At 61.6% G+C, this 115,343-nt stretch carries 99 protein-coding genes (1 of these 99 running past the window's edge); 40 read left to right on the forward strand and 59 right to left on the reverse strand.

Annotated elements, in window-relative coordinates:
- Nucleotides 1-616 precede the first annotated feature (616 nt).
- Nucleotides 617-1,690: an ABC transporter ATP-binding protein gene (locus AWB67_RS14015; protein WP_087656856.1), complete on the forward strand. Its 1,074-nt coding sequence runs from the start codon at nt 617-619 to the stop codon at nt 1,688-1,690.
- Nucleotide 1,691: 1 nt separating this feature from the next.
- Here the strand turns inward: AWB67_RS14015 and AWB67_RS14020 are convergent, their stop codons facing one another.
- From AWB67_RS14020 to AWB67_RS14045, 6 genes are all read right to left on the reverse strand, one after another.
- On the reverse strand, nt 1,692-3,230 hold the full coding sequence (locus AWB67_RS14020) for a methyl-accepting chemotaxis protein (protein ID WP_087656857.1): 1,539 nt from the start codon (nt 3,228-3,230) through the stop codon (nt 1,692-1,694).
- Nucleotides 3,231-3,327: 97 nt separating this feature from the next.
- Nucleotides 3,328-4,038 carry a TetR family transcriptional regulator gene (locus AWB67_RS14025; protein ID WP_087656858.1) on the reverse strand — a complete coding sequence of 237 codons (711 nt, stop codon included), beginning with the start codon at nt 4,036-4,038 and terminating at the stop codon, nt 3,328-3,330.
- 65 nt (nt 4,039-4,103) lie between these two features.
- The gene (locus AWB67_RS14030) at nt 4,104-5,021 is read right to left on the reverse strand and encodes an ABC transporter permease (protein ID WP_087656859.1); all 918 of its coding nucleotides are present in this window, start codon (nt 5,019-5,021) and stop codon (nt 4,104-4,106) included.
- Nucleotides 5,018-6,136, reverse strand: a complete 1,119-nt coding sequence (locus AWB67_RS14035; protein WP_087656860.1) for an ABC transporter permease — start codon at nt 6,134-6,136, stop codon at nt 5,018-5,020. Before AWB67_RS14035 ends, AWB67_RS14030 begins: the two co-directional genes overlap by 4 nt.
- Nucleotides 6,133-7,731 (reverse strand): ABC transporter ATP-binding protein, encoded by a 1,599-nt coding sequence (locus AWB67_RS14040; RefSeq protein ID WP_087656861.1) that lies wholly within the window; start codon nt 7,729-7,731, stop codon nt 6,133-6,135. The genes AWB67_RS14035 and AWB67_RS14040 overlap by 4 nt, the downstream gene beginning before the upstream one ends.
- Nucleotides 7,728-8,753 (reverse strand): BMP family protein, encoded by a 1,026-nt coding sequence (locus AWB67_RS14045; RefSeq protein ID WP_087656862.1) that lies wholly within the window; start codon nt 8,751-8,753, stop codon nt 7,728-7,730. Before AWB67_RS14045 ends, AWB67_RS14040 begins: the two co-directional genes overlap by 4 nt.
- Before the next feature lie 205 nt (nt 8,754-8,958).
- On the opposite strand from AWB67_RS14045, the gene AWB67_RS14050 reads away from it, so the two are divergent.
- From AWB67_RS14050 to AWB67_RS14085, 8 genes are all read left to right on the forward strand, one after another.
- Nucleotides 8,959-9,765: a cysteine hydrolase family protein gene (locus AWB67_RS14050; RefSeq protein ID WP_087656863.1), complete on the forward strand. Its 807-nt coding sequence runs from the start codon at nt 8,959-8,961 to the stop codon at nt 9,763-9,765.
- On the forward strand, nt 9,762-10,907 hold the full coding sequence (locus AWB67_RS14055) for an amidase (protein WP_087656864.1): 1,146 nt from the start codon (nt 9,762-9,764) through the stop codon (nt 10,905-10,907). Before AWB67_RS14050 ends, AWB67_RS14055 begins: the two co-directional genes overlap by 4 nt.
- A gap of 8 nt (nt 10,908-10,915) precedes the next feature.
- Nucleotides 10,916-11,122 (forward strand): AtzG-like protein, encoded by a 207-nt coding sequence (locus AWB67_RS14060; protein ID WP_087656865.1) that lies wholly within the window; start codon nt 10,916-10,918, stop codon nt 11,120-11,122.
- Nucleotides 11,119-12,534 carry an AtzE family amidohydrolase gene (locus tag AWB67_RS14065; RefSeq protein WP_087656866.1) on the forward strand — a complete coding sequence of 472 codons (1,416 nt, stop codon included), beginning with the start codon at nt 11,119-11,121 and terminating at the stop codon, nt 12,532-12,534. Before AWB67_RS14060 ends, AWB67_RS14065 begins: the two co-directional genes overlap by 4 nt.
- Complete coding sequence (gene hpxZ / locus AWB67_RS14070; RefSeq protein WP_087656867.1) at nt 12,531-12,920, forward strand: oxalurate catabolism protein HpxZ; 390 nt, start codon at nt 12,531-12,533, stop codon at nt 12,918-12,920. Before AWB67_RS14065 ends, hpxZ begins: the two co-directional genes overlap by 4 nt.
- 95 nt (nt 12,921-13,015) lie before the next feature.
- Nucleotides 13,016-13,468: a YybH family protein gene (locus AWB67_RS14075; protein ID WP_235025153.1), complete on the forward strand. Its 453-nt coding sequence runs from the start codon at nt 13,016-13,018 to the stop codon at nt 13,466-13,468.
- A gap of 186 nt (nt 13,469-13,654) precedes the next feature.
- Nucleotides 13,655-14,866: a putative DNA modification/repair radical SAM protein gene (locus AWB67_RS14080; protein WP_087656868.1), complete on the forward strand. Its 1,212-nt coding sequence runs from the start codon at nt 13,655-13,657 to the stop codon at nt 14,864-14,866.
- Nucleotides 14,866-16,278 (forward strand): UdgX family uracil-DNA binding protein, encoded by a 1,413-nt coding sequence (locus AWB67_RS14085; RefSeq protein WP_087656869.1) that lies wholly within the window; start codon nt 14,866-14,868, stop codon nt 16,276-16,278. The genes AWB67_RS14080 and AWB67_RS14085 overlap by 1 nt, the downstream gene beginning before the upstream one ends.
- 6 nt (nt 16,279-16,284) lie before the next feature.
- On the opposite strand, the gene AWB67_RS14090 is transcribed toward AWB67_RS14085, so the two are convergent.
- The 4 genes from AWB67_RS14090 to frc all read right to left on the reverse strand — a co-directional run bounded on the left by AWB67_RS14090 (nt 16,285) and on the right by frc (nt 20,345).
- Nucleotides 16,285-17,010, reverse strand: a complete 726-nt coding sequence (locus AWB67_RS14090; protein WP_087656870.1) for a GntR family transcriptional regulator — start codon at nt 17,008-17,010, stop codon at nt 16,285-16,287.
- 79 nt (nt 17,011-17,089) lie between these two features.
- Nucleotides 17,090-18,415 carry an oxalate/formate MFS antiporter gene (gene oxlT, locus AWB67_RS14095; protein WP_087656871.1) on the reverse strand — a complete coding sequence of 442 codons (1,326 nt, stop codon included), beginning with the start codon at nt 18,413-18,415 and terminating at the stop codon, nt 17,090-17,092.
- Between the two features lie 152 nt (nt 18,416-18,567).
- The gene (locus AWB67_RS14100; protein WP_087656872.1) at nt 18,568-19,014 is read right to left on the reverse strand and encodes a PAS domain S-box protein; all 447 of its coding nucleotides are present in this window, start codon (nt 19,012-19,014) and stop codon (nt 18,568-18,570) included.
- 80 nt (nt 19,015-19,094) lie between these two features.
- Nucleotides 19,095-20,345 (reverse strand): formyl-CoA transferase, encoded by a 1,251-nt coding sequence (gene frc, locus AWB67_RS14105; protein ID WP_087656873.1) that lies wholly within the window; start codon nt 20,343-20,345, stop codon nt 19,095-19,097.
- Between the two features lie 304 nt (nt 20,346-20,649).
- On the opposite strand from frc, the gene oxc reads away from it, so the two are divergent.
- A complete protein-coding gene (gene oxc, locus AWB67_RS14110; protein WP_087656874.1) occupies nt 20,650-22,389 on the forward strand; it encodes an oxalyl-CoA decarboxylase in 1,740 nt (579 codons plus the stop codon).
- Between the two features lie 115 nt (nt 22,390-22,504).
- Here oxc and AWB67_RS14115 read toward each other — a convergent pair whose 3' ends face one another.
- From AWB67_RS14115 to AWB67_RS14140, 6 genes are all read right to left on the reverse strand, one after another.
- Complete coding sequence (locus tag AWB67_RS14115; protein WP_125477597.1) at nt 22,505-22,894, reverse strand: hypothetical protein; 390 nt, start codon at nt 22,892-22,894, stop codon at nt 22,505-22,507.
- 192 nt (nt 22,895-23,086) lie between these two features.
- Nucleotides 23,087-24,739: a cellulase family glycosylhydrolase gene (locus tag AWB67_RS14120; protein WP_087656876.1), complete on the reverse strand. Its 1,653-nt coding sequence runs from the start codon at nt 24,737-24,739 to the stop codon at nt 23,087-23,089.
- Between the two features lie 55 nt (nt 24,740-24,794).
- Complete coding sequence (locus tag AWB67_RS14125) at nt 24,795-26,003, reverse strand: hypothetical protein (RefSeq protein ID WP_235025154.1); 1,209 nt, start codon at nt 26,001-26,003, stop codon at nt 24,795-24,797.
- A 171-nt stretch (nt 26,004-26,174) separates the two neighbouring features.
- The gene (locus AWB67_RS14130; RefSeq protein WP_087656877.1) at nt 26,175-28,475 is read right to left on the reverse strand and encodes a polysaccharide biosynthesis tyrosine autokinase; all 2,301 of its coding nucleotides are present in this window, start codon (nt 28,473-28,475) and stop codon (nt 26,175-26,177) included.
- A 592-nt stretch (nt 28,476-29,067) separates the two neighbouring features.
- Nucleotides 29,068-29,967 (reverse strand): glycosyl hydrolase, encoded by a 900-nt coding sequence (locus AWB67_RS14135; protein WP_235025155.1) that lies wholly within the window; start codon nt 29,965-29,967, stop codon nt 29,068-29,070.
- A gap of 747 nt (nt 29,968-30,714) precedes the next feature.
- A complete protein-coding gene (locus AWB67_RS14140; RefSeq protein WP_125477599.1) occupies nt 30,715-31,209 on the reverse strand; it encodes a hypothetical protein in 495 nt (164 codons plus the stop codon).
- An 852-nt stretch (nt 31,210-32,061) separates the two neighbouring features.
- Between AWB67_RS14140 and AWB67_RS14145 the strand changes: the two genes are divergently transcribed.
- Nucleotides 32,062-33,315, forward strand: a complete 1,254-nt coding sequence (locus AWB67_RS14145; RefSeq protein ID WP_087656880.1) for a flippase — start codon at nt 32,062-32,064, stop codon at nt 33,313-33,315.
- A gap of 35 nt (nt 33,316-33,350) precedes the next feature.
- On the opposite strand, the gene AWB67_RS14150 is transcribed toward AWB67_RS14145, so the two are convergent.
- From AWB67_RS14150 to AWB67_RS14165, 4 genes are all read right to left on the reverse strand, one after another.
- Nucleotides 33,351-34,532: a glycosyltransferase family 4 protein gene (locus AWB67_RS14150; RefSeq protein ID WP_235025156.1), complete on the reverse strand. Its 1,182-nt coding sequence runs from the start codon at nt 34,530-34,532 to the stop codon at nt 33,351-33,353.
- Between the two features lie 271 nt (nt 34,533-34,803).
- Nucleotides 34,804-35,919, reverse strand: a complete 1,116-nt coding sequence (locus AWB67_RS14155) for a glycosyltransferase family 4 protein (RefSeq protein ID WP_087656881.1) — start codon at nt 35,917-35,919, stop codon at nt 34,804-34,806.
- 68 nt (nt 35,920-35,987) lie between these two features.
- Nucleotides 35,988-36,179: a hypothetical protein gene (locus AWB67_RS14160; protein WP_087656882.1), complete on the reverse strand. Its 192-nt coding sequence runs from the start codon at nt 36,177-36,179 to the stop codon at nt 35,988-35,990.
- A gap of 301 nt (nt 36,180-36,480) precedes the next feature.
- Nucleotides 36,481-37,449 carry a helix-turn-helix domain-containing protein gene (locus tag AWB67_RS14165; RefSeq protein WP_235025157.1) on the reverse strand — a complete coding sequence of 323 codons (969 nt, stop codon included), beginning with the start codon at nt 37,447-37,449 and terminating at the stop codon, nt 36,481-36,483.
- A 715-nt stretch (nt 37,450-38,164) separates the two neighbouring features.
- Between AWB67_RS14165 and AWB67_RS14170 the strand changes: the two genes are divergently transcribed.
- Nucleotides 38,165-39,688: a mannose-1-phosphate guanylyltransferase/mannose-6-phosphate isomerase gene (locus tag AWB67_RS14170; RefSeq protein ID WP_087656883.1), complete on the forward strand. Its 1,524-nt coding sequence runs from the start codon at nt 38,165-38,167 to the stop codon at nt 39,686-39,688.
- 449 nt (nt 39,689-40,137) lie between these two features.
- Complete coding sequence (locus tag AWB67_RS14175; RefSeq protein WP_087656884.1) at nt 40,138-40,869, forward strand: Crp/Fnr family transcriptional regulator; 732 nt, start codon at nt 40,138-40,140, stop codon at nt 40,867-40,869.
- A 112-nt stretch (nt 40,870-40,981) separates the two neighbouring features.
- On the opposite strand, the gene AWB67_RS14180 is transcribed toward AWB67_RS14175, so the two are convergent.
- Nucleotides 40,982-41,851, reverse strand: a complete 870-nt coding sequence (locus tag AWB67_RS14180) for an ATP-grasp fold amidoligase family protein (RefSeq protein WP_087656885.1) — start codon at nt 41,849-41,851, stop codon at nt 40,982-40,984.
- A gap of 608 nt (nt 41,852-42,459) precedes the next feature.
- On the opposite strand from AWB67_RS14180, the gene AWB67_RS14185 reads away from it, so the two are divergent.
- Nucleotides 42,460-43,683, forward strand: coding sequence for a glycosyltransferase family 4 protein (locus AWB67_RS14185; protein ID WP_087656886.1), 1,224 nt, complete (start codon nt 42,460-42,462; stop codon nt 43,681-43,683).
- Between the two features lie 79 nt (nt 43,684-43,762).
- Here the strand turns inward: AWB67_RS14185 and AWB67_RS14190 are convergent, their stop codons facing one another.
- From AWB67_RS14190 to AWB67_RS14210, 5 genes are all read right to left on the reverse strand, one after another.
- Nucleotides 43,763-44,353, reverse strand: a complete 591-nt coding sequence (locus AWB67_RS14190; RefSeq protein ID WP_087656887.1) for a phosphatase PAP2 family protein — start codon at nt 44,351-44,353, stop codon at nt 43,763-43,765.
- Nucleotides 44,354-44,404: 51 nt separating this feature from the next.
- Nucleotides 44,405-45,778, reverse strand: a complete 1,374-nt coding sequence (locus AWB67_RS14195; RefSeq protein ID WP_087656888.1) for a UDP-glucose dehydrogenase family protein — start codon at nt 45,776-45,778, stop codon at nt 44,405-44,407.
- 390 nt (nt 45,779-46,168) lie between these two features.
- A complete protein-coding gene (locus AWB67_RS14200; protein WP_087656889.1) occupies nt 46,169-46,840 on the reverse strand; it encodes a glycoside hydrolase family 19 protein in 672 nt (223 codons plus the stop codon).
- Nucleotides 46,841-47,225: 385 nt separating this feature from the next.
- Nucleotides 47,226-47,483 carry a hypothetical protein gene (locus AWB67_RS14205; protein WP_087656890.1) on the reverse strand — a complete coding sequence of 86 codons (258 nt, stop codon included), beginning with the start codon at nt 47,481-47,483 and terminating at the stop codon, nt 47,226-47,228.
- A gap of 88 nt (nt 47,484-47,571) precedes the next feature.
- Nucleotides 47,572-48,264 carry an aspartate/glutamate racemase family protein gene (locus AWB67_RS14210; RefSeq protein ID WP_087656891.1) on the reverse strand — a complete coding sequence of 231 codons (693 nt, stop codon included), beginning with the start codon at nt 48,262-48,264 and terminating at the stop codon, nt 47,572-47,574.
- A 118-nt stretch (nt 48,265-48,382) separates the two neighbouring features.
- Between AWB67_RS14210 and AWB67_RS14215 the strand changes: the two genes are divergently transcribed.
- Entirely contained in the window at nt 48,383-49,021 is a 639-nt protein-coding gene (locus tag AWB67_RS14215) for a LysE family translocator (protein ID WP_087656892.1), read from the forward strand.
- Between the two features lie 7 nt (nt 49,022-49,028).
- Here AWB67_RS14215 and AWB67_RS14220 read toward each other — a convergent pair whose 3' ends face one another.
- From AWB67_RS14220 to AWB67_RS14245, 6 genes are all read right to left on the reverse strand, one after another.
- On the reverse strand, nt 49,029-49,274 hold the full coding sequence (locus tag AWB67_RS14220; RefSeq protein WP_087656893.1) for a helix-turn-helix transcriptional regulator: 246 nt from the start codon (nt 49,272-49,274) through the stop codon (nt 49,029-49,031).
- 171 nt (nt 49,275-49,445) lie between these two features.
- Nucleotides 49,446-50,132 (reverse strand): TetR/AcrR family transcriptional regulator, encoded by a 687-nt coding sequence (locus AWB67_RS14225; RefSeq protein WP_087656894.1) that lies wholly within the window; start codon nt 50,130-50,132, stop codon nt 49,446-49,448.
- Nucleotides 50,133-50,138: 6 nt separating this feature from the next.
- Nucleotides 50,139-51,578, reverse strand: coding sequence for an efflux transporter outer membrane subunit (locus AWB67_RS14230; RefSeq protein WP_087656895.1), 1,440 nt, complete (start codon nt 51,576-51,578; stop codon nt 50,139-50,141).
- 10 nt (nt 51,579-51,588) lie between these two features.
- Nucleotides 51,589-52,734 carry an ABC transporter permease gene (locus AWB67_RS14235; protein WP_087656896.1) on the reverse strand — a complete coding sequence of 382 codons (1,146 nt, stop codon included), beginning with the start codon at nt 52,732-52,734 and terminating at the stop codon, nt 51,589-51,591.
- Nucleotides 52,731-53,672 carry an ABC transporter ATP-binding protein gene (locus AWB67_RS14240; protein ID WP_087656897.1) on the reverse strand — a complete coding sequence of 314 codons (942 nt, stop codon included), beginning with the start codon at nt 53,670-53,672 and terminating at the stop codon, nt 52,731-52,733. The genes AWB67_RS14235 and AWB67_RS14240 overlap by 4 nt, the downstream gene beginning before the upstream one ends.
- Nucleotides 53,669-54,577, reverse strand: a complete 909-nt coding sequence (locus AWB67_RS14245) for an HlyD family secretion protein (RefSeq protein ID WP_235025158.1) — start codon at nt 54,575-54,577, stop codon at nt 53,669-53,671. The genes AWB67_RS14240 and AWB67_RS14245 overlap by 4 nt, the downstream gene beginning before the upstream one ends.
- Before the next feature lie 485 nt (nt 54,578-55,062).
- Here AWB67_RS14245 and AWB67_RS14250 point away from each other — a divergent pair, with 485 nt between their 5' ends.
- Nucleotides 55,063-57,711 carry a PAS domain-containing hybrid sensor histidine kinase/response regulator gene (locus AWB67_RS14250; protein ID WP_087656899.1) on the forward strand — a complete coding sequence of 883 codons (2,649 nt, stop codon included), beginning with the start codon at nt 55,063-55,065 and terminating at the stop codon, nt 57,709-57,711.
- A gap of 199 nt (nt 57,712-57,910) precedes the next feature.
- Entirely contained in the window at nt 57,911-59,302 is a 1,392-nt protein-coding gene (locus tag AWB67_RS14255) for a sigma-54 dependent transcriptional regulator (RefSeq protein WP_087656900.1), read from the forward strand.
- Nucleotides 59,303-59,315: 13 nt separating this feature from the next.
- On the opposite strand, the gene AWB67_RS14260 is transcribed toward AWB67_RS14255, so the two are convergent.
- Genes AWB67_RS14260 through AWB67_RS14280 form a run of 5 tightly spaced genes read right to left on the reverse strand, consistent with a single transcriptional unit; the run spans nt 59,316 to nt 65,365 of the window.
- Nucleotides 59,316-61,769, reverse strand: a complete 2,454-nt coding sequence (locus tag AWB67_RS14260) for a glycosyl hydrolase 2 galactose-binding domain-containing protein (protein WP_087656974.1) — start codon at nt 61,767-61,769, stop codon at nt 59,316-59,318.
- 5 nt (nt 61,770-61,774) lie between these two features.
- A complete protein-coding gene (locus tag AWB67_RS14265; protein ID WP_087656901.1) occupies nt 61,775-62,815 on the reverse strand; it encodes a DUF1839 family protein in 1,041 nt (346 codons plus the stop codon).
- Complete coding sequence (locus AWB67_RS14270; RefSeq protein ID WP_087656902.1) at nt 62,812-63,855, reverse strand: amino acid--[acyl-carrier-protein] ligase; 1,044 nt, start codon at nt 63,853-63,855, stop codon at nt 62,812-62,814. The genes AWB67_RS14265 and AWB67_RS14270 overlap by 4 nt, the downstream gene beginning before the upstream one ends.
- Nucleotides 63,856-63,857: 2 nt before the next feature.
- A complete protein-coding gene (locus AWB67_RS14275) occupies nt 63,858-65,117 on the reverse strand; it encodes an acyl-CoA dehydrogenase family protein (RefSeq protein ID WP_087656903.1) in 1,260 nt (419 codons plus the stop codon).
- Nucleotides 65,114-65,365: an acyl carrier protein gene (locus tag AWB67_RS14280; protein WP_087656904.1), complete on the reverse strand. Its 252-nt coding sequence runs from the start codon at nt 65,363-65,365 to the stop codon at nt 65,114-65,116. The genes AWB67_RS14275 and AWB67_RS14280 overlap by 4 nt, the downstream gene beginning before the upstream one ends.
- 415 nt (nt 65,366-65,780) lie before the next feature.
- Between AWB67_RS14280 and AWB67_RS14285 the strand changes: the two genes are divergently transcribed.
- Nucleotides 65,781-66,497, forward strand: a complete 717-nt coding sequence (locus AWB67_RS14285) for a YdcF family protein (RefSeq protein WP_087656905.1) — start codon at nt 65,781-65,783, stop codon at nt 66,495-66,497.
- 14 nt (nt 66,498-66,511) lie between these two features.
- Here AWB67_RS14285 and AWB67_RS14290 read toward each other — a convergent pair whose 3' ends face one another.
- The 4 genes from AWB67_RS14290 to AWB67_RS14305 form a co-directional block, all read right to left on the reverse strand.
- Nucleotides 66,512-66,796 (reverse strand): hypothetical protein, encoded by a 285-nt coding sequence (locus AWB67_RS14290; RefSeq protein WP_087656906.1) that lies wholly within the window; start codon nt 66,794-66,796, stop codon nt 66,512-66,514.
- A gap of 62 nt (nt 66,797-66,858) precedes the next feature.
- On the reverse strand, nt 66,859-67,773 hold the full coding sequence (locus tag AWB67_RS14295; RefSeq protein WP_087656907.1) for an ATP-grasp fold amidoligase family protein: 915 nt from the start codon (nt 67,771-67,773) through the stop codon (nt 66,859-66,861).
- Between the two features lie 49 nt (nt 67,774-67,822).
- Entirely contained in the window at nt 67,823-70,144 is a 2,322-nt protein-coding gene (locus AWB67_RS14300) for a polysaccharide biosynthesis tyrosine autokinase (protein WP_087656908.1), read from the reverse strand.
- Nucleotides 70,144-71,397, reverse strand: coding sequence for a glycosyltransferase family 4 protein (locus AWB67_RS14305; protein ID WP_087656909.1), 1,254 nt, complete (start codon nt 71,395-71,397; stop codon nt 70,144-70,146). The genes AWB67_RS14300 and AWB67_RS14305 overlap by 1 nt, the downstream gene beginning before the upstream one ends.
- Nucleotides 71,398-72,255: 858 nt before the next feature.
- Between AWB67_RS14305 and AWB67_RS14310 the strand changes: the two genes are divergently transcribed.
- The gene (locus AWB67_RS14310) at nt 72,256-72,987 is read left to right on the forward strand and encodes a Crp/Fnr family transcriptional regulator (RefSeq protein ID WP_087656910.1); all 732 of its coding nucleotides are present in this window, start codon (nt 72,256-72,258) and stop codon (nt 72,985-72,987) included.
- A 48-nt stretch (nt 72,988-73,035) separates the two neighbouring features.
- Here the strand turns inward: AWB67_RS14310 and AWB67_RS14315 are convergent, their stop codons facing one another.
- Nucleotides 73,036-73,893 (reverse strand): DUF3667 domain-containing protein, encoded by an 858-nt coding sequence (locus AWB67_RS14315; protein WP_087656911.1) that lies wholly within the window; start codon nt 73,891-73,893, stop codon nt 73,036-73,038.
- Nucleotides 73,894-74,265: 372 nt separating this feature from the next.
- Between AWB67_RS14315 and AWB67_RS14320 the strand changes: the two genes are divergently transcribed.
- Nucleotides 74,266-76,014, forward strand: coding sequence for a ShlB/FhaC/HecB family hemolysin secretion/activation protein (locus AWB67_RS14320; protein WP_087656912.1), 1,749 nt, complete (start codon nt 74,266-74,268; stop codon nt 76,012-76,014).
- Nucleotides 76,015-76,073: 59 nt separating this feature from the next.
- Here the strand turns inward: AWB67_RS14320 and AWB67_RS14325 are convergent, their stop codons facing one another.
- From AWB67_RS14325 to AWB67_RS14360, 8 genes are all read right to left on the reverse strand, one after another.
- On the reverse strand, nt 76,074-77,321 hold the full coding sequence (locus AWB67_RS14325) for a hypothetical protein (protein ID WP_200822232.1): 1,248 nt from the start codon (nt 77,319-77,321) through the stop codon (nt 76,074-76,076).
- 351 nt (nt 77,322-77,672) lie between these two features.
- Nucleotides 77,673-78,821: a DUF3616 domain-containing protein gene (locus AWB67_RS14330; protein ID WP_159964845.1), complete on the reverse strand. Its 1,149-nt coding sequence runs from the start codon at nt 78,819-78,821 to the stop codon at nt 77,673-77,675.
- On the reverse strand, nt 78,724-80,211 hold the full coding sequence (locus tag AWB67_RS14335) for an MFS transporter (RefSeq protein ID WP_087656914.1): 1,488 nt from the start codon (nt 80,209-80,211) through the stop codon (nt 78,724-78,726). The genes AWB67_RS14330 and AWB67_RS14335 overlap by 98 nt, the downstream gene beginning before the upstream one ends.
- 202 nt (nt 80,212-80,413) lie before the next feature.
- The gene (locus tag AWB67_RS14340) at nt 80,414-81,559 is read right to left on the reverse strand and encodes a glycosyl hydrolase (protein ID WP_235025160.1); all 1,146 of its coding nucleotides are present in this window, start codon (nt 81,557-81,559) and stop codon (nt 80,414-80,416) included.
- Nucleotides 81,560-81,890: 331 nt separating this feature from the next.
- On the reverse strand, nt 81,891-82,793 hold the full coding sequence (locus tag AWB67_RS14345) for a glycosyl hydrolase (RefSeq protein WP_087656916.1): 903 nt from the start codon (nt 82,791-82,793) through the stop codon (nt 81,891-81,893).
- A gap of 436 nt (nt 82,794-83,229) precedes the next feature.
- On the reverse strand, nt 83,230-85,650 hold the full coding sequence (locus AWB67_RS14350) for a penicillin acylase family protein (RefSeq protein WP_087656917.1): 2,421 nt from the start codon (nt 85,648-85,650) through the stop codon (nt 83,230-83,232).
- 130 nt (nt 85,651-85,780) lie between these two features.
- Entirely contained in the window at nt 85,781-85,993 is a 213-nt protein-coding gene (locus AWB67_RS14355) for a hypothetical protein (RefSeq protein WP_087656918.1), read from the reverse strand.
- 77 nt (nt 85,994-86,070) lie between these two features.
- A complete protein-coding gene (locus AWB67_RS14360; RefSeq protein WP_087656919.1) occupies nt 86,071-86,949 on the reverse strand; it encodes a LysR family transcriptional regulator in 879 nt (292 codons plus the stop codon).
- An 87-nt stretch (nt 86,950-87,036) separates the two neighbouring features.
- Between AWB67_RS14360 and AWB67_RS14365 the strand changes: the two genes are divergently transcribed.
- Complete coding sequence (locus tag AWB67_RS14365) at nt 87,037-87,804, forward strand: sulfite exporter TauE/SafE family protein (RefSeq protein ID WP_087656976.1); 768 nt, start codon at nt 87,037-87,039, stop codon at nt 87,802-87,804.
- 211 nt (nt 87,805-88,015) lie between these two features.
- On the opposite strand, the gene AWB67_RS14370 is transcribed toward AWB67_RS14365, so the two are convergent.
- A complete protein-coding gene (locus AWB67_RS14370; RefSeq protein ID WP_087656920.1) occupies nt 88,016-88,873 on the reverse strand; it encodes an EAL domain-containing protein in 858 nt (285 codons plus the stop codon).
- Between the two features lie 288 nt (nt 88,874-89,161).
- Here AWB67_RS14370 and AWB67_RS14375 point away from each other — a divergent pair, with 288 nt between their 5' ends.
- On the forward strand, nt 89,162-90,055 hold the full coding sequence (locus AWB67_RS14375) for an IclR family transcriptional regulator (RefSeq protein WP_087656977.1): 894 nt from the start codon (nt 89,162-89,164) through the stop codon (nt 90,053-90,055).
- 21 nt (nt 90,056-90,076) lie between these two features.
- Here the strand turns inward: AWB67_RS14375 and AWB67_RS14380 are convergent, their stop codons facing one another.
- The gene (locus AWB67_RS14380) at nt 90,077-91,150 is read right to left on the reverse strand and encodes a porin (RefSeq protein WP_087656921.1); all 1,074 of its coding nucleotides are present in this window, start codon (nt 91,148-91,150) and stop codon (nt 90,077-90,079) included.
- A gap of 440 nt (nt 91,151-91,590) precedes the next feature.
- On the opposite strand from AWB67_RS14380, the gene AWB67_RS14385 reads away from it, so the two are divergent.
- From AWB67_RS14385 to AWB67_RS14460, 17 genes are all read left to right on the forward strand, one after another.
- On the forward strand, nt 91,591-91,908 hold the full coding sequence (locus AWB67_RS14385; protein WP_087656922.1) for a non-heme iron oxygenase ferredoxin subunit: 318 nt from the start codon (nt 91,591-91,593) through the stop codon (nt 91,906-91,908).
- Nucleotide 91,909: 1 nt separating this feature from the next.
- Nucleotides 91,910-92,221, forward strand: coding sequence for a recombinase-like helix-turn-helix domain-containing protein (locus AWB67_RS14390; protein WP_087656923.1), 312 nt, complete (start codon nt 91,910-91,912; stop codon nt 92,219-92,221).
- 36 nt (nt 92,222-92,257) lie between these two features.
- Nucleotides 92,258-93,313 carry an aromatic ring-hydroxylating dioxygenase subunit alpha gene (locus AWB67_RS14395; protein WP_087656924.1) on the forward strand — a complete coding sequence of 352 codons (1,056 nt, stop codon included), beginning with the start codon at nt 92,258-92,260 and terminating at the stop codon, nt 93,311-93,313.
- The gene (locus AWB67_RS14400) at nt 93,306-94,061 is read left to right on the forward strand and encodes an SDR family oxidoreductase (protein WP_087656925.1); all 756 of its coding nucleotides are present in this window, start codon (nt 93,306-93,308) and stop codon (nt 94,059-94,061) included. Before AWB67_RS14395 ends, AWB67_RS14400 begins: the two co-directional genes overlap by 8 nt.
- A 31-nt stretch (nt 94,062-94,092) precedes the next feature.
- Complete coding sequence (locus AWB67_RS14405; protein WP_087656926.1) at nt 94,093-94,620, forward strand: cupin domain-containing protein; 528 nt, start codon at nt 94,093-94,095, stop codon at nt 94,618-94,620.
- 4 nt (nt 94,621-94,624) lie between these two features.
- Nucleotides 94,625-95,491 carry an alpha/beta fold hydrolase gene (locus tag AWB67_RS14410; protein WP_087656927.1) on the forward strand — a complete coding sequence of 289 codons (867 nt, stop codon included), beginning with the start codon at nt 94,625-94,627 and terminating at the stop codon, nt 95,489-95,491.
- Entirely contained in the window at nt 95,492-96,352 is an 861-nt protein-coding gene (locus tag AWB67_RS14415) for an IclR family transcriptional regulator (protein WP_087656928.1), read from the forward strand.
- Entirely contained in the window at nt 96,349-97,146 is a 798-nt protein-coding gene (locus AWB67_RS14420) for an SDR family oxidoreductase (protein WP_087656929.1), read from the forward strand. The genes AWB67_RS14415 and AWB67_RS14420 overlap by 4 nt, the downstream gene beginning before the upstream one ends.
- Nucleotides 97,139-98,806, forward strand: a complete 1,668-nt coding sequence (locus tag AWB67_RS14425) for a thiamine pyrophosphate-binding protein (protein WP_087656930.1) — start codon at nt 97,139-97,141, stop codon at nt 98,804-98,806. The genes AWB67_RS14420 and AWB67_RS14425 overlap by 8 nt, the downstream gene beginning before the upstream one ends.
- Entirely contained in the window at nt 98,799-99,623 is an 825-nt protein-coding gene (locus AWB67_RS14430; RefSeq protein ID WP_087656931.1) for an aspartate dehydrogenase, read from the forward strand. Before AWB67_RS14425 ends, AWB67_RS14430 begins: the two co-directional genes overlap by 8 nt.
- A gap of 30 nt (nt 99,624-99,653) precedes the next feature.
- Complete coding sequence (locus tag AWB67_RS14435; protein ID WP_087656932.1) at nt 99,654-101,144, forward strand: aldehyde dehydrogenase; 1,491 nt, start codon at nt 99,654-99,656, stop codon at nt 101,142-101,144.
- Nucleotides 101,145-101,154: 10 nt separating this feature from the next.
- A complete protein-coding gene (locus tag AWB67_RS14440) occupies nt 101,155-102,120 on the forward strand; it encodes a VOC family protein (protein WP_087656933.1) in 966 nt (321 codons plus the stop codon).
- Nucleotides 102,113-103,342 carry an NAD(P)/FAD-dependent oxidoreductase gene (locus AWB67_RS14445; RefSeq protein WP_087656934.1) on the forward strand — a complete coding sequence of 410 codons (1,230 nt, stop codon included), beginning with the start codon at nt 102,113-102,115 and terminating at the stop codon, nt 103,340-103,342. The genes AWB67_RS14440 and AWB67_RS14445 overlap by 8 nt, the downstream gene beginning before the upstream one ends.
- 40 nt (nt 103,343-103,382) lie before the next feature.
- The gene (locus tag AWB67_RS14450) at nt 103,383-104,786 is read left to right on the forward strand and encodes an MFS transporter (protein ID WP_087656935.1); all 1,404 of its coding nucleotides are present in this window, start codon (nt 103,383-103,385) and stop codon (nt 104,784-104,786) included.
- Between the two features lie 350 nt (nt 104,787-105,136).
- Nucleotides 105,137-105,469, forward strand: coding sequence for a hypothetical protein (locus AWB67_RS39535; protein ID WP_125477600.1), 333 nt, complete (start codon nt 105,137-105,139; stop codon nt 105,467-105,469).
- On the forward strand, nt 105,466-106,296 hold the full coding sequence (locus tag AWB67_RS14455; protein ID WP_235025161.1) for a M12 family metallopeptidase: 831 nt from the start codon (nt 105,466-105,468) through the stop codon (nt 106,294-106,296). Before AWB67_RS39535 ends, AWB67_RS14455 begins: the two co-directional genes overlap by 4 nt.
- A 102-nt stretch (nt 106,297-106,398) precedes the next feature.
- Entirely contained in the window at nt 106,399-107,592 is a 1,194-nt protein-coding gene (locus AWB67_RS14460; protein ID WP_087656937.1) for an acyltransferase family protein, read from the forward strand.
- Nucleotides 107,593-107,669: 77 nt separating this feature from the next.
- Here AWB67_RS14460 and AWB67_RS14465 read toward each other — a convergent pair whose 3' ends face one another.
- From AWB67_RS14465 to AWB67_RS14480, 4 genes are read right to left on the reverse strand one after another with little or no spacing between them, the layout of a single operon-like run.
- Nucleotides 107,670-108,014, reverse strand: coding sequence for a cupin domain-containing protein (locus AWB67_RS14465; protein WP_087656938.1), 345 nt, complete (start codon nt 108,012-108,014; stop codon nt 107,670-107,672).
- Nucleotides 108,015-108,043: 29 nt separating this feature from the next.
- Complete coding sequence (locus tag AWB67_RS14470) at nt 108,044-109,021, reverse strand: M14 family metallopeptidase (RefSeq protein WP_087656939.1); 978 nt, start codon at nt 109,019-109,021, stop codon at nt 108,044-108,046.
- Entirely contained in the window at nt 109,018-110,490 is a 1,473-nt protein-coding gene (locus AWB67_RS14475; protein ID WP_087656940.1) for an NAD-dependent succinate-semialdehyde dehydrogenase, read from the reverse strand. Before AWB67_RS14475 ends, AWB67_RS14470 begins: the two co-directional genes overlap by 4 nt.
- A gap of 28 nt (nt 110,491-110,518) precedes the next feature.
- On the reverse strand, nt 110,519-111,598 hold the full coding sequence (locus tag AWB67_RS14480) for a tartrate dehydrogenase (RefSeq protein ID WP_087656941.1): 1,080 nt from the start codon (nt 111,596-111,598) through the stop codon (nt 110,519-110,521).
- Between the two features lie 106 nt (nt 111,599-111,704).
- Here AWB67_RS14480 and AWB67_RS14485 point away from each other — a divergent pair, with 106 nt between their 5' ends.
- Complete coding sequence (locus AWB67_RS14485) at nt 111,705-112,607, forward strand: LysR substrate-binding domain-containing protein (protein WP_087656978.1); 903 nt, start codon at nt 111,705-111,707, stop codon at nt 112,605-112,607.
- A 228-nt stretch (nt 112,608-112,835) separates the two neighbouring features.
- Here the strand turns inward: AWB67_RS14485 and AWB67_RS14490 are convergent, their stop codons facing one another.
- From AWB67_RS14490 to AWB67_RS14500, 3 genes are all read right to left on the reverse strand, one after another.
- Entirely contained in the window at nt 112,836-114,176 is a 1,341-nt protein-coding gene (locus AWB67_RS14490) for an MFS transporter (RefSeq protein ID WP_087656942.1), read from the reverse strand.
- Nucleotides 114,177-114,377: 201 nt separating this feature from the next.
- Nucleotides 114,378-114,875 carry an Lrp/AsnC family transcriptional regulator gene (locus AWB67_RS14495; RefSeq protein WP_087656943.1) on the reverse strand — a complete coding sequence of 166 codons (498 nt, stop codon included), beginning with the start codon at nt 114,873-114,875 and terminating at the stop codon, nt 114,378-114,380.
- A 59-nt stretch (nt 114,876-114,934) separates the two neighbouring features.
- Nucleotides 114,935-115,343 carry the end of an aspartate aminotransferase family protein gene (locus tag AWB67_RS14500; protein ID WP_087656944.1) on the reverse strand. The gene runs 998 nt beyond the window's last position, so 409 of the gene's 1,407 nt are visible here — the last part of the coding sequence; its start codon lies off the right edge, out of view — the gene reads right to left on this strand; its stop codon occupies nt 114,935-114,937.

Consider the following 115,343-nt stretch of genomic DNA (forward strand, 5'->3'; position numbering starts at 1 on the left):
GGAACCGGGCTTGGCTCGCGGACCCACTGTGGCAACGCGCAGTACACCGGACAGGTGCAGCAGTCATACATCCGTCCTCGCGCTACGCGCTCAGACGTGGGGTGCACGGCGCAGGGAATCAAGGCAGGCAGGGAGCTTGAGTTTGTGAACCCCACATCTGCGCGAAGCGAAGACGGCGCTATCCTCGCGCTACGCGCTCAGAGGTGGGGTGCATCGGGCAGGAGTCAAGGTAAGTGGAGAGCGCCAGTCAGCCGATGGGTTTTAGTGAACCTCACGTCGGAGCGAAGCGAGGACGGAGCCAAACGGAGCGCATACCACTCCGAGGAAGTGCGCGTTGCCACAGTGGGTCCGCGAGCCAAGCCCGGGTCTACCGTGAGGGCGACACTTACTCTCCAGCGCCAATCCGTTTTTACGCGAGTGAGGGTTTGTTAGCTTTGGCGGTTGGAAGCTGCTTTCTTTGCAGCAGCAAAGAAAGTGAGTCCCGCCCCGGACAGGGGCAGAGCAAATAGACCAAAAAGAAAGCAAGTTCCATCGGAGCACTAGCGTATCAAACGGTTCACACACCAAACCCAAACCCAACCCCAACCCTAAACCCATCCGAGCGCTAGCCAAACCTATGTCTCACTTGACGATAAACCGCATCACCAAGCACTTCGGCACGGCAAAGGCGCTGGACCGAATCAACCTCACGATCCCAGCGGGAAAACTCGTCTCGTTCCTAGGACCGTCGGGCTGCGGCAAGACCACGCTTCTGCGAATCATCGCGGGCCTCGACATGCCCGACAGCGGCACGCTGACCTTCGACGATATCGACATCACGCATATCCCGGCGAGCCGCCGCAACTTCGGCATGGTGTTCCAGTCGCTCGCGCTCTTCCCGCACATGACAGTCGCGGCGAACATCGCGTACCCGCTACGTCTGCGCAAGGTCGATCGCACGCGTCAGGCGAAACGCGTGAAAGAACTGCTGGAATTGATCCAGCTCCCCCACATGGCCGAGCGCCCGGTCGCGCAACTCTCTGGCGGGCAGCGCCAGCGCGTCGCCATCGCGCGGGCGATTGCCTCCGAGCCGCGCCTGCTGCTGCTCGACGAACCGCTCTCCGCCCTCGACGCCAAACTCCGCGAAGCGATGCAGGTTGAAATCCGCCAGCTTCAGCAGCGGCTCGGCATCTCGATGATCATGGTCACGCACGACCAGCGGGAAGCGATGACGATGGCCGACGAGATCGTCGTGATGGAGCGCGGACGCATCGCGCAGGTGGGACGTCCGCTCGATATCTATCGCGATCCGGCCAACGAATTCGTCGCGGATTTCATCGGGCTCGGCAACGTGCTGCCAGTCGAGCACGACGAGGACGGCGCGGTGATGCTGGCCGGCGGTCAGCGCATTGTGGTCGATGGCGTGCGCGAGCGGGGCAAGCCCGTGCGTCTCCTGATCCGTCCCGAGGACGTGTGCATTCGCGATTTCGCCAGCACGTCCGGACCGAACCGTATCGAAGGGAAAGTGGCCTTCATTCGCGACGTCGGCGCAAGCCTAGAGGCGACGATCGACTGCGCGGGTGTCACGCTCACCGCCACCACGACCTCACGCGAAACCCCGGGGCTCGCGATCGGTCAGACGGTGATCGCGGAGTTGCCGGTAGCGTCATGCAAGCTCGTGGCGGCGCGCGAAGAAGCGCACCACGCCTGAATCAGGCGGCGACGCGAAACACCTTCACCGTATCGCGCAGACGCTCGGCCTGCTCATCGAGCGACGCGGCCGCAGCCGCCGCTTCTTCGACGAGCGCCGCGTTCTGCTGGGTGACGTCGTCCATCTCGGAGACCGCGCGATTCACCTGCTCGATACCCGTGCTTTGCTCGATCGATGCCGCTGCGATCTCGCCCATGATGTCACTTACGCGCTTGATCGACTGCACGATCTCGCGCATCCGGTCGCCCGCTACGGCCACTTGCCCCGTGCCGTTGTCGACCTTCGTCACCGATGATCCGATCAGCTCCTTGATGTCCTTCGCCGCCGTCGCGCTGCGTTGCGCGAGCGTGCGTACTTCACCCGCGACGACCGCAAATCCACGGCCTTCGTCACCGGCGCGCGCGGCTTCGACCGCGGCGTTCAAAGCAAGAATATTGGTCTGGAACGCGATGCCTTCGATCACGCTGATGATCTCTTCGATGCGACGCGATTCGTCGGCGATCGTGCGCATCGTGCCGACCACCTGATCGACCGCTTCGCCGCCACGTTCGGTGGCCTGCGACGCGAGTTGCGCGAGCTGGCTCGCCTGCCGCGCGTTGTCGGCGTTCTGCTTGACGGTCGCGGTGAGCTGTTCCATGCTCGCGGCCGTTTCCTGCAACGCGGCCGCCTGCTCCTCGGTGCGCTGCGAGAGATCGGTGTTGCCCTGCGCGATCTGGCTCGATCCCGATGCAATCGATTCGCTCGACTGCTGAATGTCGCCGACGAGGGCGCGCAGCTTCGTCTTCATCTGGCTCAACGCGAAGAGCAGGCTCGAACGATCCGACGGGGCAAGCTTCACTTCGGCGGCGAGATTGCCTTCCGCGATCTGCGCGGCGAAGGCGGCGGCGTCCGCCGGTTCGCCGCCGAGCGCCTTGCGTACGCTACGCGCCATGAAGAACGCAAGCGCGCCGACCGCGCCGAGGATCGCGCATGAGATCGCGAGCAGCGTCGTCGCGAGCTTCCAGTAGGTCGCGTTGATGTCGTCGTAGAAGAAGCCCGTGCCGATCCACCAGCCCCACTCGGGAATCGCGACCACGCCCTGCAGTTTCGCTTCGAGCGGCGCGTCCTGCGCGCGCTTGATGAGCACGTCGACGAGCGCGACGTGGCCGGCGGCGAGGCCGCGCTGATACGCTTCGGTATCGGTCATGCCGGTCGACGTGCGGTTGCCGCTCGTCTTCGTGCCCACGAGCGCCGGATTCGGATGCACGAGGTTGATGCTGTCGGCGGTGGTCGCCCAGTAGTAGCTCTTCTTGTCGGCGTTGAGCTGGCTGAGCGCCTGCTTCGCCGCGCTTTGCGCTTCGTCGCGCGTCATCTTGCCGCTCGCTTCGAGGCCGCGGTAATACTGCACGAGGTACTCCGCCTTGGTCAGCAGATTGACGATCTGCCCGCGACGCCCTTCGATGAGCGATGTGTCGAGCGAATAGAGCGCCGTCGCGACGACGCACGCGACGCCGATCAGCGCGGTCGCGACGAGAATGATCAGTTTGGTGGAAATCTTCATGAGGCCCGCAAGTCCGATATGTGGTTTAACCGCTTGGTACAGATATCGGCACAGCGGGCGTCAACTTGAGGCGTTACACAGGTTGCAGCACGAACGTTCAGTTGCTGAACGCCAGTTCGCGGATGCTGCCCTTTTTCAGGAACGTGCTCACCAGTTCATGCGCCTGGTGCTTGTGCGCCGCTTGCCATGCAGGCGCGAGCATTTCGGTATCGAACATGCGCGAGAGCGTGTACGCGTTCGACTTGTGAAAATACGCGAGGCTCACGAGCGTCACGTACAGATGCAGCGGATCGATGCCTTTTCTGAGCGTGCCTGCCGTCTCGCCGCGCCGGATGAGCGTGCGCAGTTTGTCGAGCACGGGCGAGGACATCGCCGGAATCACGCGCGACAGTTTCAGGTAGCGCGCGCGGTTGAGGTTCTCCCACGAAAGCAGACACAGCAGCTCGGGATGCTTCGAGAAATGCCCTTCGGTGAAGTCGTAGAGTTGCAGGATGCCGGCGGCGGGATCGACTTTCTGTTCATCGAGCGTCACGGCGAGTTCCGCTTCGCGCAGCCGCGCAAGGACATGCTCGAGGACTTCGACGTAGAGCTTTTCCTTGCCGCCGAAGTAGTGATAGATCATCCGGATGTTGACTTTCGAGCGGCTCGCGATCGTTTCGACGCGCGCGCCGCTGTAGCCTTTGTCCGCGAACTCGCGGATCGCGATCTTCAGCATGCGCTCGCGGGTCTTCGCCGCGAGTTGCTGGCGGCGCGTGGACGGAACGGGCGTGGGTTCGGCTTTCGCGGTTGACGTCGTCTTGCGTGGCATGAAGGATCGAGTGGTTGGGCCAGCGCGCGAACGCGCCGTGCATCGTGCCTGCGATGGTACTGCAATCATCGTCGGAAGGGCTGCGTGAGCGCGGGCGGCGCCGTCTGCCGGCCGATGAGTCCCGCCACCGCGACGAGCGCGAGCAAATACGGCAGCATGATCAGGAGCGCGGTCGGCACCCGGATGCCGAGCATCGGCAACTGGAACTGCATCGCGGTTGCCGCGCCGAATAGCAGGCACGCAAGCGCGGTGCGCCCGATCTTCCAGTTGCCGAAGATGATCGCGGCGATCGCGAGATAGCCAGTGCCGTTCGTCATGCCTTCGGTGAACGTGTGGATATCGCCGATGGAGATGAAGCAGCCCGCCGCTGCCGACATCACGCCCGAGAACACCACAGCGCCATAACGCAGCCGCGCGACCGAGAGCCCCGACTGATCGACCGCGCGCGGCGCGACACCCGCCGCATGCAGCGCGATGCCGAGCGACGTGCGGCGCATCACGATCGATGTCGCGATCAGCACGGCGAGTCCCGCGTAGAGCAGCCACACCTGATGGAACACGGGCTCGCCGATCACGGGCAAGTCGCCGAGGCCGGGCGGTGACCAGCGCGAAAGGCCCGGAATCGCCGCGTTCGAGCGCGAGCCGAACACTTCGCGATACGCGAGCGTCGTGCCGCCGAGCGCGAGGATGTTGATGCCGATGCCAGTCACGATCTGGTTCGCGCGCAGCGTGATGCTGAGGAACGCCTGCAATAGCGCCAGCGGAATCACGCCGAGCATGCCGCATACGAGCCCGATCGAAGGATTGCCGGTCAACCACGAGAACGTTGCGCCGAGGAAGGCGCCGGTCAGCATCATCCCTTCGACGCTCATGTTGAGCACGCCCGCTCGCTCGCTGATCAGCTCGCCGGTGGAGGCGAGCAGCATCGGCGCGGCGAGGCGGATGGACGCCCCCGCGAAAACCGCCAGAAGCTCGACGTTCATTGGCGCACCCCTTTGCGTTCGAGCCACATTGCGCCGCCCGCGAGCGCGACCGTGACGATTCCCTGCACGATCAGCACCAGCGCCGACGGCACCGAAGCCACCATCTCCATGTTGATGCCGCCCGAGCGCAGGAAGCCGAACAGCAGCGCGGCGGCGAACACGCCGGTGATCGAATCGCGCGCGAGCAGGCCGACGACGAGACCGTCGAAACCGTAGCCCGACGAGAAGCCGGCCTTCAGCGAATACTGGTCGCCTTGCAGCATCAGCGCGCCCGCGAGTCCGCTGAACGCGCCGGCGAGTGCCAGCGCGCCGACGAGCGCCGACGTGATCGGCAAGCCCGCACGGCGCGCCGCGACCGGATTGAGGCCGGCGGCGCGCAGGCACAGGCCGAAGCGCGTGCGCCTGAGCATCACCGCCGATGCAACCGCGAGCACGAGCGTGAGCGGCAGCCCGATGTTGAGGTTCATGCCGCTCGCGGCGAGGCTCGCTGGGAGCTTCGTCGCGTCGGGGATTTCGAGCGATTCGGGCAGCGTCGCGCCGCTCGTCATCGGCTGGCGCAAAAGCGCTTCGCTTTGCACGCACCAGTAGAGCAGCCACACCGCGATGAACGACAGCAGCAGCGTGCTGATCACTTCGTTGGTGCCGGCCTTCGCCTTCAGGATGCCCGGCACGCCGCCCCAGATTGCGCCCGCGGCCGCTGCGGCCAGCATCGGCACGATGAACGCCAGGCCGAAGGGCAGATGCGCGCAGCCTCCGTAGAGGCTCATCGCGGTCGCTGCAATGCCACCGATCGCGATCTGCCCTTCGCCGCCGACATTGGTGAGCCGCGCGCGGTTCGCGATCACGAAGCCGGTGCCGACGAGCGCGAACGCGAGACTACGGTTGATCGACGCGCCGATCGCGTAGGGCGATCCCCATGCGCCATCGGCGAAGGCAGCGATTGCATCGCGGATCGGCACGCCGACTGTCGCGATCAGCGCGAGCGCCGCGAGCATTGCCAGCGCGACCGATGCACCGATCACGAGCGCGACGCGCAGTTGCGGCGAACCGCCTGCCGTGCCGTTTCTGTGGCGCAAGCGGGAAAGCGTGTCGCCAAAGTTGAGATCGAGGTTCATGCGTCGTCCTCCGCGCCCGCCATCCACGCACCAATGCGTCCGCGATTCGCCGCATCGGGCGTGCAACTGCCCATGATGCGGCCGCGATACAGCACCACGATGCGATCGGCAACGCTCAGCAGTTCGTCGAGTTCGGATGAAATAAGCAGCACGCCCACGCCGCGATCGCGCGCCGCGCGGATATGCGCATACACGGCCGCGACCGCGCCGACATCGAGCCCGCGCGTCGGCTGGGCGGCGAGCAGGAAGACGAGCGGATTGAGCGTGAGTTCGCGCGCGAGCACGGCCTTCTGCTGGTTGCCGCCGGAGAGGCCGCCGAAGAGCGCATCGGGGCCGCTCGCGCGCACGTCGAAGCGCGCCATCAGTTCGAGCGCGGCGGCGCGCATCGCGCGTCGCTTGAGGAAACCGGCTTGCGTGTAACGGTCGAGGTGATTGAGCAGCAGGTTGTCGGCGAGGCTCATGCCCGTCACGCAGCCGACCGCGTGCCGGTCCTCGGGCACGATGCCGACACCCGCTCGCGTAAGCTCGCGCGGGCCCGCCTGCGTCATCTCGCGGCCCGCCACGAAGAAGCGGCCAGCAGATGCCGGCATCATGCCCGCGAGCACCGCGCCGAGTTCGCTTTGCCCATTGCACTCGACGCCCGCAATGCCGACGATCTCCCCGCGATTCACGACGAGCGTGCAGTTGGACAAGCGCTGCGCGCCTTCGGCATCGCGTGCGCTCAGGCCGTCGATCTGCAGCACTTCGTCGCCGAGCGGCCGCGAATAGGGCGACGGTTCCGGCGTTTGCGCGAGCGAGAGGCGGCTGACGGCATCGTCGCCGGCATCGGGCGCGTCGTCGGCGCGCGCGCGATGGATCATCGCGTGCACGAGGTGATCGATCTCGCTCGACGGCGACGCCGATCGCGCGACGACGCGTCCCGATTGCAGCACGGTGGCGCGCGTCGCGATGCGGCAGATTTCGCGCAGCTTGTGCGTGACGAGCACGACGGCGCAGCCGCGCGCCGCGACGCGCGCGCACGTGTCGAGCAGGGCGTCGATTTCGGCGGGCAGGAGCACGGCGGTAGGTTCATCGAGCAGCAAAAGGCGCGGCTCGCGCATCAGGCATTTGACGATCTCGACGCGCTGCCGCTCGCCCACCGACAGATCGGAGATACGCACATCGAGCGCGAGATCGAGACCGACGCTCGTCAGCACGTCACGCACTTGTTTCGCTCGTGCGCCGCGGTCGAGCCAGCCGCGCGCCTGACCGAGCAGGAGGTTGTCGAGCACCGTCGCATCGTCGACGAGGCTGAAATGCTGATGCACCATCGCGATGCCGTGCGATAACGCCTCGCGCGGATTGCGTGGCCGATACGGCGCGCCGTCGACCTGCATCGTCCCCGCATCGGGTTGATGCACGCCGAAGATCACATTGCACAGCGTCGACTTGCCCGCGCCGTTCTCGCCGAGCAGGCAATGCACGTCGCAGGGCATCAGGTCGAGGGAGACGTCGTCGAGCGCCTGGAACGCGCCGAAGCGCTTGCCGATGCCGGCGAGCGAGAGAATGGGCGCCGTCTCCGGACGCGGCGCGAGCGAGAGAGCGGCGGCGTTCATCCTTCCGACACCTTGATCTTGCCACTCAGGATGTCCTGCTCGATCTCCTTGATCTTCGCTTCCATCGCGGGCGTCGGCTTGCAGACGGCCATGCCCGATGCCTTCGGTCCCATCGCGAGGCCGAACGCCTTGTAGCCCGGCTGCCAGGTGCCTTTTTCGAGTTGCTCGATTGCGTACTGCGCCTGATAACCGACGCCCGTGATGCTGTACGCGATGTAGAGCGGATCGCTGCCGCAGCGGTCCGTATAGCTGCCGATGACGTGCGTGTTCTTTTCCTTCGCCGCCTGTTCGAGTCCGCGAAGCCCGAGATTCAGGATGTGATAGTGGACGTCGGCACCTTGCGCGATTGCGGCGGCGGTTGCTTCGCGCGCCTTGGCGACGTTGTCGAAGTCGCCGGTATAGCTTTCGAAGTACTTGATCTTCGGATTCACGTAGCGCGCGCCGTTGCCGAATTCCTTGCCCGCGTTGACGATCGACGGAATCTCCATGCCGCCGACGTAGCTCACCGCGTTGCTCTTCGAAAGCATCGCGGCGGCCGCGCCCGCGACGAACGCGATCTCGGCCTGCTTCACGTCGTAGCCCGCGACGTTCGGCGGCATCGTCTCGCCCTTGCTGCCGCCGACGATCGCGAACTTCACGTTCGGGAAGCGCTTGGCGATCTTCAGCACGGCAGCCTGCGTCTGCCCACCGACGCCGATCACCAACTGGTTCTTCGTCGCGAGATTGGTGAGCGCCTGCTCCATGTCCGCGTAGTTGATGTTCTCGATGATCTGCGTCTTCAGCTTCGGACCGAATTCCTTTTGCGCAGCCGTGACGCCTTCATAGCCCGATTCCATCCAGCCCTTGTCGGTCTTCGAACCGGGGATCAGCACGCCGACACGCATCGCTTCATCCGCGGCGTGCGCGTCCGTCATGAAGAACGCCGGAGCGCTGAGCGCGCCGAGTGCGAGGACGGTAAGCGCGCGCTTGATGAGCCGGCGGTTGAGAGAGCGCGGCGAAAGTTGCTGCAATCCGATCATCACTGGCACTCCTTTTGCGTTTGGTTTGGGTAAGTAGGTTATTCATGAACGAATTCGACAATGCAACTTCGATGCCATGCTCAAGCGAATGCGTTTCCCTGGCGGTAGGCGAAGGTGCTTTGTGATGCGAATGACGACCGCTAAAGCTTAAGAAATCGGTGAGCGCGAGACGCTCGATTCCCCCTAACGGTATGACGTGGAGCACACCTTGGAAAAAGTCCAGAACCCAGACGCAGCGGCGCTTTCCGGCGCGCTAGGCGCGTTCCGGCAGACGCGCTGGAGCGCGACGACAACTCTCGTCGACATGGCGCCCGAGACGCCGGCGCCCCGCATCGCGACACTCGATTCAGCACCGCAGCAAGTGCGCTTCGACATCGAGAAAGCAGCGATCGTCGTGATCGATATGCAGAACGACTTCTGCACCAAAGGCGGATGGGTTGCCCATCTTGGGGGCGACTACGACGCCGACCGCGCGCCGATTGCACCATTGCAGCGCCTGCTGCCGATTGCGCGTCGGCATGGCGTGCCGGTGATCTGGGTGAACTGGGGCAATCGTCCGGACCTCGCGAACATGCCGCCTAATCAACTGCATCTGTACAAGCCGACGGGAACGGGCATCGGTCTCGGCGAGCCGTTGCCCGGGCATGGCGCGCATGTCCTGGAAAAGGATTCGTGGGCGGCGGCGGTTGTCGATGAACTCGCGCCCGAGCCGCAAGACATTTGCGTCGACAAGTACCGCATCAGCGGCTTCTGGGACACGCCGCTCGACAGCATCCTGCGCAATCTCGGCACGCGCACGGTGTTCTTCGCGGGCGTCAACACGGACCAATGCGTGCTGCATACGCTCACCGACGCGAATTTTCTGGGCTACGGTTGCGTGATGTTGTCGGATTGCTGCGCGACTTCGTCCCCTGCGTTCTGCACGGAAGCGACGATCTGGAACGTGAAGAAATGCTTCGGCTTCGTCGCCACGTCGATGCAACTCGCCGATGCGTTGAACGGAGCATCACTATGAGCGCATTCGTGCCGGGGCCACGGCTTCAAGTTGCCGCCACCGCGAGCGGTCCGCTCGATGGCTTGCGCTTCGCGGTGAAGGATCTGGTCGACGTCGAGGGCGTCGTGACGGGCGGCGGCAATCCCGACTGGTTCGCGACGCACGCGAAAGCCACGCGGCACGCGCCGAGCGTGGCCGCGTTGCTCGCTGCGGGCGCATCGGTCGATGGCAAGACGATCACCGATGAACTCGCCTATAGCCTCGAAGGCGTCAACGTCCACTACGGCACGCCGCTCAATCCGCGCTGGCCACATGCGTTGCCCGGAGGTTCGTCGAGCGGATCAGCGAGTGCGGTTGCAAGCGGCGACGTCGATTTTGCGCTCGGCACCGATACCGGCGGCTCGGTGCGCGTGCCCGCCGCGTTCTGCGGACTGTGGGGCATCCGGCCGACGCACGATGCCGTATCGCCCGAAGGCGTGCTGCCGTTCGCGCCGTGCTTCGACACTGTCGGCTGGTTTGCGCGCACGGGTGAGATGCTGGCGCGCGTCGCGGACGTGTTGCTCGTGGATACAGACGCAGTCGATGTTCCTGCGCGTCTCACGCGATGCGCGGAAGCGTTCGCTGCGCGCGCGGCGAGCGAGCCGGAAGATTCCGCGCGCCTATCAGCGGCCGCTATTGATGAGGCGAGCGTCTTCGCAGGCGAGCAGGCGCTCTGGCTGCATTGCTACCAGCAACTTCAGGACGACGCGATCCGCGCATCGTTAGGTGGGTGGATCTCATCGACGTCGCCGCGCTTCGGCCCGTCCATCGCGTCGCGGTTCGACAGGCTCCAGAAGCTGGACGACGCCGAAGTCGCGCGATGCCGCGAACTGCGCAAAACGCTCGCAGAACGCATCGACACGCTCGTGAACGCAACCGTGATCGTGCAGCCGACCACGCCGCTGGCGCTCATCGAAAAGGACGCATCCGATGAACGCATCGGTGCGTTCTATCGCGATGCGCTGACGATGAACTCGATCGCGGCGCTCGCCGGTCTGCCACAAGTGACCGTGCCGCTCGCCGACGAGCGCGACCGTCCGCTGGCGTTGTCGTTCATCGGGCCGCGCGGCAGCGACCGCGCGTTGATCGCGCTCGCGCGCAGCCTGTTTCCTTCCATTCAATAGAGACCGCCATGTCCGTCGATCCATCGCAACAGCCCGAGCGCGCGACGATTTCCGCTTACGTCGATGCCTCGCTCGCGCTTCACTTTCCCTCTTTGTCCGAAGCGGCGTCCGCGCGCGTGCACGAGCAGTTCACCCGCATCGCGATGCTTGCGGCGCCGGTGCTCGCGTTCCCGCTGAACGCCGACGACGAACCCGCAGCGGTGTACCGCCCATGACGAACGCACGCTTCCCCCTCGACGCGCTCGGCATCGCGCGCGGCTTTGCACGCGGTGATTTCACGGCGCGTGACATCGTTGAAGACACGTTCAGCCGCATCGAAGCGGGCGACCGGCACGTCAACGCGTTCACGGCGCTCACGGTTCAACGTGCCTGCGATGATGCCGACCGGCTGGATGCGATGCGCGCGAAAGGCGAGCCTTTGCCGCCGCTCGCCGGAGTTCCCTTCGCGGCGAAGAATCTCTTCGATATCGCTGGCGTCACGACGATCGCAGGCTCGCACATACTCTCGGACAACGCACCCGCCACCGCCGATGCAACGCTCGTGCAACGCATGCGCGATGCGGGCGCGATCGTCGTCGGCGCGCTCAACATGGACGAGTTCGCCTACGGGTTCACAACAGAGAACCACCACGCCGGTCCTTGCCGAAATCCGCATGATTTGTCGCGCACGGCGGGCGGATCGTCGGGCGGCAGCGCGGCGGCGGTCGCGGCGGGCTTCGTGCCGCTGACGCTCGGCACCGATACGAACGGCTCGGTGCGCGTGCCTTCATCGCTGTGCGGCGTGTTCGGCGTCAAGCCGACTTACGGGCGCCTCTCACGGCACGGCACGTTTCCGTTCGTCGCGAGCATCGATCACATGGGCGCGTTTGCACGCAACATCGACGATCTCGCCGCCGCTTACGATGCGCTGCAATGGATCGATGAGCGCGACCCCGCGTGTTCGGCGCGCGCGATCGAACCGGTCAGCGGGATCGAGCGAAAGCTCGCGCTGCGAGTCGCGCGCCTCGGCGGCTACTTCGACGATAACGCCAGCGAGGAGGCACGCGCTGTCTCGATCGAAGCGGCGCGTGCGCTGGCCGCTGACGATACCGTCGACTTCCCCGATGCCGCCGCCGCGCGCGGCGCCGCGTTCCTGATCAGCGCGGCGGAAGGCGGCCAGTTGCATCTTCCGACCTTGCGTTCGCGCTATGACGAGCATGAGCCGTTGTCGCGTGACCGGTTGATCGCGGGTGCGCTGGCGCCTGCTGCGTGGGTGCTGCATGCGCACCGCGTGCGGGCCATCGTGCGCAAGCGCGTGCTCGAATTGTTCGACCGCTACGACATCCTGATCGCGCCCGCGACGCCCATCGTCGCGCCGCATATCGGCGATGAGTTCATGGACGTTAACGGTCAGCGACTTGCGGTGCGTCCGAACCTCGGCGTGTTGACGCAGCCGGTGTCGTGCATCGGACTACCGGTCGTCGCCGTGCCGATGCGAACTGCCTCTGGCCTGCCAATCGCCGTGCAAGTGATCGCGCCGCCCTGGCGCGAGGATCTGGCATTCGATGCGGCGCGACGGATCGAAGAAGCGCAGCTTGCGTGGTGTCCGCCGCCGCCGTCGTTCGAGTCCGCGGAGAGTGTGCGATGAACGAGATCGACAAGCCGGACGTGCTGGCGGAAGTCAACGCTGCATTCGATGCCTACGAGCGCGCGCTGGTGACGAACGACGTCGCCCTGCTCGACGAACTGTTCTTCGATTCGCCTCATACGCTGCGCTACGGTGCGACCGAAAATCTCTACGGATACGAGGCGATCCGCGCGTTTCGCGCTGCGCGGCCGAGCGCGGGACTGGCGCGGACGGTAACGGCGCGCGTCGTGACGACGTATGGCGATTCGTTCGCGGTGGCGAACATCGAATTCCGTCGCGAGGGAAATCCGCGGGTCGGACGGCAGAGCCAGACGTGGATGAAAACAACAGACGGATGGCGCGTAGTGTGCGCGCATGTGAGCTGGATGGAGGCGTCGTCCCCGTAATTGATTACAGGCAAACCCATACCTATACTGCACGCGCAGACTGGCGGGCGTAGGGCGTTTGCAAGGTCGCCGGTCTGCGCTACCGGAGACATGCGATGAACAAGATAATTCGGCATCTCGGCGCCTGCGCACTGCTGGCTTTCACTGCGTCACAACCCGCGCTCGCACAGGGCGACGCAGCGAAGTCCGTCGAAGCAGCCAACGCCACCTGGGACAAGGCGTTCAATAGCGGCGATGCGCATGCACTCGCCGCGCTTTACGATGAGAAGGCAGTGGTGTCGCCAGGCAACGGCAAGGCTGTCAAGGGCCGCGCCGATATCGAAAAGCTCTTCAAGGGCGCCTTCGGTGCGGGCTTTCGCGATCACAAGACGGAAGTGGTCGACGCGCACCGCAACGGCAAGGTCATATACGAGACGGCGAACTGGAGCGCGGTATCGGAGAAAGACGGCAAGAAGACGGAGTACAAAGGCGTCTTGCTCAAGGTGATGACGTTAGGTTCCGATGGGAAGTGGCGAGCGTCGGCGCACACCTGGAACGCCGCGCCTTGATGTTCTCTTAGATGGTTGCATAGCGAACTGGTTCTCACGCGCCCGGCATTTGCCGGGCTGTCTAGGCTTTGCCCGTGCTTTTTGACTGGACAAAAAGCTGGCAGACGTATTGTTTGCAAAACCCTTTGCCTTCCCCCTGTAACGGCCCTAAGATACTGTACGCATATACAGTGAATGGCCGTAAGTATGGAGCTGTCTGAAAAACTCGAAATCCTCGCCGATGCAGCCAAGTACGACGCATCGTGCGCGAGCAGCGGTGCGCCGAAGCGTGAGTCGCGCGGCATTGACGGGCTCGGTGCCAGCACGGGCTCTGGCATTTGCCATAGCTTCACGCCCGATGGACGATGCGTCTCGCTGCTCAAGATTCTGCTGACCAACTTCTGTCTCTACGACTGCCAGTATTGCGTGAACCGCCGTTCGAGCAACGTGCCGCGTGCGCGCTTCACGCCCGAGGAAGTGGTCGATCTCACACTCGACTTTTATCGCCGCAATTACATCGACGGCCTGTTCCTCAGCTCGGGCGTGATCCAGTCGTCTAACTACACGATGGAGCAACTGGTGCGCGTCGCGAAGTTGTTGCGCGAGGAGCACCGGTTTCGCGGCTACATTCATCTGAAGACGATTCCCGACGCCGATCCGGAAATCATCGCGCAGGCAGGACGCTATGCCGATCGTCTCAGCGTGAACATCGAATTGCCCACGGAAATCAGCCTCGAAAAGCTCGCACCCGAAAAAAGCGGCCGCACGATCAAGCTCGCGATGGGATCGATCCGCGTCGCGCAGGAAGAGGCGGAAGCCGAACCGCGCGCGCCGCGTTTCGCGCCCGCCGGGCAGAGCACGCAGATGATCGTCGGCGCCGATGAAACCGACGACCGCACGATTCTCGCGACCGCCGAAACGCTGTACGGCTCATATCGGTTGAAGCGCGTGTATTACTCGGCGTTCAGTCCGATTCCCGACAGTCCGTCCGCCGTGCCGTCGAAGGCGCCGCCGCTCCTGCGCGAGCATCGGCTGTATCAGGCGGATTTTTTGATGCGCGGCTATGGCTTCGCGGCATCCGAGTTGCTCGATCTGCCCGGCAACCTGCCGCTCGACGTCGATCCGAAACTCGCGTGGGCGCTCGCGCATCGCGATCGCTTTCCTGTCGATCTGAACATGGCGCCCGTGCGCGTGATCGCGCGGGTGCCGGGCATCGGTATGCGCAACGCGAAGCGGCTCGTCGAGTTGCGTCGTTCGCGGCGCATTCGCTATGCGGATCTCGCGCGGCTGCGCTGCGGCATGGACAAGGTGAAGCCGTTCGTCGTGACGCAGGATTATCGGCCACCGTTGCGCGAAGTGTCGTCGGATCATTTGAGGCGCGCGCTGTCGGCGGCGCCGGTGCAGCTTTCGCTGCTGTGATGACGACGCTTGCCATCGACGACGATTTCGCGTCATGGCGCGCGGCGGCTTTGAACGCGTTGGCGCAAGGGCTCGAACCGGAAGCGATCGAATGGCGCACGTCGCAGACGCATACGTCGCTGTTCGACACTGCGCCCACGCCGATTGACAGAAATGCACCGGCGATCCGCGTCTCGAAGGAACTCGCGTCGCTGCTCAAGGAAGCCGCGCGCTTTCGCGACGATCAACGCTGGAGCTTTCTCTATCGTGTGCTGTGGCGCTGGACGCACGGCGATCGCGCGGTGGCATCGGCGGCGGACGAAGACGGCGCGCGCTTGCATCGCATGGCGAAAGCGGTGCGCCGCGCGCAGCACGACATGATCGCGTACGTGCGCTTTCGCAAGCGCGATCCCTCGCTTGGGTCGCCGGAATACGTCGCGTGGTACGAACCGGATCACGACGTGCTCGAATGGGGCGCGGAACACTTCGCGCAACGCATGGGTAGATCGACGTGGATGATCACGACGCCCACGGGCGCCGCGATGTTCAACGGCGAGACGTTGCGGCTCGAACGGCGCGCCGCGTTCGCTGCCGATCACGTGAGCGATACGCCCGACGCCGCCGAAGCGCTATGGCTGACGTATTACAAGAGCACGTTCAACCCGGCGCGGCTCAACGAAGACGCGCTCGAACTGCACATGCCCGTACGCTTCTGGAAAGGGCTGCCGGAAGGCGCGCTCATTCCGAAGATGATCAGCGATGCGAAGAGTGGCGCACGTCGCGTGGCGCAGGCAAGGCACGTCGGCGCGCTCGGCGGCAAGGCGATTCCCGTCGATGCGAGCGAAGCCCAGCCGGAACGCGATGCGCCCACCTCGCTCGATGACTGCCGCCGTTGCGATCTGTGGCGCAATGCAACGCAAGCGGTCGCAGGCAGCGGAAGCGAAGGCGCGCGCATCATGCTGCTCGGTGAGCAGCCGGGCGATCAGGAGGATTTGAAGGGCGAGCCGTTCGTCGGTCCGGCAGGCCAGTTGCTCGACGATGCATTGCGTCGTGCCGGACTGCCGCGAGGCGATGTCTATCTGACCAACGCGGTCAAGCATTTCAAGTGGGAGCCGCGTGGCAAGCGGCGTCTGCACAAGACGCCTGGCCAGCAGGAAGTCGATGCATGCCGCTATTGGCTCGAGAAGGAACTGAGCACGGTGGATGCGCGCGTGATCGTGACGTTAGGCGCCACCGCGCTCAATGCGCTAACGGGCAAGCGCGCGAGCCTGCAATCGCACATCGGCCGCGCGGTGCCTTTCGGCGACAAATGGATCGTCGCGACGTATCACCCGTCGTATGCGCTGCGGCAGAACGACGACGCCGCGCGCGAGCGCACGGTCGCGACGATCGTCGCTGCGCTTGAAGAAGCGCATCGGCTGGCGGCGCGCTGAAAAAGGTCAGTCGAGCGTCACGCAATTCACCTCGACAAAAGCAGCAAGATCCAGCGAATGCCGCCGCACGATCGCTTCGGCAAGCTCGCCGTCACGTGCTTCGAGCGCATCGATGATCTCTTCGTGATCGGTGATAGAACGTGACGCGCGGTCGCTTTGCGAAATCGTATGCCGGCGGATCGCGCGGACGTGGGCGAAGATCGTCGAGAGCGTTTGCAAAATCATCTCCGACTTCGACAACTCCACCACCGCCTGATGGAACGCGATGTTCGCATCGGAATAGTTGTCGATATCGTCGGCGGGGGAGTGGTGCTGGAAGTTGTCGAACATCGCGCGCAATGAGGCGATCTCATCGTCCGAAGCGCGTTCGGCCGCAAGCCGCGCGGCCATGCTCTCGAGCGCAGCCCACAGATGGATCATTTCGATGATCTCGCGGCGCGTCTTGCGCATGATGTACACGCCGCGCCGCGGCACCGTGCGCAGGAACCCCTCCTGCTCCAGCAGCGTGATCGCCTCGCGCACGGGCGTGCGGCTCACGCCGAGCGCCATTGTGAGCTTGCGCTCGTCGAGCCGGATTTCGTGCGACGAGCCGTAGATGTCGGCATCGGCGATTGCCTGGCGCAGCTGCGTGTAGGCCTGCTTGCGCAGCGGCGCGGTCGCGTCGATCGGTTCGAGCCTGCTCGCGATCTCGAGAAACGTGCGGTCTGTCTGTTCGTCGAAGGTCTCTGACATGTGGTCTTGTTCCTGCATGGATTCCGATCGGGAGACCCTGCACGCCGCGCACCAAGCTTGAAAGTGCGCGGCGCGTTTTTCAACGTCCCGATGACGATACCGGGCTCGCTTCCGTTGCTTCAAAGCGCGAGTTCTCGTAAAGCAGCGCGGTGTTCGTGATCCAGCGTTTTCTCATCGGCGCGAGGATAAACTTGGCCGAGACCGCCGCCGCGATCGAGATGCACGCCGCGCAGATGAACACGGCGTTCCAGCCGCCGACCGCCGAGAGCAGCGACGCCACCGGCACCAGCATCGACGCCGTGCCCTTCGCGGTGTACAGCGTGCCCGCGTTGGCGGCGGCGTATTTGCTGCCGAAGGTATCCGCGCAAGTCGCCGGGAAGATCGAGAAGATCTCGCCCCAGCACAGGAAAATCATCGCAGCGAAGAACATGAAGAGATACGGATTGTGGCCGAACCACATCAGGCCGAGCAACGCCGCGCCTTCGCCGAGGAAAATCACGAACATCGTGTTCTCACGGCCGAAGCGGTCGGACAGGAAACCGCACAGCGGACGCGTGAAGCCGTTGCAGAGGTTGTCGATCGAGAGCGTCATCGTGAGGAGCGGCAGCGTCACGCCGATGATGCTCACCGGCAGGTTCGCGAAGCCGAACTCCTTGGCGATCGGACCGAGTTGCGCCGTCGCGATGATGCCGCCCGCCGCGACAAACACGAACATCAGATAGATCACCCAGAAGAGCGGGGCGCGCACCATCTGGTTCGTCGTGTAGTCGATCTTCGAAGCCGCAAGCCGTTTGGGGATCACCACGTTCGCGGGCGGCGCGGGCCGTACGAGGAAGAGCGCGAGCGCGAAGATGCAGATGCCCTGGAAGATGCCGAAGAACATGAACGTGTGCTCGTAGCCCGAGCTCTGGATCATGTTCGCGATAGGAATCACCGTCACGGCCGCGCCTGCGCCGAAGCCTGCAGCGGTCAGGCCCGCTGCGAGACCGCGCTTGTCCGGGAACCACTTGAGTGCGTTGCCGACGCACGTGCCATACACGCACCCCGCGCCGATACCCGCGACCACCGCGCCGACATAGAGATGCACGAGCGTCGTCGCGTGCGCATCGATTACCCAGCCGAGCGCCGCGCAGAGCGACCCGCCGATCACGACGGGCCGCGGGCCGAACTTGTCGACGAGCCAGCCTTCGATCGGCACGAGCCACGTTTCAGTCACGATGAAGATGGTGAATGCGGTCTGGATCGCGGCCTGGCCCCAGTGGTTCTTCGCGTCCATCGGAACGACGAAGAGCGTCCATGCGTATTGAAGATTAGCGACGAGGCCCATGCAGATGATGCCGATCGCAAGCTGGGCCCAGCGGTTGTGGCTTTTGGCCGCGCGTAGGGGTGAATAGGTGTTTGCCATGTCTGTGCGTCTCCAAGGTCGACCAGAGCTGTACTCTGGTCCCATGCAATTTGCATTGTTGCGCTCGATCGGCGCCTTTTATGCGATGGATATTTGTGTGACGAGTCCTCGTGTTCCTGTGGTCGGAGATAACGCGGCAGTCGGGTAAGTCCTTAACCCGCCGTCTTCGCTTCGAGCTCTGTAATACGTTTGCGCAGTTCGCGCTCTTCCTGGAAACGCGTCGTTTCATCGCGAATCACCGCGACGATGCCGCTCACCTTGCCGTCCGCCGAATGCAGCAGCGCAACGGTGAACGCGATCGACATCGAGCGGCCTTCCTTGCCGATGGCGGGCACGCGCAGCACGTCGTGGCCGTAACGCGTCTCGCTGGTGGCCATCGTTTTTTCGTAGCCGCTCCAGTGCCGTCCGCGCAGGCGTTCGGGGATGATGATGTCGAGGGATTGACCGAGTGCTTCTTCTTGCGTGAACCCGAACATGCGTTCGGCGGCGGGGTTCCAGAGGATGATCGCGCCGCTTGCATCCGAGATGACGATGGCGTCGCCGATGGCGTCCACGAGCTGGGCGGTATCGATGGCGCTTTGTGAGGAGGTGCTGTTCATATTGGAGTCGCCTTTCTGGTGCTGCCGATGCTCTTACATCGCGCCCGGCCGGAACGTGCGTTCCGGCCGGAGTCCTTGCGTCAGACCGCTTGGGCCTCGCGCAGGCGGGCGATGTCCTCGTTGCTGTAGCCGAGGCTTGCGAGCACTTCGTCGGTATGTTCACCGAGCAGCGGCGATGCCGTCACTTCCGGCTTCAGGTCGGAGAACTTGATCGGGCTACCGACCGTCAGGTACGTGCCGCGCTCCTTGTGCGCCACTTCGGTGATCGTGCCGCTCGCGCGCAGCGACGGATCGTTGGCGATTTCCTTCATGCTCAGCACCGGGGAGCAGGGGATGTCGAACTTGCGCAGGATGTCGACCGCTTCGAACTTCGTCTTGTCGGCGAGCCATTGCTCAATCGTGTTGAAGATGTCGAAGATATGCGGCTGGCGCGCTTGCGGCGTCGCGTAGTGCGGGTCTTCGATCCATTCCGGCTTGCCGAGCGCGCGGCAGATCGGCGCCCAGGCGTGGCCCTGGATCGTGAAGTAGATGTACGCGTTCGGATCGGTTTCCCAGCCCTTGCACTTGAGCACCCAGCCCGGCTGCCCGCCGCCGCCGGCATTGCCGCCGCGCGGCACGACGTCGCTGAATTCGCCGTGCGGATACTGCGGATACTCTTCGAGGTAGCCGAGGCGGTCGAGGCGCTGCTGGTCGCGCAGCTTCACGCGGCACAGGTTCAGCACGCTGTCCTGCATCGATACGGCAACGCGCTGACCCTTGCCCGTCTTCTGGCGGCCCATCAGCGCCGTCAGGATGCCGATCGCGAGGTGCATGCCGGTGTTGCTGTCGCCGAGCGCCGCGGCGCTGACGGTCGGCGGGCCGTCCCAGAAGCCTGTCGTCGATGCAGCTCCGCCCGCGCATTGCGCGACGTTCTCGTAGACCTTCAGGTCGTCGTAGTGGTGACCGTCGCTGAAGCCCTTCACGGACGCCACGATCATCTTCGGATTCAACTCGCGGATCGTGTCCCACGAGAAGCCCATGCGGTCGAGTGCGCCTGGACCAAAGTTCTCGACGAGCACGTCCGATTCCTTGATCAGCTTCGTCAGCACTTCCTTGCCTTCCGGCTTCTTGGTGTCGAGCGTGAGGGACTTCTTGTTGCTGTTGAGCATGGTGAAGTAGAGCGCGTCCACATCCGGAATGTCGCGCAACTGGGTGCGCGTCACGTCCCCGGAGCCGGGCCGCTCGACCTTGACGACGTCCGCGCCGAACCAGGCGAGCAACTGCGTGCAGGCCGGACCCGCTTGAACGTGCGTGAAATCGATGATCTTGATGCCTTCCAGCGGCTTCGTCATGGCTTCTGTCTCCTGACAGCTTTGGTTGAATGGGACTTCCTCAAACGTTTCGACTTCTCCGACGCGTTACCTACATCACGCGACCTCCGGGTCGTCGCTGGGGCATCCGGTCGGAATCCGTTTGCCTTCGTGTGATATACAATATTCCATGTGTGATATTCAAATAATCAACGTTAACCCGACTAGGGTTTCCCGTACGACTCGAAACTCGACAAATCTCGCCGCTGTGATAACTTGCAAATACTGTGTGTGTAATACTGTATATCACCACGAAACTACAACACCCGGCCGACAAGGAGACGTCATGGCAGATGTGCTTGAGATCACGCCGCAGGCAGCGGAAGCAGTAGAAACGCAGCAAACCACGGACGGGTTCCACCTCGTCATCGATGCGCTGAAGTTGAACGACATCGACACCATCTTCGGTCTGGTCGGCATTCCGATCACCGACCTCGCCCGCCTTGCGCAAGCGGAAGGCATGCGCTTCATCGGCTTCCGGCACGAGCAGCACGCGGGCAACGCGGCCGCCATCGCCGGTTATATGACGAAGAAGCCGGGCATCTGCCTGACCGTCTCTGCGCCGGGCTTCCTGAACGGCTTGACCGCGCTCGCGAACGCGACGACCAACTGCTTCCCGATGATCCTGATCAGCGGATCGAGCGAACGCGAAATCGTCGACCTGCAGCAGGGCGACTACGAAGAGATGGACCAGTTGAATGCCGCGAAGCCGTACGCGAAGGCCGCGTATCGCGTGCTGCATGCGGAAGACATCGGCATCGGCGTGGCGCGGGCGATTCGCGCGGCCGTGTCGGGACGTCCCGGCGGCGTGTATCTGGACTTGCCGGCGAAGCTGCTCGCGCAGACCATCGATGCCGTGAAGGCGCAGCAGTCGCTTATACGCGTGATCGATGCCGCACCGGCGCAGTTCCCCGGACCGGAGTCCGTCAAGCGCGCGCTCGATGTGCTGAAGGGCGCCAAGCGTCCGCTGATCCTGCTCGGCAAGGGCGCGGCCTACGCTCAGGCCGACGCGGAAATCCGCGCGCTGGTTGAAAAGACCGGCATCCCGTATCTGCCGATGTCGATGGCGAAGGGGCTGCTGCCCGACACGCATGCGCAATCGGCATCGGCGGCGCGGTCGTTCGTGCTTGCTGAGGCTGACGTAGTGCTGCTGATCGGTGCGCGCCTGAACTGGCTGCTGTCGCACGGCAAGGGCAAGACGTGGGGCGGACCGAAGAAGTTCATCCAGGTCGACATCTCGCCGACCGAGATCGACAGCAACGTCGCGATCGCGGCGCCGGTGATCGGCGATATCGGTTCATGCGTGACGGCGCTGCTCGGCGGCATCGACGCGAACTTCCCGAAGCCGCCCGCCGAATGGACGAACGCGATCACGGAGCGCAAGAACAAAAACCTTGCGAAGATGGCTGCGACGCTCGACAAGAACCCGTCGCCGATGAATTTCCACAGCGCCCTGCGCGCGATCCGCGACGTGCTGAAGGAGCGTCCGGACATCAACGTCGTCAACGAAGGCGCGAATACGCTCGACTACGCGCGCAGCATCATCGACATGTACCAGCCGCGCAAACGCTTCGACTCGGGCACGTGGGGCATCATGGGCATCGGCATGGGCTTCGCGATCGGTGCGGCGGTGACGAGCGGCACGCAGGTCGTCGCGATCGAAGGTGACAGCGCGTTCGGCTTCAGCGGCATGGAACTCGAAACGATCTGCCGCTATGACCTGCCGGTTTGCACGATCGTCTTCAACAACAACGGCGTGTATCGCGGCACCGACGTGAACCCGACGGGCGGCAAGGACGTCGCGCCGACAGTGTTCGTGAAGAACGCACGTTACGACAAGATGATCGAAGCGTTCGGCGGCATCGGCTACCACGCGACGACGCCGGAGGAACTGACGAAGGCGCTGCAGGAAGCGATCGCATCGGGCAAACCGACGCTCATCAATGCGGTGATCGATGAAGCGGCCGGCACGGAGAGCGGTCGTTTGACGAACCTGAATCCGCAGAGCGCAGCGATGAAGAAGTAAGTTTTAGAGGCCGTCGATTCTTAAAATTGCCGGCCGCTGAATAAAACTAAAACGGCCTGCATTTCCGATTTCGCATCGGACATGCAGGCCGTTTCAATTTGCGGTGTAAAAGAATTCAGCGCGTGCGATTAATAAGGCCGCGCGTCTCCTGAAACGCGATGCCCGCATACAGCTCGGCCCATTTACCGAGCAGCGTTTGATCGTGAGTCAGGAAAAGCGGCGCATTCGTCCAGGCGGTAACCTCGCGGCCGGAGCGTGACATTTCGAAGACACGCAGGTCTTCATCGACGCTGACACCGACGCTCACTAAATCCTCGAACGAAGCGAGATCGTCGAAATCGACTTTATGCGGCGGCGTGTTGTAAAGAACGGCTAATGCGTTGCGGATTTTACGTGCGGCGTGATCGCGGCTCGGGGCCGACACGAACACGACACCATCCAAAGGACTATGCGCGATTGCCCGGTACAGGTTCCGTTTCCACGGTGTATCTGGCTTCATTTTCATTGAATTACCTCCGGCTCGATGGGCGGGAGACCCTCGGAATGGATCGCCGGCAACTGCGTCGACGCCGCTCCATCAAGCAATTTTCGGACACGCTTCGGTTTCTAATCGCTAAAAACCTCTCTTGCCTGCAAGTCCACGCCGTTTTCGCCGCTCGCCATGCACGCAAGCGGCGATCGCATTATCACGCGCTGCTCATTTACCTGCTGATATCAGATACTTCGGCAGCGATCCGAGTTCCCACTGGAAGCCATCTTTGACTACGACCGTCGATGTCGCACCTTGCCAGTCGCGCTGCGTGTAGGTGCCGGGCGGGATCGGAACCGCGGTCGGGCTCGCGTTCGCATCGGTATCCGTCTTCCAGCCGACGATGACCTTATCGTCAGAGCCGTACTGATACACCTTGATATCGCCTCTGTCGACCAGCGCGTGATCCCACTTTTTGGTACCAATGGTTTTCATCAGCACCGCAGCGGCAACATATGCAGGCTTTGGCGACAGATCGAGACGCACCAGCCCGAAGTTGTGTTCCTTTTCGCTCGGCTTCAGGCCGTCGTCCACGAAGTCGTACCAGATCACCGCCTCTACCGCGTCGAAGCGTCGCGAGAGCAGGAACGTGCGCGCGACGTAAGCCGCCTGCCGCTGCTCGCTCAAGCCCGCCGACGACGGGCTGGACGGCCAGCCGATCTCGGTGATCCACAGCTTCAGCTTGCCTTCGCCGGGCTTAGGATTCGCCTGGGTCATGCGCGCGAGATGCGGCCAGACGTTCGGGACGTTGACTCGCCCGAGCGGCGAACCCTTGGCGCTGTAGCCGACGTCCGGGTCGGACGGCGACATGTACGGATGGATGCTGAAGCCGTCCTGGTAATCGAGCGCGCCCCGCTTGATGAGCTCCGCGATGCAGTCGCCGCCCGGGCCGCCGCCCGCACCGCCGCCGCCGCACGAGATGACGTTGGCGTCGGGGCTTTGCGCCTTGATCGCGGTATAGACCGGCTTGAGCAGCGCGACGTAGTTGTCGTAGCCAATCTTCGCAAACGCGGGCTCGTTCCAGATTTCCCAGTTCTTGACCTGCTTGCCGTAGTACCCGACGATCTTCTGTGCATAGCGCACGAAGAGGTCACGTTCCTGCTGCGTTTGCGGAAAGCGTTGCGGTCCCTTGAACAGGTTCGGGTAGGCGCCCGTGTTGCCGTAGTCGAGCACGATCAGCGGCTTGAGGTTCATCTTCACCGCTTGCGCGACGTAGTCGCCATAGTTGCCGTTATCGGGCGGGAATGTGAATTTCCCCGCCGTCTTTTCGACCTCGCCCCAATACAGTTCGTCGCGAATCCACGCGAAGCCCGCGCGCTTGATGAGCGGCAGAACAGCCGCTGCCGAGCCCTTGCGCTGCCCGAAGTGCGTGACGACGCCGGCATCGGGAAAAGCGCTGTTGCCCGGCGTGAGCGCCGCGATGTTGATCTTCAGCGAATCGCTTTCGGCGCCGCTTGCCGAGACCAGTTTCGTGTCGAGCAGGAACAAGCCGTAGTTCGGCAGCGCGACGTTGAACGACACCTGTCCGTTGCCCTTCTCGCCGGTGGCGGGCGCCTGGAACGTCGTCACCGCGGTGCTCGAAGGATCTGCGTTGGCGTCGTAACGATAGAGCGTCGCGACGACCTTCGCGCCGGCCGTGGCACTTTGCGGCGGCACCTGGACCGTGATGCGCTTGGTTGTCGCGCCATCGACGATGAGCGCGCCCGGCGGATTGAGCACGCGCATCCCGGAGTCGGCGGCGAAGGCGAATTGCGTGGCGAACGTCAGCGCGGCGCAGGCGATCAAGCGCGGCACGCCGCGCGTGGTGAGGAGCGCAGGCATCAAGCCTCCTGGTTTTACGTCACGGGATGGAAGAGAAAGCGGAGAGCCGCGACGTTCACTTGCTTTCGATGAACGCCGCGCTCGCCGCTCGTGGGCGGAACCGCCGCACGGGCGTACCCCGCGCGCGGTCCTGCCACGCGGCCTGCCTGCGTTCGGCGACGTACGCCGTGAAGCGCGGCCAGTAGAGCAGCAGGTAGCCGAGCGGGACGAACGATGTCACGGTGGTGATGCTCACCGTCGACGAGATCAGGAGGAACAGCAGCATCACGAAGCCGTTGCCCGCCGTGAACGCGACGACGCCGAACAGCAGTACCGCGCTGAAGATGCCCATGTCCGCGATCGACGCGGGCAGGCCCGCGAACGGCACGCCCGCGACTTCCATGTCCGACTCGATCAATCGTATGTACGGTAAATACTTGTAGTGCTTGAGGATGTCAGGCGCGCTGATGCCGAACATCAGGTCTTCGAGACGCGCATCGACCATGAATGGATAGCCGCCGAAGCGGTGACCGAACGTCTCCGAGTTGAAGAAGACGTGACTCGCCATGAACATCGACAGCAGCGTGACAGCTACTGCGAACGATACGAACACGACGAGCGGATGCGTCGTGCGCAGCGTGTTGCGGAACGGGTAGAGCGCCGCGAACACGAAGAGCAGCATCGACGACTTCGAGAAGCTGATCACGAGCCCGACCGCGTAGAGCGCGACGACCTTCTTGTTGATGCGCGGTTCCGTCATCAGATACACGACGAGCGATGCCACCAGCAGCGACGAGAAGAACCCCGCCTCTCGCGAGAAGCCCGACACGCGCGCGAAATAGAACACCTCGAAGAAGTTCGTGTATGCGGCGGTTCCGTACGAGCCCCAGATCGCCTGGGCGACCTGCCTAGGGCCGAGCGCCATCGCGAGACTCGTATTGACGTAGTAGAGCACGAACTGCAGCATCGCAAAGACGACATTGATCCCCATCCACAGATGCAGATAGGCGATGCGCCGTTGCATCGAGTACATGAGATAGCCGATACAGATCGCGATCGATACGACCCGCACGGCCACCGACGGCGATCCCAAAAGACTCACGACGACGGCAACGGCGAGCGGACCGCTCCAGCGCCGCACCGTGCTGGCGAGAAAGCGCGTGAAGTCGGGGTCGAAAAACGGGATGAAGAGGTAGAAGTAGATCGTGTAGCCCGACACCTGCGGATTAAAAATCACGCAGGTGAAGAACATGTAGAACAACATCGAGATCATGCGTGGATACATTGCTCTCTCCGGACACACTCGGCGGCTGTCCATTGGCATGTTTCGTTCATGGTCGCGTGCGGCGCTGCTGCACATGCGCTTGTCATGCTGCCGCCAGCGAGGGGACGCTCGCTGGCGCTTCTGTCACGCTGGCCGCTTTTGCCCGTCGACGACGGGCAGGGAACGAGCTTTTCAAGCATCGAGCGGCGGCTGCGGGTTCGGCGCGTACGCGCTTGCATACGCATATGTGCGCTTCTCGCTGCGACGCTTCGGCACGGCGTTGAAGATCACGCCCGCGATACGCGCGCCCGTCAGATCGAGACGCTTGATCGCCTGTTCGAGTTCGCTCTCGCTCTGCGCGCTCGGACGCACGACCACGACGGTCGAGCCGGCATTCGCCGCGATCATGTTGGCATCGCTGACCGCGAGGACAGCCGGTGTATCGATGATGACGAGATCGTATTGCGGGCAGAGGTATTCGAGCAGCAGCGGCAGACGCGTGGTCGACAGCAGCTTTGACGGATTGGGCGGGAAGCGTCCCGATGTGATGATCGAGAGGCCAGGCACGCCGCCCGAGCGGATCGCCTGATCGACTTCCATATGGCCCGCGAGCACTTCAGCGAGACCGCCCTTGCCGGACTGTCCGAAGATCGACGCGACGCGGCCGCGGCGAAGGTCGCCGTCGATCAGCAGAACGCGCTTGCCGGACTGCGCATGCAGTACCGCCAGATTCGAGGCGACGAAGGTCTTGCCGGTTCCCGGCGTCGCGCCTGCGACGGCGAGCACGTTGTTACGAGCGCGCTCGATGTCGAGCAGGAGCGACGCACGCACCGCGCGCAGCGCTTCGACCGCCATGTCGCCCGGACCGTCCGCGGACAGCAGGAAGTGCGCCGTGTTCGCCAGCGCCTCGCTTTCCGAGTCGTCGCTCAGGACGCCGCGCGGAGCCGGGCGGCCCTTGCCGGCGAGCAACGCCGCCGGGGTGAGCGAGCGATCGAGACGCGCCTGCTCGCTGCTGAAGCTGACCGCGCCGAACACCGGCAGATGCAGATGACGCTCGACCGTATGCGGGCTTTCTACACTACGCGACAACTGGTTGCGGAAGAACACGAACAGCACGCTCAGGACCACGCCCGCTGCAGCACCGCCCGCGATGACGAGCGGACGCTTCGGCTTGGCCGGCTCGGTCGGGTAGATCGCGGAATCGATGAGATGCACGTTGCCGAGCGTGCCGGCGCGCGTGACGGCGAGTTCGCTCGCTTTCTCGCGCATCGCGACGTAGATGTCTTCGGCGACCTTCGCGTTACGTGTCAGGTCGACGAGTTTGCGCTCCGATACCGGCAACTGGCCGAAGCGCTTGTCGAAGGCCTTCTTCTGCGCGTTGAGCGTGGCAAGCTGCTCGTCGATCGTCTGCACTTCGCGCGTGCCAGGTGCAAAGCGGCTCGCGACCTGCGTGCGCTGCATCTGCAGCGTCGCGATCTGGTTCTCGATGCCGATGCTGCCTTGCAAATACGACGAAGCTTCCGATCCCGGCTGCATCGAATTCGACGACATGCGGTATTGGCTCAGTTCCGTCTCGGCGCGCTTGAGTTCGGTTTCGAGGCGCGGCAATTCACCAAGGATGAAGTTGCGCGTCAAGCTTGCTTCCTGACGATGCTGGTCGATGTGCGACGCGATGTACGTCTGCGCGATCGCATTGGTGATTTGCTGCGCGAGCTTCGGATCGTCGTTTTCGTAGAGGATCTGCACGACGCCCGAGTCCTTCGCCGACTCCATCACCTTCAGCTTCTTGAGGAAGCGCTCGACCGCCTTGTACTCGCTATAGCGAACGATAGAGAACTCGGTGCCCGGACGCGCGGCAAGGCGATCGATACGGATGGACGTGCCATCCGCACTCGCCATCAAGCCGACGGTGCCCTGCACCATCGTGTTGCCTGCGGGGTCCGATAGCTGATAGGCGCCGCCCGGCATCACACGCAGTGAAAGCTCCTTGTTTTGCAGACGCGCAGGGACCTCGAGCGAACCGATGCCCACCTCCTCGCCGCCCCATGCGAACGACTTCAGGCCGAGGATGGCCGGCAACGGCTCACCGGGCGTCGAAAACAGATTCGTGATGCGGCCGAAGAACGGCATCTGGTTCGGCGTGACGAGTACGTCCTGCTTGAACTGCTTGATCACCGGCAAGAGCACGGTACGGCTCTGGATGATCTGGATTTCGGCGTCGGTCGGCAGCGCCGACGGGATGATCTGCTGCTGCGCCTGGGTATTCACGCCGAGTGCGTTCGGGTTCGGATAATCTACTTTGACCAGAGCGTCCGCCTGAAAGCTTGGCGTGGCGAGAAACGCGTAAAGGGTCGCAGCGCCCGTCACCAGGACGACGATCATGATCACGAGCCACACGTTATCGACGATCAGCTTCCACAAATCGCTTGCGGAAAATCCGTCGTCTCTGCTGCGCACAGGGACTGGATCGAAACCAAGAACTGGTGTGTTCATCTGACGCTTTCCTCATTTCGTTCGGAGAATCGGTACACGGGTATCCGCATGCCGCGCCGGAACGCCGAAAGCCCGACGCCACGCTGGTTGCGATGGCGAGGGCCTCTTGGACGTTGACGGCGATGCAAACCTGACGGCGCTGTAAAGCGGCACAGCTTGCTTGTTGTCTGCTTGCGCAGTGACGATCCACGGAACGAGGACGCGGCACTGGCAGTGCATGCCTACATTCACGTTTCGTTAAGTCATCGTACGTACGGTAGCGCACACGAGGAAAGATCCGGCATAAGCGCTAGGACCGTATTCACACGCAAACATTAGGATTTGTAATTGGACTTGACTGATGTTTATCTACGGGCATCAGTAAACGCGAAATTAATGCGAGATGCGTGGACGCATCTGGGCGCGCTTGGCGTCGCCGCAAGGGAAATTTTTTTCGTGGGAGCGTGTAAAGCAGGAGGGGAGTCACGCCGCACGCTCGTGCTAAAGACGATTACAGGCGCGCCTTTAATACGAGCATAGCGACTATTACAGCGGTTTCAAGGAAAGTTGCTGTAAGGCCGGGAAAGTACTACCGACCCTGGTGACCGTTTGATTAAACCGGATTGGCGCGAACGAAGTTCTTGTAGGCCGAATAAGCGGGATTTTTCGTGCGGCCATCGGCCTCGATCAACCCATAACTTGCATCGATCACGCAATAAAGCATGATGCACTGGATGTTGTACTTGTCCTTGATGGACTTGTATTGCTTCATTGCGCTCGTGACGTAGTCCGCGGCAGACTGAGCCGAGTCTTTCGAGCCGGACCAGCCGAATTCCGTCAGCCAGATCGGCACGCCGAACGAGTCCTTGAGGATCTGCAGCACGTCGATCGACGCGGTGCGACCCGCGCGCTGGATGTTGTACGAACTCTTGTACCAGTGATACGTGGTGAAGTCCCAGCGAGTCTTCAGCGCGCCGCCGGAGCCGTTCGCTGAACCGTTCGGCGAGATGCCGTTCCACAGCATCTGCAAGGCGCGGTACGCCATCGGGATGCCGACGTTTACGCCGCACTTGATCGAAGAATCGACCGACTTGACGCCCGCGATCATGCCGCGGATAACGCCGCGAAACGCCGGCCAGTAGGCGGGATTCCAGTCGGCCGAGCTGCTGCCGTCGCCGCCGATCTTGAGGCCGACCGTATCGAGTTCGTTACCGCACTCGATATATTTCACGAGACCCTTGAGCGGCTGCGTGCACTTCACTGCCAACGCGTAGCCGAGCTTGTAGGCCGTGTCTTCCGAGCCCGCCTGGTTCCAGCCGGCCGAACGCGGGTTGATCACAGGCATGATCGTCACGCCGCTGTTCTTGAAGGCACCCTTCAGCGCACTGGCGACGGTCGTCGCCATGCCGGCATCGGCGACGTCTGCGCGATACACGGTCACGCCGAGGTCCTTGAGGATCGCCAGTTGCGATTGCGCTGACATCGAGTTGTAGATGCCGCTGCCCCATGCCATGTGACCGTTCATGCCGTAGAAGAGCTTTTGTGTCGTGGCAGCCTTGGCCGTCGACTCAAGATCTACTGCGTCTTTAGCGGTGGCATCGGCCAGATCGCTTTCAGTACCACCACCACCACACGCGGCAAGGGCAAGACTACCGGCACCAGCGCCCATGGCAGCGAGAAATTTTCTGCGTGGAAACATTTCTGCGCACTGCGATGCGGTTTCCGGCAAATCTTGCGTCTTGACGAGTAGGTTTGTGGTTGGCATAGGTAAGTTATTACTGGGTTAATCACGGCACGCAGTATATTCGGACCATCAAGCCATCTCCTGTAAGTGGATGTAACAGTCAGACGATTAGGGAAATTGTTCCTAACTAATATCGTATGAGCTAAATTTATTTCCGATCGTTGAACGTATGAGCATGCACGTCCTTGGTGTTTCCCCTTGATAAGCGACTAAAAAGTGCATGAATCTGCCTATCATTTCGAAAGTTAAAACGGGGTCATGGCTAGCTTCGGGAGGAATGACGTGCAGGCGCATGCTAAGACGGCAATAGCGCACTGTGTTTAGCGGACATCAGGGAGAGTGCGTGGAGCACGTCGTTCGGGAATTGCCGACGTGTCTTGGGAGGTGGGCTTTTCTACTGCTCGCCCAAGGGGCGGTGCTAAGGGAAGCGCGCAAGCCTTGGCTTCGGTGTCACAGAATCATCAACACACGTCGCCCGGGCCGCGAGCCACGACCGGCGATGCAACAACCGGTGTTTCATTCGTCAGTTCGACTCGACTCCCCAATCGTGATGACCTGGCCCTTCGGCGCATTTGAACCGTTGACGCGCACGAGTGAGACCACATAGTCGCGTGAACCGGTGGCGCCCATCTTAAGGAGCGCCTCGGTAGCAGGAAAATCGAGCGTCGCCGAACCATGATGTGCGGCCCCGGCGATTTCGAACGGCCCGAGCGTGCCGATGAAATTGCCCGAGCGTACCGAATCGAGGTCCGCGTTTTCCGGAAGGTTCACATAGACGTTATAGAAATAGCCGCCGCCGGCACCCAGCCCTGTCAGCGAGATATTGTCGAATACGATGTTCGCAGACTTGTATTGCCCCGCTGACGCACTCGCAAGCGCCCGGTCCGCGGCGGACAATCCGTTCGCTGCCGCCGAATAATTTTCCGTGGTCGCGGAGAGCAGGTCCTGCACCGGCTTAAACGAGCTTGCCTCCGCCGGCACACGCGCGCTGATTGACTCTTCTCTCAGCACGACGCCCTTGACCCCGCCGATCGCGCGCCGGCTCCCGCTGCATAGATTTACTAATAAATCGACGGCGATAGGCCCATGCCGCGCATGAGTGAGCCGACCGTGCAGGCGCTATCGGCCAATGCGCGCCGCGGAATCTTTACGCTCGATTTGAGTCATTAAGGTTTGCGCTTCAGCGTGGCGTGTGTATCTAGCACGGTGCGCAAAAAGAGATCGTGCGTCCGCGCTTGTTGTACGACGAAAGTACTTTGAGCGACGTACCTTTCGTCATGCCTTGTCGCACACGCGGGCGACGATATGTCAGGTGAATTGAATTTGCTGCGGAAGTAAATATGACATCGTGTCAGATGTATTACGGCGACTTACGTGCTTTCTCGCCAGATCGGCGGGCACTAAGGAATCGACCGACACGTAACGGCCAAGCTGGCTGTGAAGCCCCGCCAAACGCCGCACTAGGTGTGAGGACATCGTCGTTGCAATCGATTTCCTGAGCGAAATTAACTTCCTTGCCAACTAATTGCGAATCATGTGCAATTGTCCATAAGAGGCGCACCGCACTGAGTCTATTTCGCAACACATTTAATTTGCATGAAGATATGGCAATTCGCGTCTATAGTCCATCCGGCGAATGCGTGGCACGTGCGCGAACCGCTTGCGAGGATTGATTCGATGCGAGCGGCATTAAGCCTGTCAAGCCTTTCCGCGCGTGCACTACGCAAAAGTATTGTTTCCTCCACAATGAGACGTGCACGCATGGCTGCATGACTTCTTACCCCGTTTTGCGTACGTCGCGCTGGGCATCGCGCGACGTCTTGCAATGTCAATGCCCCAGCTCAAATCGAGGACAATTCGTATATGGCGTCATTCAAGAAGAACTTTGCGGTCTTGATGATGCTGCAGGTATCGACCTACGCGGTTCCCTTGATCACGCTCCCCCTGCTGACGCGAGTGTTGTCGCCCGAGGGCTACGGCCGCCTCGCGTTTTCGATGGCCTTCATCAATTACTTCATCGTTCTGACAAACTACGGCTTCGGCCTGACCGCCACGCCGCAGATTTCCATCAACCGCGGTAACCGTGCAGAACGTTCCCGGGTCTTCTGGGAGACGTTCATGGCGCAGACCGCCATTACAGTCGCCGGCTTCGTGCTGCTCATGGTCCTGACTTTCATCTTCCCGAGGCTTGGTGAGGATCGTGATCTTCTCATGCTCGGTTTTGGCATGGCAGTAGGGGCAATGCTGATTCCTACCTGGTATTTTCAGGGAGTCGAAGATCTGCGAGTCATCAGCTCGATCGTGTTCACCGGGCGCGTCCTGAGCGTGCCCGCGATGTATCTCCTCGTGCGCGACCGCAGCGACATTTATTGGGCGATGGGCGTGAATTCGCTCGTGCCGCTGCTCTCGGGCATCGCCATTGTCACGTACCTGTATTTAAGGCGTGAACTCGATTTCGTGCACACGTCCGTACGATCGATCGTAAAGGCGCTGAAGGACGGCTCGAGCGTCTTCATGGCGACCGCCATCACCGATTTCTATGCGTCAAGCAACATCGTTCTGCTCGCGCTGATTTCGGGCAACGTCGCGGCCGGCTATTTCGCAGCGGGCGACAAGCTTATCCGGGCCGCTTTAGGCATGATGAGCCCGCTCAAGACCGCGGCGTATCCGCGCATCAGTTATCTCATGCACCACTCGCGCGAAGACGCATTCGCGTTCCTGCGCAAAATGCTTGCGTTCCAGGGAACGGTCGTCGCAATCATCTCGCTCACGATCTTTTTGGGCGCACCGCTTGCCGTCAAGATCCTCTATGGACCGCAGTTCCTGCCGACGGTCGAAGTCCTGCGCTGGATGGCGTTCGTGCCGTTCATGTCGGGCATTGCGGATGTGTTCGGCGTTCAGACGATGCTGCCGCTCGGCATGAAGGCGCATTTCAGCCGCGTGCTGCTCGGTTCGGCGACGCTGAACTTCGTGCTGCTCGCCGTGCTGTCGAAGCTCTTCGCCGAGCAGGGCGCTGCGGCGACGGTGCTCGCGGTGCAGACGTGCGTCGCCATTGCGATGGCGACGACGCTCTACATGCAAGGGGTTCCGTTTCTCAAGCGGCGCGTCGCGGAGTAAGGCGGCGCTTGCCGCCTACCGCGCGACGGCCGTTCTTAGACGGCTTTTTTCAAGGCGCTGTGATAGACGTCGATGTATGCATCCACCATCGATGCGGGACTGAAACTCTTGGCGTGATTGAGCAAGCGGTCGTGCACCGTGGCGCTCTTGAGCAACTCGATGGCATCACGAATCTTTTCGATGATCGTGTGCGGCTTTTCGATATCGAAGATGAGGTGTGAATCCGGCTCGATGACTTCGGGAATGCCACCGGTATTCGCGCCGACGACCGGCACGCCATGCGAATACGCTTCGACCGTCACGCGCCCGAACGGCTCGTTCCAGATGGAAGGCACCACCAGTATGTCGATGCTGCTTAGGAAGTCGCCCGCTTTCACATGCCCGAGAAACTCCACTCGCGGATCACGATACTTGGTCTGCAGGCTCTCCATGTAACCCGCGTCGCCTTTGCCGCCGATCGCTAGTGTCCAGTCAAGCGTATCGTCGGCGAGCAACTGGTCAAGCAGAATCTCAAGTCCCTTTTCAGGCGATACGCGTCCAAGCAGACCGAGGCGCACGGCGCCTCCGCCATAGCGGCGACTGCGTTCCGTGGGCGCGGCTGAGTCCTTGAACGGCACGTAGCAGTTGCTGATTACCGCGGTGCGCGTGGCTTGCGGGAAATAGCCGCTATCGAGATGCTTTTGCAAGACGAAGCGACTCACGCCTATCGCCACATCGACACGCGCCGATGCCGCCTTCTTCGGCCCCGCATACAGCGCGCACATCCCGCATTGACGTGTGCATGTCTTGGCATGCGAGAACATCGTGGACGTGGGGCACATCAGGTAATAGTCGCGTGCCGTATGCACGATCGGCACGCCGGCCTTTCGTGCAATACGCCAGATGTCGATCGAAAGACACGACAGGTTGCTCGTATTGATGATGTCCGGCTTCTCGCGCGCAATGATGTTTCGCAGCTTGCGCGCCATCATGACGTTATGCACGTCGATGGCATGCCACATGAGCTTGGCGACGCGCGAGTGTTTCTTGGGCTGATGCGGCCAGTAGAGATTGACCGAGCGCAGATGGTAGATCTTCACGCCATTCAATTCGCTGAGGCGATCGACACCCGTGCCGGTTGCGCACACGACGCAGACTTCATTGCCGGCGGCGCTTAACCCCTCGGCCAGGATGCGCGTCGATACTTCGGCGCCTCCGACTGAATCGGGGTGGTACAAGGTGTTTGCAATTAGTATTTTCACGGCGTTCAAACTGGTTCGTGGTCTTCGATACAGGCGCCCTCGAAATGCATTTGCGATAAAGGCGTGCCGAGGGCGATGAGTGCACCGGTGCAGTCACAGCGAGAAGGCCAATCGAACGGGCCGCGATTGCGACGTTCGTGATCCTTGTTAAGCAGAGTGTAAGCTAATCCTCTGGCGTTCGGAAGACGCGAGGGGCAATGATACATGTCGTGCGCTAAGTTTCCTCTTAGGGTTGGCTATACCAGGCTCATTCAGCGGACGATCGTGCTTCGTAGTAGCGCGCAGTCTCGGGGCTACTGCCATAGAGGATCTGCGCGAGCCTGCTGGCCGCGCGCTCCCATTTGAACTGGCTCGCATGCTTCAGGCCCATCTGGCGATGCCGCTCGCGCACGTCGGGCTGCGTCACCATGCGTTCGATCTTGGCGGCGATGTCGTCGACGGAATTCGCATCGCAGTACATGGCCGCGTCGCCGCATACCTCGGGAAGCGACGCTTCCGTCGATGTGATGACCGGGCATCCGCAATACATTGCCTCGAGCGGAGGCAGGCCGAAGCCTTCGTAAAGCGAGGGGAAGACGAGGCATGCCGCGTTGCTATAGAGCGCTTTCAGCTCTCCATCGGAGACGAAGCCCGCCCATGTCACGCGTTCCGAGTCGGCTTTTTGCGCGGCGCTATCCGAAGCGAATATCCGGGGATTGGCGCCGCCCGCAACCACGAAATGAATGTTGGGAACATGACCCAGCTTGTTGATCGCCTGCAGCACGCGTTGCAGATTCTTGCGTGGATCGAGACTGCCCACGATCACGCAATAAGAATCCTTGACGAGCGTGAGCCGCGTAAGAATCGACGGGTCTGCCGTGATGCGGTCCAGATGATCAGCGCCTGGCCGGATCACTTCGACCTGTGATTCGTCGATACGAAGATGATGGCAGATGCGTTCTTTTGAGAAACTGGAGACGGTAAGAATGAGCCGCGTCTGCCGGCGCAATATCGAAAATTTCATTCGATACCACAGCAGGAATTTCTTTGAGAACGCGTGTGGCACATCGTAGACGGCCATGTCGTGAATCATCACGAGTTGGCGGCGCTTGAGCAGCGGGCCGGTGTTGCACAGGCTGATGAGCGTGTCGCGACCCGCCGCGATTGGCAAGGCAATCTGCTCCCAGAGATTGCCTTTGAGCGATCCACCGATACGCGCAGTCCGTGACGCGAGTCCGAGGTCGGCGGCACTACGCGGCACGATGACCTCCAGTTCGCTTGCCGACGACGCGCGCGCCTGCATGGCGCGGGTCAGTTCGTAAGCGACGCGCTGAACGCCGGTGATGCGTTGTGCTGCGAACTTGCCGTTGATTGCAAACCCCATGACTTCCCCGTGTGATGCCGCTTGCTGATTATGCAGCCGGACCGCAGCGCGGGCCGGCCGGATGCGCTTTATTCTTCGCGTGCCAGAGCTTCGCGCGGCATGCGCGAGTCGGCGTTCCATTCTTCGAGATCGAACCGGTCGACGATGTCCATCAACATATGCAGGTCCGCGACGAGCACCGCGGACGACTTCATGTTCAATGCATCAGCGGTGTTGATCGACTTTCGTATGCGCTCTAGTGCAAGCTGCTGTGCTTTCATGCGGTGTTCTCCAGAATCAACGAACCGGGCATGTCGCTCATGTCGACATGGCACGGTGGTGTGAGGGGAAGAGGCGTAGCGAAGAGCAGCGCGCCTCGGTATAAACGTCAGTTGCGCGGTTCTGCGTTACGACTTTCAATAGCGTCGGGCCCGGAGTTCTGGGCCTCGCTCTTACGTTATTTCGCGCGCGAAGTTTGTCTCTGTGCGGAAACTCACATATCGATAAGCCGCTCCAAAGTGCAAGGAGCGCAGCATGCGTGTAGCTACGGAGCATGCTTTTGCTATTTTCCCTGGCTCAGGCTTACGACTCCATCTGTTCCTGCACGCCCGCTCCGCCGTCCGCACGATATGCCGTCGGCGACATGCCATAGCGCCTGCGAAAGAGTCTTCCCAGACGATCTCCATTGCCCATGCCGCAACGTCGCGCGATCTTGTCCACCGGCAGGTCGCTCTCAATCAGCAGGCGGCAGATCAATTCGAACCGAACGTTCATCAAATATTGCTGGGGCGTAACGCCGAACTCCGCCTTGAACCGTCGCAGGTAGTTCCGATTGCTCATTGCAGCGACTTCGGCGGCATCCGAGATGGAGATCGATTTGCTGAAATTCTCCTTGATCCATCCAGCCGACGCGTGAATCTTGTCGGTAGTGGTCGTCACCGACATATCGCCTGCGGGCGCATTCGAATGCTCGAGCGGCTGCGGCTGCAATTCGCTGACGACGCGCCTCGCCACGTTGGGCCCGAAATCCGCCTCTATCTTTGCAAGGGCCAGATGAACGGGCGCTTCGCAGCCGGACCACGCGGCCATCGGGATGTCCTTGAACCAATAGATGGGCACGGTCGGCGCGCGGCCCTTTGTGCCTTCGGACGCACTGCGTTGCGTGTGGTCGTTGCCATCCGATATTGCGCGCTCGGACCCGAATAGCCACGCGAGCAAATGCGGATCATGGTCGGCCATCGCCTCGCTCTTGCTGCAGGCAACGAACAGCGCGTCGAAGTCGCCGACCGAATACTCGTGCAGGTGATGGGTCCATATCGATATCGATGACGACGTCGATATGTTGCCGCCGCTGCGCGAGATCAGCGAAAGATGATAGGCGGGTCCGGCGCTCGAGCCCGCCTGAAGTTCGTTCGCGAGCCGGAACGCCTCGCTGATGACGCCGGCGTTATAGATGCAGCATTGCTCGAACAGGAGCAGTCCGATATGTCGAGCGGCTCTCGTGCAAGATTCAAGTCGCTTGCTTTGCGATGGTGCAGAGACAGTCGACATGTTCATTGGTTTCCTTCCAATTCACGCGATCCAAAGGTTGTGCGATGCATCGTAGGAAGATTCCGGCCTAGGCGAAAATCGCCGGGCGGATTCCGACAGTATTTTGGCCGATTTGGCGGCTGTTCATTTTACCAAAGCGTTTCATAATATTATTAGAAATACACATACGGCCGTTATTAAATCGTAATACATTTATAAAAGCTTTTCTTCGCTTATTATCTATTCTTTTAACGTGCAAGATATTGGCGCATTTCGCGCCACGTTGAATAAATAAAATTGTTACTTCGGCGAAAGCCTTGTCAGGACAGGGTTTCCTTCATATTGAAGGAGAATCCATGTAACGAAGCACGGCAATAATGACATGCTGTTATTCATCGTGAACATATTGCCTGGCGCTGAAACAAAATGAAGGCTTTTGTTACACTCTCATTTCGCATCGCGCAATTCGGCCCCGACGCCTCACCTATTTCGGACAAGACCACGACGTTTTTGGCCGCCGGTGTTTTTTGGCGAATTGGTGCGTCTATGCTTCACCGCAGCAACACTTCTTGTTGGCATAACCGTACATATCGGCCAGTTCCCCGGTGCCATAGCGCCGAGCGAGCTGTTGCTGTCTCTCGCTGACCGAACCGCGGCCGGCGAGGAAGATCGTTTGTATTGCCCGCATCGCTGATCAAGCGACCGCTACGCAACGATATAGACCGGAGTGTGCAGAATGAGCTTTCAAGGCGAAGCCAGTGAGGGGGCAATACTCGAGGTTTCGAATCGCGATGCAGACCCGACGAGCGACCTTGCGGTCCTTCCGCTATGCCCGGTGATCCTGGCCGGTGGCTCGGGAACACGGCTCTGGCCGATCTCGCGCAAGCAATTTCCAAAGCAGCTCGCAGGCGTGATGGGTCCGGGCTCGCTTTTGCAGATGACGATCCAGCGTGTCGCGGGGTTGTCGCGCCACCGCGCGGCCGAAATCCCGCCCATCGTCGTGTGCGGGGACGAGCACCGCTTCATGACCGCACAGCAGCTCGAAGAGATCGGTGTCGGCGCGCGGCTCATCATTGAGCCGGTGAGCCGCAATACGGCACCGGCGCTATCGCTCGCTGCGATGCTCGCTCAAAGCGGCGAAGCGGATTGCGTACTCGTTGTCATGCCGGCCGATCACCTGATTCGCGACAGCGCAGCGTTCCAGCGTGCCGTGCTGCGCGCGGCACGCTTCGCTGCGCGTGGCGCACTCGTCTCGCTTGGTGTGCGGCCGACGCGCGCGGACACGGGCTTCGACTACGTCAAGCTGGGCGATGCCATCGAGGACGGCGCCTACGAGATCGAACGCTTCATCGAAAAGCCGGAGATCGACGCCGCGACCGAATACTTCGCCTCCGGCGCGTACTGGTGGAACAGCGGCATCTTCGTCGTGCGCGCGAGCGTATGGCTCGACACGTTGCAGCGCCTTCAGCCTGCGATGCATGAATCGTGCAAGGCGGCCTTCGATGGCGGACGCGCGGACGGTGCGTGCTTTCTGCCCGAGCGCCAGGCCTTTGCGACCGTACCCGACGATTCGATCGACTACGCCGTGATGGAGCATCTCTGGCAGGACGCGGGCGCGACGGGCGTCGTCGTGCCGCTCGAGACGTCGTGGTCCGATCTCGGCTCATGGAACGCGATCTGGGATGCCCACGACAAGGACGAAGACGGCAACGTCGCCAAAGGCCGCGTGGTCTTTGAAGGCGCGATGTCGTGCTATGCGCAATCGGAAGGGCGCCTTGTCGCATGCGTCGGCGTGACGAACATCGCGGTGATCGAGACGGCGGATGCCGTGTTGGTCGCGGACCGTTCGCGCGTGCAGGAGGTGAAGAGCGTGGTCGGCCGCATCACCGAGCAGCACAGCCCCGAAGCCGAATCGCATCGCAAGGTGTATCGGCCGTGGGGCAGCTATGACTCGATCGACAAGGGCAGCCGCTTCCAGGTCAAGCGGATCATCGTGCGCCCGGGTGCGCGACTGTCGCTGCAGTTGCATCATCACCGCGCGGAGCATTGGACCGTCGTCAGCGGTACCGCCATCGTGACGCGCGGCGAAGAGAGTTTCATGCTTGGCGAGAATGAATCGACATACATCCCCTTGGGCGTCAAGCACCGCCTGGAAAACCCGGGCAAGGTGCCGCTCGAGATCATCGAAGTGCAGTCGGGTTCGTATCTTGGCGAAGACGACATCGTGCGTTTCGACGACACATACGGCCGCGTGAGCTGAAGCCACGCGGATCAAGCACCGCGCGACAAGAGAGACGACGTCTCTTATCACGCGTTGGCCGAAGAAGATTGAAACAGACGGGGCAAAGTCGCCGCGTGCCTCCTTTGGCAAGCGTCAAGGACGACACGGCGGCTTTCACCGTTGCCGTCGCCGGGAGGATCGTTCGAAACGTGTCAAAGATGCCACACAGGCGCCGTTGTATTCGCGCGTATTCATCAGGGTGACCAATAGCTGCCGGATGATCGTTCGCAAGAAGCGCCAATCCCTGTCCCATCATGCGAGATGGCTTGAGGACAGGGGCTTTGGATCAAGAAGGTTGCGTCCGGAAAGGCGCATTTCATGTGCGCCATTTCTGTTTCGAAGACGGTAACCAATGTAAGAAAGTCAAACGATAAGCCCGCGTGGCCAGTAAAGCGCGGTTCAATGCGCATATTCACGAGAGCACACCTATGTTGAACCTACAGTCAGATCTACACGGAAATCACCTGCTACGCGCGCTGCCAGCGGACGAATGGCAAGCGCTTGCGCCCGATCTCGAACTCGTCCAGTTGCGCGGGGCCCAGTTGCTGTGCCACGCGAGCCATCGCTTCAGGCACGTCTACTTCCCGACCACCGCAATTATCTCCCTGTTGCACACGATGGAAGACGGACGATCCGTCGAGATTGCCGCAGTCGGCCGCGAAGGCATGACCGGCGTGCCGGTATTGACGGACGGCGAAACGATGCCGACGACCGTCGAAGTGCAATGCGGCGGCTCGGCGTATCGCATGGATGCGCAACTGTTGCGCGAGCACTTGCGCCGCTCGGATTTCCTGCGCCGCCTGATGATGCTCTACATGCAGGCGCTTTTTACGCAGGTTGCGCAGACCGCTGCATGCAATCGACATCACTCTTTGAGCAAGCAGCTTTGCCGTTGGCTGCTCATCGAGCTCGATCGCGCTTCATCGAACCAGTTGCAGGTCACGCAGCAGCATATCGCCGACCTGCTCGGCGTGCGTCGCGAGGGCATCACCGAAGCCGCGGGGCAGTTGCACGCGAACGGTGTCATCTATCAGACGCGCGGATGCATCAAGGTGCTCGACCGCGAAGCGCTCGAAGCACGCGCGTGCGAATGCTACGGTCTCGTCAAGGGAGAGTTCAGCCGCTTGCTGCCGACCATGCGCGCGACTGAAACGGCTTAAGGCGTTACAGGCAGCGCGAGCGCTTTTGCGTGAAGCATGCCTAAAGCACGAATGCCCGGCCACAACGTTCATCGTGGCCGGGCATTCGGGGAGGAGCGTAGGCAATTGAAGCCTACACGCCCATCAACTGGCCCCACTGGTAGTCGACGATGTCCGGTCGCATCGGAAACACGCCAGCGCCCGGCGTGAACGTCAACTCGCCGAAGTAGATCTTGTCTTCGGGTGCGTAGAGGTCGACGCGTACGTATTCGAAATCTGCCGCGAGCGCTGTCGCGACTGACAGAAGCTCCTCGTAGTTCGCCGGACGCGGTTCAGGCTTCTCGCTGCGTGGATAGTGGCCGATGGCGATGTCGAGCCGGTTCCACTCTCCGTCGTACATGTCGCCGCGCGGATGCTCGCCGAAGCGATCGGAGATCAGGGCGGTGTAGATGGTCGGCTTGACGGCGCCTCGCGAGAGGAAGCAGTGGATCTTGATGTCGGCGGGAACGATGCCGCTCGGTTCGATGAGCAGTTCCTCGAAGAAAATGCGCGGCTTGATCGTGCGGTAATGGCGTTCACGCGCGACACGATAGAAGTCGGTCACGAGCCATTGTTGCGCGAGCGCATCGAGTTCGTCGAAGGACGTTTCCGACTTGTCGCGCACGATCTTGACGAAGCCGCTGCCGTGGTTAGCCTTCATGACGAACGTTTTCGGCAGGGCGTCGAACACTTCTTGCGTGAACGCGTCGGGGTTGGCGATGAGCGGGATCAGATACTGCTCACCGACCTTGCGCCGCACGTAATCGCGCACCGTGAGCTTGTCGGTCAGATCGACGAAGCGCGGGTCCGGATACAGGCAGCGATGCAGAATTTTTTCGTTGAACGTTGTCGGAGTTTTGACGTTGGGAAAGCGGCCTACCTTGTGGCGATGGGCAATGCTCAGGTACACGCTGTCAGGCAGCAGGTCCTTGGCGCCGTCGAACAGCCTTTTGGAAAACGACATCGTTTCTCTCCTTGTTAAGGACGCATGCTAGCGTTTTGAAGGTTGTGCACGACCTTTCAGGACATCCCCGACGGTTACAAGTCTAACGAGGCTTGCGCGGCTGCAAAGGGACTCCACGTTCGGTGACGAGCTTTGCACGGCCTGGCCAGCTCGGCGACATGGGACTCGTTAGAGTCGCAACTTCCTCGGCTTGCTTTCAATCGTATAACCCATTATGGGCAAGTTGTATTCCTCTGGTGGTGCGCTAACCAACAGACACGGACATAAGCTTGTCAGGCGGCGGAAGAAAGTCCAAAACTGCGGTACGCACAGGTGTAGTTTGCAACGGCCTTGCCAAAAAGCACGAATGAACAGTGTCGGAGGAGAGACAGGAAAAGAGGGGACGAAAAAAGGCGGAGCGCCAATGCTGGCGCCTCGATGAAGGGCATTGGCGGTTGAAGCCGGACCTTTGAACGTAACGGGCGCTCAATAGCGGGTATGAACCCTTGCGATTCCATTGCGGATATCGATATGTACGCCACCCCACCAAACTTAGAGGTTTTCCCTAGGAGTATAAGTTCGTACCGTTGGATTTCTTCAACCCACCGTTTTAGAGCGAGAGAGATGCCGTGAAAGTTGCCATTGTCCACGACTGGCTTGTGGTGTCGGGGGGCGCCGAAAAGGTGCTGCAGCAGATCATCGAGTGTTTCCCGAACGCTGATATCTTTACCCTCGTCGATTTCCTCGAGGACCGTACGTGCATCAAGGGCCGTCCGGTGCAGTCGTCATTTATACAGAAACTTCCGTTCGCGAAGAAGCGCTATCGGGGCTATTTGCCGCTCATGCCGCTCGCGATCGAACAGATCGACCTCTCGGGCTACGATCTCGTCATTTCGAGCTCGTATGCGGTCGCCAAGGGCGTGCTGACCGGTCCCGATCAGTTGCATGTCAGTTACGTGCATTCGCCGATTCGCTACGCGTGGGACCTGCAACATCAGTACCTGAAGGAGTCTGGGCTTTCCAAGGGCTTCAAGTCGATTCTTGCGCGTATCCTGCTTCACTACATTCGCGGCTGGGACGCGCGTTCGGCTAATGGGGTCGATTACCTGATAGCGAATTCGCATTTCATCGCGAGGCGCATCAAGAAGGCCTATCAACGTGAATCGACGGTGATCTACCCGCCGGTCGACGTGCGCTCTTTATCGGTCCGCGCGCAGAAGGACGATTTTTACTTGACCGCTTCGCGCATGGTCCCGTACAAGCGCATCGACATGATCGTCAGGGCGTTCTCGATGACGCCCGAGCGGCGGCTAGTCGTGATCGGCGACGGTCCCGATATGGAAAAGGTCAAGGCGGTTGCCGGGCCAAATGTCCAGATCATGGGATACCAGTCGTTCGAGGTGTTGCGCGATCACATGCAACGCGCGCGTGCATTCGTATATGCAGCCGAGGAGGACTTCGGCATCTCGATTATCGAAGCGCAGGCGTGCGGCACGCCGGTCATCACATACGGCAAGGGCGGCGCGCTCGAAACGGTCATCGGCATGCCGCGCGAGCGGCCGACTGGCGTGTTCTTCCAGGAGCAGTCAGCGGAGGCGTTGGTCGACGCCGTCGAACGCTTCGAGCGCAATTCGCATCTCTTCGATCCGAATGTCTGCCGCGAAAACGCCGAACGCTTCTCGACGGAGAAGTTCAAGGCATCGCTCTCTGCCTTCATCGAAGTGCGGCTTGCGCGCTTCCGCTCGGAGACGGCAGTGGCACCACGTCCGGCACGCAGCGAGACGCCGGCGACGGTGACGCGCATCGGCGAGGCATCGAACGCAGAAGAAAGAGTGGCGGTCCGGCATCAGTGACCGGCTAGCGTAAAAAAGAGGGCGCGTTGAAGAAATTCAACGCGCCCTCTTTGTTGTGATGCTTGCGGTTTCGATGCGGTCAAAAACGCATCGTGACCTCATGTGAGACCAGCGCGCGCAGAGCTGGCGAATGCGTGTCGATCATTTCCTCGAACGGCATGCTGCGTCCGTAAGCGAGCATCGCTACGAGAGCGAATCCGACCATCGCCCCCGCCGGCCAGCGCGGTTCCGCAGCGCTTCGCGTATAAGCCCGCAGGAACAATGCGGCAACGGCTGCGCCCACGAACCATCCCGAGATCACTTCGATCGGCGAGTGCGATTGATCGTGCACGCGCACGACAGCGGTCGCCGCGCCGATCAGCAGCCCCATCGCGACGCCCGGCGCCTTGCCGAGCAAGACCCTGTCGGACAGCAGCGCCAGGACGACGGTCATCGTGGCCGTCGCCAGCATCGTGTGGCCGCTGACCATGCGAAAACCGATCGCGTCGATCTCCGTGTGCCATCCCGCGTGGATGATCTTCGTGGCGCCCACCAGCCCCATACCGAGGGCCAGTGTGACGATCCAGCGCACGGCAAGCCTCCAGCGCGATGTCGCGAGCCAGAGTGCGCAGGCGAAGGCGATCGGAAGGCTGAACCCCGCATCGCCGACGTTGGTAAGAATATGCCCCATCATTTCCTTTTTGGTCAGGCGAAAACGATCGGGCTTGCGACGTGGATGCCGTTACATCGGCTCCACACTGCGTCGCCCGATGGCTTCGTACACGAAGCCCAGTTCCGCCATGTTTTCCGGTTCGTAAAGGTTACGTCCGTCAAAAATCAACGGCGCGTTCATACGTGCATGAAGCGTGCCGATGTCCGGACTCTTGAACGCTTTCCACTCCGTCACGATCACGAGCGCATCGGCGCCCGACACCGCATCGTATTGCTGCGAACAGAAATGCAGGCGCTGGCTAAAGGCCGGCTGATCGGCGAGATCGAGCGCCAGCACACGTTCCGCTTCATCCTGCGAGACCGGGTCGTACGCGCGGATCGTCGCGCCCCGTGCGAGCAGCGCCGTGATCAGCGCGCGGCTCGGTGCTTCGCGCATGTCGTCGGTATTCGGCTTGAACGCGAGGCCCCACACGGCGATCGTCTTGCCCGTCAAATCGTCACCGAGACGCGCGCAGATCTTGTGGACGAGCACGCTCTTTTGCGCCTCATTCACCGATTCGACCGCATCGAGTATCTGGAGGTTCGCGCCGCGTTCCTGCGCTGTGCGGATTAGCGCACGCACGTCCTTCGGAAAGCACGAGCCGCCGTAGCCGCAGCCGGCGTACAGAAAGTGATAGCCGATGCGCGGGTCCGAGCCGATGCCGCGCCGCACCGCTTCGATGTCCGCGCCTACGATGTCCGCGAGATTCGCCATCTCGTTCATGAACGAGATGCGGGTCGCGAGCATTGCATTGGCCGCGTACTTCGTGAACTCGGCGGAACGCACGTCCATGTACATCGTACGTTCGTGATTGCGGTTGAACGGCGCGTAGAGGCGCATGAGCATCGCGCGGGCGCGTTCGCCGTCGGCGTCGTCCGCGATACCGAGCACGATGCGGTCCGGGCGCATGAAGTCTTCGACCGCGGCGCCTTCCTTCAGGAACTCCGGATTCGATACGACCGAGAAGCCGTGTTTGACGCCGCGCGCATCGAGCGCCGCGCGCATGGTGGCCTGCACGCGATCCGCCGTGCCGACGGGCACCGTCGATTTGTCGACGATCACCTTGAAGCCTTCCGCATACTTGCCGATCTGCTCGGCGGCGGCGAGCACGTATTGAAGATCGGCGGAGCCGTCCTCATCGGGCGGCGTGCCCACGCAGATGAACTGCACGTCGCCGTGTTCGACCGCTTTCGCGACGCTCGTCGAAAACTTGATGCGGCCTGCCTTGACATTGCGCTCGATCAGTTCCTTCAGGCCCGGCTCGTGGATCGGAATGCCGCCGTGATTGAGGATGTCGATTTTTTTTGCGTCGACATCGAGGCAAAAGACGCTGTTGCCGATTTCCGCAAGACAGGCGCCGGTAACGAGGCCAACGTAGCCCGTGCCAATGACAGTAACTTTCATATGTCCCGCTCGTCGTCGAAAGGTTAAAGGATTCTTTCCAGGAAATGCCGCGCGCACGAGCAAAACGCATGGCGTCTTTCGCCTGCTGCGCGGCATGTCGAATCGAAGAGGTAAAGCCTTCGGGAGTATTCGGTGAGGCGTGGCCGATAACAGCTAGGCTTTGGCGGCTGTCACCGATGTGCTTTCACGAACTCGATGCAAAGAGGGTTGCGCGGTGTGTTGCGGGTGACTCGTTCAGCGCTAAATATCCTCGCCCTTATCCTATCGTGGGAAACCCTCAGCTTTGTGGGCAAGGCAACTGAAGGGAACAATTAATTGATGGTCAAGGAAATTGGCTTTTTGTTTTTGGCGGCGGCATGTGGGCCGATCACAATGCCACCGCCGTCCACTTCAGGCAACCGCGCTGCCGTTCGCCGGTTGCACGCCGAGCGCGTTGCTTGCCAGTTCGAATGCGTCGTCGCGTCCTTCGGCGCCGGCCTTCGCCGGATTGATCACCTTCGTGATCTGCTGGAAGTTGCCAGCATCGGCGAGTTCGTTGCAGCCGTGCGATTTCCAGAACCATGCGGCGACGAGCGCGGCGACGTTCGCATCGTTGCGCACGAGATCGGCGTTGGTCACGAGGTCCGTGCCGATCGCCTTGCCTGCGCTGTCGAAGTTGGCCTTGAACGTGAGCTGGATGAGTCCTGAGCCGCGATACATCCAGCCATCGCCGCTTGTCGCAGGACCATTGCCGAAGCGGTTCTGATACAGCAAGTTTGCGAGCTGCTGCTGACGCGCCGGCGGCACAGACTTTTCGCCGGGCTGGCGGCCGAGCGAACTGCACTGCGCAGGCGTCAGCGATGAGAACACCGCATGCAAGCGGTCCGCTGCATAGTTGAAACTCTCGGCGACCGGCGGCAGCGGAAAGCGTCCGCTCTCGTAGGCGACCTGCGCAAGAAAGGCGGCTTGACGCGCGGGCGTGTTGATCTCGAAACGCTCCATCGCATTCGTGATCGGCGTGAGCCAAAAGTTCGCGCTCGCCGCAGAGGCGCCGGTCGCTGCCATGAAGGTTGACTGGTCCATGCTGTTCTCCAAGTCCGAGTGGTGTAAGAGACACCTTCGTTCGTCGTCAGGAGGGTTGCGTCGACGAGGTGTCGATCGGCCAGTGTTGGAGTGAGATGCTTTTTTGCGCGGCCTTGAGTGGTCGAATGCGACTCAGCCGGATGCGGCTCAGGGTATCGACCTGCGTATGGTTTTAGCACTCTTCGATTTGAAGATCATGTTTTGAATGATCGCGAATGAGCGCTTCGTCACACTTCGGTCTGTGTGGCGAACGGTGCATGGTGAACCGTCGATGCTATGGGATGCAGAACGCTTCGAGACTATGACGATCCTGCGCAAGATTCTCCTATCGCTTGCGCGGATCGTACTAACGGGAGAGACGCGCCGTGTGCTTGCGCGTCGCTGTCTATTCTTTTTCTGCAGGCTTCGGCAGCGCGCGGCCAGATTGCGTCCCAGCGAGCAGGAACGGCTGCCACGCGCGCATGACTTCGCCCCAAAGAAGAAACGGCGACGCGAACGGAAGGAGGAGCCATCGCGCGGCATCGAACGATGGCGTTGCGGTGATGTGGATCGTGATGCCTTCGGCATTCTGGTCCGGCAGCGTGCGACGGGTGATCTCCACGTCGATGGCGGGAAGGTGCGCGGTCAACTTCGTTTCGTCCATGTTCAGCCTCGCTGGTGGCGCGTGAATTCGCGCGGTCATGGTATCCGTTGACTCTCCAGGCGGCAAGAATCCGAAATTTATAGCTGCTTCAAGTCAACGCCCAATCCACTGCAGCCTGCGCATGCAGCGCGGTGGTATCGAACACCGGCAGCGTCACATCGTCCTGCGCGATCAGGATCGCGATCTCCGTGCAACCGAGGATCACGCCTTCGACCCCCTGTGCCTGCATGCCTTCGATGACGCGTCGATACTCGTCACGCGAAGCATCGCGCAAGACCCCGTGGCAAAGCTCGTCATAGATGATTCGATGCACGAGCGCGCGATCTTCCGCGCCGGGCACGACCACATCGATGCCATGCCGTTCTTCCATACGGCCACGATAGAACGCCTGCTCCATCGTGAACGCGGTGCCGAGAAGACCGACACGCCGCACGCCGGCATTGCGCAATGCCTGTGCGGTCGGATCGACGATATGCAGGAGCGGTATCTGCAACGCGGCTTCGAGCGCAGGCGCCACGCGGTGCATCGTGTTCGTACAGAGCAGCACGAAATCCGCGCCAGCCGCTTCGACTTGCTGCGCGGCCTCTGCCATGCGCTCTCCGAGTTCGTCCCAGCGCTCTTCATGCTGCAAGGCCTTGATCTCTTCGAAGCTCACGGTGACCATCACACTGCGCGCATTGCGATGACCGCCGAGCCGCGCCTTCATGTCCTGATTGATCAAGCGGTAATACTCGACCGATGATTCCCAACTCATCCCGCCGATCAGTCCGATTGTTTTCATGCTGATTTCTTTGAGCGCCTGGAGCGCGTTTGCGATTGACGAGGGCGCAAATATAGCAGGCGGTCAGGCACTAACGTTCGTGAGATCATGCTGATTCTCTCTGCATCGGAGAAACTCGATGACCCCATCCTCCGCCGTATTCGCCATTCTCGTTGCGCTGCTGCTTGGCGCCATGATCCCCGGTCCGAGTTTCGTACTCGTTGCGCGCAATTCGATCGGCCTGTCGCGCGGAGATGGCCTCGCCACGGCGCTTGGCATGGGAGTCGGAGGCATCTTTTTCGGCAGCATCGCGCTCGCCGGGCTCTATACGCTGCTGCTCGCTGTCGAGTGGCTGTACATCGGCCTGAAGATCGCGGGTGGCGTTTATCTCCTCTACATTGCGTGGAATATCTGGCGAGGCGCATCGCAGGCGATGACCGTCGATGACGAAGCCGCGAACCATCCGCGCAAAGCAAGCAAATCGTTTTGGGTGGGCCTCACGACGCAACTGAGCAACCCCAAGACTGCGATCTGGTACGGAAGCATCTTCGCCGCGTTGCTGCCGCAGCATCCGCCGCTCTGGTGCTATTTCGTGCTGCCGCCGCTAGTCTTCGCCGTAGAAGCGGGGTGGTACACGATCGTTGCGCTGTGCTTTTCGAGCCGTCGCCCGCGTGAGATTTATCTGCACGCGCGCAAATGGATCGACCGGATCGCCGCTGCTGCGATCGCCGCACTCGGGTTGAGGCTCATTCTGACCGCCGGCAAGACGGGTATCTGAGCGACCGCTATCTCCGTTTCGAGCGCGCGTTCGCAAGCCGGAACGCGCGCGGTGTCGAGCCGACGTATCGATGGAATACTTCGGTGAAATGCTGCTGCGTCTGAAAGCCCGCGCGCGCCGCGACGTCAATGAGCGGAAGCGTTCCTTCGCTCAGCATCGACTGGGCGAACTTCAGCCGTTCAGTGGTCAGACAGAAATGCGGCGGTTGCCCGGTTGCGTTCTTGAACGCACGCGAGAAATGCGACTGGCTCATGTGCACGAGTGCCGCCAGTTGCTCGACCTGAATGCTCTCGGGACGGCCTGCTTCACTGTGAAGGCATCGCGTGAATTCGGCGTTCTTCGCGAAGTGTGTGTGTTCGCAAGGATCGCCTAATGGACATCGTGCGACGCGTGCCGCTCACGCGTCGTACTTAAAAAAACCTGTTCACCCGCGCGGCGCAACAGGCGAGTGCTGTCCGAACTTTTTGCGCGCAGCGGGCGTGAACACGCCGATGAAGAACAGATCCAGCGCCTTCTCCAGCGCCTCGCGTGGCGTAAGGCCGGTTCGCGCGAGCATCGAAGGATCGTGCACGCCGCGCGCGACCTGTAGCCAGTATTCCGCGAGAAAGGTCACGTCGATGTCGCCGCGGATCATGCCCTGCTCGATGCCGAGACTCAGCACGCGAGAAAACACCGTGGGAATGTTGCGTTCCTTGATCGCCTGGATTTCGCCGTGGAGTCGCGGCGCGAAGCGGTCGAGGTCCTGCAGGAACGCTGGCGACATCGCGCCCACGTGATCGGCGACTACGCGCAGCAAGCGCTCCAGCTTCTCGGGAAAGCGCCCCGATCCATCGAGTATGTCCGTCACCTGACGTCGAATGGAGATGCCTGTCGCCGCGAAAATCGCGGAGACCATCGCGTCCTTCGACGGGAAATGCACATAGAGCGTCTTCTTGCTCATGCCGAGCGCAAGTGCGAGACGGTCCATCGTGAGGCCGCTGTAGTGCTCGCGCAGCAGGATCTCGCGCGCGGCGGCGAGGATCGCGCCAGACGGCCCTTCGTCGAAGTCGACAGGCGGCAGAGGTGACGGCGAGGTTGTGATTTTTCGATCCTTTGAGTTCTTTTGGGGCACGTCAGCTTAGCGTTGTGCTGTCTCCCAGCCGCCGCCCAGCGATTGAAAGAGCGCAGCGGTATCGGTGAAACGGTCGGCTTGCGCGCGCGTTCGGTCGAGCGACGTCTGCAACGCCTGGCGCTGCGAATCGAGCAAGCCAAACTGGCTCACGCCGCCCGCCGCATACTGTGCATGAGCGATATCGACGCTCGCTTGCGCTTCGCGTGCGGCGTCCTCGCGCGCCTGCAGTTCGCGGGCGTCGTTCTGCAGGGCGGTCAGCGTATCCGCGACTTGTTGCAGCGCTTGCAGCACGGTTTGCTGATAGCCGCCGAGCGCCGCATCGTAGGCCGCTTGCGCCGAGCGTTTCTTCGCGCGCAATTCGCCGCCATGAAAGATCGGCTGCGCAAGGTTCAGGCCGATGTTCCAGATGTTCAACCCGTTCACCACGTCCTGTATGTTCGTGCGCTCCGATCCGATCCCCGCCGACAGCGAGAACTGCGGATAAAGATTCGCCGTCGCGACGCCGACATTCGCGCTCGCCTGATGCAACAACGCCTCCGACGCGCGGATGTCGGGACGCTCGCGCGCGAGGGTCGAGGGCAGCGTGAGCGGCACGCTATCGGGCAAGTGAAGCGACTCGAGCGTGAGCGCGTCGAAGTCCCCTTCCGATGGGGGCACGCCAAGCAGTGTCGCGAGTTGATGATCGGCGGCGGCGCGTTGCGTTGCGAGCGGCGGCAGCGATGCGCGCGTTTGTGCGAGCAGCGTCCGCTGGGTGTGAACGTCGAGACGTGACACGCCGCCCGCATTAAAGCGCGCCTCGACGATGGCAAGTTGCTGCGCTTCCTCATCGGCAAGTCGGCGCGTCAATGCGATCTGCTCTTGCAGCGACGCGCGCTTGATCGCGGTCGCTACGACGTTGCCCGCAATCGATAGCCACGCTGCCTCCAGCTCGAAGCGTTCGTAATCGACTTGCGCCATCATCGCCTCGAGCGCGCGACGGTTGCCGCCGAATATGTCGAATGTGTACGAGACGCTCACCGACGCGTTGAAGAGCGAGAACGGGCCCGGATTCGCCACATGCGGAATGCCGAATGCCGCGAGATCGACTTGTTGCCGCGAGCCGGACACCTTGGCATCGACGCTTGGATAAAGAGTAGTGCCCGCTTGCGCGTTGTAGTTCTCGCGCGCTTCGATCAGCTTCGCGCGCGCTTGCGCGAGCGTCGGGCTTTGCTGCAGCGCTTGATCGACGAGACGGTCCAGCGCATCCGACTTGAATTGTTTCCACCACATCGGTATCGCCTGATCTGCTGCGGCGAACGTCTGCGCGGTCCCGCTAGCCGTTTCGGTCGAAGCGGGCAGCGTTTCACGCGTGTAGCTTTGCGTGCCGGGCGCGGCGGGACTCTGGAAATCGGGGCCGACCGCGCAACCGCTCAACGCAACGGCGGTGAAGAAAACGAGGCGTTTCATGACATGTTTCCTAGTCGAGCGTGCGCCGATAGAACCGCAGCGCGATGCCCATGACGATGGCGGTGAAGATCGCCATCGGCCACACCGAAGGCCAGAGATCCGCCCAGCCATTGCCCTTGAGCATGATGCCGCGAATCAGCCGGTTGAAGTACGTGAGCGGCAGCAGATTGCCGATGAACTGCGCCCAGCGCGGCATGCCAGCGAAAGGGAACATGAAGCCCGAGAGCAGGATGTTCGGCAGAAAATAGAAGACGGTGAGTTGCATCGCCTGCAACTGATTTTGCGCGAGCGAAGAAAGCGTGATTCCGACCGTGAGATTTGCCGCGATGAACATCAATGCCGCGAGGTAGATCGCAAAGGGGCTGCCGACGAACGGAACATGAAAGACGAAGTACGTCGCGAGCAGAATGATCGACGCTTGTATGAGTCCGATGACCACGTAAGGCACGATCTTGCCGGTCATCACTTCGATGGGAAGAACGGGTGTTGCGAGGAGGTTCTCCATCGTGCCGCGCTCGCGTTCGCGCGTGACGGCGAGGCCCGTCATCATGACGAGCGTCATCGTGAGGATCGTACCCATCAGGCCCGGCACGACGTTGTATTGAGTGATGCCCTCGGGGTTGTAGAGGTTGTGGACCTGCACGCCGAACGCGGCCGGGCCGCCGTTCAGATGCGCGAGCGCCCCGGTGATGTCCTTGTCGGCCACCGGCTGCACGAGGCTCTGCAGCGCGGCGATCGCGGTGTTGGTCGCGGTGGGGTCGGTGGCGTCGGCTTCGACGAGCAGCGACGGGCGTTCTCCGCGCAGCAGCCGTTTCGAGAAATCGACGGGGACGTTTAGAACGAATTGCACGCGCCCCTGTGCAAGTGCGCGGCGGCCGGCTTCCTCGTTCGGCAGCGTCTCGACGAAATCGAAGTACGCCGAGTTCTTCATCGCCGCGACGAAGCTGCGCGAGAACGCGCTGTTGTCGCCGACGATCACCGCGGTAGGGAGATGCTTCGGGTCCGTGTTGATCGCGAAGCCGAAGAGCGCGAGCTGCACGATCGGCAAGCCAACGATCATGCCGAACGTCACGCGATCGCGCCGCAGTTGCAGGAACTCCTTGAGCACGATGCTCCACCAGCGCGTGATTGAGAAGCTATTGCGCAAGCTCGTCATGACGGCGCTCCGAAGTTATCCTTCGAGTGGCTCATCAGATAGATGAAGACGTCTTCGAGTCCCGTGCCGATGCGCTCGATTCGTAGCGGTGTGTTCTCCGTCGCCTGTTTGATGGAACGCTCGAGCGCAGCGTGATCGCGGCCGCTGGCATGCAAAGCTGAGCCGAAGACGACCGTTTGATCGATTCCCGGCATCTTGCGTAATTGCTCGGAAAGCTGGGTGAGTTGTTCGCCGTGAATGGCCCACGTCTGAAGGTCCTGCGACTCGATCACTTCGTTCGCGGTGCCCTTCGCGAGCAGTTTCCCGTACGCGATGTACGCGAGCTTGTGGCAGCGCTCCGCTTCATCCATGTAATGCGTGCTGACGAGCACGGAAATGCCGCGCGCCGCTAGCCGATGCAGCTCTTCCCAGAAGTCGCGTCGCGCGGTGGGATCGACGCCTGCGGTCGGTTCATCGAGCAGCAGCAACTGCGGTTCATGAAGCATGCACGCGGCCAATGCGAGCCGTTGCTTCCAGCCGCCGGAAAGCGATCCCGTAAGCTGATTCGCGCGGCTTTGCAGCCCGAGGCCTTCGAGCGAGCGCTCCACTGCTTCGCGCCGATTGCGCATCTGGTAGATACGCGCGACGAAGTCGAGGTTCTCGCGGATCGTCAGGTCTTCCCAGTACGAAAAGCGCTGCGTCATGTAGCCGACATTGCGCTTGATCTGCGCGCTCTCGGTGCGAATGTCGTAGCCGAGACAGGTGCCCGTGCCCGAATCGGGCGTGAGGAGGCCGCACATGAGGCGGATCGAAGTCGTCTTGCCGCTGCCGTTCGGCCCGAGAAAGCCGAAGATCTCGCCGCGTGCGACCTGCAAGGACACGTCGTTGACGACATGCTTGTCGCCGAAGCGTTTGTTGAGGTTCTGCACGTCGATCACATTGTCGGGGGACTGGCTCATTGCAATGTCACCGTGACGGGTTGTCCCGGATGCAGTTGCACGGCATCCACAACTGACGGATGCGCCTCGATCATGAACACAAGCTTGGTGCGGCTCTCGTTGCTATAGATGACGGGTGGTGTGTATTCGGCTTTGCTCGATATGTAGGTGATTTTCGCGGGCACGTCGGCCGCGCAGCCGTCGCAATGCACCGTCAGCGAGCGACCTGGCGCAAGTGCTCCGACGACGGCTTCCGATACGAAGAGCCGCACCTTGATGTTCTGCGGTGGCAGCAACTGAACGACGGGGTTGCCCGCCTGCACCCATTCGCCGGCGCGGTACAGCGTGTCGTACACGAGCCCTTCCGATGGCGCCGTGACGCGCTTCTGATCGAGCTTCCATTGCGCCTGAACAACTGCTGCCTGTGCCGCTGCAACCTGCGCGGTCTGCGCCGTGATCTGCTGCGAACGGCCGGGCAGGCGCGCCACCTGCACCTGGCTCGTAAGCTCGCGAACTTGCGCGGCGGTCGCGTCGGCGTTGGCGCGTGAATCGTCGAGTTGCGACTTTGGGATGCCGCCCACGGCGAATTGCGCTTCGTCACGCGTGAGTTGCAGCGCCGCCTTGCGCGCATTCGCTTGTGCTTGCGCCAATTGAGCGCGATCGACATCGATCTCGGGCGGTCGCTTGCCTGTCTGGATATCGGCCAGTTGAGCCCGCGCTGCGGCGAGTTGCTGCTGCGCTTGCTGAAGTGCAGCGTATTCGTCTGTTGATTCGAGTGCGAAGAGCGGCGCGCCGGACCTGATCGTCTGACCGCGTGTCACCGGCAACTCCGCGAGATGTCCCGATTGCGACGATGCCAGGTAGACGAACTCGCCTTCAACGTAGCCCTGATAGGCGTTGTGATCCTGCCGCGAACATGCCGACATCAAAACGCCAAGCGACATTAAAGCGAGCGATACGTAAAACGCGCGATTAACGGCGCGCCTCTGACAAGCAGCGTAAAGCGGTGACATCGTCTCGGTCCGGGTTGAATGCAGTTATTCAAAGTGCGCTTAATAGACGTTTCTGAAAGAGCGTCGCCGCAGGCGCGTGCTTTGACGACGCATGCGTTTAGCGAACGTGCGTGCTCTGTTTCGAAGCGAATTGACAGGCGTGGCGGGTTAAATGAAAAAAGGCCGCTCGCCAGGAAGCGATGGAAACTATTATCGTCACAATAGTTTCCATGGTCAATCTCAAACTTGAGTGTCCGCGCGGGTGGAGTGGATATCAAAGTCAAGAGACATCGGGCGTAGAAGCGTAGTACCCCGCGCAATCGCTACTGTGCCGGGGCTGACGTTGAGCGTATCGTATGCACTAAAGGAAAAAAGGCCCGAGTGGTAGCCGCTTCAATTCAATCAGCGAGCTTTAAAAAATGGCTGAGGATACCCGGTCAGAAAGTGGACGTTCCGAGACTGGCGGAGACGACCCCGCCCCCGCCCGCTTTCTGCCGTCGTTCGTGTGGCGCGCGTCGCGTGATGGAGTCATCCGCTACGCTAATCCGTGGGCTTGCCAGTACTTGGGCGTGTCGTCGGAAAAGCTCGTCGGGCAGCACTGGAGTGTCTTCGTCAATCGCGAGGACATCGATTCCGTGCTCGAAGCAGTGCGTCAAATGAGCGGAAATGCGCTCTTGCGTAACGTCGACGTAAGGCTGCGCCGCGTCGATGGCGCCTTTCGCTGGCACACGCTTCACCTTCAGGCGACGCGCGACGAAGAGGGCAACATCGCGGACACCGTCGGCGTAGCGACCGACATCCACGAATGCAAGCACGCCTGGGAACTGTACGAAGCGAGCGAGCGGCGTCTCCAGGCCGCGTTTCAGGGCGCTTGCATGGGCGCCTGGGAATGGGACATGAAAACCCGCGTGGTGCGCATGACCGCGCAACTCGCGAAGATCTACGCGTTCGCCGAAGGCACCGAAGCGGTGACGCTATCCGACCTGACGGACCGCGTTGCGCCCGCGTATCGCGCGCTGTATCAGCGCAAGCTCGACGAATGTCTGCGATATCCCGAAACGTTCGAACTCGACTTTCTCCTCGACGAGCAGGTCGTGCCGCATCGCTGGCTGCGCATGCGCGGACATCCCGAATACGATCGCGACGGCCTCCTTGCGCGCGTGTACGGCGTGACGTTCGACATCAGCCAGCATCGACAGCATGAGGAACGCTTGAGCCTGAGCGAGCGGCGTTATCGCGCGCTCGTCGAATCGACAGGGGCGATGGTCTGGTCGGCGGGTCCGGATGGCCGCATTCTGCCGGCGGGTGGATCGTGGAGCGAGTTCGCTACCGATTCTTCGCGCATGGCCGGCTGGGGATGGCTCGAACTCGTGCATCCCGAGGATCGCGAGATCACGCGCCGTGCGTGGCACGATGCCATTCACCAAAAGACGGCGCAGTCGCTCACGTTTCGCATGCGCAGAAACGACGGCGTTTATCGCGTGATGCAGGCGCATGCGGCGCCGCTGTCGGATGAGCACGGCAATCTGCAGGAATGGTTCGGCACGACGACCGACGTCACCGTGCAGCACGAAGCCAAGGCCGCCATCGAAGCGCGCAGTCTCAGGCTGACCGTGGCGATGCAGGCGGCGAAGATCCGCATCGTGACGCTGGAGCTGTCGGACTGGACGCTCTCCATCGAAGACGGCGGATACCGGCAGTTCAGCGAGCACTTGCCCTACGACATGGCTCTCGCGCGCGTGCATCCCGACGATCGCGCGGCGCTCGATCGCACGCTCAGGCGTCTTGCGAACGAAGAAGACCGCAGCGCGAACTTCGAATTCCGCGTCGAGAATCCCGATCGCGAGCAATGGATCGAAGGCAGCGCGCTCTTGCAGCGCAGCGTGGCGGGCAAGGCGGTGCGCATCATCGGCTCCATCATCGATATCACCGAGCGCAAGCGGCTCGAACTCATGCTGCGCGAATCGAGCCGTCGCAAAGATGAGTTCCTCGCGATGCTTGCGCACGAGTTGCGCAATCCTCTCGCGCCGCTAAGAACTGCCATCGCGCTGATGCAAAAGGATGAGCCGCGCAAAGAGCGTGAGCAGGATCTCATCGGGTTGATGCAGCGGCAAGTCGAGCACATGACGCATATCGTCGACGACTTGCTCGAAGTCTCGCGCATCACGCAAGGGCGCATCGCGCTCAAGCGTGAGCCGATCCTCGTATGCACGGCGGTCTACCACGCGGTAGAAGCGGTAGCCGGCATGGCGCAGGCGCGCGCGCAGCGCATGAACGTGCAGGCCGATGCAACGAGCTGGATTTGCGGCGACGGTACGCGCGTCTCGCAGATTCTCGTGAACATCCTGAATAATGCGAGCAAGTACACGCCGGAAGGCGGCAGTATCAGCGTCACGGCACAGGCGGACGATGCGTGGGTATCGATCGTGATCGAAGACACCGGCTCGGGCATTTCTTCCGATTTGCTGCCCAAGATTTTCGATCTCTTCTCGCAAGGCGAGCGTACGCTGGATCGCTCCGAGGGCGGTCTCGGCATCGGGCTATCGCTCGTGAAGAAACTCGTGGAGATGCACGATGGACGGATCGCGGTGCAAAGTCCTGGTCCGGGGCTCGGTACGACCGTGACCGTCGATCTGCCGCGACTGCATCATCACGAGCCTCATTCGGGTGCGGCGCTGTCCGCACTCGATGCCCCGAGCGAAGGCGCGGTGCGGCGCATCCTGATCGTGGACGACAACCGCGACGCTGCCGATTCGCTCGCGATGCTTTGCGAGACGGAGAATCACATCACGCGCGTTGCCTACTCATCGATGGAAGCGCTCGATGCCGCAAAGGATTTTCGCCCCGATGTCGCTTTGCTCGATATCGGCCTTCCGGAAATGGACGGCTATGAACTCGCGCGGCGGCTGCGTCAAAAAGGCGGTACGGCGCCATTGCTGATTGCAATCACGGGCTATGGGCAGGCGGAAGATCGTATTCGCGCACAAGAGGCAGGATTCGACCTGCATTTTGTAAAACCGGTAAATGTCGAGAGTTTGCTTAAGGCACTTTCGGTGCGCGCGGCATGAAACAAACACTATTACCGATGACGGGTATTTATTTCCTGCATTTGTAACAGTCTTGTTGCAATTAATCCCTCAAAAACCTTTATCGGTAAGCGCGATTGATCTAAACATTTCACTTCTGTCAAACGTTTGCGCCGGATATCGCACATTGGTCCCTACGGGCATACTGTCTTCTCATAATAAAAGAGCATGAGAGATCGCTATGACCGGGGAAGCAAGGAATGTGTATTACGTAGGGTCCGCTATGGACGACGATTTGCACGAACGATTGACGGCGCGCAATTGGACCGTCGAATTAATCGATCCGGGTAAACGCGCGCCCGCTAGTCGACGCTTCGACCAAGCCTCCGCCGGCATTCTCGATTTCTCGCATTGCCAGTTTCCCCGCGATTTACCCGTGCTTCATGCTTTGCTTTCCGTTTCGACGATCGGCTGGATCGCTATTGGTCATTCGGAACAAATTACCCAGCCGGCCGCGCTGCGACTAATCCGCGATTATTGCTTCGATTACCTCACGCTGCCGATGGCGAGCGATCGCATCGTCGATTCAATTGGCCACGCGTATGGCATGGTCGCTCTGCACGACGCGGCATCGAACGATGCGCGAGTCGAGAGCCTGGGTGAGGGCGGCATGATCGGCTCGTGCGACGCGATGCTCGCGCTCTTCCGCTCGATCCGCAAGGTCGCGATGACCGATGCGCCCGTCTTCATCTCCGGCGAGTCGGGCACCGGCAAGGAATTGACCGCTGCCGCGATTCACGAGCGGTCGGTGCGACGCGCCGAACCGTTCGTCGCGATCAATTGCGGCGCTATCCCAGCGCATCTCTTGCAATCGGAATTGTTTGGCTATGAGCGCGGCGCGTTCACTGGCGCGAACCAGCGCAAGATCGGCCGCGTGGAAGCGGCTAACGGCGGAACGCTCTTCCTCGATGAAATCGGCGACTTGCCGATCGAAAGCCAGGCGAGCCTGCTGCGCTTCCTGCAGGAACGCAAGGTCGAACGGCTTGGCGGCCACGGCTCGACGCCGGTGGACGTGCGCATCATTTCCGCGACGCACGTCGATATGCCGACGGCGATGATCGAAGGGCGCTTCCGTGCTGACTTGTATCACCGTCTGTGTGTGCTGCAAATCGACGAGCCGCCGCTGCGCGCGCGCGGCAAGGACATCGAACTGCTTGCGAAGCACATGCTCGATCGCTTCAGGAAGGACGCGAGCCGTCGGTTGCGCGGTTTCTCGCCGTGCGCGATTGCCGCGATTCACAACTACGGATGGCCCGGCAACGTGCGCGAGCTGATCAACCGCGTGCGGCGCGCGATCGTGATGTCGGAAGGGCGGCAGATTACTTCGCGCGATCTTGAACTCGGCGAATACGTTGAAGTCGCGCCGGTGTCGCTTGCGCAGGCGCGCGAAACGGCGGAGCGGCAAGCGATCGAACTGGCGTTGCTGCGCCATCGCGGACGCCTGGGCGACGCAGCGCACGAACTCGGCATTTCGCGCGTGACGCTGTATCGCCTGCTCACTTCGCATGGGCTGCGTACGGCTTCGATCGACGTCACGGAGCCGCGCGCGCAAGCTGCGCGTCCGGCTGCGTGACGGGTCCTGCCCTTCAGTAACTGACCGCGCCTGAAGAATTCAAGGCGCGCACGTCACCTCCCGGCGGCGATGAAACCGACGCATTGCGCGCGATAAGCGGAATGCGTCGCGTGCTGCCCGGACGCAGATGAAACCAGTCCACGCCCGCGTGATAGTTCGGATCGACCACGTGCACCCAGCGCGCGAGACGCGTCGATCCGACGACCAGATCCCAGCCCGCATCGCTCTTTTCCATTGCAACGCTCAAGCCCACGTCGTGCCGCTGTTCCATCGACATGTCGGGGAAGTGGAACGCTTCGGAGATCACGTCGCAGCTCGCGCTGTCGGTTAGCGTGACGAGTGTTGCATCGTGCGCGCGCGGGCCAAAACGATACGCGTAAGTGAAGTCGAAGAACTGCCCGAGCAGCGCGCCTGCCGAAATCCGTTCGACGCTGCGCGCCTTCAGCACAAAATCACGCGATGCGCTTGCCACCTTCGTGACGCCATCGCGCAGGCATGCAAGCTCGATGCGTGCGTGCACATCGTGCGCAGTTTCGTTGATCAGATGCAGGTCGAGTCCGTCGAGGCCTTCATCGGTAACGAGTATCTGTACCGGCTGCAACACGCTTGCGAGACCATGCAGCGCGCTCTTTGGGACACCGAGCGCATCGATGATGCCCCAGCCCGCACCCGCTCGCACATCCTGCAATTGCCACACGATGCCGCCCGCGCAAAGCGACCCCGCGCGGCGCCATTCGGAAAAGACCGCGGCCATTACATCGGCGACGATCGCGCGCGACAACTCCAGATAACGGTCATGATCTTCGTAACGCAGCCGCGCGGTATCGACGCGATACAACGTGCGCATGTAGTGCTCGCGCACGTCGTCGAAGTCCCAGGACGCGCCGGGATCGCGCGGGACGGCTTGCTTCCAGCCCGGTTCGTGAATCAGCGCGGCGCGGGGCAGTGTGTGCAACGCGACGTCGTCAGGGACGTTTGCGAAGCCGAGACACTCCGAGGCGAAACGCACCTGCGCACGGCGTGCGTCGTCGAGCGGCCGTTGATACGCACCGACGCCGTAGTAATGCGTGACGCTGGAGCGAGTCGCGAAGGGCATCGACGTTTCATCGCCGGGAGCGGCGCATGGCGAGTTCTGGACGTAAGGGACATCCGGCCGCGACGCCGCGACGATCGACGGCAACAGTTCGGTAAAGAGCCGCTGTTGTCCTTGCGCGCGCGACAGGCCCAGCATCGCCGCTTGCTGGTCGGCTTCGCTGCCGCCGCACAACACCGCAAGCGATGCGAAGCGGCGCGTGCGCGACAGGAACTGCGTGGTTTCCTGCTCGACGCTTGCGCGAAACGCGGGATCGTCGGGATAGTCGAAGTTGGCGAACGCAAAGTCCTGCCACACGAGCATGCCGTATTCGTCGGCGAGTGCGTAGAACGCATCGGATTCGTAGAGCATCGTTCCGCCCACGCGGATGATGTTCATGCCCGCCGCGCGAAGCGATCTGAATGCAGGTTCGAGCTTGTCGCGCGATGCATTCAGCGAGACGAGATCCGCCGACGTCCAGCACGCGCCTCGCGCGAACACCGGCACACCGTTCACGATGAGCTGAAAGCCGTCGTTCGATGCGCCGCGATCGGCTTCGATCGTCCTGAAGCCGACGTCGCCCAGTGCGATCGTGCCCAACGATTGCGAGTGGAGCTTGACCGCGTGAAGCGCTGGCTCGCCATGCGTATGCGGCCACCAAAGCGGCGCATTAGAAACGCGCACGCTGCCGGTGAGGGTGTGTGCATCGATCCATTGAAGGCCAGCCGATGCCTTCGCGCAATCCAGCCGCACCGCATGCCTATTCTGCGTGTGAAAGAACCGCACAGTGACATCGACGATGCCATCCGCGCCTTCGACACGCGTGCGCATATCTACACGATCGATCGACGCTGGCGCATCGCCGATCAGTTCCACCGCGCGCCACGGGCCCGCTGCCTGAATCGACGGACACCAGCCGGGCATGTGACCGAGCAACGTCGATCGCACGTTGCGCAACGTCGCGGGCTGCGCGAGCCGTGGACGCCAGCGCGCCCGTCCGCGCCTTGCTGCGAGCGCGGGTGTCAAGGACCGGAAGCACAGACAAAGCGTAGCGTGACCGTCGACTTCGATATCGATGTCGTGCGCGACGAACATTGAATCGGAGTCGAGCAGCTTGCGGTCGTCGAGCCACGCTTCGCAGATCGTCGCAAGTCCTTGCAGACGCAGCTTGCGTGCACCGTTCGCTTCGAATCGCATGCGATACCAGTGATCACTGAACGCGAACGCCGGTGCGTTGCTCTCATCGAGCTTGCCTGCGGCGCGAAGCGCGGACGCCACCGTGCCAGGCACTGGCGCATCGATCCAGCCGCTGGCGGAATCGAGTTCTGCCGGCGTCGCGAACGCGCCGGATGGCGTGCTGACGCACTGCCATCCGGAAGACAACTGGCGTGCCATGATGTTCACGAGAAGAACGCGGCAAGCGGCGTCATCACGCGTTCATACGACACTTCGAGTCCGTCGAGGCAGTCGTCACAGAAGTCGGGACGACCTCGCACGCGGGCTCGCGCCAGTCGGAACTGCATCACCATCGATTCCCGCGCGATATGCTGCGCGTCCTTGGCAACACTCTCGGGCACGTCATAGCCGTGTTCGCGCAGCCACAACACATACTTCGAGAGCATTTCGAAGTTCGCGCCCAACTGACGCATCACGTTGAACGAATACTGATGAAAGTAATCGATGTCGCGATTGAGCACCGCGTGAACATGCTCGGCGAAAGCCGCGCGCCATTCGGTGATCGGATTATTCGTCGGACGCCGTGAAAGGTGCGTGGCAAGCGTGCTCGCCGATGCCTGTACGAGCTCGGTGCCCGACAACGCAGGCCGATTGCGCTTGGCGAACTCCACGTACGGAAAGAGCAGGTTCGCATTGCCCGCCAGTTCCGGCGCGAGCGAGAACACGCCGTCGTAATCGTCGCCGCCGAGCGTGTAATAGCCCGCGTTGTGGAAGTACTCAAGCTGCCGCGCGCTGGTATCGACACGCTTGATGCCGATGGTGGTCTTCGAATGCGACTGATGGTAATTCGTCGCACGCGTGTCGGGCAGATAGAACGCATCGACCTCGACAATCACCACGTGGCCGCGACGCGTCTGCTCGAGCACGTGCCGCTCCAGCGTGTCATAGATCGCGAGCTCCTGTGCCTGCAGGCCATAAAGCCGCGCGATATCGTCCAGCGAGAACTTCGGGAACGTGAACTGGTCGCCCTCGAACGCTTGCAGCACGGTAAAGCCGAGCGCCGCGCGCGGATCGAAACCGAAGTCGTGCAACAGCTCGATCCACAGATCGACGTAGCAATTGGTTTCGAGCCACACGCGCTCGCCCTGATGCAGCGGGTGACGATCCGCTTCGCGAAGCATCTGCCTGGCGAAAGCGGTTTGCTGCGGCGCCATCGCGACGGCGCCATCCGCATTTGCGGCCACAGCGGACGGGAGCGAGCTCATGCGTTCGTGCCCGTGCGTGCCAGTGCATCGGCGATCATCGGCGCGGCATCGCCCCACAGGAACGTGCGTACCGCTTCGGGCCACTTCGTCACGTCGAGGCCGTGATGGCGGAAGAGCGCCAGCGTGGTACGCTCCATGCCGAAGCCGACGCATGCCGTGTGCGCAAGGCTATCGTCGGTTTGCTGGATGTTCCAGATTTCGCCGAAGTGTTCCATGTGATAGTTGAACGAGAGGCATGCGGTCAGCTTGTTCGGCGTCGCGACCGGCACCAGCAGTTCGAACTTGAGTTGCTGCTCGCGCTGGCTGTCGGCAACGATCTTGCCGCCGCGTCCGAAGAACGGATCGTTGGCGAGGTCGATTTCGAACGGCAGTTGCAAGAGGCGCACGAGGGCCGAGCCGCGTTCGATCCACTTCTGGCGGAACGCCATCACCTGTGCCGGGCTGCCGACGCGAATGTATTCGCGCATGCGGAACATCTGCATGCGGCCCGGATCGATGGAGGGCTCGTGGCGGAAGCAGTAAGCGAACACGTCGACGATCGCACCTTCTTCCGCGAGCTTGCCGCGCCGCGCGATCAGCGGATACACCGGATAGCAGGCGGCCGGCGTGAGCACGAGACGTGTCGGCTTTTGCTGATCCATCCATTCGTCGGAGCGTTCCTGATCGCCCACGGCGAGCGTCTTGTCGAGCGCTTCGAGCAGGCGATGATGGCCGCGGTCGTTGCCCTGGAATGCGTGGATCGTGCCGGCGAGGTCGGGGAAGCTTTTCAGGTACTCGCTGTCCTCGAAGTCGTGACGGCGCATCGCGGGCGGAAAGCGCAGCACTTCCGCGCTCTGGTCCGCGCCGAGCAGCGTGATGACCTTGTTCAGGCGATCGACCACATCTTCGAACACTTCACTGCGGCCGTAGAGACCGTTCTCTCCGGTATCGATCAGAATGCCGGCTTCGATCAGGCGATCGCGCAGCGTCGGATCGGATGCGACAGACGACGTTTGTCCTTCGGCCTGCATCAGCACGGCCGGTTCGGTAGGCATGTTCATTTTTAGTTTGTCCCCGTTACTGCAGTGCGCTGCGCGAGCAGCAGATTGGCCGTGTTCAACTCGATGCGGTCGTTGCTGATCATCAGCGGCGCCGACATGAGGTCGCGAAGATGACGCCCCACGCTGTAGTCGCTGTCGTTCTTGTAGCCTGCCATGCCGCAAATCATCAGCGCTTCCTGCACGACCTGAAACGCCGATTGCGAGATCGCGAGCTTGAGCATGTTCATGTCGGCTGCCAGCCCGATCGACGCGCCAAGCGGCATGTCGACCTGGTCGCTGCCGATCGCCTGCCGCGCGACGCGTTCCGCGTTCGCTTCGGCAACGGCGCCAAGCGCGGCCTTGAGGCGAGCCTGCATCATGCGGTGCGTCGTGACGGCTTGCGCAAGGCGCGATGCCGAGGGCGGCAGCGCGCCGGGCTTGCCGCGCGCCTGATTGCGGAAGAACTGATGCGCGCGATTCACGGCGTCGCCGGCAATGCCGATCCATACCGATGCCCACAGCGTGTGCGAAACCGGCAGCATGCTTTCGTCTGCGATCTTCGCGAATGGCGCCGGCAGAATCTGCTCGGCGATACCCTGCGCGGTCAGGCGATGGCCTTCGCTGCACGTTCCGCGCATGCCGAGCGTGTCCCACGTGCCGCGCCGCTCGAGCGTGAACGTATCGCGTGGAGCTACGATCAGTACCTGATCCGACGGCGGCGCATCCGGATGACGGCGTGCCGTGACGAGGATGCAGTCCGCATGCGCGCCATACGAAATGGTCGGCGCGAGCTTCTCGATGCTGAACGCGCCGTCGACGAGATCGACTGCGCAAGCGCTCGTGCGCATGTTGCCGCCGATCGTCTCTTCCGAGGTTGCCGAGGCGAGCAGCAATTGCTCCCCGGCTATGCGTGCGAGCAGATCGTGCTGCCATGCCACGTCGGCCGCATGATCGACGATGCACGCGACCTGGCTCTGGTGCATCGCATAGATCATCGCAGTCGATGCACAGCCTTGCGCCAGCGCCTCGCAAAGACGCGCCACGGCGTCGAGCTCGAGGCCATCGCCGCCGAATGCACGCGGGATCATCGCGGACAGCAGGCGTTCGTTGCGCATCGCGTCGAACGCTTCGTGCGGGAAGCGCGCTTCGCGGTCCACCGCGCTCGCATGCGCAGCCGAAATCACGGCTACGCGACGGGCGGCGGCGAGGAGCGCGATTTCGTCACGCGCTGGCGGCTGCACGTTTGCGTCCGCGGGGTTGAAAACCTCCGTGCGGGCATTCATGCCGCGGCCTGCAGGCGGCGCAGTTCGACGATCGATGCTGCGAGCGTGTCGATGCTGGAAAACAGGCGGCGCGTGAGCATGCGGTCGGGAATCTCGATGGCGAACTCGTCTTCGATGGCGAGCATCACATGCACGGTGGCAAGCGATGAGAGTCCTGCTGCATACAGATCGTCGCTGTCGCCAAGCGAATCCACGGAGACGTCGAGACGGGCGGATTCAGAAAGGATACGGCGCAGTTGTGTTTTCATTGTTGTCATCCCCGGGGTGGCCACCGATTCATTCATTCGGCTATTTTCGATCAGAGCTTCGCATGGATTCGGCTTGCGTTCGGTGCTTGCCTGTTGCCATTCGAATCCCGCGCTGACGCTAGAGCGGCTCGTATCGAGTTGCTCATTACAAGCGTCTTACATTCGTCACCTTGCGCTCATTTAGGCGTTGAAGCGGTGTCGTTTGTGTGACCGTATTTAACGAATTCCAATGGTCATACGTCCGTGCGATGGCGCACGAAATTGGGGCGGTCGGTACGAGCCAAGTTTGCACCGCGTTTGAATCGCGTTTGAATCGCGTTTGAGCATCACGCGCGATATGAGCCTTTGAGCACAAAGCGTTTAGTGGCGCATGTTCAGAATGCAGGGTCCGCTTGTGTCCCAAAGGACTTGCGCATTGGTTCTTGTCGCCTTGCTTTTGTTTGTCGTTGCGCTGTTCGCCGTGTGCCGCGGACGTCGGGTGCAAGTGCTGCTGGCCGGTGGAGTGGTCTTCTGGCTGCTCGGAAGCTGGCTGGCAGGCCCGCTCGTGAGCATCGCGCAAAGCGGATACGACGCTCCTGTCGAACCACGCATGGCGCCGCGCATGGCGTTTATCCTGCTTGGCGGTGGCACGGAATTCGACGAAAGCGAACGACTCGTGCCACAGGCCGAATCGATGCCGCGCATCGAAGCGGCCTTGGCGCTTTACGAGGTTTGCCGGCGAACCGAAACCGTATGCAAAGTGTTCGTCAGTGGCGGCGATGCACAGCGCCATGGGCAAACGGAAGCGGACGTGTATGCGCCTTATCTGCTGAAGGGCGGCGTCGAGCGCTCCGATCTCGTGCTGGAGAACACGAGCCTCGACACCTACGATAACGCTCGCAACGTCGACGAGCTGCTGCGCCAGGATCGCTATGACGGGATGGTGCTCATTACGTCGTCGTTGCACATGCGGCGCGCCGTCCTTACGTTTGCTGCCTTTGGCCTGCATCCGCAACCGTTCGTGTCGAGCGTGCGCAATCCGCCTTCGTGGTGGTTACCGCATCCCGAAGGATGGTTCGACTCCGAGGACGCGCTTTACGAGTTGGTCGGAGTCGTGCGGTTTTATGTGTGGCGCTGGCTGGGCTTGTATTGATCTGGACGCCTGCGTCACTCGTTCGACAGCGAGCGTCTTACCCAACCGGTCCACGCCTCGTGCAGTGAGTCGCGCATCGCTATCGCGCGATCCTCGAGACGTGTGAGATGCGGCCTCAGGCTCAGGACTGGCTTCCCGGCCAGATACCACGACACCACGGCGAGCAGGATCGTCGCAGGAAGCGCCAACGCGATATTCAGGTACGAGTGCGCGGTCCACGGGCCCAAGGCGGCAACCGCTTGTTGCGGCTGATTGAACGGACGGTGATTCGCACCAGCATGGGAAGTTTCGATATGCATGCTCAAGCGGCGTAAAAAAGGGGCGCCTCGAATAAACGGGGCGCCCCTTTTTGCCAAAGCCTTTAACGCGGCACGTTGACAGGCGAAGCAGCCAATCCAGCGGACGACGAGTGCGCCTGAAGCATGCGTCCCCAGTCGTAGTCGATCTGATCCGGCGTCAATCGATAAACGCCCGCGCCCGGTGTAAAGGTCAACTCGCCGAAGAAGATCCTGTCGTCCGGCGCGTAAAGGTCTACGCGTACATAGTCGAAGTTCGCCGACAGTTGCTTCGCGTTGCGCAGAATCTCATCGAGGTTGTCCGGACGCGGCGAAGGCACCGCGCTGTTCGGATAGTGACCAATACGGATGTCGAGCTGATTCCAGTCTTCATCGTAAAAGTCTCCGCGCGGATGAGGCGTGAAGCGATCGGAGATATGCAGGATGAAAGCCTTCTGCTTCCCCGCTACCTGGTTGAAACAATGGATCTTGAAGTCGGCAGGAATGTTGCCGCTTTGATCGGTGAGCAGCGCCTCGAAGAAGATTCGCGGCTTGATGTGCTCGTAGTGCCGCTCGCGCGCTACACGGTAGAAATTCGCCGCCAGCCAGCGCTCGCTTAGCGCGCTCAACTCTTCGAAAGACGTCTCCGCTTTGTCGTGAATCACCTTGACATAGCCGCTTCCGTGATTAGCCTTCATCACGAACGAGGAGGGTAGCGCATCGAAGACGTCCTTCGTGAAGTGATCCGGGCTTGAAAGAAGAGGAATCAGATGTTCCTCGCCGATCGTGCGGATAACGAAGTCGCGCACGAGCAGCTTGTCGGTCAGGTTCGCGAAACGCGGGTCCGGGTGAAGGCAGCGATAGACGATCTTCTCGTTGAACGTGACCGGATTCACGAGATCGGGAAACCGGCCAACGCTCATGCGGTGCGACAGACTCAAAAAGACCGAGTCGGGAAGTAACTCTTTGACGGAGCCTGCGATTGTCTTCGAAAGCGACATGTCGTCCTCTGCTATTTGTTGTATTCGACCGCTTCCTTAGTTCACGCGGTCAGGGTTGGGAAGGGCCGTATGAGGGCGCGCCATAACTACTTGAATACGCGCGAATGCGCTTGTCGCTGCGACGCTTGGGCATTGCATTGAAAATTGCACCGGCTACCCTCGCCCCCGCGAGATCCAGTCGCTTGATCGCTTCACCGAGTTCGGCTTCGCTTTGCGCGCTCGGCCGCACGACGACGAGCGTCGAGCCCGCAGCCGCGCCGACCATGACCGCATCGCTGACCGCGAGCACGGCAGGCGTATCGATGATCACGAGGTCGTATTGCGGCATCAACTGTTCGAGCAGGGAACGCAGGCGCGTCGTCGAGAGCAGCTTCGACGGGTTGGCCGGCGGCACGCCGTTCGAGATCACGCTGAGACCTGGCACGCCGGACGCTTGCACCACCTCTTCGAGCTCGCGGCGATGCGTGAGCACTTCGGCGAGGCCGGCCGTGTGCGCGAGACCGAACTGCGAGGCGACCTGACCACGACGCAGGTCGCCGTCGATCAGGAGCACGCGATTGCCCGCTTGAGCATGCAGCACGGCAAGGTTCGAAGCGATAAAGGTCTTGCCGATACCCGGCGTCGCACCTGCGACGGCGAGCACGTTGTTGCGCGCACCGTTGACGTCGCGCATCAAGGAAGTGCGGATAGCGCGCAGTGCTTCGATAGCTTCTTCGCTCTGCGATGTCGTCGCGAGGAGCAGGGTAGCGGGGTCCGCATGCGGATCGCCGATGCCGGCTTCAGCCAACTCTTTCGCGGCATCGCTGGCGTGTTCGTAAGGCATGCCGGGCAAGCGGCCCCGCAGCGGCGATTCGTCGAGACGCAGTTGCTGGTCGCTGAACGCGACCGCGCCGAATACCGGAAGCTGCAGATGACGCTCGGCGGCATCCGGGCTGTGCACGATGCTCACCGACTTGCGCTGCCTCAGGAAGATATAGAGCCCGCTGATGATCAGGCCACCGACGATCCCGCCCGCGATTACGAGCAAGCGCTTCGGCTTGGACGGCTCGGTCGGGTAGAGCGCCGTGTCGACGAGATGCACGTTGCCGATCGTGCCAGCGCGCGTGACTTGCAATTCGCGCGACTTGTCGAGCATCGCGACGTAGATGTCTTCAGCGACCTTGGCATTGCGCGTGAGATCGGCCGTCTTGCGGTCCGACTCGGGCAACTGGTTGAAGCGCGAGTCGTACTGCTTTCTCTGCTGCTCAAGCGTCGCGAGTTGCTGATCGATCGTCTGCAGTTCACGCGTGCCAGGTGCAAAGCGGCTGGCCGTTTGCGTGCGCTGCATCCTGAGGGTTGCGATCTGGGTTTCGATGTCGAGCGTGCCCTTCAAATACGACGATGCCTCCGCGCTCGGCGCCATCGAATTCGCTTGCGTACGGTAGTCGCTAAGCTCGGTGTCTGCACGCTTGAGTTCGTCCTTGAGACGCGGCAGCTCGCTCTCGATGAAGTCGCGCGTGAGCCCCGCATCCTGACGCTTCTGATCGACATGCGATGCGATGTACGTTTGCGCGATCGAGTTAGTGATGGCTTGCGCAAGCTCGGGGCTCTTGTTTTCATAGGAAATCTGCACGACGCCCGATTCCTTCGTGGATTCGGCCACCTTAAGCTTGCCCGAGAAGCGCTGCACGGCTGCGAACTCGCTAAAGCGCGCAACCGTGAACTCCGTGCCCGGACGCGCAACGAGTTGGCGCACGAGCATCGTCACGCCATTGCCGGCAACCGGTGTACCCACCGCGCCTTCGAGCACCTTGTTGCCGTTTGGATCGATCAGCTCATAACGATTGTTCGCAAGCGCGCGCAACGTCATTTCCTTGTTGATGAAACGCGACGGCACGTCGAGCGTATCGACGTTCAGCTCTTCACCGCCCCACGCAAAAGAACGCATGCCGAGCAACGCCGGCATCGGCTGGCCAGGATCCGAAAGCAACTCGGAGATGCGGCCGAGGACGGGGAACTGGTCCGGCGTCGCAAGGATGTCCTGCTTGTACTTCTTGATGACCGGCAGCAGCACCGTGCGGCTCTGGATCATCTGGATCTCCGCATCGCTCGGCAAGGTCTTGGGGATGACTTCCTCGGATACGCTGCGTCCCGAGCGCGAGTTGAGGCCGAATGTGTTCGGATTCGGAAACTCGACGCGGACGACCGCATCGGCAGTGAACGTGGGTGTCGCCAGAAACGCGTAGCTCGTGGCCAGCGCCGTGACCGCGATCACGATGAGAATCACAGCCCACATGTTGTCGATTATCAGGCGCCATACGTTGACGGTGCGGGACGCCACCGTATTCCCGCTCGTGGCGTAAGGACCGTATTCGAGGATGGGTGTATTCATTACGCGCGTTCCTTATTGCTGGTCGATTGCAGTTGCGGCGGGCGGTGCGTCGACGCTGCGCTGCGCTTCAGCGCGTCGCGATAGACCTTCAGATACGAATCGACCATCCTGTCGGGGCTGAACGAATCAGCGTAGCGGCGCAGTCGATCGTGCACTTGCGGGTCTTGCAGGGATTCGATCGCCTCGTGAATCCTGCCGATCATCGATTGCGGATCGTTGATGTCGAACACGAGATGCGAGGTGGGCTCGATCACTTCCGGGATGCCGCCGGTATTCGCGCCGACGACCGGGACGCCTTGCGCATACGCTTCGACGATGACGCGGCCGAACGGCTCGTTCCATCGCGACGGCACGACCAGCACGTCGATGTCGTGCAGGAACGACGACGCATCGACGTGCCCGAGGAATTGCACACGCGGGTCGTTGTAGCGCGCCTTGAGGCTTTCGAGGTAGGCGTCGTCGCCCGTGCCGCCGATCGTGAGCGTCCAGTTGAGCGACGTATCGCGCATCAGTTCATCGACCAGCAATTCGACGCCCTTCTCCGGTGATACGCGACCGAGCATGCCGAGCCGCACCGCGTTCTTGACGAGACGGAAAGGGGTCTCCGGCGGTTCGCTGATCTCCGGTAAATGACAGTCGCTGATCACGCCCGTCGACGTTGCGCGCGTGAAGAAGCCGTTGTCGAGATGCTTGTCGAGCACGAAGCGGCTCACGCCGATCGCGACGTCCACCTGTTCCGATTCGCTGCGCTTGTAGCCCGAGTAGCACGCGCACAGAGTGCATTGACGATCGCAGGAGCGGTTGCCCGAGAGCATCGTCGAGGACGGGCACATCAGGTAGTAATCGCGCGCGGTATGAACGACCGGCAGGCCGGCTTTCTTGGCGATGCGCCAAAGATCGACGGATAGGCACGACAGGTTGCTCGTGCTCACGAGATCCGGCTTTTCCTTCGCGACGACAGCGCGCAGTTTGCGCGCCATGAGCACGTTATATGAATCGATGGCGTGCCACACGAGCTTGGCGACGCGGGAACGCTTGCCGGGACGGTGAGGCCAGTACAGATTGGCGAAACGCAGGCGCCAGATCTTGACGCCGTTGAGTTCGGTTACGTGATCGACACCCGTACCCGACGCGCAGACCACGGTCACTTCGGCGCCGGCTGCAACGAGTCCTTCCGCGAGTATCTGTGTGGAGACCTCCGCTCCGCCAAGAACGTCCGGATAGTACAGCGTGTTTGCAATCAATATCTTCATCTTATCCCCGGCCCACCTGACGCCAGCCGTCATGCATACGCCTGTTAGCAGCGTGTCACGTTATGCGCGTACGCAATGTCGACGAATTGCCGGGTGGGCTCGATCGCTTGATACGGTTTATTCATACGAAAAGACCCATGTGTGGTCTACATCATGGATCGCAACGCTCGCGGATGTTGCTTGGGGCATAGACATCTTGCCCAGGGGTCCACGGTATGTTGTCGGACCGTGTCGTCTCGGTGCGTACGGATACACATAGACGATGCGGTGAAAACCGCAAGGGCTAAAGATAGGCTGGAAAAGACAACCGCTCAAGCTCGGTAACAGATTGATTCAGATGGACACAGGTGTGGCCCACGATTGCCTTTCAGAATGATATTAGCTTATGAAGGTTTTCGCCAATATATTTAGTTTGGATGGCGAATCAATGGATTAATCGGGAACTCGTTTGTTACTTAGTGCGAGCTTTCAGAAAGAGGTTGCGCCGTGGATCGTAGTTGCACCGATGTCGTGTTTTTTTGTTATTGTGCGCTCCTGTTTTACACGTGGCTTTCGCCCATTTAGCCAATGAATTCGACAACAGTAGAACGCATATAAATATTTAAATTCGCGCATTCTGGTCCGCGCAAACGGTTGCGCGCGGCGTAAATCCGCTAATTCCCGTTATTGGGGCATTTTCTGCCCTTTCTGCGTCAAAGCCTTTGCTGGTACGGGCGAGGTAATTGCTACCTCGACTTAGGTGTTTACCCGTTGACGCCTCCCTCCTTTGCGAGCCCGCTTCTTTCGAGAGGCGCGCTCCCGATTTCGCTCTAACCGACCCGGCTGCGCCTCATGTGCGCGATTCCAGGAGATATGACTATGCTGACGCTGCAATCCGATCTACACGGCAACCATCTGCTGAGCGGCCTTCCCACGCAAGAGTGGAAGGCGATCGCCCCTGACCTCGAACTCGTCCGGCTCGAGTCGTCGCAAGTGCTTTGTGATGCGGGCGCGCGCGTGCGCCACATCTATTTTCCGATCACGGCGGTCGTTTCCCTGCTGCACACGATGGAAGACGGACGCTCCGTCGAAGTGGCTTCGATCGGACGCGAGGGAACCACCGGCGCCAACGTGCTGATGAACGGGGACGCGATGCCGTCGAACGTCGAGGTCCAGTGTTCGGGATCGGCGTATCGCGTAGACGCGGCTGCCCTGCGCCAGCATTTCGACCGATCGGAGGCAATGCGTCGCCTGATCATGCTGTATGCGCATGCGTTGTTTACGAAGATTGCGCAGACGGCTGCCTGCAATCGGCATCATTCGGTGAGCAACCAGTTCTCGCGCTGGCTTCTAGAGGCGATGGATGCGACTGGCACGGACAAGCTCGTGATCACGCAACAGCGGATCGCAGATCTCCTGGGCGTGCGTCGCGAGGCGGTGACTGAAGCGGCGGGGCGCTTGCAATCGGCTGGAATCGTGTATCAGACGCGCGGTTCCATCCGTATCGTCGACCGGTCCGGGCTTGAAGGGCGTGCCTGTGAGTGTTATGGGTTAGTCAAGCGAGAGTTTGCGCGGCTGTTGCCGGCCATGTTGGCTGAAGAAGCTGCTTAAGTATCGGAATATGTGACCGCATTACTTTTATTCGGTATTTTGTTCTGATCATGTCAGATATAGCGTGATCAAAAAGATAACGAAGCGGTAGCCGAGGACAATGAGCCCCGCGCCGATCGTCAACGCGGCAGCCCTGACGAAGCGCGCGAGGCCGTGCGAATTGAACACGGGTCCCAGCGCAAGATACGTGTACACCCCGCAGACACTGAGATTAATGAGCGAAAGCACCTTGTCGACCGCGGGCGATGCGAGGCCTGCGCCTCCTGCATGGACATCGATCGCCGCTATTACCAACGCCAGCGAAAAGAGCAGCAGCAAAAACGCATAGAGATGCAGTGAGAAGTACACGTACGAGACGAACGGTTTGCGTTTCTGCTTGCGCACAAAAGCAAACGTCAGTGAGAGCAGCAGCGCGAACGGCACGACCATTAGGATGATGAGCGACTTCGCATTGAGCACCGCAGCGCGATTGAACTCGGGCGTGTACTGCACAAGATCGGTGTGAAGCCGGGCGGCTCGTTCAGCGACGAGCGTCCTCGCAAGCGGACTCCAGTCCTGATGATTGAGATGCGACTCCATCGTCGACCCGAAGATCTGCGTATCGGTCAGCGATTGCATCGCGAAGAAGAACGCGTTGGCGATGAGAAAGAGCTGGAATGGAGCGACGTACGGCATGCGCTGCCCCTTGAGATGCGCGACCGTCGACTGACCCGGGTGACGAAGCAGACACCACATCGTGCGCAGCAGCCGCCCGTCGATGCTCGTTGCCGCGTGCAGCACCTTGGCTGCGATGCCGCGCAGCGTAAGATCGGGCGGACGCAGCGGACTTTCGCCGCATTGCGGGCAGAAGGGGGTCGTGACGTCGATTGCACATGTTGGGCATGTCCAGTGAGCGGGCGCAGACATGTTTGTCTCCTGCGCGGCAGCGCCGCATGAGGGCTGGTTCGATGCCATTGTGCGCCGGCGCCAGGCAATTCTTCTTCCCGTTCTCCATAGCCAACTCTGCAGGCCGCTTTGACCGAAAATGCGGGATCAAAGTATCAATTCAATAATCGTCTGCTAAAGTAAAGAGCGCTTTAGCAACATGAAAGGCAACCGGCGCGCATCCACAGCTCCAATCACTAACAGGCTCATCCGGAGGAACGGCGTGGTGACCACAGATAGCCGGTTCATAACATCGTCACTCGATCTCGATATCCCCGCGTCGGGCCACATGCCGCTAACGGCGCAGGCCCCACTTCCAATGTCCCGCCGGCAACTCGCGAATTGAGCCCCGCAATGGTGGCTTCATCGCGCTCGCTGCGCCTGCTTTGCGCGCTCGTCGCGCCTGTGTCGATGCTCGTCGCGACTGCCGCGCATGCGCAGTCCTATCGCGATGTGAACCCCGTGCCACCGCCTGCGCCCGCACGTCCCGTCGCACCGCCGGTGCCGCCGGAGCCCGTCAGCGATTCGCAGCAGGTGGCCATCGAAGCATTGCGCGGCCTGATATTCGAAGCGCCCGGCACGCAAGCTGAAGAGCGTCCGAAAGGCGGCATCGTTGCAAAAGACCTCCCGCTTCTCGACGATGCGTTTCTCGCAGGCTTCGTTGCGGATCTCGGCAAGCCGCTTACGCTTGGACGGCTCGCAGAAATTCGCAAGAGCGTCGTGCAACGCTATCGCGATGCGGGTTTGCCGCTCGTCGACGTCTACGCGCCCGAGCAGGACGTAACCGATGGCGTCGTGCGTATTGTCGTCGCGAACTATCGGCTCGGTGCCGTCGTGCCGCGTGGCAATCGCTATTTTTCGAGCGATCTGCTCATGCGCGAGATGCCGCTCACCAAGGGCGATCCGATCCGCGAAGCCGATGTCTCGTCGGGTCTCGCGCTGCTCAATGCGAATCCGTATCGAACGGTGGACGTGGTCTATGCGCCCGGCACCGAAGAGAATACGACGGACGTCGTGCTGCAAACGCAGGACCGCTTTCCGCTGCGCGTAACCGCCGGCTACGATAACGCCGGCGTGCCGCAACTCGGCCGCGACCGCTTTTTTGCGGGTATCGACTACGGCAACCTGTTCGGACTGGATCAGCAGATCGCGTATCAGGTAACGGTCAGCAACGATTTCTTCAGCGGCAATCCCGACATCGAAGGACGAGAGAATCGTCCGCGCTTCGTTGCGCATGCGATGAGTTATAGCGCGCCCTTGCCGTGGCTGGACCGCATCGAACTGTTCGGCGTCTATGCGCAGAGCACACCGCGCCTTCCCGATAGTTACGGTCAAACAGGCATCTCCGCGCAGCTCAGTTTTCGTTACGACTGGCGGCTCGCCCCGCTAGGGACGTGGCAGCAGCAAGTGCAGTTCGGCTACGACTTCAAGCGCTCGAACAACGACCTCGAGTTCGGCGGCTTCCAGGTCTTCAATTCGAATACGCACATTCATCAGTTCGTCGTCAACTACGAAATCAGCAGGACGGATGCGCGCGGACAGGGGCGCGCGAACGCCATGGTCGTGCTGAGTCCAGGACGTCTCGACGGTGACAATCAGGACGCTGCATTCGATGCGGCCCGCCACGGCGCGACGCCGCGCTATGCCTACCTGCAGTTGTCGGGGCAACGCGACGTGACGTTCGGAGCCGGTTTCTCGGTCTCTGCGCGCGGCACTCTCCAATGGACGCCCGATACATTGCTGCCTAGCGAAGAACTCGGCCTCGGTGGAGACAGTAGTGTGCGCGGCTATGAACCGTATGTCGTGCAGGGCGATCGCGGCTGGAATGTGCAGACGGAACTGCGCGTGCCTGCGTGGATCTTCGGTTCGAGTGGCATCGGCCTGCAGCCGTTCGTCTTCGTCGATGCGGGGCATGTCTGGAGCCGCATCGATCAGCCGGCCGAGCCGACCAACGGTTCGCTCGTGAGCGTTGGTGCGGGCTTCCGGTTTCAGGCGGGGCGTTACGTGAACGTGCGCGGCACGTACGGTTTTCCGCTGCGCGCACCGGTGCCTAACGGATCCAAGGCGCCGCTCGGGATGATCTTCGTCGTGCTCGGGAGTTGAGTGTCACTAAAGCGCTTCAGGCGACATTCGCCGCTTGAAGCGCCATCATCCAGCGGCCACTACTTCGGCTCGTCCCAGTTGTAGGTGGCGAGCGTGCTGATCGGCGTCGTGCCCACCTGCAGCGTTACCGAGCGATGCGACGTCAACTCGATGTCGGTCAACGGGCCCATCCAGCGACGCACGTCGCCGTTGTCGTTGATATAGGCGACCACTGGACCCATCACACCCGCGACGTTCGTGCTCGTCAGCGGCTCTCCCCAGAGGGCAAAGAACTTGCCAAGCGTGAAGGCCTTGAGGTTGGGCGTCTCGATGTGAATGACGCCGGTGCTATCGTGCGTGTGCGTCTCGTAGTTGCATCGCGGTGTAATGCCAATGTTTGCAGGCAGCGCAAGCCATTGGCCGTCCTTGAAGATCGCGAGATGCGCATGCACGTGATAGGACTCGACCATGCCGGCCGCGCAGATCACGTCGCCGATGGGCTGGCCCGTGCCGCCTGTCGCTGTGCTGCCGTTCGGCCAGAACGACGTGCCGATCGTAGTACCGAAAGTGAGCGCGTGACGGTTGTTGTCGAAGGGCGGCGGATCGGTCCACGTGTACGTGGGGATCTGTGTGAGCGGCGTGCCGATCATGATGGTCACTTCACCATGCGGCGGCAGGACGAGACTCGAGAGGTCACCCGTGTATTGCGTGAGTACGCCGCCACTAGTGACGTATGCGGTGACCTGCGTCCCCGCCACGCCGGCGACGTTCGTTGATGTAAGCGGTTGACCCCATACGGCAAAGAACTGGCCGAGCGTGTACTGCGTACTGGTGCTCGCATCCATGCGGATCTTGCCCGATGAATCGAGCGTGTGGACGGGATAGACGCAACCAGTTTGTACAGCCAGCGTCGGCGCGATGGCGCCCACGTTAGCCGGCAGCGCGAGCAGCTGGCCGTCCTGATAGATGGACAAATGCGAGTACGTATAGGCGCTGCCCGTCAGCGTGCAGTTGAGGCCGCCGACAGCCTGGCCCAATCCACCCGACGTCGTCGCGCCTGCACTCCAATGAGCCGTGCCGAGTGGCGTGCCGTCGATCACGGGCGTTGCCGCTGCGAGCGTGGGTGCGGGCGTGCTGACGGAGCCGCCGCTTGCACCCGCCGGGGCGCTCGCGCCACCGGGCGCAGACGCTGCTCCGTCGCTTGCACCTGTAGCGGGGGCGGCCGTGCCACCGGAGGTGTTGGAATTGCTACTGCCTCCACCACCGCAACCGGCGAGATAGAGAAAACCGCTTATCACGATTAACCGCAAACAGACGCGACGCCACATGTCTTATCCCTCGCCCAGATCATTGATCGAATTGTCAGCCAGGTACAAGGATGTCCTGTCTTTCGGCCAAGCGCAAACGTTTATGTTACGTCGAGGTAACGGCTAAGGGTCATTACCCATCGATTGCTTCGCTTAGCGAAGTTGCTAAGATGAATGACATCGATATGAATGCGCCGTATCGGAAAATAAGAAAGACGCACTGATGCGCTAAAGGGAAGAGTTGCCGCCGCTTGGAGTGCTTAAGTTAGTCATTCGATCAAACGACCGTGCTTAAGAAGATGTCGCTTCGCACGTCGTATTGCTTGCGCTTTGACGAATGCCGTCGATATGTGGTCTACCCCACAAATAGCTTTACGGATAGTCGAACGCCATGCCTCTGAAGGTTTTGGCATCGGAAGGGAACGGCTTCTTGCCGCAATCGACATGATCGGCACGTTCGCCGCCGTCATCGCTCAGAAGATAGAGTTGATGTCTTCCCTGCATCTCGAAGATCGCCTCGGCGTGGAAGTCAGATGGCTCGACGTCGGTCCAGAATTTTGGCGCGTCGGTAGGTGAGCCGCTCCACTTGTATAGCGCAAAACGCGACGCAATGGATTTGCCGTCGCCATCATTGTGAGGTCCCGCTACGATCACGTATTGATGTCCGATGCGCTCGAGGCTCCGAATGCCTCGGCCCGAAAGATCGAAGCGCACGAGGTCATCGAACACGGGGGCGGCGCCGCGTTCAACCACATCACCCGGGTTGCGCAGCTTGAGCACAAGCGCTTGCTTGTTCGGCAAGGGATTTCTGAATCCGATCAGCAAGGCGCCGTCTTCACTATCCGCGAGGCCTTCGATGTTCAAGCCGCCGGGCGCTTCAGGCGCCAGCTTCGACGCACGCGTCAACACGTCGAAGCGCGGATCCGCAGCGAGTGCGGTAAGAAGATTCGTATAAGGCTTGGCTGCGATGGGAACAACGCCAGGTACCCCTTCCGTACGATCGATGCGCGTAGCGAACAGGCGGTAGCGCGCCGGTTCGACATTGCCGTGCCGGTCGCGTCCATGCGATGCGATCCAGTAGATCCGGTTGCCGATTCTCGCCGCGCCTTCGAGGTCCGATTCCTTGTTCTTCTTCTTGCCGTCCGGTGCGGCAAGATACTTCGACAGATCGACCATGCCCACATGTGCCGGCGTGCCGTATTGGTAGATCAGCAACGCGTTGTGCTCGTCGTCGGCGACAATGAAGTGGCCTGTGCCGAGGTCGATGCCGGCCGAGGCATCGCAAATGCCGCGATATGTCGTGACGGGATGCGCTGCTGCGTGGTGCGTGGCTGCAAATGCGCAAGCCGCGATGATTATTCTGATCGTTGCACGCATGATGTTTCGTCCGGTGACCATTAGTGCATGCATCGTACTGCATCGCCTAACCCGCAGGCTTCTTCCCTTGCAAGAGCAACTGCGCGCAGACCGCACTTGCCAGAGCCAATACTGCAGAGATAAACAGCACCAGTCGATATCCATCGACAAAGGCATCTCGCACCGCGCCAAGCACGCGCGGATCATCGCTGCTGATCGCGGCGAGCAAAGGGCGTTGCTCCTCCACGGCATGGCGCGCGAGCGCAGGCAGCGCAAGCGCATCGAGCCTGTGCTCGAGGACCGTATCGAAACGCAACGCAAGCACCAGGCCGAACACCGCAATCGCAAGCAGCCCCGCAATGCGCGAGACAGCGTTGTTGACACCGGAGGCCACGCCGGAATCGTCGATCGATACCGCGTTCATGACGGCTGTCGTGAGCGGCGCGACGCAGATCGCCATGCCGAGGCCCAGCACGATCATCGGTGGAAAGATCGTGGACCAGTATGAGCCGCTCTTCGTGGACCACGCGAGCCACGCGAATCCCGCCGCGACTATGACTGGTCCGATCACGAGCGGAAGCCGCGCGCCATGAATCGCGATGAGTCCGCCCGACCAGCGAGAGAGCGCGAAGATGAGCAGAATGAGCGGCAAAAGCGCGCCGCCTGCTTCGGTAGCCGTGTAATGCTGTGCCTGAATCAGATTGAGCGGCAGAAAATACATCGTGCCGCCTAACGCCGCATAGAGAAACAGCGTGATCAGGTTTGCACCGCTAAAGGTTCGCGAGCGAAAGAGCGATAGCGGCACCATCGGCGCAGCGGAACGCGTCTCGACGACGACGAACGCAACGAGCGCGAGCACGCCGCACGCAGCGGTGGTCGCGATCACGGCGCCGCCTCGCGATGCCTCGATCAGCGCGAACGTGACGCAACCGAGCCCCAGGCACGCGAGCACCGAGCCCGGCCAATCGAGCTTGCGCGGCATCGACTCGTTGCGGCTTTCAGGAACGCTCGACAGCGTAATCCATGCGGCGACCGCCGCAATCGGCACGTTGATGAAGAAGACCGCGCGCCAAGAGACGTGCTCAACCATCCAGCCTCCGAGCACGGGACCGAACGCAGTGGTGATGGCCGTGAATGCGGACCATGTGCCGATGGCTTGTCCGCGCTTGTCTTCAGGGAACGAGGCGCTGATCAGCGAGAGACTGCCCGGCACGAGCAGCGCTGCTCCGATGCCTTGCACGGCGCGTGCCGCAACGAGCATCTGTATCGTTCCCGCCAGGCCGCACCAGGCAGACGCCATCGCGAAGATCAGCACGCCGGCCAGGAAAAGCCTGCGTCGTCCATAGAGATCGCCGAGCGATCCGCCAAGGAGCAGCAGCGAGGCAAGCGTAAGCGCATACGTTTCCACGACCCATTGCAGATTGCTCGCCGTCGCATGCAGGCTGGCCTGAAGTGAGGGCAGTGCGACGTTGACGATCGTGCCGTCGATGAATGCCATGCTCGAGCCGAGTATGGCCGCTATCAGCACCCCTCGTGAGGCGGCCGGACGAGGCATGGATCGAATTCTCGATTAGACGCGCGATGGTTGGCGCCGCGACGCTTCGGTCATTTACGCGTGTCATGACCGTCGTCGATGGAGCGGAGTTTCGAGGATAGCAGGAGTAACAACGCAGGGTTGAGCGCGCGAACGATCCGAGATTGCATCGGGATGTGCGGCTACAACTCGCGGGGAATCGACTGAACCCCAACGCATGCGGTCAAACTGGGTTGGCTGCGACGAAGTTCTTGAACGTGGTGTACGAAAGGTTTTTAGTGGCGCCGTCGGGCTGGATCAGGCCGTAGTTCGCGTCGATCACGCAGTACATCATGACCGACTGGATGTTGTACTTGTCCTTGATCGACTTGTACGAGGTGAGCGCATACGTCATGTAGTCCGAGGCGGACTGCGCGGTGTCGTTGCTGCCGGACCAGCCGAATTCCGTGAGCCAGATCGGTACATTGAACGAGTCCTTGAGCACTTGGAGAATGTTGACGCACATGTTGTTGCGTCCAGCGCATTCGATCTTGCCCGAGCTCTTGTACCAGTGATACGTCGTGAAGTCCCAGCGCACGAGCGCCGCGCCGCCAACGCCCTGAGCGGTGCCATCCGGCGTTACGCCTGTCCAGAGCATCTGCAGCGCGCGATACGCCATCGGAATGCCGACGTTGACGCCGCAGTTGATTGTCGGATCGACCGCCTTGACGCCGTCGATCATGCCGCGGATCACGCCACGGAACGACGGCCACTGCGCCGGATTCCAGTCGGTAGTCTGACTGCCGTCGCCGCCGATCTTTAGGCCGATGGTGTCGAGTTCGTTGCCGCATTCGATGTACTTGACGAGACCCACGAGCGGCTTGGTGATGCGCACCGCGAGGTCGTAGCCGAGCGTGTAGGCGGCTGCTTCCGTGCTGTTCGGGTCCCAGCGAGCCGAGCGCGGGTTGATCACCGGAAGGATTGCGACACCGCTACCGGCGAACGGACCCTTCAGCGCGGTAGCGAGGTAGGTCGACATGCCAGCGTCGGCCACGTCGCAGCGGTAGTTGGTGACGCCGAGGTCCTTGAGGATCGCGAGCTGTTGAGCGGGCGTCATCGTCTTGTAGATGCCCGTGCCCCATGCCATGTGGCCGTTCATGCCGTAGAAGAGGCTCTGGGTCGCGGTTGCCGCTTTTTGGGTTGCGGCGAGGTCGGTGGTCTTGGCCGCAGCCTCGACTGCAGAAGTTTCGCTTCCGCCGCCGCAAGCGGCAAGCGCTGCGCTGCCTGCGCCTGCCATCATCAGCGAGAGAAAGTTCCGGCGCGAGATGGCTGCGTCAGGAAGGACGGATGCGATCGGTAACGTTTGCTCGATCTTTGATTTCTTGGACATGATGATCAGGTAATTTGGTTTCAAGGAACTTACGTGACCGACTATAAGTTCCTATTTTTTACCTGTCACCGTAACAATTGCTAACAAATAGAAATAGGTGAATTGATGTCAGTTAATATCGTATGAATAGAAAATTACTCGTGTGGAGAGAAGATCAGGGAAACGTTTGCGCACAAGAGAAATTTATCAGGTATCTATTACTTGATTGTTTTGAGAGGACTTTGCTAAAGTTTTTAAAAAAGGTAAAAAATACACAATTTCAATTAAATGAGAATTTGCTTAACAATTTTTAAGAAGCGGTATTCTTTACTTTAAATAACAGGGCTTCAAATCAAACCGGTTTCGCCGCGATGAAGTCTTTGTACGCGCCATACGCGGGATTCTTCGTGATGCCGTCGGACTGAATTAGGCCGTAGCTCGCATCGTTCGCGGAGTACAGCATCACTGATTCGATGTTGTACTTCTCCCTGATCGACCAATACTGTGCGAGCGCCGCCGATACGTAGTCAGCGGCCGATTGCGGCGTGTCCATGCTGCCGGACCAACCGAATTCCGTCAGCCAGATCGGGACGTTGAACGAGTCCTTGAGGATTTGCAGGATGTCGACGCAAGCGTGGCTGCGTCCGCCGCATTGAATGTTGCCCGAGCTCTTGTACCAGTGATACGTGGTGAAGTCCCAGCGCACCTGTCCCGCGCCAGACCGGCCCTCCGCGGTGCCATCGGGCGATACGCCCGTCCATGGCATTTGCAGCGCGCGATAAGCCATCGGAATGCCGACGTTGACGCCGCACCTGATCGTCGGAGCGACTGCCTTCACGCCTGCGATCATGCCGTGAATTACGCCGCGAAACGATTGCCACCGAGCGGGGTTCCAGTCGGACGTCAGGCTGCCGTCGCCTGCGATCTTGAGTCCGATCGTGGCGAGTTCGTTGCCGCATTCGATGTGTGTCACCACGCCTTGAAGCGGCTTCGTGATGCGCGAGGCCAGGCGATAGCCGAGCAAATAGCCGTCGGCTTCTGAACCGTAGGGGTCCCAGTGAGCGGAGCGTGGATTGATGACAGGAAGGATCGAGATGCCACTGTCAGTGAATGGTCCCGTCAACGCTGCGGCAAGATATGCGGCCATGCCGTGATCGGCGACGTCGCAGCGGTAGTTGGTGACGCCGAGGTCCTCAAGCAACGCGAGTTGCCAGGCGGGCGGCAACATCCAGTAGATGCCTTCGCCCCACGCCATGTGACCGTTGACGCCATAGAAGAGCTTCGGGGGCGAAACGATTTCCCTTGTCGCGTTTTACCGGGAGAACCGGTGCCTGCGATAGCGTCTTGATCGAGGCTCTCGCCGCCGCATGCGACAAGCGCTGCGCTTCCTGGCCCGTTCAACAGCAACGCAAGGAACTTTCTTCGTGATGCTGGGATTCGAGCCATTGCATGCACGGCGGATCGTGCACGCGCGGTCATGCTCGTGGACATTTGCTTCAGGAAAATCTTTGAGCGAGCCAACGCCCCGAGTATAGGTTCGGTCGTGCAATGACCGCTGTCATTGACTGTCTTTGGGCAATCATGCGACATCGATGAAATGCGGATTTGCTTTGATGATGCCGGCGAAACCAGGTATCGAATCGACGTGAGTCGTTGCTCACCTTACGGATTCAATTCCTGGTTCGCAACGATCATTTCGTTTGTGTACCGGGCACGAGATGAATACGCGATTCAGTGGCTGCCTCAACTGCTGCGCGCGAATAGAGCAACGGGAAGTACTCGCCCTTCAACCACATCGACGCGAGGTCGCGGTAGTGCGGACTGTCCGGGTCTCCCGATTCGCCCGGCAGGTTCACCGCGCGAGAGTTGTCCCAGTTGCCGACATCGACCACGACGCGAAACGATGGCCCGTTCGTCTGCCGGAAGTCGCTTGCACGATACGTCGATTGATTCGGCGTGTAGGCGCTGCCGCCCTTGCCAGTGGGTCCGACGTTGAGCTTCGCGTGCATGTCGGCGTCGACGAGGTCCGCGAATGGATGCGCGTTGAGGTTTGTTTGCAACTTACCCCATTGCCACGCGCTCGCGTCCGCGCCCTGCAGGCGCACCATCTCGCGATACGCGTCGCGCAGGCTCGCGAGCAGGACCGCATCGCGCTTTGCATCCGGGTTATCGCCGAAACGCTCTTGCGGCTGTTCGAGCGAGTCGAGCATGACGGCGGTATCGGGTGCGCCGAAGGAAGCCGCCGCGGGCTTCGGCAAGACCGCATCCTTGAAGCTGCGGCCGAGATGGCGCGCAAGCCACACTTCTTCGAGCGCGGCCTGCGCGGAGTCGGCGCGCATTTGCGCATCCCAGCCCTTGAGCATCGCGAGGGCGGCACGCGTGTCGGGATCGTCGCTCGCGAGCGGCGCGAGGAGCGCGGTAAGACGCCTTGCCGGAATCGATTCGATGTCGTTTTGCAGCCGCTCTGAATCTTCGATCGATACCTTCGGCAAGGCCTTGAGCACTTCGTCGATGCGTTGATGGCGCGAGCCGTTGGTCCATTCGAAGCCGAGCTTGCGTTCGGCATACGGATAGCCCGGCGGCAGGTTCATCTCGTTGGACGTTGTGAAGTAGCCGTCGCGCGGATCGTAGGCGGAGGGCATGTCGTCGCGCGGCCAGAAGCCGGCCCATTCATAACGTCCGTCGCCGGGCACGGGCAAGAGGCCGTCCCAGTTCGGGCGCCTGGGCGCGAGGCCGCTCGGCACCCAGCCGATGTCGCCATGCGTGTCCGCGTAGACCTGGTTAACCGTCGGCGCGCCCCATGTCGATAGCGCGCTCTTGAACTGCGCGAAATTCTTGGCACGCATGTAGCGCACGGAATCGAAGTACGGTGACATGCCCGGCGCTAGCCAGGCGGTGCGAACGGCGAACGCTCGATGCTTGCCATCCTCGTTATAGATCACTGGACCATGTCGCGTGAATGCGAGATCGGCGATGACGGGCGCACCCCCGCGGACGGCGATCGTTTCGCGCACGATACGCATTGGTTCCCAACGGCCGTTGTATCGATACTGTTGCGGATTCGCGGGATTCAGGTCGTACACATACAGATCTTCCTGATCGATATTGAAGATCGTGAGACCGAACGCGATCTGCCCGTTATGCCCGATCGATACGCCCGGCGCCGACGGTTCGCCGCCGCCGATCAGGTCGAGCGTCGGCGTGCTGATCTGCTGGATATAGCGCAGGCTGGGCGCTGCATACGCGCGATGCGGATCGTTCGCCATGATCGCGCGGCCTGTCGCTGATTTGTCCGGCGCGATCACCCAGTTGTTGCTGCCTTCGGTCACTTCTTCGGGGTTGTCGGCGGCGGCGATCATGCTGGCCGATGCATCGGCGCTCTTGAGCGACTCATGCGTCACGCGCACGTTCTGGGTCGCGAGCGTAAAGACCTTAAGGACGTCGTCAGGAAGGCACGGATCGAGGCCCTCGGGCATGTGCGGTTTCCATGCGGGTTGCAGGCCGAAGCGGACCGAATCGGCATCGAGCGAACTCTTGCACGCGACCTTGGCGCGCGCGACTTCGCTTGTGAGATTGCGCGTGAGGCCGTGGCTGCGAATGCGCACGACATCGTCGGCGGACCACTTCGCCGGCCAGTATCCGACCTTGCCGAACTCGTAGGGCATGTGCTCGGGATGCACCGCGAGCCAGTCGATGTATGCGTTGACGCCCGCTGCAAAGCGCGTAGCCACCGGCTTCGCGTCCGGACCATAGCGCTTCCATTCCGCCGTCATGTCACCGCGATAGAGAAAGAGGCGCGCGGCCTTGTCCTGCTCGACGTACGCGGGGCCAAAGACTTCCGCCAACTGGCCGAGGCCGCGGCGTCGCCAGAGGTCGATCTGGAACAACCGGTCGCGTGCGGCGTTGAAGCCCTGTACGAAGAAGGCATCGCTTTCGTTCGAAGCGAAGATGTGCGGTACGCCCCAGCGGTCGATCAGAATGTCCGTCGGTTGGGAGAGGCCTTCCAGCGTGATTGTCTGGGCGGGCTTGTCGTCCGCGTATGCGACGGGGCATGTCAGTGCGATGAAGCTGGCGCATGCTGCGAGCGTCAGGAGTTTGCGTCTTGCCTGCATTGTTCCTCCTTATCCTTATCATTTTCGAACGCCATGTCTCGAAGCCGCTTCGCTGTTTTGGCAAAGCGGCGAACGAGCGCGTTCATTCTAAGCGGACCGGAGGAAATGCTTTGGCGCGTTGATCAATGCCTCAAACGCACACAGTGTCGTCAGTGAAGTTCAGCGTCGGCGAATAGTCGATTGCGCCGCGTTGTTTGAGCAACTGGCGCAGCGCGTCATAGTCCTCATACGACGGCGATAGCGCATAGATGTCGTATCGCTGCCAAGCGAGTGCGGATTTCGGCGACCCTGCTTTAGTCATCAAAATGGGTACGAGGTGAATCGTGTACTTCTTGTCTTTCACATAGTAAGCATTCGTGTGACACAGGAAACTGGCCTTAAGCAAATAGCTTATGGTATGGAAAATAAGCGCAAACCTTTTCAGGCTTGCAATAGCTGCTGCGCGAGCAAATCCGCATGAGGGGTCAGCGCGGAAAAATCGCGCGCGCAAAGATGCAGACGCCGCGCGGCCCAAGGTTCCGACAGTGGCACGATGACAAGGCCCGGACGCCGCAGCGTATCCGTCGAGGCCTCGGAAACGACCGCGATACCGATGCACGTCTCGATCATCGTCGCGACGTGTTCGATGCTGCGCATCTGGATGCGATAGTGAATCTGCCGACCGAGGCGCGATGCGCGTTCGGCAAGATGCGCTTCGAGCGCCGCGTCGGACAGTCCGACAAAGGGTTCGTCGAGAATCTCCGCGAACGCCACTGACGCAAGCTTGGCGACACGATGCGATTCGCTTGCGACCACGACAAGCTGATCCTGCGCGATCAAGTGGGTCTGCAAGTTGGCGAGGTCCGCGATATCGGCGACGATGCCTAGATCAGCTCGTCCCTCCGCGAGCGCCTGGACGATCTCCATGCTCGGCCGTTCTTCCAGGTCGATCGAAAGATCCGGGTAAGCGGCCAGGAAGCGGTTGAGTTGCGGAGGAAGAAAAGAAGCCAGTGCGGCTGAATTCGAGAGCAACCTGATGCGCCCTTTGAGACCTGTTGCGTAAGTACGCAACTCGCCACGCATCTGTTCGACCTGGCCGAGGATCGAACGCGCATGCCGCACGAGCGCGAGTCCCGCCGCCGTCGCGCGCACGCCACGGCGATTGCGTTCGAGCAAAGGCGCGCCGAGCGCCGCTTCCATCCCCGCGATGCGCTCGCTCACGGAAGCCAGCGCAAGATGCATCGCTCGCGCGCCCTGCGTGAGGCTGCCGTGCTCCACCACGCTCAGGAAAAGCCGCAGGTCGGTGAGATCGAAACGCATAACGTGTCCGTGGTTTCGGTTTGGCCGAAGTCTAGCATTGGAATTGCCAGATTGCGGGCGCGCGGCATCGTGGCTAGCATCGCTTTCATGCATTCCCTCATGATGGTTTTCGCGGCAGGACTCCTGGCCGGCGCGATGAACGCGCTGGCCGGCGGCGGCTCGTTCGTCAGCCTGCCCGCGCTGATCGCGGCCGGCGTGCCACCGGTTCAGGCGAATGCTTCGAGCACGGTCGCGCTGTTTCCGGGCGGCATCGCGAGCGCGTGGGCTTATCGGGAAGGGCTCGGACCGGTTGGTTCGGTGACGATGCGCGCGTTGCTCGTCGTGACTCTCATCGGCGGATTCGTCGGCGCGACGTTGCTGCTTTGGACCTCGTCGGCCGCTTTCTCTTTTGTGTTGCCGTGGCTTCTGCTGCTGGCGAGTCTCGCGCTCGCTTTCGGGCGCAGAATAGGCGAAGTGCTGCGCGCCCACTGGCATATTCGCGCGCCGGCCGTGCTGGCGATCCAGTTTGCGCTCGGCGTGTATGGTGGATATTTTGGCGGCGCGGTGGGCATCATGATGATCGCGATGTGGGGGCTGCTCGACTCACGCGATCTCAAGAGCCTGAACGCGCCTCGCACTCTGCTCGTGAGCGCGGCGAATGCAGTGGCGGTCGTCACGTTCATCGTCGCGCACGCGGTGCATTGGCCCGAGACGATGGTGATGCTGATCTCGGCAGCCGTGGGCGGGTACGGCGGCGCGCTGCTCGGGCGACGCGCTCCGGCCAACATCGTGCGCACGGGTACGTTGCTCGTGACGTTCTGCATCACGATCGCGTTCTTCGTGCGCACGTACGCGCCGCAATGGTTGCATCGCTAATCAATGGGTTCCTGAAGCGGGAGGAAATCATGTCAGCCCTGCTTGAAATGATCGGTGCGCTCGCCGTGTTGGCGAGCTTCGTGGTTCGCGTGTCGATCTACCTTGACGCGGGAGACACTGCTGCCAAAAAAATACGGGCGCCCTGAAGGACGCCGGCAACTTTCTGGCATGCGAGGGGTCGCCAGAAGGTACGGAAAGGGTCACGCACGCATCATGCCGCGCGCATGTGGTGCGCGTCGTCGAGCGCAAGCGTGCGCGCGCCCGGCACCGAATCGATCCCGAACGACGGCCGCGCGAGAAAGAACCCCTGCGCAAGCAATTGCGGCCACTGCGCGAGCCATTGCGCCTGCGCCGCCGTCTCGACGCCTTCGACGACCACCGTCATGCAAAGCTGCGTCATCAGCGCGACTACCGCCGATACCACCGCGCACGAGTTCGGGCATGCCGGCACGGCGGAGAGCAATTCCTTGGCGACCTTCACGGTCGAGAAACCAGTCGGGCAGAGCGCGGCGAGGCACGCGTAGCCGGTGCCGAAGTCATCCATCGCGACGCCGACGCCATGCATGCGCAAGAGCTTCACGACCTTCGGAAGATCGGGGAAGCGCGCCAGATCCTGTCCTTCCGAGAGTTCGATTTCGAGGCAGCGCGGCTCGATGCCATACACGCGGCAGACGTCCTGCAGACGCTGCCCGAAACCTGGTGTCGCGGCGACCGATGGCGGCACGTTGATCGCGACCGGCCGCACCGCGCCGCCTTCATGCTGCCACTGCGCAAGCTCGCGGCACACGGTATCGATGACGAAAGCGGTTAGTTCGGCGGCGACGTCGGGGTCGTCCAAGGTATCGGCGAAGGCGCCCGGCAGCAGCAAGCCGTACTCCGGATGCTGCCAGCGGATCAGCGCTTCGAGCCGCGCAAGATCGCCACTCTCGACGCTGTAGATGCCCTGATACGCCATGCGGAACTCGCCCGAGCGCAGTCCCGCGAGCACGCGCTGGCAGAGCGCTGCGTGCGGTGCGGCTTCATCAGGCGCGCAGCGGGCGGGGGGTTCGTCGCACCGGGTGAGGGTCATCAGCTCTATGCTCCGCCGTTCGTCCGAAAGGGTCGGTAGGGGCGGTTGCACAAGTCGTGCCAGATTTAGCTGCCAGGCTGCATGCGCCGCCAATGTCGCGAATTGTCCGCCAGAAACGGCAGGCGACGCCGCAATGGCCGACAATGCCGGCATTCATCGGACTGATGTCATGTGACGGGATGCGTCAGACGTTACAAGCCTTTGCGCATTCCGGTCAGTAAGTTTGAAGAAAAGTCGTCCTTGCGTCGCGCTATGATTCGCGTAATCGATCAAAAGCGACAACCGGACATGCCAAAGCAAGACAAGCCGCAAGAAGGAATCGAAGCATCCGACGACGACGCCAGCGCATCCTCATCGACCTACCTTGTGCCGGGGCTCGAGCGCGGCTTGCGCATCCTCGCTGAATTCTCGGCGCGAGAACCGGTGCTGGGCGCGCCGGAGCTTTCGAAGCGCATCGGCATTCCGCGCACGACGACTTTCCGACTGCTGCAAACCCTCGAAGTGCTGGGTTTTCTCGAGCGCGTGAACGGCGACCGCAATTTCCGGCTCGGCGTCGCGGTGCTGCGGCTCGGCTTCGAATACATGAGTTCGCTCGAACTCACCGATTTCGCGACGCCCGTCCTCGAACGGCTGCGCGCCGCGACCGGCCTGACGACGCATCTCTTGATCCGCGATCAGCGCGACGTCGTGTTCGTCGCGAAATCGCAAAGTCACGAGCCAATGTTCAGCTCGGTGAAGGTGCACGTCGGCACGCGGTTGCCCGCACACGCGACAGTTCACGGGCACGTTCTGATGGGCGACCTGACGCTCGACGCGCTGCGCCAGCTCTATCCCGAAGACAAGCTCGAACAGTTCACCGAGCGCACGCCCGCGACCGTCGAAGAACTCGACGAACGCGTGCGCGAATGCGCGGCGCTCGGCTTCGGATTGAGCGAGGCATCGTTCGAACGCGGCATTTCAGTGGTCACGGCGCCGGTGCGGGATCGCACGGGCGCGATCGTCGCGGCGATCACCGTGACCGTGCCGCGCTCGGAGATCAGTTCATCGGAAGATGAAAAAAACCAGCTCGTCGAAACGGTGTGCGGCGCGGCGCTCGAACTCTCGACGCGCCTCAACTATCGCCCCGGCGCGAACGATCCCACCGCCGCGCTCGCGCGCCGCAATGCGGCAGCGGCGAGCTGAGCAGCTTCCAAGGTTTCACGCTCAGAACGAGTGGTGAATACCCGCGAGCACGATCACCTGATTGGCCGTGCTCGACACCCCCGCCGTGAAGAACGCGCCCTTCGCGCCCGACGACCCATGCTCGTAAAGCGCGTTCACATAAAGCTGTGTCGACTTCGAGAGCAGGTAGATGTCGCCGATCTCGAACTGCGTCCAGCGCTTGCCGTCGAAGGTGGTCGTCGCGGCGCCGCCTGCGATCCAGTTCGTCGGGATCATCTTGTAGGTCGCGCCGGCATCGTAGGTCTGATACGTGCTCGAAAAGCCGTTCGATTCCAGCTTCACGCGCGTATAAAGCCCGTGCACGACCACGTTGCCGATTTCGTATGACGCGCCCGCGCCCATGTTCTGAAGCTTGTCGGCGACGTAGGTCGCGGCGGGCTGGCCCTGGAACGTGGTGATGCCGGTCGTCACGATTGCGGGCGTGCGGTTGTGTTCGTCCGAATATGTTGCTGCCGCCTTGAACGGACCGTTCTGATACGTCACGCCGAAGCCAAGCGTCTTGCCGAACGAGAAGTCCGTCGTGTTGCCGAGGCCCATCATCGCGCCGAACGTGAAGCCGCCGAAGCTCGCCGAGCGGAACTTGGCCGAGTTGTCGTAGGGAACGACGCCGGTATCCGCGAGCGCGTCGATGTTGCCGGGATGGAACGCGTACCAGCTCGCCGCGAGATAGGCGGTGGAGAGCGGTCCGAGCATGTCAAAGCTGAACGGCGTCTGATGGCCGAAGGTCAGCGTGCCGATGTCGTCGCGGCTCAAGCCCACATACGCCTGCCGGTTCCACAGCGTGCCGGCCTTCGCGAAGTTGCCGGTGTTCGTGTAGAAGCCGTTCTCCAGTTGCGCGACCGTTTTATAGCCGCCGCCGAGATCCTCGACGATCCTCAGGCCCCAGCGGTCGGGCTGCATGTTGCCCTGTTCCTGGATCCACTTCGGGTGGCCGCCCGCGTTGTTGATGTACGCGACGCCGGCATCCAGACTGCCATACAGCGTCACGCTGCTTTGCGCCGATGCGCCCGATGCAATGCCGGCCCCGATCAGCCCGGCTGCGATGATGTGCTTCACCCTTTGTTCTCCTAGCCCGTCTTTCACATCGGCGGGACGTTCTCCCGCCGCTCCAGTGCCCTTTCTCCTCGCATGGATTGCCTGCATCCGCGCCTGGCAGCCATCGTCTTTGTTGTTCCATATATGGTTTGATGTGCTGCCTATGGAAAGTATAGTGAGATAGAACGCGAGAAAAAATAAAATTTTGAAAGGCGTTCGAGCGGTAAAAACGACGCGAGAGCGGGCGCGCAATATGCAGCAGAACCTTACGGGATAACGCTCAGAGCACCTCAACGGCGCTGTGCAATGGCTATCGCCTGGACATTTTCAGGACGCGGCGTCGGTGTTTTCACCTAGCGGGCAAGTTTCTGTTTTTTTCCTGCGAAACGACTCCTATAATGCCCATACATAAACTAGCGTTCCGTAGATGGAACATAGTCGAACCAAAGGAAGGGTAAAAGATGTCTGAACAATGGCGCTGCGCCGGACATGCCGGTGACTTGTCGGAAGACGCTCCGATCGAATTCAAGTTCGAAGACGGCGTGGAAGTCGGGATCTACAAAGTGGGCGACGACGTGTACGCGCTCGAGAACATCTGTCCGCATGCGTACGCGCTGCTGACGCAGGGCTTCATCGACGGGGACACCGTCGAATGTCCGCTGCACGAGGCCGTGTTTCACATCCCGACCGGCAAATGCTTGAAAGAGCCCGGCGGCCGCGACCTGAAGATGTATTCAGTGCGCCTCGCCGGTGAAGAAATCCAGATCAAGGTGGAATGACATGCGAGAGGTCGCCGTGAACTTCAATCCGTTACTCAAGCCGTGGCTCGCGCCGCAGCCGAACAACGTCGCCGGCAAGGGCGTCATCGAAAAGCCGGGTGAAACCGAGAATTTCATCTGGCAGACGCGCAAGGCCGAGCCGACCCAGTACGAAAACGACTTCGGCGATGCGCTCGAACAAGTGTTCGAAGCCGGCGCGCTGGAACTCGAACAGGTTGTCGAAGGCTTGAACCGCATCGGCTTTCGCACGCCCGAGGGCAGCGCGTGGAGCGCCGAGCGGCTCGCCACGGAACTGCGCACGCTCGCCGAATGACGGCGGCATCCAAAGAATAGATTTCGGAGTTTCTTCATGACGTCCCCCCAAACAAGCAACGTCGCAGCCGATCCGGTCCAGACCTATCTCGATCGCGGACTGCGCAATTACTGGTATCCCGTGGCGCCGAGCTGGCAGGTTGCGAACGCGCCGATCGGCCTCACGCGTCTCGGCGACCAGATCGTTCTCTGGCGCGACCAGGAAGGCAAGGTCCACGCGCTCGAAGACCGCTGCCCGCATCGCGGCGCGCGCCTGTCGCTCGGATGGAATCTCGGCGGCAGCGTCGCGTGCTGGTATCACGGCATCGAAGTGGATGGCGGCGGTGTCGTGCAGAAGGTGCCGGCGGTGCCGGCGTGTCCGCTCGAAGGGCAGAAGTGCGTGAAGTCGTATCCGGTAGAGGAACACGCGGGCGCGATCTTCCTTTGGTTCGGCGACGAAGCGAACAAGGAACCGGCGCCGCTCGTGCTGCCGGAAGAGCTCGTGGGCGACGAATACGCGAGCTTCCTCTGCATGTCGCACTGGAAGTGCAATTACCAGTACGCAATCGACAACGTGATGGACCCGATGCACGGCGCGTATCTGCATGCGACCTCCCATTCGATGGCCGAAGGCGACAAGCAGGCCGACATGCGCGTGCGCAAGACCGATACGGGCCTGATGTTCGAAAAGGTCGGCCAGCGCGACGTGAACTTCGACTGGGTCGAACTCGGCGAGACCGGCTGTCTCTGGATGCGCTTGGCGATTCCGTACAAGAAGAAGTTCGGCCCGGGCGGCAACTTCGGGATCATCGGCTTCGCTACGCCTGTCGATGAAGACAACTGCGTCGTGTATTTCTGGCGCACGCGCAAGGTGTCGGGCTGGCAGCGCGACGCGTGGCGCTTCCTGTATCGCAATCGTCTGGAAGGGCTGCACTGGGCGGTGCTCGAACAAGACCGCTACGTGTTGGAAAGCATGGCGCCGAACGCGCGCGATCACGAGTTCCTTTATCAGCACGACGTCGGCATGACGCGCGTGCGGCGCATGTTCAAGCAGCGCGGCCAGCAGCATCTCGCGGCGCTCGAAGCGTACCGCGCGGAGCAGGCTCATGCGTGACGCGCTCGAAGGCCGGCGCGTGCTCGTGACGGGCGGTGCGCGCGGACTCGGCGCGGCGTTCGTCACGGCGCTCGCTGAAAGCGGCGCGCACGTCGCGTTCGGTGATGTGCTCGAAGCCGAAGGCCGGGCGCTCGCCCAATCGCTGAGCGACGCGGGCCGCGTCGCGCACTTCGTCCCGCTCGATCTCACCGATCCGGCGAGCGTCGATGCGTGCATCGCGATGAGCGTAGAGAAGCTCGGCGGCCTCGATGGCCTCATCAACAACGCGGCGATCACGAACTCGGGCGGCATGTCCGCCGACGAACTCTCGACCGCGACGTGGGACGCCGTGATGAACGTCAACGTGCGCGGCACCTGGCTCGCGAGCACGGCAGCGCTGCCGCATCTGCGCGACTCGAAGCGCGGCGCGATCGTGAACATTGCATCGGATACGGCGATGTGGGGCGCGCCCAAGCTGCTTGCGTATGTCGCGAGCAAGGGCGCGGTGATCGCGATGACGCGTTCGCTCGCACGCGAATTTGGCGCGCACGGCGTGACGGTCAACGCGATCGCGCCGGGCCTGACCGAAGTCGAGGCGACCGCCTACGTACCGGCCGAGCGCCACGAGTATTACCTGAAAGGCCGCGCACTGAACCGCGCGCAAGTTCCCGACGACGTGAACGGCCCCGTGCTGTTCCTGTTGTCCGACGCGGCGCGCTTCGTCACCGGACAGTTGCTGCCGGTGAACGGCGGCTTCGTCATGAATTGATTGATTGTGTATAGCTGACTAGGAGAAATCGATGGCGGATGCAGATATCGAACGCAAGTCGTGGGACCAGCCGGTGGACGCGAGTTTCGCGCAGTGGATGGACACGCGCGTCGCGCGGCTCGAAACCCGCAAGTATGACTGGGACGCGCTGAAGTTTCAGGCCGACTACGACCCGAAGTACCGCCGCGCGCAGATGCGCTACGTCGGCACGGGCGGCACGGGCGTGGCTAAGGACGTCAACACGGTCCCGGCCGGCGGCTTCACCTTCTCGACGATGGTCATCCCCGCCGGCAACATCGGCCCGAGCCATATCCACATGGATGTCGAAGAGATCTTCTTCGTGATCCGCGGAAAGATGATGGTGATCTGCGAAAAGGACGGCGAGACGTGGGAAACGATCGTCGGCGAGCGCGACCTGATTTCGGTGCCGCCGGGCGTGTATCGCACCGAAGTGAACATCGGCGAGGAAGACGCGCTGATGTGCGTGATGCTCGGCGCACCGAAGCCGATCACGCCGACGTATCCGCCGGATTCGCCGCTCGCCAAACTGAAGCGCTAAGTCCATGACCGCGCACACCTTCACTCACGCCGACGCGCTCGCTTCGTTTCCCGAAGCGCGCATCGATACCGCGCATCGCACGATCGGTTATCGCGAGGCAGGTGCCACGTATCTGCGCACCCTGCCGGTCGTGCTGCTGCATGGCATCGGTTCGGGCGCGGCTTCGTGGGTGCGGCAGATGGAATCGCTTAACGCGACGCGGCGCGTGCTCGCATGGGATGCGCCGGGGTACGGCGCATCGACGCCGGTTTCATCAGCGTCGCCGGTTGCATCGGATTATGCGGCGGCGCTCACGGACTGGCTCGATGCGCTCGACATCGAACGGTGCCTGCTGGTCGGGCATTCGCTCGGCGCGATCATCGCCGGGGCGTTCGCGGCACAGCATGCGTCGCGCGTCGCGGGCTTGCTGCTTGTGTCGCCGGCGGGTGGCTACGGCGCGGCATCGGCTGAAGAGCGCGAAGCGAAGCGCGACGCGCGTCTCGCGATGCTCGCCGAGCTCGGTCCGCGCGGGCTCGCCGAGACCCGCAGCGCGAACATGCTCTCGGTGCACGCAAGCGACGCAGCACGCGAATGGGTGCGCTGGAACATGGCGCGCATCGTCCCGCAAGGCTACGCGCAGGCGACGCACCTGCTCGCGAACGCGGACCTCGCCGCCGACTTGAAGCGCTATCGCGGACGCATCGCGGTAGCCGTCGGCGCCGACGACGCGATCACGCCGCCCGCCGCTTGCGAGCGCCTCGCGCGCGTCGCGGGCGTGAGCCTGCAGGTGATCCCGCACGCGGGACACGCGGGCTACGTCGAATCACCTGCCGCCTACACGACGCTCATCGATGCGTTCTGTCAGGCCGGCAATGCACAACGGAGCAATTGAATGACACCCGACACGATCGGCGCCGCATCTGACGATGCGGACAAAGCCGACACGAACTACATGGTGCCGGGCCTCGAACGCGGTCTGAAGATTTTGACCGAGTTTTCGCCGCGCGAGCCGGTGCTGGGCGCGCCCGAATTGTCGAAGCGCCTGAAGATTCCGCGCACGACGGTGTTCCGTCTTTTGCAGACGCTCGAATCGCTCGGCTTTCTCGAACGTGCCGACAAGGATCGCAACTACCGGCTCGGCGTTTCGGTGCTGCGGCTCGGCTTCGAGTATCTGAGTTCGCTCGAGCTGACCGACCTCGGCCTGCCGATCATCGAGAGCCTGCGCGATACCACGGGCCTGACGAGCCACATCCTGATCCGTGATGGCCGCGATGTCGTATTCGTCGCGAAGGCGCAGAGTCACGCGCCGATTTTCAGCTCGGTGAAGGTGAACGTCGGCACGCGTCTGCCCGCTCACGCGACGACGCACGGTCACGTGCTGATGGGCGACCTCTCGCTCGATGAACTGCGCGCACTGTATCCGGAGAAGCCACTCGAACGCTTCACGAAGCTCACGCCGGAGACGGTCGAGGAGCTTTACGAGCGCGTTCGCGAGGACGCCGAGCGCGGCTATGCGATCAGCCAGTCGTCGTTCGAGCGGGGGATTTCGGTCGTCACCGCGCCGGTACGCAACGACACGGGGCGCATCGTCGCCGTCATCACGACGACGATCCCGCGCCCCGAAATCGACGCGACGCTTTTCGACAGCGGCCTCGTCGACAAGGTGCGCAACGCGGCGGGCGAACTCTCGCGGCGGCTGAATTACCGGCCCGCGGCGGAAAGCAAATATATGAAGTCATTGGGGTTGCAATGATCCAGATCGATCTCACAGGACAGGTGGCGGTGGTGACGGGCGGCTCGTCCGGCATCGGCTTGGCGACGGCGGAACTCTTCCTGCGCGCGGGTGCGTCGGTGGCGATTTGCGGGCGCAATGCGGAGCGCCTGAATGCGGCGCAGGCGTCGCTGATCGCGAAGTTTCCGCAAGCGCAATTGCTGGCGGCGCGCTGCGACGTCCTCGATGCCGACGACGTCGCCGCCTTCGCCGCGCAAGTCTCCGAACGTTTCGGCCGCACCGACATGCTGGTGAACAACGCGGGGCAAGGGCGCGTATCGACCTTCGCCGACACCACCGACGACGCCTGGCGTGAAGAACTGGAGCTGAAGTACTTCAGCCTCATCCGCCCGACGCGCGCGTTCCTGCCGATGCTGCGGGACGCAGAAGCGCCGTCCATCGTCTGCGTGAACTCGCTGCTCGCGCTGCAGCCCGAGCCGCACATGGTCGCGACTTCGTCGGCGCGCGCGGGGACGCTGAGCCTCGTGAAGTCGCTCGCGAGCGAACTCGCGCCGCAGCGTATCCGCGTAAATTCGATCCTGATCGGCATCGTCGAGTCGGGGCAATGGCGGCGGCGTTTCGCGGAGCAGGCCGCGCCGGGCCAGAGCTGGGAAGACTGGACCGCCGAACTCGCGCGCAAGAAAAACATTCCGCTCGGCCGCTTCGGACGTCCCGAAGAAGCGGCGCAGGCGCTTTTTTATCTGGCTACGAACCTGTCGTCGTACACGACCGGTAGTCACATCGATGTTTCTGGAGGCGTTGCACGACATGTCTAACACAACCACCGTCGGCGAACTGATCGCCGCCTTTCTCGAACAATGCGGCGTGCGCACGGCGTTCGGCGTGATCTCGATCCACAACATGCCGATCCTCGATGCGATCGGCCGGCGCGGCAATATCCGCTATGTCGGCGCGCGCGGCGAAGCGGGCGCGCTCAACATGGCCGACGGACTCGCGCGCGTCTCGGGCGGTCTCGGCGTCGCGTTCACGTCGACGGGCACGGCCGCCGGCAACGCGGCGGGCGCGCTGGTCGAAGCGCTGACTGCGGGCACGGCGCTCCTGCACATCACCGGGCAGATCGAAACCGAGTACCTCGATCAGGACCTCGCGTATATCCACGAGGCGCCGGATCAACTGTCGATGCTGTCGTCGATTTCGAAGGCGGCGTTCCGCGTGCGCTCGGTCGAAACCGCGCTGCCGACGATCCGCGAAGCCGTGCGCGTTGCCCAAGCCGCGCCGAGCGGGCCGGTGAGCGTGGAGATTCCGATCGACATCCAGGCCGCGCAAATTGAATGGCCCGCCGATCTCGCCGCGCCGCACGTCACGACGCTCACGCACGACAGCGCGCGCGTCGAGCAGCTCGCCGATGCGCTGGTGCGCGCGAAGCGTCCGCTGCTGTGGCTCGGCGGCGGCACGCGGCATGCGCGCGCGGCGGTCGAACGGCTCGTCGCGCTCGGTTTCGGCGTGGTTACGAGCGTGCAGGGGCGCGGCGTGTTGCCGGAAGATCATCCGGCGACGCTCGGCGCGTTCAACGTGCACCCGGCAGTGGAAAGCTTTTACAAGACGTGTGACGCGATGGTCGTCGCCGGCTCGCGTCTGCGTGGCAACGAAACGCTGAAGTACAAGCTCGCGCTGCCGCAGCCGCTCTATCGCGTCGATGCCGACGCCCTCGCCGACAACCGCGCGTATCGCAACGACCTCTTCGTGCACGGCGACGCGGCCTCCGTCCTCGACGACCTCGCGACGCGCCTCGAAGGCCGTCTCTCGATCGATCCGAAGTTCGCTAGCGACCTGGCCGCTGCGCGCGAAACCGCCGTCGCCGATGTGGCGAAGGGGCTGGGACCGTACAGGCGTCTCGTCGAATCGCTGCAGCGCGCAGTGGGCCGCGACTACAACTGGGTCCGCGACGTCACGATTTCGAACAGCACGTGGGGCAATCGCTTGCTGAAGGTGTTCCAGCCGCGCGCGGGCGTGCATGCGCTCGGCGGCGGGATCGGGCAGGGCATGCAGATGGCGATCGGCGCGGCGCTGGCGGAATCGGCGGCGAAGACCGTGTGTCTCGTCGGCGACGGCGGGCTGATGGTGAACGTCGGCGAACTCGTCACGGCCGTGCAGGAAAAGGCCAACGTGATGATCGTGCTGATGAACGACCAGTGCTACGGCGTGATCCGCAACATCCAGGACGCGCAGTACGGCGGGCGCCGCATGTTCGTCGAGCTGCACCAGCCGGACTTCGCGCAGTTCTGCGCGAGCTTCGGCATGACGCACCGGCGCATCTCGTCGCTCGATCATGCGGACGACATCATCCGCGAAGGGCTCGCCGTCGACGGTCCTGTGCTGGTGGAAGTGGACATGCTCTCGGTCGGCTCGTTCGCGACCGCGTTCGCCGGTCCGCCCGTCAAGAAGGAAGAGCCGAAGGAGCCGGAATATGCGTAACGCGCATGCTCCGCACGCCGCGATCGACGTCGCGATGATCGGCTTCGGCGCGATCGGCTCGGCGGTGTATCGTGCGGTCGCGGCCGATCCGCAAGTGCACGTCTCGCATGTGATCGTGCCGGAGCGCTACATGGCGCAAGTGCGCGAATCGGTTGGCGCGGACGTGGATGTCGTCTCCTCCGTCGATGCGCTCAGCAGCCATCCGCAGTTCGCGCTCGAATGCGCGGGGCATAGCGCGCTCGTAGATCACGTCGTGCCGCTGCTGAAGTCGGGCACGGACTGCGCGGTTGCATCGATCGGCGCGCTCTCCGACATGAGCCTGCTCGACGCGCTCTCGAACGCAGCCGGCGAAGGCGCGGCGACGCTCACGCTGCTCTCGGGCGCGATTGGCGGCGTCGATGCGCTCGCCGCCGCAAGAGAGGGCGGCCTCGACGAAGTGCTGTACACGGGCCGCAAGCCGCCGACTGGCTGGCTCGGCACACCCGCCGAAGACCTCTGCGACCTGCGCGCGCTGACCGAAGCGCGCGTGATCTTCGAAGGCAGCGCACGCGATGCGGCGCGGCTCTATCCGAAGAACGCGAACGTCGCGGCGACGATCGCGCTCGCGGGCCTCGGCCTTGATCAGACGATCGTGCGTTTGATTGCCGATCCGGCGGTCGAGCGCAACGTGCATTGCATCGTGGCGCGCGGCGCGTTCGGCGAGATGTCGCTGGAAATGAGCGGCAAGCCGTTGCCCGACAACCCCAAGACCTCCGCGCTGACGGCGTTCAGCGCGATCCGCGCGCTGCGCAATCGCGCGGCACGCTGCGTGATTTAAGCCAAGCGCTGAGCTGAAAGGAACCTGAGAATGAATCAACCCGAATCCAGTCTGATCGCGTCGAGCGATATCTTCATCGGCGGCGAGTGGCGTGCCGGCCGTGGCGCCGCCTACGCGAGCCTCTATCCCGCCGACCAGTCGATCAACGCGGAGATCACGGCCGCGAGCGCCGACGACGCGCGCGAAGCCGTCGAAGCCGCCGATGCCGCATGGCGCAAGCCGAACTGGGCGGGTTTGAAACCGCATCAGCGCGCGGCCGTCCTGCATCGCATCGCCGATCTGGTCAACGCGCGTCACGAATCGCTCGCGCAATTGCAGCGCCGCGACAACGGCAAGCCGATCAGCGAGACGCGCGGGCTCGTTACGAGCGCCGCGAACACGTTCCGCTATTTCGCGGCGTGCGTCGAAACGTTCGAAGAGACGCTGACGCCCTCGCGCGGCGACTTCATGACGATGAGCGTGCACGAGCCGCTAGGCGTCGTCGCGGCGATCACGCCGTGGAATTCGCCGATCGCCTCAGACGCGCAGAAGCTCGCGCCCGCGCTCGCCGCAGGCAACGCCGTCGTGCTCAAGCCAGCTGAAGTGACGCCGCTCGCGTCGCTCGCGCTGGCTCGCATCTGCGAGGAAGCAGGGGTGCCCGCTGGCGTCATCAGCGTGCTGCCGGGCAAGGGCTCGATCGTCGGCGATGCGCTCGTGCGCCATCCGCTCGTCAGGAAGATCGCGTTTACGGGCGGCACGGAAGTAGGCCGCGGCATCGCGCGACTGGCGGCGGACAAGCTGATGCCGGTATCGCTGGAACTGGGCGGCAAGTCGCCGATTATCGTCTTCGAAGACGCCGATCTCGATCACGCAGTGAACGGCGTGCTGTACGGCATCTTCAGCTCGTCGGGCGAATCGTGCATCGCGGGGTCGCGGCTTTTCGTGCAGCGCTCGATCTACAAGGAATTCGTGAAGCGTCTCGCCGATGGCGCGCGCAAGCTGCGCGTGGGCGATCCGTCGCGGCAAGACACGCAGATGGGGCCGCTTATCACGGGGCAGCATCGCGAGTCGGTTGAGCGGTATGTCGCGCTCGGGCTGGAAGAGGGCGGCACGCTCTTGTGCGGCGGAGAGCGCCCGACCGGCGACGGCCGCGAGCAGGGCTTTTTCTATCTGCCGACGATCCTCGAAGGCCTGACCAACGGCGCGCGCATTTGCCAGGAAGAGATCTTCGGGCCGGTGCTGGTCGTGCTGCCCTTCGACGACGAAGCATCGCTCCTGAAGGAAGCGAACGACAGCGTGTTCGGCCTCGCCGCCGGTATCTGGACCGCCGATTACAAGCGCGCCTGGCGCCTGGGCCGCGCGCTCGAAACGGGCACGGTGTGGATCAACACCTACAAGCAATTTTCGATTTCGACGCCGTTCGGCGGCTGGAAGGACAGCGGCATGGGCCGCGAGAAGGGGCGTCTCGGCATCTGCGAGTACATGCAGCAAAAGAGCATGTACTGGGGCCTGAACGACGCGCCGCTGCCGTGGGCGAACTGAAGAGGCACCTATGACGATCCTTGGCATTGAACAGATTACCTACGGCGTGACCGACCTCGACACCTGCCGGCGCTTCTTCGCCGACTGGGGCCTGAAGGAAGTCGCGCACGACGAAACGCGCGCGCGCTTCGAGTCGCTCAACGGCTGCACGATCCTCGCCGTCGATGCGAACGATCCGTCACTGCCGCCCGCGTTCGAACAAGGCCCGACCTTGCGCGAAGTGACCTGGGGCGTGGCGACGAGCGCAGAACTCGACGCCTTGCGCGGACGCTTCGCCGGCCAGCCGGGACACTTCGAAACGGAGTCGGCGGTTGGTTGCATCGATCCGAACGGCATGGCGATCCGCGTCGAAGTCACACGCAAGCGGGCGATCGACGCAAAGGGCTCGCCCTCGAACGTGTGGGGCCAAACCCTGCGCGTCGATACGCCGAGCCCGGTGTACGAGCGTGCGGAGCCGGTCGAAGTGGGGCATGTCGTGTTCTTCACGAACTGCGTCGCCGAGCAGGAGAAGTTCTATCACGAGTTGCTCGGCTTCGAGACTTCGGACCGCTATCCGGGTCGCGGCGCGTTCATGCGCTGCGCGCCGCACGGCGGGCATCACGACCTGTTCCTCTTGCAACTGCCCGACGGCAAGCGCGGCCTGAACCACGTAGCGTTCACCGTGCGCGACATCCACGAAGTGTTCGGCGGCGGGTTGCACATCAGCCGCTGCGGCTGGACGACGCAGCTCGGGCCGGGGCGGCATCCGGTGTCGTCGGCGTATTTCTGGTACTTCCAGAATCCGGCGGGCGGGTTGATCGAGTACTACGCGGATGAAGACATTCTCACGCCCGAATGGCAGCCGCGCGACTTCGAGCCGGGTCCGACCGTGTTCGCGGAATGGGCGGTCGATGGCGGACTCGACGGCAATACGCGCCGTCAGAAGAACGCGAAGGCGCCCGAGGGCAAGTTCATGACGGAGCGGAAAAATGGCTGACGACATTATTCAGGACGCGCCGCGCACGATCGTCGTGATCGGCGGCGGACAGGCGGCGGGCTGGATCGTGAAGACCTTGCGCAAGGAGGGCTTCGACGGCCGCCTCGTGATGATCGCCGACGAGATTCATCTGCCCTATGAGCGTCCGCCGCTTTCGAAGGCCGTGCTCTCAGGCGACGCCGATATCGACACCGTGCGTCTCGTCAACACCGACGATTTCGCCGCGCTCAAAGTTGAAGCGTGGCAGCCGGATTGCGCAACGTCGATCGATCGCGCCGCCCGCATCGTGCATACGGCAAGCGGCCGCGAAGTGCGTTACGACCGCCTCGTGATCGCGACCGGCGGCGCCGCACGTCGTTTGCCCGAGTCGCTCGTCAGGACCGCGCACGTCACGTATCTGCGCACACTCGACGATGCCGTCACGCTCGGCTCGCGGCTTCGCCAGAGCCAGCGCGTGCTGGTCATCGGTGGCGGCTGGATCGGACTCGAAGTCGCGGCGACGGCGCGCAAGCTGGGCGTCGACGTGACGGTCGTCGAAGGCGCGCCGCGTCTTTGTGGACGGTCGGTGCCGCAGGGCGTGTCGGACTTCCTGCTTGAGTTGCATCGCTCGAACGGCGTGGACATTCGCCTGAACGCAGCGCTTCTGTCGATCGATGATCGCGACGAAGGCGTGCGCGCCACCTTCGCCGATGGCTCGACGCTCGACGCCGATTTTGCCGTCGCGGGGATTGGGCTGACGCCGCATACGTCGCTCGCGGAATACGCTGGACTGGAAGTGAACGACGGCATCGTCGTCGATGAATTCGGCGCCACGAGCGACCCGTACGTGTTCGCTTGCGGCGACGTCGCTAATCATCCGAACGCGTGGTTGAAGCGCCGCGTGCGGCTCGAATCGTGGGCGAACGCGCAGAACCAGGCGATCGCGACCGCTAAGGCGCTGATGGGCGTGCGTGCGCCGTACGCGGAGATTCCGTGGTTCTGGTCGGATCAGTACGACGTGAACCTGCAGATTCTCGGCGACATTCCGGCGGGCGTCGAACCCGCCGTGCGCGGCGATCTGCAGGCGAGGCGCGCGACGCTCTTCTTCCTCGACGACGGCATGATTCGCGGCGTCATCGCGATCAACTCGCCGCGCGACCTGAAGCTCGCGCGCAAATGGATGGGACAGGGGCGCGCGGTCGATGTCGCGACGCTCGTCGATGCGGGCAAGGCGCTCGCCTGAGCGCTTGCTTGATCGGCACACAACACGACAGGGAACAGGCATGAGAACTTTCGGCAACACGATCGCGGAGCAGGGCGGCGCCAGCGTTTCGGGCACGGTGACCAAAGGGTCGATCATCGCGCGCATCGAGCGCCTGCCGGCGAACGCCATGCAGGTGCGCGCGCGGATTCTGATCGGCGCGGCGACCTTCTTTGACGGCTTCGACGTCATCACCATCGCGGCCACGCTGCCGCTGCTCATCCAGAAGTGGGGGCTGACGCCCGGACAGGTCGGCTTTTTGATCGCGTCGGGATCGATCGGGCAACTGATCGGCGCGTTCCTGTTCCCGTCGCTCGCGGAGCGCTACGGGCGCGTGCGCGCAATTGCGTGGAGTTCGGGGATCATCGGCCTGACGAGCATCGCGTGCGGCTTCGCGCCGACGTTCGCCGTGTTCGTCGCGCTGCGCATCGTGCAGGGGTTGGGGCTCGGCGGCGAGTTGCCGGTGGCGGCGACTTACATCAACGAGATCACACGCGCTCACGGACGCGGGCGCTTCGTGCTGCTGTATGAGATCGTGTTCCCGATCGGCCTGCTCGCCTCGAACGCGCTCGGCGCGTGGATCGTGCCGCGCTTCGGCTGGGAAGCGATGTACTTCATCGGCGGCGTGCCGCTCGTGCTGTTCTTCCTGTTGCGCGTGCTCGTGCCCGAATCGCCGCGCTGGCTCGGCGAGCGCGAGCGCATGGCCGATGCCGATCGCGCGCTCAACGCGTTCGAAGCGAGCGTGAAAGGACCGCTGCCGCCGGTTAAGAACCTCGCCGAGTTCGAAGCGATGGTGCATCGTCACCCGAAGCGCCGCATGGCCGATCTGTTTGGCCGCGCTTACATCAAGCGCACGGTCGCGGTCGCGTTGCTGTGGATGACGTGTGGCGTGATCCAGTACGGCCTCTCGACATGGCTCCCGACGATCTACAAGACCGTCTATCACGCGCCGCTGCAACTCGCGCTGAACCTGGCCGTCGCGGCATCGGTGCTCGGTGTGCTCGGCTCGCTGACGTGCGCGCTGATCGTCGACAAGGTCGGCCGCAAGCCGGTGATCAATTTGTCGTTCGTGCTGTGTGCGGTGTCGCTCGTGCTGGCGGGTGTGTTCCACACGCAGTCGGTGTATGTCGTCGCGACGTTCTGCGCGCTGGCGCTTGGCTTCATGGCGTGCGGGTTCATTACCGCTTACGTGTATACGCCAGAGCTTTATCCGACGAGCATCCGCGCGTTCGGCTGCGGTCTGGGCGGCGCGTGGCTGAAGATTGCGGCGATCTTTGCGCCTGCGCTGGTGGGCAAGACGCTCGTGGGCGGCAATCTGGACATGGCGTTTTATCTGCTCGCCGCCGTGCCGGTGCTGGCGGCTGTCGCGGTGCATTTTCTCGGGATCGAGACGAAGGGGAAGGTATTGGAGCAGCTCGAGGCTTGACAAAGATCGGAATATACAGCGCTGTTGCGAGAGGGAGTCTCATGCCTAATTTTCTAATGAATATTCAGCAGATTATAAGATTTGTCTAAGCACTGCGCTGGAGCTATCGAGATTCCCGACGAGAGTCTGAGCTTACAAACCGGCACTAAGAATATATATTTCAGCCTCGCTTTCATGCGAGGCTTTTTTATTTCCGAACCGTGACAGCGTTTCAATGAAAATAGGAATTTTCGCGTATGCGAGCTGTCTCCACGCATGACACTCTGCAATCTTTAACAAAACAATCTTATGGGAGATTGGGTCAATGAGATGGTTCACAGAACTTTATTACAAAACCAACAAGCGATAAAATGCTGAATAAAATCGTCGTGGCATGTACATCTGCACTTGTCTTTGGTTCAAGCGCATTCGCGGGCACAGCTTCAGGACTGGTCGAATCTTACTCTATCCGTGAGGGCCTGTTCTATTTCAAAATTTTAAACGCCACACTTCAACAACGTCCCGCATGCGCCGTCAATACGACCTATTGGATAATAAAGGATGAAAAATCGACGACTGGTCGTCAGCAAATCGCAACAGTGATGTCTGCTTTCGCAGCAGGAAAACATATTTACGTCACTGGTGCTAATACCTGTTCGAAGCTCGTTAACGGAGAAGATATCTACGAAATATGGACTTATTGAGTTTCTTTGAAAAGATCAAGCCTATTCGCACTGCGTTTCAGTACCTGAAGACGTTTTCGCTCGTTGCATGCTTAGCTGCGTGCAACGCGGGAGACGATCATGCGGCGAGCGATACGGCAATCAAGAAGTCTGCATTGGTGAATGAACTTTCTACTGGCCGCGGCTTTCCGTTGACTAGCTCGATATGGAGATCAACAAGCTTGAATGTTTGTTGGGAGATGGGGGGCAGCGAGTTTGTGGCGACTAAAGCCGACCGACACCTCGTGAGACGGTTCGTCACCGAATCATGGCAGGCGGTCTCGGCTCTCAGGTTTACTGGTTGGGACGACCAATGTGGTAGCGCGCTTAGACCATTCCTGATCAGAATTTCAGTTCAGGATGTCAATCCTTATGTGCGGCGTCTAGGTTCGTTTAACGAAAATATGCCGGGTGGGATGGTGCTAAATTTTACCTTTCAGAATTACGGGTATAAAAGTTGTCAGCCGGGAGATTTCGAGCACGAGCTTTGTATGAAACTTGTGGCTGTTCATGAATTTGGTCATGCGTTGGGATTCGCGCATGAGCAGAATCGCCTGGATACTCCGCACGAACCGGCGATATGCGATGAAGCACCTCAAGGTCAAAATGGAGACGCGATATTCGGGCCTTGGGATAAGGAATCGGTCATGAATTATTGCGCCATCAAATGGATGGCACACGGAAACCTCAGTCCGGTCGATATTCAGATGGCGAGAGCCTATTACGGCACCATGCGGCCAGACCCTGCTTCGTTGCAATCAAGTGTAGGGTCAATCATGTCGCTTGTGCTGGAGGATGACGACCAATGATAAGAAGCGCAGTGTAGAGTGTGCAAGAAACGGGTGCTGCGTCGTGCGAATTTCCGATCTGGCGTGCTAATATCACGTCTGGACCAAAGCTTCATTACTATAATGAAAGAAAATTTAAAAGCGCTCACCTCGTTGCGGTTTTTCGCGGCGGCAGCCATAGTTATTCACCACACGACCTGGTATTTTGGTTACGGAAGCCATTTAGCTAACCTCTTCCCGCTCGATTTGGGAGTCTCTTTCTTTTTCATTCTATCTGGATTTGTCCTTTATTACGCCCATCCTGATCTCTCGGACTGGCGAGCAGCTATCAATTTCATCGTAGCGCGTATTGCACGCGTCTGGCCGGCGCATCTGGCGATGCTTTCCATTGTCATCATCTTTTTGGCGAGGCCGTGGGGCACTGGCCCGAGCGATCCAACTGCAACCTCTGCTTTGCTTGCGAACGTTATTTTGCTTCAAAGCTGGTATCACCTTTCCAGTGATTTTTTTTCATTCAACGGAGTTTCGTGGTCCATCTCGACGGAGATGTTTTTTTATGCGATGTTCCCAATCCTGATTTGGCGATGGGACCAAACTAAGTATTTCAAACTTGTAGCCGCGGGCGGCCTCGCGATTGGCTGCGTGTTGCGCGCCGCGCACTTGGAATTGCCGCTGCTTTCAGACAAAAACGTTCTCAGCATTGATAGTTACGTGTACATTTTCCCGCCCGCGCGACTTTTTGAGTTTGCCGTTGGTATATTTACGGCGGATCTTTGGGCGAAATACAGCCGATATGCAAGCGGCCAGGCAAGATCAACGGTGCTTCAGGCGGCGGCGCTCGTGCTTCTCGTTATTGGCGTTCCGAAGCTTGTCACGGTGTACGCGGAGTTATATCGACATCACTATATCTCCAAGGCCGCCGTCAAGTGGCTCTTCGGTAGCGGCTCGGCGCCGATCTTTGCCTTCGTCATCTTTGCAATGGCGTCCTCGAAAGGGCTTTTTGCGAAAGCATTGTCCTGGCGGCCTCTCGTGATCTTGGGTGAGATCAGTTTCTCCATTTATATGACTCACCAAGTGTTGATCGTCGCCCTGACGTATAACGGAAAGCTGGCTTCGCTCGGAGCTATGCCCTTTCAATATGCGGCTTACTGGACGATTGTGATTTTGTTTTCAGCCGCTCTATGGCTTTTGATCGAGAAGCCTTGTCGGAAATGGGTCGTTGCGACGTTCAAACTTTTTTTTATGTGGCCGCTCTCTAAAGCGGACTTGCCGGTGCGGGACAAAATCGCCCACTCGCAAGCTCGATCACATAGATAGATAGCGCTGGGTATCGTCCAGACCTGTGTTGGTCTGCGTTTGCGCTCGCGCCGGCTATTTCGGTAGCCGCCTGAAAACTAGAAAATCACATACACCTTGCGCATCGTCTCTTCGACTTCCCACAGCCCTTCCGTATTCGCTTCGAAAAACAGCGTATCGCCGCCCTTGAAGTGAACCGTGTCTTCGCCATCGGGCGTGAAGCGGCCGCTTCCGCTAAGCATGTGCATCACTTCTGCCTGCTTCACCGAGCGCCGATATGTGCCCGGCGTGCATTCGAAGATGCCCGTATCGATCGATTCGGCGCCCGGAATCACGCGCTGTGCGCCGGAGACGCGAATCTCCGGCGTGCCGGGGAGGCCTGCCGTGCCCCAGTCTTCCAGTCCTTCGAGGGCGATGCTCTGCCTGATCTGCTGTACTTTCATGTCGCTCGTCTTGGGTGTTGGTTAAAGGTTCAGCGCGAAGCCGCGATGCGCTGCTCGATCTTGCCGAGCCGCACGACGGTTACGCCCGGGCGCAGTTGCCTGAGCGACGGCATCACGAGCATGCAGTCGTCGTAAGGCGTGACGACCGCCTTTCCATCCGACCAGCCGATCACGCTCCCTGCTTTCTCGAAGACTTCGAGCCCGGTATATGGCCCGGCGAACTTGAAGTCGAGACTCTCTGCGACCACCGGTTCCGTCACCCGCACGACGAGCATTTCCTCGGGCAGCGGCGCGAACCAGTCTTGCGGCAAGTCGCTTGCATCGACCACGCCCGATAGCGCCAGAAAGCGCGCGGTGACATCGCGTGCGACATCGACGGCGCTCGTTTCCCAATGCTGTCCGCATTCGATCAGCAGCGCGTTCTTCGGACTCGCCGCATCGCCGAAGCCTTCATAGTCGCGCATGCGACGGCCTTCGGGATGGCCTTCATCGCAGATGACGGTCGCGGGCGTGCCGAGCCTCGCCGACAACTCGATGCCTTTCGCAAGCGGTCCCGCCACGATGAGCGGCTTGCTTTTCTCGTGCATCGAATGGAGGTCGAGCAGGAGATCGACGGTATCGATCACGGGGCGCATCGTGCGGGCGCGTTCGAGTTCGCTGGAGACACGCGACGTGTCATCGAGCGTCTTCGCGGTCCAGACGCGGTTGAAGTCCTGATCGACGAAACGCGCGGCGTCGGGCTTCGAAGCATCGAAGCTCAGATACGCCGCGACGTTCGCGAAGGCCAGCGTCAGGCGACCGCGACGTGGCCGCAACTTCGCGCGCAAGAGGGCATCGACGACGATCGCGCCGCACACCTCGTTGCCATGCGTGAGCGCGTTGATCATCACGTGCGGCCCGGCGACGCCGGAGTCGAACGTATGTACGTACGCGATGCCCGAGTCGCTCGTTTCGTGCGCGGAGATATCGGGGAATGCGACTTCGATCGGATAGGCTTCGATGCTCATTCGAGACCGCCCTGGCAGAGATATTTGATCGACAGGTAATCGTCGAGGCCGTACTTCGATCCCTCGCGGCCGTAGCCCGATTCCTTCACGCCGCCGAACGGTGCCGCTTCGCTCGCCAGCGCGCCTTCGTTGATGCCGACGATGCCCGCTTCCAGCCCGCGCGACACCCGGTCGATGCGGCGAATGTCCTGGCTATAGAAGTACGACGCGAGGCCGAACGGCGTGTCGTTCGCGGCGCGCAGCGCTTCGGCTTCGTCGTCGAAACGGAAGAGCGGCACGACCGGGCCGAACGTTTCCTCGCAGCTCAATTGCATCGCGGGCGTGGCATCGGCGAGCACGGTCGGCGCGTAATAGTTTGGTCCGAGCGCGGTCAGCCGCTTGCCGCCCGCGAGCACGCGCGCGCCCTGGGCCACGGCATCGTCGACGTGACGCGCGATTTTGTCGATTGCGCGCGCGTTGATCATCGGGCCGATCTGCGCGTCGGGGTCGGTGCCGGGTGCGACCTTCAGCGCCGCGACGCGTTTCGCGAGCATGTCGCCGAACTTTTCGTAGACGCCAGACTGCACGTACACGCGATTCGGGCACACGCACGTCTGCCCGCCATTGCGGAACTTCGAGACGAGCAGGCCGGTGACGGCGGCGTCGAGATCGGCGTCGTCGAAGACGATGAAGGGCGCGTTGCCGCCCAGTTCCAGCGACAGCTTCTTCAACGTCTCCGCCGATTCGCGCGCCAGATATTTGCCGACGGGCGTCGAGCCAGTGAACGTGATCTTGCGCACGCGGCTGTCATGCAGCCACGACGCGACGGCCGAAACCGCGTTCTCGCGCGATGCCGCGATCAGGTTCAGCACGCCCGGAGGCACACCGGCCTCATGCGCGAGCAGCACGAGCGCGAGCGCGGTGAGCGGCGTGTCCTCGGCCGGTTTGCCGACGACCGTGCAGCCCGCCGCCAGCGCGGGCGCGATCTTGCGCGCGATCATCGCGAACGGAAAATTCCACGGCGTGATCGCCGCGACGATGCCCACCGGCTCCTTCACCGCCGTCATCCGCTTGCCGCGTTGCTGCTGCGGAATGATGTCGCCGTAGATGCGCGTCGCTTCGTCCGCGAACCACTTCACGTAGGACGCGCCGTACAGTACCTCGCCGCGGCCTTCCGCGAACGGCTTGCCCTGTTCGAGCGAGATGAGCCGGCCGAGCGCGTCGGCGTTTTCCAGCATCAGATCGTGCCAACGATGCAGCACCGCCGCGCGGTCCTTCGGCAGCGCGTCGCGCCAGGCGGGGAAGGCGCGCGCGGCGGCGTCGGTGGCGGCGCGCGCGTCGGCTTCACCGCTGTCGGCGACGTCGGCGATGACTTCGCCCGTCGCCGGGTTCGTCACGCCGAAGCGCTTGCCGCTCGCGGCGGCAACCCACTTGCCGTCGATGAAGTTGTCGGGACGGATCAGGTCCTTGAGTTCCAGCTTCGATGCCATGATGCAGACTCCTTGAATCACTCTTCGATCACGCGAGCCGTTCGGCGATCGCCTTGCCGACTTCGGTCGTATTGGCCTTGCCGCCGAGGTCGCCGGTATGCGGGCCTTCCTTCAATACCGCTTCGATGGCGGCGAGCATCGCGTCGTGCGCTTCGCGTTCCACGCCCTGGCCGCCGCCGAGGAAGTCGAGCATCATCGCGGCGGACCAGACCATCGCGATCGGGTTCGCGATGTTCTTGCCGGAGATGTCCGGCGCCGAGCCGTGGACCGGTTCGAAGAGCGACGGGAACTTGCCTTCCGGATTCAGGTTGCCTGACGGCGCGATGCCGATCGTGCCGGTGCACGCGGGGCCTAAGTCCGAAAGGATGTCGCCGAAGAGATTGGTCGCGACGACCACGTCGAAGCGATCCGGGTTCAGCACGAAGCGCGCGCAGAGGATGTCGATGTGCTGCTTGTCCCACTTCACGTCGGGGTAGAGCGCGGCGACTTCGGCGGCGCGTGCGTCCCACCACGGCATGCTGATCGAGATGCCGTTGCTTTTCGTCGCGACGGTGATCTTCTTCTCGCGGCGCATGGCGAGATCGAATGCGAACTTCAGCACGCGCTCCGAGCCTTTGCGCGTGAAGATCGATTGCTGCATCACGAGTTCGCGGTCCGTGCCTTCGAACATCGTGCCTCCGACCGACGAATATTCGCCTTCGGTGTTTTCGCGCACGATCATGAAGTCGATGTCGCCGGCCTTGCGGCCCGCGAGCGGCGACGGCACGCCGTCGAAGAGACGCGCCGGGCGCAGGTTGATGTACTGGTCGAATTCGCGGCGGAACTTGAGCAGCGACCCCCAGAGTGAGACGTGATCGGGCACGGTATCGGGCCAGCCTACCGCGCCGAAGAGGATCGCGTCGGCGCCTTCGAGCTGCGACTTCCAGTCGTCCGGCATCATCTGGCCGTGCTGCGCGTAGTAGTCGCAGCTCGCCCACTCAATGTGCTGGTATTCGATCGCGATGTCGAAGCGCTTGCTGACGGCGTCGAGCGCGCGCAGGCCCTCGGGCATCACTTCCTTGCCGATTCCGTCTCCGGGAATGACGGCGATCCGGTATGTCTTGCTCATGCGAGTCTCCTGATGAAAGTGTCGATGAAGGATAGTTTATTCCTGCTCGAACATCTTAGAATCGTTGTTTTGGTTAAGCCACTATGCACGGATCGTGAAGAAAACTTTGAACCCTACGCCGGATCTCGACGACCTGCGCGTGTTCTGCCTCGTCGCACGCAAAGCCAGCTTCAGCGCGGCGGCGGATGCGCTTTCGGTATCGGCCGCTTATGTCAGCAAGCGGGTGAGTGTGCTGGAAGCAGACCTTGGCACGCGGTTGCTGCATCGGTCGACGCGGCGAGTGGCGATTACCGAGGCGGGAGAGCGCGTTTACGCATGGGCCGAGAAGATTCTGGACGACGTCGATCAGCTAGTCGAGGACGTTTCGACTACGAGACGTTTGCCGCGGGGGACGCTTTCGGTTTCCAGTAGTTTTGGGTTTGGGCGGCATGTGGTAGCGCCGGCGCTGGCGCGTTTGACCGAGCGGTATCCGCAGTTGAGCGTGCGGCTGGAGTTGTTCGATCGGATCGTGGATGTCGCAGGGGAAGGGTTCGATCTCGATGTGCGCATCGGCGATGACATTGCGCCGCATTTGATTGCGAAGCGGCTGGCGGAGAATCATCGGGTTTTGTGTGCTTCGCCGGGGTATCTGGAGAAGCATGGGGTGCCGAGGACAGTTGCGGATCTTGGGGCGCATCAGTGTCTTGCTATTAAGGAACGGGATCATCCGTTTGGGCTCTGGCGGTTAAGCGTGCGTGGCGAGATGACGTCTATTAAGGTCACCGGGCCTTTGTCTACTAATCATGGGGAAGTTGCCGTGCAGTGGGCGCTTGCCGGACGAGGGATTGTGCTGCGGTCGATGTGGGATGTTCGGCCGTTGCTTGAAAGCGGGACGTTGGTGCAGGTGCTGCCCGACGTTACCCAAAGCGCTAATGTTTGGGCGGTTTACCCGGCTAGAGTGGCGGCTTCGGCGAAGGTTAGAGTTTGTGTGGAGTTTTTGGGGGAGGAATTGGGGAGTGGCAGAGACTAGAGCTTTGACCGGCTCGAAATCTTGAGAGGGTTTATTCGACGCCCGCCGCCCGCCCGTACGCGCCGGCGCCCATCTCCGAGCCCGTGGACATGGGCAGGCGTCGAACAAACCTCAAGATAAACCGCCGTACGTCGCCAAAGCTTTAACTCGCTAACGATCGCTTCCCGCGCGGTCGCCAGCGACACACCAAGAAACAAATGACCCGGCCAAAAGGCCGGGTCTCCACCCCTACGGCCCCGCCACCGCCGCCTCCCCCCCCTCCGGCCGAGCCGATGCCTCCAACGCCGGATCATGCGGCAACAACAAAACGGCGCCAACGCCTACAAGTCCCGCCCCAGCCAAACAAAGCAGCCCAGCGCCAAACCCACCCGTACTATCCTTAATCCACCCCATAGCATAGGGCCCAAAAAACCCAGCCAGATTCCCTAAGGAATTAATAGCAGCGATCCCCCCCGCCGCAGCCGCACCCGAAAGAAACGAAGCCGGCAAAGTCCAAATAACCGGCAAGCACCCAAAGATCCCAAAGCCGGCCACCGACAAAGCAATCATCTTAAGCACCGGATTATCGAGCCCAGCCGAAGCCGCAATCCCTCCCGCAGCGACCATCAGAGCAAGCGCCACATGCCACTTGCGCTCAAGCTTCCGATCCGAATGCCGCCCCCAAAGCACCATGCTGATCACACCGACGACGTAAGGCAGCGAAGTAACAAACCCTGTCTGCAAGTTCGTAAGCCCGAAAGCCTTAACGATCTGCGGCAAGAAAAAGCTCAACCCATAGTTAGTCGCATTCGCGCCAAAGTAAATCAAAGCAATCGCAAGCACCTTAGGATTAAAGATCGCTTCCTTGACACTAAACGAATGCACCGCTTCCCGATGCTGCCGCTCATGCGCTTGCCGATCCACTAACCAGTCGCGCTCATCCTTAGGCAGCCAATGCGCATCCGCAGGCTTGTCGGTCAAATAGAAAAACACCACGAACGCCAGCACCAACGCAGGCAACGCTTCGATGAGATAAAGCCACTGCCACCCAGCCATCCCCTTGAGCCCATCGAGCGACAAGAGCGCCCCAGAAATCGGCCCACCGATCACTGTGGAAAGCGGAATCGCCGCCATGAAGTACCCCACGACGCGTCCCCGATAAGCCGCCGGAAACCACAGCGTCAGCAGGAAGATAATCCCCGGAAAGAACCCAGCCTCAGCAATCCCCAGCAAAATCCGCAGGGTATAAAACACATGCGCCGCCGACATCCCCGTGTACTGCGAGATCTGCGGGATATAGGCCATTGCTGCCGCGAGAATGCCCCATGTGAACATGATGCGCGCGATCCAGCGTCGCGCACCGAACCGCTCGAGCAGCAAGTTAGAAGGCACCTCAAAGAAGAAGTAAGCGATAAAAAAGATACCAGCGCCGAACCCAAACGTACTCGCCGAAAACCCCAGCGCCTTGTTCATCTGCAACGCCGCAAACCCGACGTTGACCCGATCAAGATAAGCAATGAAATAGCAAAGGATGAGGAACGGCACAAGCCGGACCATCACGTGCTTCATGGTGCGAGTTTCGATCTCCATCTATGTCTCCTCCGAATCGAGTCGGCTGGTCGTTGATGTAGATCGAGACTACTCTTTACGCGGTGACTTCTGAAGTAGTGTTTTCGATCGCCCGTACACATTCCGGCGACGAAGATCGGCAGGCATCCCAAATTGTGCGTTATTACGCGTTTGTAATGCGCCGTGGGGTTTTTGTAATTACACGTAGCCGCCTAAAACCACTTATTGATGCCCACCCGAAAACAGCGTCTCAAGCGGATAGTGGCTCTTAACAAACGGCGACTTGATGATCACATAGCTGAAGTATTTCTCGATGCCGATATCGCGCTCGAGCAGTCCTTCGATGATGCTCTGATAGTGGCTCACGCTGCGCGTCACGAACTTGAGCAGGTAGTCGTACCCGCCGCTCGCGAGATGGCACTCGACGATCTCGTCGATATCCTTGATCGCGTTGACGAACTTGATGAAGTCCTCGCGACGATGATCGGCGAGCGTCACTTCGGTGAAGACGATCTGCACGTCGCCAAGTTTTTCCAGCGAAATCTGCGCGCCATATCCGACGATATAGCCCGCCTTCTCCAGCCGCTTCACGCGGATAAGACAAGGACTCGGCGACAGCCCGACCGCGTCGGCAAGCTCGACGTTTGTGATGCGGCCTTTCTTTTGCAATTGCGAAAGGATCCGCAGATCGATACGGTCAAGCTTGCAGTCGTTGCTCATCTTGGTGGTGTCGCCCGGGCATCTCGAAAATGTCCGTCGATCTTATCACGCGGTATTTGTTACGCTGCCGCGCGCGTCGTCTTGTCTCGCGCGCCAAGTGCGGCGCGCACGTCGGGCTGGGCGAGCACGTCGTCGAGGGTCTTTTCGAGGCGCTCGAACATCATGTCGAACTCGCTTTCCGTGTAGCAGAGCGCGGGCGCGAAGCCGAGGATGTTGTCGTTGAACGCGCGGAACACGAGGCGGTTTTCATAAGCGGCCGCAGCAATCCGCTCGGACAGTTTCAGCGACGCATCGAAGCTCTTTTTGCTCTCCTTGTCCGACACGAGTTCGAGCGCGCCGAGCAGCCCGCGATGCCGCGAATCGCCGACGAGCGGATGCGCGAGCAGCGCATCGAGCCCTTGTGCAAAGCGCGGCCCGCGTGCGATGCCGTTCGCGAGCAGCCCGCCTTCGTGATAAAGCCGCATCACT

The organism is Caballeronia terrestris, assembly GCF_001544515.1.
Lineage (GTDB): Bacteria > Pseudomonadota > Gammaproteobacteria > Burkholderiales > Burkholderiaceae > Caballeronia > Caballeronia terrestris.

What these genes read in the sequence shown, in the direction of transcription:
- AWB67_RS14015 (WP_087656856.1), top strand. Translation starts at nt 617, where the DNA reads ATGTCTCACTTGACGATAAACCGCATCACCAAGCACTTCGGCACGGCA.
- AWB67_RS14020 (WP_087656857.1), bottom strand. Translation starts at nt 3,230, where the DNA reads ATGAAGATTTCCACCAAACTGATCATTCTCGTCGCGACCGCGCTGATC.
- AWB67_RS14025 (WP_087656858.1), bottom strand. Translation starts at nt 4,038, where the DNA reads ATGCCACGCAAGACGACGTCAACCGCGAAAGCCGAACCCACGCCCGTT.
- AWB67_RS14030 (WP_087656859.1), bottom strand. Translation starts at nt 5,021, where the DNA reads ATGAACGTCGAGCTTCTGGCGGTTTTCGCGGGGGCGTCCATCCGCCTC.
- AWB67_RS14035 (WP_087656860.1), bottom strand. Translation starts at nt 6,136, where the DNA reads ATGAACCTCGATCTCAACTTTGGCGACACGCTTTCCCGCTTGCGCCAC.
- AWB67_RS14040 (WP_087656861.1), bottom strand. Translation starts at nt 7,731, where the DNA reads ATGAACGCCGCCGCTCTCTCGCTCGCGCCGCGTCCGGAGACGGCGCCC.
- AWB67_RS14055 (WP_087656864.1), top strand. Translation starts at nt 9,762, where the DNA reads ATGAGCGCATTCGTGCCGGGGCCACGGCTTCAAGTTGCCGCCACCGCG.
- AWB67_RS14060 (WP_087656865.1), top strand. Translation starts at nt 10,916, where the DNA reads ATGTCCGTCGATCCATCGCAACAGCCCGAGCGCGCGACGATTTCCGCT.
- AWB67_RS14065 (WP_087656866.1), top strand. Translation starts at nt 11,119, where the DNA reads ATGACGAACGCACGCTTCCCCCTCGACGCGCTCGGCATCGCGCGCGGC.
- hpxZ (WP_087656867.1), top strand. Translation starts at nt 12,531, where the DNA reads ATGAACGAGATCGACAAGCCGGACGTGCTGGCGGAAGTCAACGCTGCA.
- AWB67_RS14075 (WP_235025153.1), top strand. Translation starts at nt 13,016, where the DNA reads ATGAACAAGATAATTCGGCATCTCGGCGCCTGCGCACTGCTGGCTTTC.
- AWB67_RS14080 (WP_087656868.1), top strand. Translation starts at nt 13,655, where the DNA reads ATGGAGCTGTCTGAAAAACTCGAAATCCTCGCCGATGCAGCCAAGTAC.
- AWB67_RS14085 (WP_087656869.1), top strand. Translation starts at nt 14,866, where the DNA reads ATGACGACGCTTGCCATCGACGACGATTTCGCGTCATGGCGCGCGGCG.
- AWB67_RS14090 (WP_087656870.1), bottom strand. Translation starts at nt 17,010, where the DNA reads ATGTCAGAGACCTTCGACGAACAGACAGACCGCACGTTTCTCGAGATC.
- oxlT (WP_087656871.1), bottom strand. Translation starts at nt 18,415, where the DNA reads ATGGCAAACACCTATTCACCCCTACGCGCGGCCAAAAGCCACAACCGC.
- AWB67_RS14100 (WP_087656872.1), bottom strand. Translation starts at nt 19,014, where the DNA reads ATGAACAGCACCTCCTCACAAAGCGCCATCGATACCGCCCAGCTCGTG.
- frc (WP_087656873.1), bottom strand. Translation starts at nt 20,345, where the DNA reads ATGACGAAGCCGCTGGAAGGCATCAAGATCATCGATTTCACGCACGTT.
- oxc (WP_087656874.1), top strand. Translation starts at nt 20,650, where the DNA reads ATGGCAGATGTGCTTGAGATCACGCCGCAGGCAGCGGAAGCAGTAGAA.
- AWB67_RS14115 (WP_125477597.1), bottom strand. Translation starts at nt 22,894, where the DNA reads ATGAAAATGAAGCCAGATACACCGTGGAAACGGAACCTGTACCGGGCA.
- AWB67_RS14120 (WP_087656876.1), bottom strand. Translation starts at nt 24,739, where the DNA reads ATGCCTGCGCTCCTCACCACGCGCGGCGTGCCGCGCTTGATCGCCTGC.
- AWB67_RS14125 (WP_235025154.1), bottom strand. Translation starts at nt 26,003, where the DNA reads ATGTATCCACGCATGATCTCGATGTTGTTCTACATGTTCTTCACCTGC.
- AWB67_RS14130 (WP_087656877.1), bottom strand. Translation starts at nt 28,475, where the DNA reads ATGAACACACCAGTTCTTGGTTTCGATCCAGTCCCTGTGCGCAGCAGA.
- AWB67_RS14135 (WP_235025155.1), bottom strand. Translation starts at nt 29,967, where the DNA reads ATGGCATGGGGCAGCGGCATCTACAACTCGATGTCAGCGCAATCGCAA.
- AWB67_RS14145 (WP_087656880.1), top strand. Translation starts at nt 32,062, where the DNA reads ATGGCGTCATTCAAGAAGAACTTTGCGGTCTTGATGATGCTGCAGGTA.
- AWB67_RS14155 (WP_087656881.1), bottom strand. Translation starts at nt 35,919, where the DNA reads ATGGGGTTTGCAATCAACGGCAAGTTCGCAGCACAACGCATCACCGGC.
- AWB67_RS14160 (WP_087656882.1), bottom strand. Translation starts at nt 36,179, where the DNA reads ATGAAAGCACAGCAGCTTGCACTAGAGCGCATACGAAAGTCGATCAAC.
- AWB67_RS14165 (WP_235025157.1), bottom strand. Translation starts at nt 37,449, where the DNA reads ATGTCGACTGTCTCTGCACCATCGCAAAGCAAGCGACTTGAATCTTGC.
- AWB67_RS14170 (WP_087656883.1), top strand. Translation starts at nt 38,165, where the DNA reads ATGAGCTTTCAAGGCGAAGCCAGTGAGGGGGCAATACTCGAGGTTTCG.
- AWB67_RS14175 (WP_087656884.1), top strand. Translation starts at nt 40,138, where the DNA reads ATGTTGAACCTACAGTCAGATCTACACGGAAATCACCTGCTACGCGCG.
- AWB67_RS14180 (WP_087656885.1), bottom strand. Translation starts at nt 41,851, where the DNA reads ATGTCGTTTTCCAAAAGGCTGTTCGACGGCGCCAAGGACCTGCTGCCT.
- AWB67_RS14190 (WP_087656887.1), bottom strand. Translation starts at nt 44,353, where the DNA reads ATGGGGCATATTCTTACCAACGTCGGCGATGCGGGGTTCAGCCTTCCG.
- AWB67_RS14195 (WP_087656888.1), bottom strand. Translation starts at nt 45,778, where the DNA reads ATGAAAGTTACTGTCATTGGCACGGGCTACGTTGGCCTCGTTACCGGC.
- AWB67_RS14200 (WP_087656889.1), bottom strand. Translation starts at nt 46,840, where the DNA reads ATGGACCAGTCAACCTTCATGGCAGCGACCGGCGCCTCTGCGGCGAGC.
- AWB67_RS14205 (WP_087656890.1), bottom strand. Translation starts at nt 47,483, where the DNA reads ATGGACGAAACGAAGTTGACCGCGCACCTTCCCGCCATCGACGTGGAG.
- AWB67_RS14210 (WP_087656891.1), bottom strand. Translation starts at nt 48,264, where the DNA reads ATGAAAACAATCGGACTGATCGGCGGGATGAGTTGGGAATCATCGGTC.
- AWB67_RS14215 (WP_087656892.1), top strand. Translation starts at nt 48,383, where the DNA reads ATGACCCCATCCTCCGCCGTATTCGCCATTCTCGTTGCGCTGCTGCTT.
- AWB67_RS14220 (WP_087656893.1), bottom strand. Translation starts at nt 49,274, where the DNA reads ATGAGCCAGTCGCATTTCTCGCGTGCGTTCAAGAACGCAACCGGGCAA.
- AWB67_RS14230 (WP_087656895.1), bottom strand. Translation starts at nt 51,578, where the DNA reads ATGAAACGCCTCGTTTTCTTCACCGCCGTTGCGTTGAGCGGTTGCGCG.
- AWB67_RS14235 (WP_087656896.1), bottom strand. Translation starts at nt 52,734, where the DNA reads ATGACGAGCTTGCGCAATAGCTTCTCAATCACGCGCTGGTGGAGCATC.
- AWB67_RS14240 (WP_087656897.1), bottom strand. Translation starts at nt 53,672, where the DNA reads ATGAGCCAGTCCCCCGACAATGTGATCGACGTGCAGAACCTCAACAAA.
- AWB67_RS14245 (WP_235025158.1), bottom strand. Translation starts at nt 54,577, where the DNA reads ATGTCGGCATGTTCGCGGCAGGATCACAACGCCTATCAGGGCTACGTT.
- AWB67_RS14250 (WP_087656899.1), top strand. Translation starts at nt 55,063, where the DNA reads ATGGCTGAGGATACCCGGTCAGAAAGTGGACGTTCCGAGACTGGCGGA.
- AWB67_RS14255 (WP_087656900.1), top strand. Translation starts at nt 57,911, where the DNA reads ATGACCGGGGAAGCAAGGAATGTGTATTACGTAGGGTCCGCTATGGAC.
- AWB67_RS14260 (WP_087656974.1), bottom strand. Translation starts at nt 61,769, where the DNA reads ATGGCACGCCAGTTGTCTTCCGGATGGCAGTGCGTCAGCACGCCATCC.
- AWB67_RS14265 (WP_087656901.1), bottom strand. Translation starts at nt 62,815, where the DNA reads ATGAGCTCGCTCCCGTCCGCTGTGGCCGCAAATGCGGATGGCGCCGTC.
- AWB67_RS14270 (WP_087656902.1), bottom strand. Translation starts at nt 63,855, where the DNA reads ATGAACATGCCTACCGAACCGGCCGTGCTGATGCAGGCCGAAGGACAA.
- AWB67_RS14275 (WP_087656903.1), bottom strand. Translation starts at nt 65,117, where the DNA reads ATGAATGCCCGCACGGAGGTTTTCAACCCCGCGGACGCAAACGTGCAG.
- AWB67_RS14280 (WP_087656904.1), bottom strand. Translation starts at nt 65,365, where the DNA reads ATGAAAACACAACTGCGCCGTATCCTTTCTGAATCCGCCCGTCTCGAC.
- AWB67_RS14290 (WP_087656906.1), bottom strand. Translation starts at nt 66,796, where the DNA reads ATGCATATCGAAACTTCCCATGCTGGTGCGAATCACCGTCCGTTCAAT.
- AWB67_RS14295 (WP_087656907.1), bottom strand. Translation starts at nt 67,773, where the DNA reads ATGTCGCTTTCGAAGACAATCGCAGGCTCCGTCAAAGAGTTACTTCCC.
- AWB67_RS14300 (WP_087656908.1), bottom strand. Translation starts at nt 70,144, where the DNA reads ATGAATACACCCATCCTCGAATACGGTCCTTACGCCACGAGCGGGAAT.
- AWB67_RS14305 (WP_087656909.1), bottom strand. Translation starts at nt 71,397, where the DNA reads ATGAAGATATTGATTGCAAACACGCTGTACTATCCGGACGTTCTTGGC.
- AWB67_RS14310 (WP_087656910.1), top strand. Translation starts at nt 72,256, where the DNA reads ATGCTGACGCTGCAATCCGATCTACACGGCAACCATCTGCTGAGCGGC.
- AWB67_RS14315 (WP_087656911.1), bottom strand. Translation starts at nt 73,893, where the DNA reads ATGTCTGCGCCCGCTCACTGGACATGCCCAACATGTGCAATCGACGTC.
- AWB67_RS14320 (WP_087656912.1), top strand. Translation starts at nt 74,266, where the DNA reads ATGGTGGCTTCATCGCGCTCGCTGCGCCTGCTTTGCGCGCTCGTCGCG.
- AWB67_RS14325 (WP_200822232.1), bottom strand. Translation starts at nt 77,321, where the DNA reads ATGTGGCGTCGCGTCTGTTTGCGGTTAATCGTGATAAGCGGTTTTCTC.
- AWB67_RS14330 (WP_159964845.1), bottom strand. Translation starts at nt 78,821, where the DNA reads ATGGATATCGACTGGTGCTGTTTATCTCTGCAGTATTGGCTCTGGCAA.
- AWB67_RS14335 (WP_087656914.1), bottom strand. Translation starts at nt 80,211, where the DNA reads ATGCCTCGTCCGGCCGCCTCACGAGGGGTGCTGATAGCGGCCATACTC.
- AWB67_RS14340 (WP_235025160.1), bottom strand. Translation starts at nt 81,559, where the DNA reads ATGTCCAAGAAATCAAAGATCGAGCAAACGTTACCGATCGCATCCGTC.
- AWB67_RS14345 (WP_087656916.1), bottom strand. Translation starts at nt 82,793, where the DNA reads ATGGCGTGGGGCGAAGGCATCTACTGGATGTTGCCGCCCGCCTGGCAA.
- AWB67_RS14350 (WP_087656917.1), bottom strand. Translation starts at nt 85,650, where the DNA reads ATGCAGGCAAGACGCAAACTCCTGACGCTCGCAGCATGCGCCAGCTTC.
- AWB67_RS14360 (WP_087656919.1), bottom strand. Translation starts at nt 86,949, where the DNA reads ATGCGTTTCGATCTCACCGACCTGCGGCTTTTCCTGAGCGTGGTGGAG.
- AWB67_RS14365 (WP_087656976.1), top strand. Translation starts at nt 87,037, where the DNA reads ATGCATTCCCTCATGATGGTTTTCGCGGCAGGACTCCTGGCCGGCGCG.
- AWB67_RS14370 (WP_087656920.1), bottom strand. Translation starts at nt 88,873, where the DNA reads ATGACCCTCACCCGGTGCGACGAACCCCCCGCCCGCTGCGCGCCTGAT.
- AWB67_RS14375 (WP_087656977.1), top strand. Translation starts at nt 89,162, where the DNA reads ATGCCAAAGCAAGACAAGCCGCAAGAAGGAATCGAAGCATCCGACGAC.
- AWB67_RS14385 (WP_087656922.1), top strand. Translation starts at nt 91,591, where the DNA reads ATGTCTGAACAATGGCGCTGCGCCGGACATGCCGGTGACTTGTCGGAA.
- AWB67_RS14390 (WP_087656923.1), top strand. Translation starts at nt 91,910, where the DNA reads ATGCGAGAGGTCGCCGTGAACTTCAATCCGTTACTCAAGCCGTGGCTC.
- AWB67_RS14395 (WP_087656924.1), top strand. Translation starts at nt 92,258, where the DNA reads ATGACGTCCCCCCAAACAAGCAACGTCGCAGCCGATCCGGTCCAGACC.
- AWB67_RS14400 (WP_087656925.1), top strand. Translation starts at nt 93,306, where the DNA reads ATGCGTGACGCGCTCGAAGGCCGGCGCGTGCTCGTGACGGGCGGTGCG.
- AWB67_RS14405 (WP_087656926.1), top strand. Translation starts at nt 94,093, where the DNA reads ATGGCGGATGCAGATATCGAACGCAAGTCGTGGGACCAGCCGGTGGAC.
- AWB67_RS14410 (WP_087656927.1), top strand. Translation starts at nt 94,625, where the DNA reads ATGACCGCGCACACCTTCACTCACGCCGACGCGCTCGCTTCGTTTCCC.
- AWB67_RS14415 (WP_087656928.1), top strand. Translation starts at nt 95,492, where the DNA reads ATGACACCCGACACGATCGGCGCCGCATCTGACGATGCGGACAAAGCC.
- AWB67_RS14420 (WP_087656929.1), top strand. Translation starts at nt 96,349, where the DNA reads ATGATCCAGATCGATCTCACAGGACAGGTGGCGGTGGTGACGGGCGGC.
- AWB67_RS14425 (WP_087656930.1), top strand. Translation starts at nt 97,139, where the DNA reads ATGTCTAACACAACCACCGTCGGCGAACTGATCGCCGCCTTTCTCGAA.
- AWB67_RS14430 (WP_087656931.1), top strand. Translation starts at nt 98,799, where the DNA reads ATGCGTAACGCGCATGCTCCGCACGCCGCGATCGACGTCGCGATGATC.
- AWB67_RS14435 (WP_087656932.1), top strand. Translation starts at nt 99,654, where the DNA reads ATGAATCAACCCGAATCCAGTCTGATCGCGTCGAGCGATATCTTCATC.
- AWB67_RS14440 (WP_087656933.1), top strand. Translation starts at nt 101,155, where the DNA reads ATGACGATCCTTGGCATTGAACAGATTACCTACGGCGTGACCGACCTC.
- AWB67_RS14445 (WP_087656934.1), top strand. Translation starts at nt 102,113, where the DNA reads ATGGCTGACGACATTATTCAGGACGCGCCGCGCACGATCGTCGTGATC.
- AWB67_RS14450 (WP_087656935.1), top strand. Translation starts at nt 103,383, where the DNA reads ATGAGAACTTTCGGCAACACGATCGCGGAGCAGGGCGGCGCCAGCGTT.
- AWB67_RS39535 (WP_125477600.1), top strand. Translation starts at nt 105,137, where the DNA reads ATGCTGAATAAAATCGTCGTGGCATGTACATCTGCACTTGTCTTTGGT.
- AWB67_RS14460 (WP_087656937.1), top strand. Translation starts at nt 106,399, where the DNA reads ATGAAAGAAAATTTAAAAGCGCTCACCTCGTTGCGGTTTTTCGCGGCG.
- AWB67_RS14465 (WP_087656938.1), bottom strand. Translation starts at nt 108,014, where the DNA reads ATGAAAGTACAGCAGATCAGGCAGAGCATCGCCCTCGAAGGACTGGAA.
- AWB67_RS14470 (WP_087656939.1), bottom strand. Translation starts at nt 109,021, where the DNA reads ATGAGCATCGAAGCCTATCCGATCGAAGTCGCATTCCCCGATATCTCC.
- AWB67_RS14475 (WP_087656940.1), bottom strand. Translation starts at nt 110,490, where the DNA reads ATGGCATCGAAGCTGGAACTCAAGGACCTGATCCGTCCCGACAACTTC.
- AWB67_RS14480 (WP_087656941.1), bottom strand. Translation starts at nt 111,598, where the DNA reads ATGAGCAAGACATACCGGATCGCCGTCATTCCCGGAGACGGAATCGGC.
- AWB67_RS14490 (WP_087656942.1), bottom strand. Translation starts at nt 114,176, where the DNA reads ATGGAGATCGAAACTCGCACCATGAAGCACGTGATGGTCCGGCTTGTG.
- AWB67_RS14495 (WP_087656943.1), bottom strand. Translation starts at nt 114,875, where the DNA reads ATGAGCAACGACTGCAAGCTTGACCGTATCGATCTGCGGATCCTTTCG.